111 protein-coding genes and 3 pseudogenes (1 of these 114 running past the window's edge) are annotated in these 112547 nt (G+C 69.9%); 73 read left to right on the top strand and 41 right to left on the bottom strand.

The features are described from left to right. From AC5Y5B_RS10745 to mutM, 5 genes are all read left to right on the top strand, one after another. Positions 1 to 664, top strand: partial view of a hypothetical protein gene (locus AC5Y5B_RS10745; RefSeq protein ID WP_205869211.1) — the 3' portion only. It extends 401 nt beyond the left edge of the window; the window shows 664 of its 1065 coding nt (coding positions 402–1065); its start codon lies off the left edge, out of view; its stop codon occupies positions 662 to 664. A gap of 350 nt (positions 665 to 1014) precedes the next feature. Continuing rightward, positions 1015 to 1752 carry a cell division protein SepIVA gene (gene sepIVA, locus AC5Y5B_RS10740; protein ID WP_067835510.1) on the top strand — a complete coding sequence of 246 codons (738 nt, stop codon included), beginning with the start codon at positions 1015 to 1017 and terminating at the stop codon, positions 1750 to 1752. Between the two features lie 59 nt (positions 1753 to 1811). Further along, positions 1812 to 2411, top strand: a complete 600-nt coding sequence (locus AC5Y5B_RS10735) for a YceD family protein (protein ID WP_205869210.1) — start codon at positions 1812 to 1814, stop codon at positions 2409 to 2411. Continuing rightward, a complete protein-coding gene (rnc, locus tag AC5Y5B_RS10730; protein ID WP_112634962.1) occupies positions 2408 to 3121 on the top strand; it encodes a ribonuclease III in 714 nt (237 codons plus the stop codon). Before AC5Y5B_RS10735 ends, rnc begins: the two co-directional genes overlap by 4 nt. A 15-nt stretch (positions 3122 to 3136) precedes the next feature. After that, positions 3137 to 4006: a DNA-formamidopyrimidine glycosylase gene (gene mutM / locus AC5Y5B_RS10725; RefSeq protein WP_112634961.1), complete on the top strand. Its 870-nt coding sequence runs from the start codon at positions 3137 to 3139 to the stop codon at positions 4004 to 4006. Positions 4007 to 4025: 19 nt separating this feature from the next. On the opposite strand, the gene AC5Y5B_RS10720 is transcribed toward mutM, so the two are convergent. Further along, positions 4026 to 4802 (bottom strand): PIG-L deacetylase family protein, encoded by a 777-nt coding sequence (locus tag AC5Y5B_RS10720; RefSeq protein ID WP_112634973.1) that lies wholly within the window; start codon positions 4800 to 4802, stop codon positions 4026 to 4028. Between the two features lie 51 nt (positions 4803 to 4853). Here AC5Y5B_RS10720 and AC5Y5B_RS10715 point away from each other — a divergent pair, with 51 nt between their 5' ends. From AC5Y5B_RS10715 to AC5Y5B_RS10685, 7 genes are all read left to right on the top strand, one after another. Further along, complete coding sequence (locus tag AC5Y5B_RS10715; RefSeq protein ID WP_112634960.1) at positions 4854 to 5267, top strand: OsmC family protein; 414 nt, start codon at positions 4854 to 4856, stop codon at positions 5265 to 5267. After that, positions 5254 to 5547, top strand: a complete 294-nt coding sequence (locus tag AC5Y5B_RS10710; RefSeq protein WP_112634959.1) for an acylphosphatase — start codon at positions 5254 to 5256, stop codon at positions 5545 to 5547. The genes AC5Y5B_RS10715 and AC5Y5B_RS10710 overlap by 14 nt, the downstream gene beginning before the upstream one ends. A 264-nt stretch (positions 5548 to 5811) precedes the next feature. Then, entirely contained in the window at positions 5812 to 9408 is a 3597-nt protein-coding gene (smc, locus tag AC5Y5B_RS10705) for a chromosome segregation protein SMC (RefSeq protein WP_289176361.1), read from the top strand. A 122-nt stretch (positions 9409 to 9530) separates the two neighbouring features. Next, positions 9531 to 10868: a signal recognition particle-docking protein FtsY gene (gene ftsY, locus AC5Y5B_RS10700; RefSeq protein ID WP_289176360.1), complete on the top strand. Its 1338-nt coding sequence runs from the start codon at positions 9531 to 9533 to the stop codon at positions 10866 to 10868. Positions 10869 to 11058: 190 nt separating this feature from the next. Next, the gene (locus AC5Y5B_RS10695; RefSeq protein WP_112633020.1) at positions 11059 to 12444 is read left to right on the top strand and encodes an ammonium transporter; all 1386 of its coding nucleotides are present in this window, start codon (positions 11059 to 11061) and stop codon (positions 12442 to 12444) included. Continuing rightward, positions 12441 to 12779: a nitrogen regulatory protein P-II gene (glnB, locus tag AC5Y5B_RS10690; RefSeq protein WP_003878721.1), complete on the top strand. Its 339-nt coding sequence runs from the start codon at positions 12441 to 12443 to the stop codon at positions 12777 to 12779. Before AC5Y5B_RS10695 ends, glnB begins: the two co-directional genes overlap by 4 nt. 45 nt (positions 12780 to 12824) lie before the next feature. Next, positions 12825 to 15311, top strand: a complete 2487-nt coding sequence (locus AC5Y5B_RS10685; RefSeq protein ID WP_112633013.1) for a [protein-PII] uridylyltransferase — start codon at positions 12825 to 12827, stop codon at positions 15309 to 15311. A 3-nt stretch (positions 15312 to 15314) separates the two neighbouring features. Here the strand turns inward: AC5Y5B_RS10685 and AC5Y5B_RS10680 are convergent, their stop codons facing one another. Then, the gene (locus AC5Y5B_RS10680; protein WP_112633012.1) at positions 15315 to 17075 is read right to left on the bottom strand and encodes a DEAD/DEAH box helicase; all 1761 of its coding nucleotides are present in this window, start codon (positions 17073 to 17075) and stop codon (positions 15315 to 15317) included. A gap of 102 nt (positions 17076 to 17177) precedes the next feature. Next, on the bottom strand, positions 17178 to 17972 hold the full coding sequence (locus AC5Y5B_RS10675) for an alpha/beta hydrolase (protein ID WP_500005324.1): 795 nt from the start codon (positions 17970 to 17972) through the stop codon (positions 17178 to 17180). Positions 17973 to 18168: 196 nt separating this feature from the next. Between AC5Y5B_RS10675 and ffh the strand changes: the two genes are divergently transcribed. The 4 genes from ffh (at position 18169) to AC5Y5B_RS10655 (ending at position 23418) form a co-directional block, all read left to right on the top strand. Next, positions 18169 to 19734 (top strand): signal recognition particle protein, encoded by a 1566-nt coding sequence (gene ffh / locus AC5Y5B_RS10670; RefSeq protein ID WP_500005323.1) that lies wholly within the window; start codon positions 18169 to 18171, stop codon positions 19732 to 19734. Positions 19735 to 19745: 11 nt separating this feature from the next. Further along, on the top strand, positions 19746 to 20822 hold the full coding sequence (locus tag AC5Y5B_RS10665) for a metal-dependent hydrolase family protein (RefSeq protein WP_500005322.1): 1077 nt from the start codon (positions 19746 to 19748) through the stop codon (positions 20820 to 20822). Positions 20823 to 20999: 177 nt separating this feature from the next. Further along, entirely contained in the window at positions 21000 to 22820 is a 1821-nt protein-coding gene (locus AC5Y5B_RS10660) for an N-acyl-D-amino-acid deacylase family protein (protein ID WP_500005393.1), read from the top strand. A gap of 1 nt (position 22821) precedes the next feature. After that, a complete protein-coding gene (locus AC5Y5B_RS10655; protein ID WP_112633008.1) occupies positions 22822 to 23418 on the top strand; it encodes a TetR/AcrR family transcriptional regulator in 597 nt (198 codons plus the stop codon). Positions 23419 to 23424: 6 nt separating this feature from the next. Here the strand turns inward: AC5Y5B_RS10655 and AC5Y5B_RS10650 are convergent, their stop codons facing one another. After that, entirely contained in the window at positions 23425 to 24318 is an 894-nt protein-coding gene (locus AC5Y5B_RS10650; protein WP_112633007.1) for a D-alanyl-D-alanine carboxypeptidase family protein, read from the bottom strand. Positions 24319 to 24376: 58 nt separating this feature from the next. On the opposite strand from AC5Y5B_RS10650, the gene AC5Y5B_RS10645 reads away from it, so the two are divergent. The 5 genes from AC5Y5B_RS10645 (at position 24377) to trmD (ending at position 27028) form a co-directional block, all read left to right on the top strand. After that, entirely contained in the window at positions 24377 to 24796 is a 420-nt protein-coding gene (locus tag AC5Y5B_RS10645) for a nuclear transport factor 2 family protein (protein WP_500005321.1), read from the top strand. Positions 24797 to 24977: 181 nt separating this feature from the next. Beyond that, a complete protein-coding gene (gene rpsP, locus AC5Y5B_RS10640) occupies positions 24978 to 25508 on the top strand; it encodes a 30S ribosomal protein S16 (protein WP_112633005.1) in 531 nt (176 codons plus the stop codon). An 8-nt stretch (positions 25509 to 25516) separates the two neighbouring features. After that, positions 25517 to 25759 (top strand): RNA-binding protein, encoded by a 243-nt coding sequence (locus tag AC5Y5B_RS10635; protein ID WP_003878715.1) that lies wholly within the window; start codon positions 25517 to 25519, stop codon positions 25757 to 25759. A 24-nt stretch (positions 25760 to 25783) separates the two neighbouring features. Beyond that, the gene (gene rimM / locus AC5Y5B_RS10630) at positions 25784 to 26311 is read left to right on the top strand and encodes a ribosome maturation factor RimM (RefSeq protein ID WP_112633004.1); all 528 of its coding nucleotides are present in this window, start codon (positions 25784 to 25786) and stop codon (positions 26309 to 26311) included. 9 nt (positions 26312 to 26320) lie between these two features. Continuing rightward, on the top strand, positions 26321 to 27028 hold the full coding sequence (trmD, locus tag AC5Y5B_RS10625; RefSeq protein WP_112633003.1) for a tRNA (guanosine(37)-N1)-methyltransferase TrmD: 708 nt from the start codon (positions 26321 to 26323) through the stop codon (positions 27026 to 27028). Here the strand turns inward: trmD and AC5Y5B_RS10620 are convergent. Beyond that, entirely contained in the window at positions 27025 to 28002 is a 978-nt protein-coding gene (locus tag AC5Y5B_RS10620) for a serine hydrolase (RefSeq protein WP_112633002.1), read from the bottom strand. The two genes, trmD and AC5Y5B_RS10620, sit on opposite strands and share 4 nt — an antisense overlap. 343 nt (positions 28003 to 28345) lie before the next feature. Between AC5Y5B_RS10620 and rplS the strand changes: the two genes are divergently transcribed. The 4 genes and pseudogenes from rplS to AC5Y5B_RS10600 all read left to right on the top strand — a co-directional run bounded on the left by rplS (position 28346) and on the right by AC5Y5B_RS10600 (position 30814). After that, the gene (gene rplS, locus AC5Y5B_RS10615; RefSeq protein WP_064877853.1) at positions 28346 to 28687 is read left to right on the top strand and encodes a 50S ribosomal protein L19; all 342 of its coding nucleotides are present in this window, start codon (positions 28346 to 28348) and stop codon (positions 28685 to 28687) included. 102 nt (positions 28688 to 28789) lie between these two features. After that, positions 28790 to 29695 carry a signal peptidase I gene (gene lepB / locus AC5Y5B_RS10610; RefSeq protein WP_500005320.1) on the top strand — a complete coding sequence of 302 codons (906 nt, stop codon included), beginning with the start codon at positions 28790 to 28792 and terminating at the stop codon, positions 29693 to 29695. A 2-nt stretch (positions 29696 to 29697) separates the two neighbouring features. Continuing rightward, positions 29698 to 30457: pseudogene (locus tag AC5Y5B_RS10605) on the top strand (ribonuclease HII); the annotation flags it as partial. Positions 30458 to 30508: 51 nt separating this feature from the next. Continuing rightward, positions 30509 to 30814: a DUF2469 domain-containing protein gene (locus AC5Y5B_RS10600; protein WP_500005392.1), complete on the top strand. Its 306-nt coding sequence runs from the start codon at positions 30509 to 30511 to the stop codon at positions 30812 to 30814. A 3-nt stretch (positions 30815 to 30817) separates the two neighbouring features. Here the strand turns inward: AC5Y5B_RS10600 and AC5Y5B_RS10595 are convergent, their stop codons facing one another. After that, entirely contained in the window at positions 30818 to 31588 is a 771-nt protein-coding gene (locus AC5Y5B_RS10595; protein WP_500005319.1) for a GAF and ANTAR domain-containing protein, read from the bottom strand. Between the two features lie 248 nt (positions 31589 to 31836). On the opposite strand from AC5Y5B_RS10595, the gene AC5Y5B_RS10590 reads away from it, so the two are divergent. The 4 genes from AC5Y5B_RS10590 (at position 31837) to AC5Y5B_RS10575 (ending at position 35760) form a co-directional block, all read left to right on the top strand. Further along, positions 31837 to 32817: an NAD-dependent epimerase/dehydratase family protein gene (locus AC5Y5B_RS10590; RefSeq protein ID WP_112632998.1), complete on the top strand. Its 981-nt coding sequence runs from the start codon at positions 31837 to 31839 to the stop codon at positions 32815 to 32817. Positions 32818 to 32938: 121 nt separating this feature from the next. Continuing rightward, positions 32939 to 33757, top strand: coding sequence for a formate dehydrogenase accessory sulfurtransferase FdhD (gene fdhD, locus AC5Y5B_RS10585; RefSeq protein ID WP_500005318.1), 819 nt, complete (start codon positions 32939 to 32941; stop codon positions 33755 to 33757). A 114-nt stretch (positions 33758 to 33871) separates the two neighbouring features. Next, a complete protein-coding gene (locus AC5Y5B_RS10580; RefSeq protein WP_112632996.1) occupies positions 33872 to 34249 on the top strand; it encodes a YraN family protein in 378 nt (125 codons plus the stop codon). Further along, positions 34249 to 35760, top strand: a complete 1512-nt coding sequence (locus AC5Y5B_RS10575) for a YifB family Mg chelatase-like AAA ATPase (RefSeq protein WP_112632995.1) — start codon at positions 34249 to 34251, stop codon at positions 35758 to 35760. The genes AC5Y5B_RS10580 and AC5Y5B_RS10575 overlap by 1 nt, the downstream gene beginning before the upstream one ends. Before the next feature lie 26 nt (positions 35761 to 35786). Here AC5Y5B_RS10575 and AC5Y5B_RS10570 read toward each other — a convergent pair whose 3' ends face one another. Continuing rightward, positions 35787 to 36062 carry a DUF4190 domain-containing protein gene (locus AC5Y5B_RS10570; RefSeq protein WP_500005317.1) on the bottom strand — a complete coding sequence of 92 codons (276 nt, stop codon included), beginning with the start codon at positions 36060 to 36062 and terminating at the stop codon, positions 35787 to 35789. A 110-nt stretch (positions 36063 to 36172) separates the two neighbouring features. Between AC5Y5B_RS10570 and dprA the strand changes: the two genes are divergently transcribed. Genes dprA through AC5Y5B_RS10550 form a run of 4 tightly spaced genes read left to right on the top strand, consistent with a single transcriptional unit; the run spans position 36173 to position 40357 of the window. Beyond that, entirely contained in the window at positions 36173 to 37351 is a 1179-nt protein-coding gene (dprA, locus tag AC5Y5B_RS10565; RefSeq protein ID WP_500005316.1) for a DNA-processing protein DprA, read from the top strand. 34 nt (positions 37352 to 37385) lie between these two features. Beyond that, the gene (locus tag AC5Y5B_RS10560) at positions 37386 to 38243 is read left to right on the top strand and encodes a siderophore-interacting protein (RefSeq protein WP_112632992.1); all 858 of its coding nucleotides are present in this window, start codon (positions 37386 to 37388) and stop codon (positions 38241 to 38243) included. A 24-nt stretch (positions 38244 to 38267) separates the two neighbouring features. Continuing rightward, a complete protein-coding gene (locus AC5Y5B_RS10555; protein ID WP_500005315.1) occupies positions 38268 to 39428 on the top strand; it encodes a lactate 2-monooxygenase in 1161 nt (386 codons plus the stop codon). 32 nt (positions 39429 to 39460) lie between these two features. After that, positions 39461 to 40357 carry a tyrosine recombinase XerC gene (locus AC5Y5B_RS10550; RefSeq protein ID WP_112632990.1) on the top strand — a complete coding sequence of 299 codons (897 nt, stop codon included), beginning with the start codon at positions 39461 to 39463 and terminating at the stop codon, positions 40355 to 40357. Positions 40358 to 40369: 12 nt separating this feature from the next. On the opposite strand, the pseudogene AC5Y5B_RS10545 reads toward AC5Y5B_RS10550, so the two are convergent. Next, positions 40370 to 40855, bottom strand: a pseudogene (locus AC5Y5B_RS10545) (M23 family metallopeptidase); the annotation flags it as partial. Positions 40856 to 41155: 300 nt separating this feature from the next. Between AC5Y5B_RS10545 and rpsB the strand changes: the two are divergent. The 3 genes from rpsB (at position 41156) to AC5Y5B_RS10530 (ending at position 44299) form a co-directional block, all read left to right on the top strand. After that, on the top strand, positions 41156 to 41989 hold the full coding sequence (gene rpsB / locus AC5Y5B_RS10540) for a 30S ribosomal protein S2 (RefSeq protein WP_112632987.1): 834 nt from the start codon (positions 41156 to 41158) through the stop codon (positions 41987 to 41989). Positions 41990 to 42001: 12 nt separating this feature from the next. Further along, positions 42002 to 42817 (top strand): translation elongation factor Ts, encoded by an 816-nt coding sequence (tsf, locus tag AC5Y5B_RS10535; protein WP_112632986.1) that lies wholly within the window; start codon positions 42002 to 42004, stop codon positions 42815 to 42817. Between the two features lie 78 nt (positions 42818 to 42895). Continuing rightward, the gene (locus tag AC5Y5B_RS10530; RefSeq protein WP_112632985.1) at positions 42896 to 44299 is read left to right on the top strand and encodes an amidase; all 1404 of its coding nucleotides are present in this window, start codon (positions 42896 to 42898) and stop codon (positions 44297 to 44299) included. Positions 44300 to 44331: 32 nt separating this feature from the next. Here AC5Y5B_RS10530 and AC5Y5B_RS10525 read toward each other — a convergent pair whose 3' ends face one another. Then, entirely contained in the window at positions 44332 to 44751 is a 420-nt protein-coding gene (locus AC5Y5B_RS10525; RefSeq protein WP_112632984.1) for a MarR family winged helix-turn-helix transcriptional regulator, read from the bottom strand. A 122-nt stretch (positions 44752 to 44873) separates the two neighbouring features. On the opposite strand from AC5Y5B_RS10525, the gene AC5Y5B_RS10520 reads away from it, so the two are divergent. Continuing rightward, a complete protein-coding gene (locus AC5Y5B_RS10520) occupies positions 44874 to 45287 on the top strand; it encodes a ChaB family protein (RefSeq protein ID WP_112632983.1) in 414 nt (137 codons plus the stop codon). Positions 45288 to 45348: 61 nt separating this feature from the next. Here the strand turns inward: AC5Y5B_RS10520 and AC5Y5B_RS10515 are convergent, their stop codons facing one another. Continuing rightward, a complete protein-coding gene (locus tag AC5Y5B_RS10515; protein ID WP_500005314.1) occupies positions 45349 to 46188 on the bottom strand; it encodes an SDR family oxidoreductase in 840 nt (279 codons plus the stop codon). 394 nt (positions 46189 to 46582) lie between these two features. Between AC5Y5B_RS10515 and AC5Y5B_RS10510 the strand changes: the two genes are divergently transcribed. Next, positions 46583 to 47146, top strand: coding sequence for an MPT63 family protein (locus tag AC5Y5B_RS10510; protein WP_112632981.1), 564 nt, complete (start codon positions 46583 to 46585; stop codon positions 47144 to 47146). A 97-nt stretch (positions 47147 to 47243) separates the two neighbouring features. Further along, positions 47244 to 48182: a lysophospholipid acyltransferase family protein gene (locus tag AC5Y5B_RS10505; RefSeq protein WP_112632980.1), complete on the top strand. Its 939-nt coding sequence runs from the start codon at positions 47244 to 47246 to the stop codon at positions 48180 to 48182. A 50-nt stretch (positions 48183 to 48232) separates the two neighbouring features. Here AC5Y5B_RS10505 and AC5Y5B_RS10500 read toward each other — a convergent pair whose 3' ends face one another. Further along, positions 48233 to 48943 (bottom strand): winged helix-turn-helix domain-containing protein, encoded by a 711-nt coding sequence (locus AC5Y5B_RS10500; protein ID WP_500005313.1) that lies wholly within the window; start codon positions 48941 to 48943, stop codon positions 48233 to 48235. Between the two features lie 202 nt (positions 48944 to 49145). After that, a complete protein-coding gene (gene mbp1, locus AC5Y5B_RS10495; RefSeq protein ID WP_112632978.1) occupies positions 49146 to 49385 on the bottom strand; it encodes a microaggregate-binding protein 1 in 240 nt (79 codons plus the stop codon). A 343-nt stretch (positions 49386 to 49728) separates the two neighbouring features. Between mbp1 and pyrH the strand changes: the two genes are divergently transcribed. The 6 genes from pyrH to AC5Y5B_RS10465 all read left to right on the top strand — a co-directional run bounded on the left by pyrH (position 49729) and on the right by AC5Y5B_RS10465 (position 54718). After that, complete coding sequence (gene pyrH, locus AC5Y5B_RS10490; RefSeq protein WP_112632977.1) at positions 49729 to 50562, top strand: UMP kinase; 834 nt, start codon at positions 49729 to 49731, stop codon at positions 50560 to 50562. A gap of 64 nt (positions 50563 to 50626) precedes the next feature. Next, positions 50627 to 51184 (top strand): ribosome recycling factor, encoded by a 558-nt coding sequence (gene frr, locus AC5Y5B_RS10485; protein ID WP_112632976.1) that lies wholly within the window; start codon positions 50627 to 50629, stop codon positions 51182 to 51184. A gap of 32 nt (positions 51185 to 51216) precedes the next feature. Next, complete coding sequence (locus tag AC5Y5B_RS10480; RefSeq protein ID WP_112632975.1) at positions 51217 to 52146, top strand: phosphatidate cytidylyltransferase; 930 nt, start codon at positions 51217 to 51219, stop codon at positions 52144 to 52146. A gap of 33 nt (positions 52147 to 52179) precedes the next feature. Then, entirely contained in the window at positions 52180 to 53274 is a 1095-nt protein-coding gene (rlmN, locus tag AC5Y5B_RS10475) for a dual-specificity RNA methyltransferase RlmN (RefSeq protein WP_112632974.1), read from the top strand. 74 nt (positions 53275 to 53348) lie between these two features. After that, on the top strand, positions 53349 to 53855 hold the full coding sequence (gene dsbE / locus AC5Y5B_RS10470) for a disulfide bond-forming protein DsbE (RefSeq protein ID WP_112632973.1): 507 nt from the start codon (positions 53349 to 53351) through the stop codon (positions 53853 to 53855). Between the two features lie 5 nt (positions 53856 to 53860). After that, positions 53861 to 54718: a cytochrome c biogenesis CcdA family protein gene (locus AC5Y5B_RS10465; protein ID WP_112632972.1), complete on the top strand. Its 858-nt coding sequence runs from the start codon at positions 53861 to 53863 to the stop codon at positions 54716 to 54718. A gap of 17 nt (positions 54719 to 54735) precedes the next feature. Here AC5Y5B_RS10465 and AC5Y5B_RS10460 read toward each other — a convergent pair whose 3' ends face one another. After that, positions 54736 to 54990: a DUF2631 domain-containing protein gene (locus AC5Y5B_RS10460; RefSeq protein ID WP_112632971.1), complete on the bottom strand. Its 255-nt coding sequence runs from the start codon at positions 54988 to 54990 to the stop codon at positions 54736 to 54738. Positions 54991 to 55099: 109 nt separating this feature from the next. Between AC5Y5B_RS10460 and dxr the strand changes: the two genes are divergently transcribed. The 13 genes from dxr to AC5Y5B_RS10395 all read left to right on the top strand — a co-directional run bounded on the left by dxr (position 55100) and on the right by AC5Y5B_RS10395 (position 69764). Continuing rightward, the gene (dxr, locus tag AC5Y5B_RS10455) at positions 55100 to 56311 is read left to right on the top strand and encodes a 1-deoxy-D-xylulose-5-phosphate reductoisomerase (protein WP_165821797.1); all 1212 of its coding nucleotides are present in this window, start codon (positions 55100 to 55102) and stop codon (positions 56309 to 56311) included. Positions 56312 to 56330: 19 nt separating this feature from the next. Further along, positions 56331 to 57545, top strand: coding sequence for a M50 family metallopeptidase (locus AC5Y5B_RS10450; protein WP_112632969.1), 1215 nt, complete (start codon positions 56331 to 56333; stop codon positions 57543 to 57545). 16 nt (positions 57546 to 57561) lie between these two features. Then, on the top strand, positions 57562 to 58740 hold the full coding sequence (gene ispG, locus AC5Y5B_RS10445) for a flavodoxin-dependent (E)-4-hydroxy-3-methylbut-2-enyl-diphosphate synthase (protein ID WP_112632968.1): 1179 nt from the start codon (positions 57562 to 57564) through the stop codon (positions 58738 to 58740). A gap of 54 nt (positions 58741 to 58794) precedes the next feature. Beyond that, positions 58795 to 59649, top strand: coding sequence for a GNAT family N-acetyltransferase (locus tag AC5Y5B_RS10440; protein WP_112632967.1), 855 nt, complete (start codon positions 58795 to 58797; stop codon positions 59647 to 59649). A 165-nt stretch (positions 59650 to 59814) separates the two neighbouring features. Continuing rightward, a complete protein-coding gene (locus tag AC5Y5B_RS10435; RefSeq protein ID WP_500005312.1) occupies positions 59815 to 61629 on the top strand; it encodes a penicillin-binding transpeptidase domain-containing protein in 1815 nt (604 codons plus the stop codon). Positions 61630 to 61721: 92 nt separating this feature from the next. After that, positions 61722 to 62306: a DUF1707 SHOCT-like domain-containing protein gene (locus AC5Y5B_RS10430; protein WP_112632965.1), complete on the top strand. Its 585-nt coding sequence runs from the start codon at positions 61722 to 61724 to the stop codon at positions 62304 to 62306. A gap of 97 nt (positions 62307 to 62403) precedes the next feature. Then, the gene (gene map, locus AC5Y5B_RS10425; RefSeq protein WP_112632964.1) at positions 62404 to 63261 is read left to right on the top strand and encodes a type I methionyl aminopeptidase; all 858 of its coding nucleotides are present in this window, start codon (positions 62404 to 62406) and stop codon (positions 63259 to 63261) included. A 10-nt stretch (positions 63262 to 63271) separates the two neighbouring features. Next, a complete protein-coding gene (locus tag AC5Y5B_RS10420) occupies positions 63272 to 64777 on the top strand; it encodes a cobyric acid synthase (RefSeq protein WP_500005311.1) in 1506 nt (501 codons plus the stop codon). Positions 64778 to 64906: 129 nt separating this feature from the next. After that, positions 64907 to 65458 (top strand): alpha/beta hydrolase, encoded by a 552-nt coding sequence (locus tag AC5Y5B_RS10415; protein WP_112632962.1) that lies wholly within the window; start codon positions 64907 to 64909, stop codon positions 65456 to 65458. A 65-nt stretch (positions 65459 to 65523) separates the two neighbouring features. Beyond that, positions 65524 to 66876: a glutamine synthetase family protein gene (locus tag AC5Y5B_RS10410; protein ID WP_500005391.1), complete on the top strand. Its 1353-nt coding sequence runs from the start codon at positions 65524 to 65526 to the stop codon at positions 66874 to 66876. Further along, a complete protein-coding gene (locus AC5Y5B_RS10405; protein WP_500005310.1) occupies positions 66857 to 67615 on the top strand; it encodes a gamma-glutamyl-gamma-aminobutyrate hydrolase family protein in 759 nt (252 codons plus the stop codon). The genes AC5Y5B_RS10410 and AC5Y5B_RS10405 overlap by 20 nt, the downstream gene beginning before the upstream one ends. 1 nt (position 67616) lies before the next feature. Beyond that, on the top strand, positions 67617 to 68981 hold the full coding sequence (locus tag AC5Y5B_RS10400) for an aldehyde dehydrogenase family protein (protein WP_500005309.1): 1365 nt from the start codon (positions 67617 to 67619) through the stop codon (positions 68979 to 68981). Between the two features lie 3 nt (positions 68982 to 68984). Continuing rightward, the gene (locus AC5Y5B_RS10395) at positions 68985 to 69764 is read left to right on the top strand and encodes a 3-oxoacyl-ACP reductase (protein WP_500005308.1); all 780 of its coding nucleotides are present in this window, start codon (positions 68985 to 68987) and stop codon (positions 69762 to 69764) included. Here the strand turns inward: AC5Y5B_RS10395 and AC5Y5B_RS10390 are convergent. The 22 genes and pseudogenes from AC5Y5B_RS10390 to nicT form a co-directional block, all read right to left on the bottom strand. Beyond that, a complete protein-coding gene (locus AC5Y5B_RS10390) occupies positions 69761 to 70723 on the bottom strand; it encodes a PPE family protein (RefSeq protein ID WP_500005307.1) in 963 nt (320 codons plus the stop codon). The two genes, AC5Y5B_RS10395 and AC5Y5B_RS10390, sit on opposite strands and share 4 nt — an antisense overlap. A gap of 122 nt (positions 70724 to 70845) precedes the next feature. Continuing rightward, complete coding sequence (locus AC5Y5B_RS10385; protein ID WP_112632958.1) at positions 70846 to 71301, bottom strand: hypothetical protein; 456 nt, start codon at positions 71299 to 71301, stop codon at positions 70846 to 70848. 85 nt (positions 71302 to 71386) lie between these two features. Further along, the gene (locus AC5Y5B_RS10380; protein ID WP_500005306.1) at positions 71387 to 72520 is read right to left on the bottom strand and encodes an alkaline phosphatase family protein; all 1134 of its coding nucleotides are present in this window, start codon (positions 72518 to 72520) and stop codon (positions 71387 to 71389) included. Between the two features lie 22 nt (positions 72521 to 72542). Further along, on the bottom strand, positions 72543 to 73277 hold the full coding sequence (locus AC5Y5B_RS10375) for a DUF6390 family protein (protein ID WP_276310824.1): 735 nt from the start codon (positions 73275 to 73277) through the stop codon (positions 72543 to 72545). Next, on the bottom strand, positions 73274 to 74404 hold the full coding sequence (gene hypD / locus AC5Y5B_RS10370) for a hydrogenase formation protein HypD (RefSeq protein WP_500005305.1): 1131 nt from the start codon (positions 74402 to 74404) through the stop codon (positions 73274 to 73276). The genes AC5Y5B_RS10375 and hypD overlap by 4 nt, the downstream gene beginning before the upstream one ends. A gap of 12 nt (positions 74405 to 74416) precedes the next feature. Further along, complete coding sequence (locus tag AC5Y5B_RS10365; RefSeq protein ID WP_112632954.1) at positions 74417 to 74689, bottom strand: HypC/HybG/HupF family hydrogenase formation chaperone; 273 nt, start codon at positions 74687 to 74689, stop codon at positions 74417 to 74419. Positions 74690 to 74710: 21 nt separating this feature from the next. After that, entirely contained in the window at positions 74711 to 75826 is a 1116-nt protein-coding gene (gene hypE / locus AC5Y5B_RS10360) for a hydrogenase expression/formation protein HypE (RefSeq protein WP_500005304.1), read from the bottom strand. Continuing rightward, positions 75823 to 76497 carry a D-sedoheptulose-7-phosphate isomerase gene (locus AC5Y5B_RS10355; protein WP_500005303.1) on the bottom strand — a complete coding sequence of 225 codons (675 nt, stop codon included), beginning with the start codon at positions 76495 to 76497 and terminating at the stop codon, positions 75823 to 75825. The genes hypE and AC5Y5B_RS10355 overlap by 4 nt, the downstream gene beginning before the upstream one ends. Next, on the bottom strand, positions 76494 to 77285 hold the full coding sequence (locus AC5Y5B_RS10350) for a HypC/HybG/HupF family hydrogenase formation chaperone (protein WP_240631735.1): 792 nt from the start codon (positions 77283 to 77285) through the stop codon (positions 76494 to 76496). Before AC5Y5B_RS10350 ends, AC5Y5B_RS10355 begins: the two co-directional genes overlap by 4 nt. Further along, the gene (gene hypF, locus AC5Y5B_RS10345; protein WP_500005390.1) at positions 77282 to 79645 is read right to left on the bottom strand and encodes a carbamoyltransferase HypF; all 2364 of its coding nucleotides are present in this window, start codon (positions 79643 to 79645) and stop codon (positions 77282 to 77284) included. Before hypF ends, AC5Y5B_RS10350 begins: the two co-directional genes overlap by 4 nt. Positions 79646 to 79650: 5 nt before the next feature. Next, the gene (locus AC5Y5B_RS10340; protein WP_500005302.1) at positions 79651 to 79911 is read right to left on the bottom strand and encodes a HypC/HybG/HupF family hydrogenase formation chaperone; all 261 of its coding nucleotides are present in this window, start codon (positions 79909 to 79911) and stop codon (positions 79651 to 79653) included. Between the two features lie 3 nt (positions 79912 to 79914). Continuing rightward, positions 79915 to 80406 carry a hydrogenase maturation protease gene (locus AC5Y5B_RS10335; protein ID WP_500005301.1) on the bottom strand — a complete coding sequence of 164 codons (492 nt, stop codon included), beginning with the start codon at positions 80404 to 80406 and terminating at the stop codon, positions 79915 to 79917. Positions 80407 to 80423: 17 nt separating this feature from the next. Continuing rightward, on the bottom strand, positions 80424 to 80543 hold the full coding sequence (locus tag AC5Y5B_RS10330) for a DUF6893 family small protein (protein ID WP_430918788.1): 120 nt from the start codon (positions 80541 to 80543) through the stop codon (positions 80424 to 80426). Continuing rightward, positions 80534 to 81887, bottom strand: a pseudogene (locus tag AC5Y5B_RS10325) (hypothetical protein); the annotation flags it as partial. The pseudogene AC5Y5B_RS10325 and the gene AC5Y5B_RS10330, both read right to left, overlap by 10 nt. After that, a complete protein-coding gene (locus tag AC5Y5B_RS10320; protein WP_500005300.1) occupies positions 81884 to 82525 on the bottom strand; it encodes a DUF6084 family protein in 642 nt (213 codons plus the stop codon). The gene AC5Y5B_RS10320 and the pseudogene AC5Y5B_RS10325, both read right to left, overlap by 4 nt. Continuing rightward, complete coding sequence (locus tag AC5Y5B_RS10315) at positions 82522 to 83166, bottom strand: DUF5947 family protein (protein ID WP_500005299.1); 645 nt, start codon at positions 83164 to 83166, stop codon at positions 82522 to 82524. Before AC5Y5B_RS10315 ends, AC5Y5B_RS10320 begins: the two co-directional genes overlap by 4 nt. Before the next feature lie 46 nt (positions 83167 to 83212). Then, entirely contained in the window at positions 83213 to 84124 is a 912-nt protein-coding gene (locus AC5Y5B_RS10310; protein ID WP_500005298.1) for a NifU family protein, read from the bottom strand. A 58-nt stretch (positions 84125 to 84182) separates the two neighbouring features. Beyond that, on the bottom strand, positions 84183 to 85982 hold the full coding sequence (locus AC5Y5B_RS10305) for a nickel-dependent hydrogenase large subunit (protein ID WP_112632945.1): 1800 nt from the start codon (positions 85980 to 85982) through the stop codon (positions 84183 to 84185). Positions 85983 to 86084: 102 nt separating this feature from the next. Then, on the bottom strand, positions 86085 to 87140 hold the full coding sequence (locus AC5Y5B_RS10300; protein WP_500005297.1) for an NADH-quinone oxidoreductase subunit B family protein: 1056 nt from the start codon (positions 87138 to 87140) through the stop codon (positions 86085 to 86087). A 247-nt stretch (positions 87141 to 87387) separates the two neighbouring features. After that, positions 87388 to 88161 (bottom strand): hydrogenase nickel incorporation protein HypB, encoded by a 774-nt coding sequence (hypB, locus tag AC5Y5B_RS10295; RefSeq protein ID WP_500005296.1) that lies wholly within the window; start codon positions 88159 to 88161, stop codon positions 87388 to 87390. 27 nt (positions 88162 to 88188) lie between these two features. Then, complete coding sequence (locus AC5Y5B_RS10290; protein ID WP_112632943.1) at positions 88189 to 88524, bottom strand: hydrogenase maturation nickel metallochaperone HypA; 336 nt, start codon at positions 88522 to 88524, stop codon at positions 88189 to 88191. A gap of 97 nt (positions 88525 to 88621) precedes the next feature. Beyond that, entirely contained in the window at positions 88622 to 89734 is a 1113-nt protein-coding gene (gene nicT / locus AC5Y5B_RS10285) for a Nickel transporter NicT (RefSeq protein ID WP_112632942.1), read from the bottom strand. A gap of 159 nt (positions 89735 to 89893) precedes the next feature. On the opposite strand from nicT, the gene AC5Y5B_RS10280 reads away from it, so the two are divergent. Further along, positions 89894 to 90385 (top strand): Fur family transcriptional regulator, encoded by a 492-nt coding sequence (locus tag AC5Y5B_RS10280; RefSeq protein WP_500005295.1) that lies wholly within the window; start codon positions 89894 to 89896, stop codon positions 90383 to 90385. Positions 90386 to 90387: 2 nt separating this feature from the next. Here AC5Y5B_RS10280 and mtr read toward each other — a convergent pair whose 3' ends face one another. Both mtr and AC5Y5B_RS10270 read right to left on the bottom strand, forming a co-directional pair. Next, positions 90388 to 91767 carry a mycothione reductase gene (gene mtr / locus AC5Y5B_RS10275; protein WP_500005294.1) on the bottom strand — a complete coding sequence of 460 codons (1380 nt, stop codon included), beginning with the start codon at positions 91765 to 91767 and terminating at the stop codon, positions 90388 to 90390. 4 nt (positions 91768 to 91771) lie between these two features. After that, positions 91772 to 92776 carry an alpha/beta hydrolase gene (locus tag AC5Y5B_RS10270; RefSeq protein WP_500005389.1) on the bottom strand — a complete coding sequence of 335 codons (1005 nt, stop codon included), beginning with the start codon at positions 92774 to 92776 and terminating at the stop codon, positions 91772 to 91774. Positions 92777 to 92935: 159 nt separating this feature from the next. Between AC5Y5B_RS10270 and mqo the strand changes: the two genes are divergently transcribed. From mqo to AC5Y5B_RS10230, 8 genes are all read left to right on the top strand, one after another. Next, the gene (gene mqo / locus AC5Y5B_RS10265; protein ID WP_500005293.1) at positions 92936 to 94474 is read left to right on the top strand and encodes a malate dehydrogenase (quinone); all 1539 of its coding nucleotides are present in this window, start codon (positions 92936 to 92938) and stop codon (positions 94472 to 94474) included. Beyond that, entirely contained in the window at positions 94471 to 94941 is a 471-nt protein-coding gene (locus AC5Y5B_RS10260; protein ID WP_112632938.1) for a GNAT family N-acetyltransferase, read from the top strand. Before mqo ends, AC5Y5B_RS10260 begins: the two co-directional genes overlap by 4 nt. Then, positions 94938 to 96779: a magnesium chelatase subunit D family protein gene (locus AC5Y5B_RS10255; RefSeq protein WP_500005292.1), complete on the top strand. Its 1842-nt coding sequence runs from the start codon at positions 94938 to 94940 to the stop codon at positions 96777 to 96779. Before AC5Y5B_RS10260 ends, AC5Y5B_RS10255 begins: the two co-directional genes overlap by 4 nt. 19 nt (positions 96780 to 96798) lie before the next feature. Continuing rightward, positions 96799 to 97413: a cob(I)yrinic acid a,c-diamide adenosyltransferase gene (cobO, locus tag AC5Y5B_RS10250; RefSeq protein WP_112635654.1), complete on the top strand. Its 615-nt coding sequence runs from the start codon at positions 96799 to 96801 to the stop codon at positions 97411 to 97413. After that, positions 97410 to 98810, top strand: a complete 1401-nt coding sequence (locus AC5Y5B_RS10245; protein WP_500005291.1) for a cobyrinic acid a,c-diamide synthase CobB — start codon at positions 97410 to 97412, stop codon at positions 98808 to 98810. Before cobO ends, AC5Y5B_RS10245 begins: the two co-directional genes overlap by 4 nt. Before the next feature lie 9 nt (positions 98811 to 98819). Next, positions 98820 to 100025, top strand: coding sequence for a uroporphyrinogen-III C-methyltransferase (gene cobA, locus AC5Y5B_RS10240; RefSeq protein ID WP_500005290.1), 1206 nt, complete (start codon positions 98820 to 98822; stop codon positions 100023 to 100025). 33 nt (positions 100026 to 100058) lie between these two features. Next, the gene (locus AC5Y5B_RS10235) at positions 100059 to 101666 is read left to right on the top strand and encodes an MFS transporter (RefSeq protein ID WP_112635648.1); all 1608 of its coding nucleotides are present in this window, start codon (positions 100059 to 100061) and stop codon (positions 101664 to 101666) included. A gap of 90 nt (positions 101667 to 101756) precedes the next feature. Then, on the top strand, positions 101757 to 103514 hold the full coding sequence (locus tag AC5Y5B_RS10230) for a proline--tRNA ligase (protein WP_112635646.1): 1758 nt from the start codon (positions 101757 to 101759) through the stop codon (positions 103512 to 103514). Here the strand turns inward: AC5Y5B_RS10230 and AC5Y5B_RS10225 are convergent. Together AC5Y5B_RS10225 and AC5Y5B_RS10220 are read right to left on the bottom strand one after the other, a co-directional pair. Next, positions 103511 to 103957: a ferritin-like domain-containing protein gene (locus tag AC5Y5B_RS10225; RefSeq protein ID WP_112635644.1), complete on the bottom strand. Its 447-nt coding sequence runs from the start codon at positions 103955 to 103957 to the stop codon at positions 103511 to 103513. The two genes, AC5Y5B_RS10230 and AC5Y5B_RS10225, sit on opposite strands and share 4 nt — an antisense overlap. Beyond that, the gene (locus tag AC5Y5B_RS10220; protein ID WP_289176356.1) at positions 103954 to 104484 is read right to left on the bottom strand and encodes a hypothetical protein; all 531 of its coding nucleotides are present in this window, start codon (positions 104482 to 104484) and stop codon (positions 103954 to 103956) included. The genes AC5Y5B_RS10225 and AC5Y5B_RS10220 overlap by 4 nt, the downstream gene beginning before the upstream one ends. Positions 104485 to 104710: 226 nt before the next feature. Between AC5Y5B_RS10220 and rimP the strand changes: the two genes are divergently transcribed. The 6 genes from rimP to AC5Y5B_RS10190 all read left to right on the top strand — a co-directional run bounded on the left by rimP (position 104711) and on the right by AC5Y5B_RS10190 (position 111143). Next, positions 104711 to 105244, top strand: coding sequence for a ribosome maturation factor RimP (gene rimP, locus AC5Y5B_RS10215; RefSeq protein WP_289176355.1), 534 nt, complete (start codon positions 104711 to 104713; stop codon positions 105242 to 105244). Further along, the gene (gene nusA, locus AC5Y5B_RS10210) at positions 105244 to 106299 is read left to right on the top strand and encodes a transcription termination factor NusA (RefSeq protein ID WP_289176354.1); all 1056 of its coding nucleotides are present in this window, start codon (positions 105244 to 105246) and stop codon (positions 106297 to 106299) included. Before rimP ends, nusA begins: the two co-directional genes overlap by 1 nt. Positions 106300 to 106463: 164 nt before the next feature. Then, on the top strand, positions 106464 to 106739 hold the full coding sequence (locus AC5Y5B_RS10205) for a YlxR family protein (RefSeq protein WP_500005289.1): 276 nt from the start codon (positions 106464 to 106466) through the stop codon (positions 106737 to 106739). 85 nt (positions 106740 to 106824) lie between these two features. Continuing rightward, on the top strand, positions 106825 to 109608 hold the full coding sequence (gene infB, locus AC5Y5B_RS10200) for a translation initiation factor IF-2 (RefSeq protein ID WP_500005288.1): 2784 nt from the start codon (positions 106825 to 106827) through the stop codon (positions 109606 to 109608). Between the two features lie 64 nt (positions 109609 to 109672). Beyond that, positions 109673 to 110161, top strand: coding sequence for a 30S ribosome-binding factor RbfA (gene rbfA / locus AC5Y5B_RS10195; protein ID WP_112633736.1), 489 nt, complete (start codon positions 109673 to 109675; stop codon positions 110159 to 110161). Beyond that, positions 110136 to 111143, top strand: coding sequence for a DHH family phosphoesterase (locus tag AC5Y5B_RS10190; RefSeq protein WP_500005287.1), 1008 nt, complete (start codon positions 110136 to 110138; stop codon positions 111141 to 111143). Before rbfA ends, AC5Y5B_RS10190 begins: the two co-directional genes overlap by 26 nt. An 18-nt stretch (positions 111144 to 111161) precedes the next feature. Here AC5Y5B_RS10190 and AC5Y5B_RS10185 read toward each other — a convergent pair whose 3' ends face one another. Together AC5Y5B_RS10185 and AC5Y5B_RS10180 are read right to left on the bottom strand one after the other, a co-directional pair. Then, positions 111162 to 111743: a hypothetical protein gene (locus tag AC5Y5B_RS10185; protein ID WP_500005286.1), complete on the bottom strand. Its 582-nt coding sequence runs from the start codon at positions 111741 to 111743 to the stop codon at positions 111162 to 111164. Between the two features lie 58 nt (positions 111744 to 111801). Beyond that, positions 111802 to 112547: enoyl-CoA hydratase (locus tag AC5Y5B_RS10180; RefSeq protein WP_500005285.1), on the bottom strand; the 746-nt coding region annotated here is incomplete at its 5' end.

The raw sequence follows: 112547 nt of genomic DNA, 5'->3' as shown, positions 1-112547 counted from the left end.
GCTCCTGCTGACGGTGGGCGGCGCCGCGACTAACGACACTCGTCAAACCGTGCCGCAGGGCGCGTTCACGGCCTTGATCGGGATCGTCGGGATCCGCGGCTGGTTCGTTGCCCGTCGCGTCGAGAACCGAGTTACATTGCTGCAGAACGTATTAGAAAACATCCCGGGCGGTGCAGATGCCCTGGCCGCAGTGCCATACGAGCTACCCGCTGGGCAGCGATGGCGTCCGATAGCGGCGTCGGTCACCGGCGTGGTGCTACTGGCTACCGGGGCGTTGGCGGCGGTGTACCTGGCGCACCGCCCGTCGCCCGATTGCCGCACCGCTGCAGACGTAGAGCGGTTGGTTGTCGCGCAACGCGACATGCTCGATCCCGCGTTTATCACGGCCGACAGCGGCGGGCCGGCCCTTGCCGACTACCAGGGGTGGAGTCAGCGGCTGCGAAGTTACAAGGCGAGCGTTTCGGCTCCCGACGTCGCGGCGCACGTGCGCAGCATCGGTGACCTGTCCGATCAGGCGGTCGCCGTGGTCTCAGCCGCGCGGGCCGATCCGGCCGGCTCGCAGGCGCCCCCTCAGGAGCAGCGCCGAAGCACGTATGCCGGCATCGTCAGCAAGATCGTCACCGAACTGAAGGCGCTCGACGCGTCGTGCCCGACGCGTGGATGACCGTCCCGATAGTGCTCCGGTCGCCCGGGACCTAGAATCGCTGGCACATAGCCGGGACCCGGCGTGTCGACGCAAACCCCGGGCCCGCGCCCGTCAAGCCTCGGCGGGAGCCCGGCGACGAATATGGACGAACCACTCGCGCGGCCCTCGCGGCCGCGTCAACAGCGTGAACGGGCGCTCTCGGATGACACTGGATTCCCGCGACCTGGACCTAAGCGGCACGCCGGGGCGTTTGAGGCGCCCCGAACAGGCAAATACCCGACACACCGGGGTCGCCACCGCTGTCACAGAGACATCACCAGGCACACTGGTAACAACCGGATCTTTGCAGACGCCAGGAGGGTATGGCCGTGTATCGAGTCTTTGAGGCGCTGGACGAACTCAGCGCCATCGTGGAAGAAGCCCGCGGCGTCCCGATGACGGCCGGCTGCGTGGTGCCCCGCGGCGACGTGCTGGAGCTGATCGACGACATCAAGGATGCGATCCCGGGCGAGCTGGATGACGCCCAGGATGTGCTGGACGCCCGCGACTCGATGTTGCAGGACGCCAAGACGCACTCCGAGTCCATGGTGTCCTCGGCGACCACCGAGTCCGAGTCCATGCTCAACCACGCCCGCGCGGAGGCCGACCGGCTGCTGTCCGACGCCAAGGCGCAGGCCGACCGGATGGTCAGCGAGGCGCGCCAGCACAGCGAGCGGATGGTCGGCGAGGCTCGCGAGGAGTCGATGCGCATCGCCACGGCAGCCAAGCGCGAGTACGAGGCCAGCGTCGGTCGCGCCCAGGCCGAAGCCGACCGGCTGCTGGAGAACGGCAACATCTCCTACGAGAAGGCCGTGCAAGAGGGCATCAAGGAGCAGCAGCGCCTGGTGTCGCAGAACAGCGTGGTGGAGGCGGCCAACGCCGAGGCCACCCGGCTCATCGACTCGGCGCACGCCGAGGCCGACCGGCTACGCGGCGAGTGCGACATCTACGTCGACAACAAGCTCGCCGAGTTCGAGGAATTCCTCAACGGCACCCTGCGGTCGGTGGGGCGCGGTCGTCACCAACTGCGCACGGCCGCCGGAACCCACGACTACGCGGTGCGCTAGCCCCGCGGCCGGGCGGGCGCGCCCTGGAATTGTGCGGTCAGCGCCGTAGGATTTCCGGTATGACGCGGCAGCACAGCACATCATCGGCCCGCGGCGCAGCGTCACGGCGTGCCGGGCCGATGGCGTTCGACATCACCCGGCTCGGGCGCCGCCCCGGGGCCATGGTCACCCTGCGACAAACCGTGCCCAGCCCCTCGCGGATCGGGCTGGACATGATCGCGATCGAGGCCGGCGCGCCCCTGGACCTGGACCTACAGATCCAATCGGTGTCCGAAGGCGTCCTGGTGACCGGGACGGTGACCGCCCCCACCGCCGGTGAATGCTCGCGCTGCCTGACCAACCTGGAGAGCCAGGTGCAGGTGCGGCTGACCGAACTGTTCGCCTACCCCGACAGCACCACCGAGGCGACCACCGAGGAAGACGAGGTGGGCCACATCGTCGACGACACCATCGACCTCGAGCAGTCCATCCGCGACGCCGTGGGGCTGGAGCTGCCGTTCTCGCCCGTGTGCGGCCCGGACTGCCCGGGGTTGTGCCCCGAATGCGGTGTCTCACTTGCCGCCGAGCCGAACCACCAGCACGATCGCATCGATCCGCGGTGGGCCAAGCTGGCGGGCATGCTCGGCGCGGAGTCCGACGAGTCGCGGGGTGAGCGGTGAGCTCCCGGCAAGTCCTGCTCGACGCCCTCGGGGTTGAGCTGTCCGACGAGCTGCTGTCCCTGGCGCTGACGCATCGCAGCTACGCCTACGAGCACGGCGGGTTGCCCACCAACGAGCGCCTGGAATTCCTGGGCGACGCCGTGTTGGGGCTGACCATCACCGACGAGCTATACCACCGCCACCCCGACCGCAGCGAGGGTGACCTGGCCAAGCTGCGGGCCAGCGTGGTCAACACCCAGGCGCTGGCGGACGTCGCGCGCAAGCTGTGCGACGGGGGCCTCGGCGTCCATCTGCTGCTGGGGCGGGGGGAGGCGAACACCGGCGGCGCCGACAAGTCGAGCATCCTGGCCGACGGGATGGAATCGCTGCTGGGCGCGATCTACCTCGACCACGGCATCGACGTCGCGCGCGACGTGATCTTGCGGCTGTTCGGGCCGCTGCTGGACGCCGCGCCGACGCTGGGAGCCGGGCTGGACTGGAAGACCAGCCTGCAGGAACTGACCGCGGCGCGCGGCATGGGCGCGCCGTCCTACGTCGTCACCTCCACCGGCCCCGACCACGACAAGGAGTTCACCGCGGTCGTCGTGGTGGCCGAGACCGAATACGGCACGGGCGTGGGCCGCTCCAAGAAGGAAGCCGAGCAGAAGGCCGCGGCCCAGACCTGGAAGACCCTCGACGTGCTGGACACCGCGGGGACGACCTCCACCTAGATGGTGTCCGCCTAGATGCCCGAACTGCCCGAGGTCGAGGTGGTGCGCCGCGGCTTGCACGCCCACATCGTCGGCAAGACGATGACCGCCGTCCGGGTGCATCACCCGCGCGCGGTGCGTCGTCATGAAGCGGGGCCCGCGGACCTCACCGCCCGGCTGCTGAACGCGCGAATCACCGGAACCGATCGGCGCGGCAAATACCTGTGGCTGTTGCTCGACACGGAACCCGCTGGGCAACAAACGGATACGGCGGTGGTGGTCCACCTCGGCATGAGCGGGCAGATGCTGCTGGGTGCGGTGCCGCGCGCCGACCACGTCCGGATCTCCGCGCTGCTCGACGACGGGACCGTGCTGAGCTTCGCCGACCAGCGCACCTTCGGTGGGTGGATGCTCGCCGACCTGGTCGAGGTGGACGGCAGCGTGGTGCCCGAACCGGTCGCGCACCTGGCGCGTGACCCGTTGGACCCCTGCTTCGACGCGGATGCGGTGGTAAAAGTGTTGCGGCGCAAGCATTCCGAGATCAAGCGGCAGCTCCTCGATCAGCAGGTTGTGTCCGGTATCGGCAACATCTACGCCGACGAGGCGCTGTGGCGGGCCAAGCTGCACGGCGCGCGCCTGTCCGACACGCTGAGCCGCAAGCAGTTGACCGCCGTGCTGGACGCGGCCGGCGACGTGATGCGCGACGCGCTGGCCAAAGGGGGGACGTCGTTTGACTCGCTGTATGTCAACGTCAACGGAGAATCCGGTTACTTCGACCGCTCGTTGGACGCCTACGGCCGCGAGGGTCAGGCCTGCCGCCGCTGCGGGGCGGTGATGCGCCGGGAGAAGTTCATGAATCGTTCCTCGTTCTACTGCCCGAAATGTCAACCGCGGCCGCGTGGTTGAGGTTTCAGGTGCCGGCGCATCAATCGAAGATGTCGCGGCGCAGCGTCCCGGTGGGCAGCGCCGGGTCCACGAACCACTCGTGGCTGAACAACGCACCGAAGACCTGAGGCGGCAACCGCAGCAGCAGACCGAACACGCGCGCGACCAGACCGGAAGCGCCGATCTGGGAGCGGTGCGCGGCGAACGCGTCTCGTTTCTGGCGCGCGAACCCGAAGACGTTGACCCGATGGGTGATCGTCGCTCGCGGGGCGTACGCGCCGCGCACGATGTCGCGTTCGTACGGCTCGGGAAGCCGCAGCAAGTGCGTGAGATCGCTGACGCGAAGCAGCATTTCGCGCGGCATCGTCACCTCGAGCACCCGCGGGGTGGCGGCGAGTTCGGCGGCCCGCTTGCCGACGTGGTGCACCTGGACGTGGTCGCGGTGGAAGTAGCCGCCGTTGGGCTGATAGCTGAGCAGCAGGTCGGCGTGTTCGTCACGCAGGATGCCGGCCAGCCGCCCGGCCGCCTCGTCGAGGTCCGCGCGGCCGAATCGGGTGCGCCCGGGTGGATCCGGGTAGAACAGCGGTCCGTAGCCGCTGTCGGCGTAGCCCAGGCACTCCACCCGATGCGCCCCGAGAATGCTTGCGCTCAAACGTAATTCGTCCAGCCGGTCGTTCTCGTCCTCGTTGTGGACGCGTCCGTCGGTGGCGGTCACCACGACCACCCGGTGCCCGGCCGCCGCCGCCCGCGCCAGGGTGCCGCCCGTGAGCACGACCTCGTCGTCCGGGTGGGCGTGGAATGCGACCACGGTGGACATGCAGAACAGTATGCCGCGCGGCACAGGTCGGGCGCCCGGTAGAAATAAGCCATGGCCGAACTATGGGTGGAACGCACCGGAACTCGCCGCTACACCGGGTACAGCTCACGAGGGGCGCAGGTGCTGATCGGTTCCGAGGACGTCGACGGCGTGTTCACCCCCGGTGAGCTGCTCAAGATCGCGCTCGCGGCGTGCAGCGGGATGTCCAGCGACCTGCCGCTGGCCCGCCGGCTGGGTGACGACTACAAGGCGGTCGTGAAGGTCTCCGGCGATGCCGACCGCGAGCAGGAACGCTATCCGCTGCTCGAGGAGACCCTGGAATTGGACCTGTCGTCGCTGGCCGACGAGGAGAAGCAGCGCCTGCTGGTTGTGGTCAACCGCGCGATCGATCAGGTCTGCACGGTCGGGCGCACGCTCAAGTCCGGAACGACCGTGAACTTCGAGGTCAACGATGTCGGAGCCTGACACCAGGCTCACCGCCTGGGTGCACGGCCAGGTTCAAGGTGTCGGTTTCCGTTGGTGGACCCGGTGCCGGGCGCTGGAGCTGGGCCTCACCGGTTATGCGGCCAACCAGGCCGACGGCCGCGTTCTTGTGGTCGCCCAGGGGCCGCGGCCGGCCGGCGAGAAGCTGTTGCACCTGCTGGAAGGCGGCGACGCGTGGCCGTCGCGGCCGGGCCGGGTCGACAAGGTCGTCGCCGACTGGTCGCAGCCGCAGGAGCGGTTCGAGGGTTTCGTCGAGCGCTGACGGCGGGCGTCGGCGGCTGGGCGCTGAAGGCGGGCCCGCTGGCCACAGGCGTCACATCGGTCCCGTCGGGGGTCCCCATCGTCCGCGTGGAACGTGCTAGCGCCGGCGCTGGCACGTTTCGGGCGGCGCATACACCGTGCTCCCGTGGCTGATGTGACCACTGTGACCCGTGCGCCGAACGCTCGAAACGCCGCCATATTTCGGGCGGGCCGACACCCCGCGGTGCAGCCGTCCGGGCCGATTTGAGCGGTAGTCTGGCTCGCCGTGTACCTCAAGAGTCTGACGCTGAAGGGCTTCAAGTCCTTCGCCTCGCCGACGACTCTGCGGTTCGAACCGGGCATCACCGCCGTCGTCGGGCCCAACGGCTCGGGCAAATCCAACGTGGTCGACGCGCTGGCCTGGGTCATGGGGGAGCAGGGAGCAAAGACGTTGCGCGGCGGGAAGATGGAAGACGTCATCTTCGCCGGGACGTCGTCGCGGGCCCCGCTGGGCCGCGCCGAGGTCACCGTCACCATCGACAACTCCGACAACGCGCTGCCTATCGAATACTCCGAGGTGTCCATCACGCGGCGGATGTTCCGCGACGGCGCCAGTGAATACGAAATCAACGGCAGCGGTTGCCGTTTGATGGATGTTCAGGAGCTGCTGAGCGACTCCGGGATCGGCCGGGAGATGCACGTCATCGTTGGGCAGGGCAAGCTCGACGAGATCCTGCAGTCCAGGCCCGAGGACCGCCGCGCGTTCATCGAGGAAGCCGCCGGCGTGCTCAAGCACCGCAAGCGCAAGGAAAAAGCCCTCCGCAAACTCGACGCGATGTCGGCGAACCTGGCCCGGCTCACCGACCTGACCACCGAACTGCGCCGCCAGCTCAAACCGCTGGGCCGCCAGGCCGAGGTGGCCCGTCGCGCCCAGACCATCCAGGCCGACCTGCGTGACGCCCGGCTGCGGCTGGCCGCCGACGACCTGGTCAACCGGCAGGGCGAGCGGGAGGCCATCTTCGAGGCCGAGGCCGCCATGCGGCGCGACCACGACCAGGCCTCCTTGCGGCTGGCGGTGGCCTCCGAGGAGCTGACGACGCACGAGGCGGCGGTCGGCGAACTGTCCAGCCGCGCCGAGTCGGTTCAGCACACCTGGTTTGCGCTGTCCGCGCTGGCCGAGCGGGTGGCGGCGACCGTGCGCATCGCCAGCGAGCGGGCGCAGCACCTCGATGTGGAGCCGGTCGCGACCGGGGACACCGACCCCGACGCGCTGGAGGCCGAGGCCGAGCAGGTCGCGGTCGCCGAGCAACAACTGCTCGCCGAGCTGGCCGGGGCGCGCACCCGGCTGGACGGCGCCCGCGCGAAGTTGGCCGAGCGTGAGCGCGAAGCCGCCGAGGCCGATCGGGCCCACATGGCGGCCGTGCGCGCGGAGGCGGACCGGCGCGAAGGCCTGGCGCGGCTGACCGGCCAGGTGGAGACCATGCGGGCACGCGTCGAATCGATCGACGACAGCGTTGCGCGCCTGTCCGAGCGCATCGAACAGGCCGCCGCCCGGGCGCAGCAGGCCAAGGTGGAATTCGAGACCGTCCAGGGCCGGGTCGGTGAACTCGACCAGGGCGAGGTGGGTCTCGACGAACACCACGAGCGCACCGTCGCCGCGTTGCGGCTGGCCGACGAGCGGGTGGCCGAACTGCAGTCCGCCGAGCGGGACGCCGAACGCCAGGTGGCCTCGTTGCGGGCCCGCATCGACGCGCTCGCGATCGGGCTCGAACGCAAGGACGGCGCGGCGTGGCTCACCCAAAACCACAGTGGCACAGGGCTTTTGGGCCCTATGGCCAAGCTGGTCAAGGTTCGTTCCGGTTACGAGGCGGCGCTGGCCGCGGTGCTGGGCTCGGCGGCCGACGCACTGGCCGCCGAGAGCTTCGGCGCGGCCCGCTCGGCCGTCGCCGCGCTCAAGGAGGCCGACGGCGGCCGCGCAGCCCTGGTGCTGGGGGACTGGCCCGCCGATCAGCCCGCGCCGCAGCCCGCCCCGGCGGGTGCGCTGTGGGCGCTCGACCTGATCGACGCGCCCGCCCGGCTGCGCGGCGCGATCACGGCCATGCTCTCCGGCGTCGCGGTGGTCGACGACCTGGACCGGGCGCTGGAGCTGGTGGCCGCCCATCCCCGGCTGCGTGCCGTCACCCTCGACGGCGACCTGGTGGGCGCCGGCTGGGTGAGCGGCGGCTCGGACCGCAAGCTGTCCACGCTCGAGGTGACCTCCGAAATCGACAAGGCCGCCGACGAGCTGACCGCCGCCGAGGCCCGGGTGGCCCAGCTCAGCGCGGCGCTGTCCGGGGCGCTGACCGAGCAGGCCGCCCGTCAGGACTCGGCCGAGCAGGCGCTGGCCGCGCTCAACGAATCCGACAGCGAGATCTCCGGGATGTACGAACAGCTGGGGCGGCTGGGCCAGGAGGCCCGGACGTCCGAGGACGAGTGGAGCAGGTTGCTGCGACAGCGCGAGGAGCTCGAGGCGGGCCGGACCCAGACCGTCGCCGAGGTCACCGAACTGGAGACCCGGCTGCGCAACGCCCAGGAGACCCAGCAGACGCCGACGGAAGAACCCGTGGACCGTCAGCAGATCGCCGCCGCGACCGAAGCGGCGCGCAGCGTCGAGGTGGAGGCCCGGCTGGCGGTGCGGACCGCCGAAGAGCGGGCGAACGCGGTGCGGGGGCGCGCGGATTCGTTGCGCCGCGCCGCGGCGGCCGAACGCGAGGCCCGGCTGCGGGCCCAGCAGGCGCGGGAGGCGCGGCTACGCGCCGCCGCGGTGGCGGCGGCGGTGGCCGATTCCGGGCGGCTGCTGGCGCAGCGGTTGAGCGGCGTCGTCGACGCCGCGTCGAAGATCCGCGACGCGCTGGCCGCCGAGCGCCAGCAGCGCGCGGCCGCGATGGCCGCGGTGCGCGACGAGGTGAATGCGCTGAGCGCACGGGTGGCCGCCCTGACCGACTCGCTGCACCGCGACGAGGTGGCCAACGCCCAGGCGGCGATGCGGATCGAGCAGCTCGAGCAGATGGTGCTCGAGCAGTTCGGCATGGCGCCGGCCGACCTGATCGCCGAGTACGGCCCGGACAATCTGCTGCCGCCGACCCAGCTGGAGATGGCCGAATACGAGCAGGCCAAGGAGCGCGGTGAGCAGGTGTTCGCGCCCGCGCCGATTCCCTACGACCGGGCGACCCAGGAGCGGCGGGCCAAGCGGGCCGAGCGGGAGCTGGCAGAACTGGGCAGGGTCAACCCCCTGGCGCTGGAGGAGTTCGCCGCGCTCGAGGAGCGCTACAACTTCCTGTCCACGCAGCTCGAGGACGTCAAGGCCGCGCGCAAGGACCTGCTCGGGGTGGTCGACGAGGTCGACGCCCGCATCCTGCAGGTGTTCAGCGAGGCGTATGCCGACGTCGAACGCGAATTCACCGAGGTCTTCACCGTGCTGTTCCCCGGGGGCGAGGGCCGGCTGCGGCTGACCGACCCCGACGACATGCTCACCACCGGCATCGAGGTCGAGGCCCGCCCGCCGGGCAAGAAGGTCACCCGGCTCTCGCTGCTGTCCGGCGGGGAGAAGGCGCTGACGGCGGTGGCCATGCTGGTGGCCATCTTCCGGGCCCGCCCGTCGCCGTTCTACATCATGGACGAGGTGGAGGCCGCCCTCGACGACACCAACCTGCGGCGGCTCATCTCGCTGTTCGAGCTGCTGCGGGCGCGCTCGCAGCTGATCATCATCACGCACCAGAAGCCGACGATGGAGGTCGCGGACGCGCTGTACGGCGTGACCATGCAGGGCGACGGCATCACGGCCGTCATCTCCCAGCGGATGCGTGGCCAGCAGGTGGACCAGCTGGTCGCCAGTTCGTCGTAGCCGGGCGCTGCGAGTCGGCGCCATCGAGCGAGCGCCGATCGCGAGGGCGATCGCGAGGGCCGATCGCGCGCCCGAAGGTGGTGGCTGCCGGGCGGCCGCGCCGCCCCTGAAACAATGTCAGCGTGTCCCAAGGTCTTTGGATCGCGATCGCGGTCGTCGCTGCCCTGCTCGTCATCACCGCGCTGGTGCTGGGCCTGCTGCGGTATCGCCGGCGCCGGATCAGCTTCTCGGCGAAGCCCGAGCCCGGTGCGATCGACCGCTCCGGCGGCTACATCGCGTCCTCGGGCATCACCTTCAGTCAGACCACGACGGCCGATCGGCTCGACACCACCGGTCTGCCCGCGGTAGGCGACGACGCGGCCATTCCCCGCGACGCGCCGCGGCGCACCATCTCCGAGGTCGAACTCCCCGAACCCGAGCCCGAACCCGAAGCACCGGCCGCGCCGCCTTCGGACCTGCAGCCCCCGCCGGCCCCCGCGCCGCCGGCCCCGGCACCCGAGGCCCCGGCCCCCGCGACCGCCGCCGAGCTCGAGGAGATCGCGCCCACCGAGGGCCGGCTGGAGCGGTTGCGCGGCCGGCTGGCCCGGTCGCAGAACGCGCTCGGGCGCAGCGTGCTGGGCCTGATCGGCGGCGGCGACCTGGACGAGGACGCCTGGCAGGACGTCGAGGACACGCTGCTGATCGCCGACCTGGGCCCGGTGGTCGCCGAATCCGTGATCTCCCAGCTGCGCTTACGACTGGCCAGCAGCGACGTGCGCACCGAGGCCGACGCCAAGGCCGTGCTGCGCGACGTGCTGATCAACGAGCTGCAGCCCGGCATGGACCGGTCGATCCGCGCGCTGCCGCACGCCGACCACCCCTCGGTGTTGCTCATCGTCGGCGTGAACGGCACCGGAAAGACCACCACCGTGGGCAAGTTGGCCCGGGTCCTGGTCGCCGACGGCCGACGCGTCGTGCTGGGCGCCGCCGACACCTTCCGCGCCGCGGCGGCCGACCAGCTGCAGACCTGGGCGTCGCGGGTCGGCGCGGAGGTGGTGCGGGGGGCCGAAGGCGCCGACCCGGCCTCGGTCGCGTTCGACGCCGTCGACAAGGGCATCGCGGCGGGCGCGGACGTGGTGCTCATCGACACCGCGGGCCGGCTGCACACCAAGGTCGGGCTGATGGACGAGCTCGACAAAGTTAAGCGGGTCGTAACACGGCGGGCCGCGGTCGACGAGGTGTTGCTGGTGCTCGACGCGACCATCGGGCAGAACGGGCTGGCCCAGGCCCGGGTGTTCGCCGAGGTGGTTGAGATCACCGGCGCCGTGCTGACCAAACTGGACGGAACGGCCAAGGGCGGCATCGTTTTTCGGGTTCAGCAGGAACTCGGTGTGCCGGTCAAACTGGTCGGCCTGGGGGAGGGTCCCGACGATCTGGCGCCGTTCGAACCGGCGGCTTTCGTCGACGCGTTGCTCGGCTGACCGCCCTCACACGGCGAGCGGGACGTTAATCCCACCGAAACACGGCCGCACCATTGCCGAAACAACGATTGCGCAATCTTCTGGTCAGGTCATCAGACGTGAGTCTGGCGGCCAATCGTGGGCCGACCGGAGGAGATTGCGAGTGACATACCCGATACTGGGCCAGCCCAATACCGGCGATACCGCCTGGATGTTGGCCAGTTCCGCGCTGGTGCTGTTGATGACGCCGGGTCTGGCGTTCTTCTACGGCGGTATGGTGCGCGCCAGAAGCGTGCTGAACATGCTCATGATGAGCATCAGCGCGATGGGCGTGGTCACCGTGTTGTGGGTGCTCTACGGCTATTCGATCGCGTTCGGTGATGACGCCGGCGGCGTCGTCGGGAAGCCGACGTCGTTCTGGGGACTCAAGGGCCTTATCGGCGTCAACGCCGTGGCCGCCGATCCGAGCAAAGGCGTTGCGGCAACGGATATTCCGCTGGCGGGCACCCTGCCCGCCACCGTGTTCGTGGCGTTCCAGCTGATGTTCGCGATCATCACCGTCGCCCTGATCTCCGGCGCGGTGTCCGACCGGCTGAAGTTCGGCGCCTGGCTGGTGTTCGCCGGTCTGTGGGCGACGTTCGTCTACTTCCCGGTCGCCCATTGGGTTTTCGCGTTCGACGGCTTCGCCTCCGAGAAGGGTGGCTGGATCGCCAACAAGCTGCACGCGATCGACTTCGCCGGCGGGACGGCGGTGCACATCAATTCCGGTGTGGCGGGCCTGATGCTGGCGATCGTGCTGGGCAAGCGTCGCGGATGGCCCACCACGTTGTTCCGGCCGCACAACCTGCCGTTCGTGATGCTCGGTGCCGGATTGCTGTGGTTCGGTTGGTATGGGTTCAACGCCGGGTCGGCCACCAGCTCCAACGGAGTCGCCGGGTCGACCTTCATGACGACGACGGTCGCGACGGCCACCGCGATGCTGGGCTGGATGCTCACCGAACGCATCCGCGACGGCAAGGCGACGACGCTGGGCGCGGCCTCGGGCATCGTCGCGGGGCTGGTCGCCATCACGCCGTCCTGCTCGTCGGTCAACGTGCTGGGCGCGCTGGTGGTGGGCCTGGTGGCGGGCGTGTTGTGCGCGCTGGCCGTCGGCCTGAAATTCAAGCTGGGCTTCGACGACTCGCTCGACGTGGTCGGGGTGCACCTGGTCGGCGGTCTGGCCGGCACGCTGCTGGTCGGGCTGCTCGCCGCCCCGGAGACCCCCGCCATCAACGGCGTCACCGGCGTGTCCAAGGGATTGTTCTACGGCGGCGGCTGGGCTCAGCTCGAGCGGCAGGCAGTCGGCGCGTTCAGTGTCCTCATCTACTCTGGGGTGGTTACGCTGATCCTGGCGTTGATCCTGAAGTACACCATCGGGCTTCGTCTCAACCCAGAGGCGGAAGCCACGGGCATCGACGAGGCCGAGCACGCCGAGAGTGGTTACGATTTCGCCGTGGCTACCGGTTCGGTTCTGCCGCCCCGGGTCCCTGTGGCGGATACCCGCAACGGCCTGGAGGAGGAGCGAGTGGGCGACAAAGTGGAGGCAGAGCAGTCATGAAGCTGATCACCGCGATCGTAAAGCCGTTCACGCTCGATGACGTGAAGACCAGCCTCGAGGACGCGGGCGTCCTGGGCATGACGGTCAGCGAAATCCAGGGCTACGGACGGCAGAAGGGCCACACCGAGGTTTACCGGGGCGCCGAGTACTCGGTCGACTTCGTGCCCAAGGTGCGCATCGAGGTCGTCGTCGACGACTCCATCGTCGACAAGGTCGTAGACAGCATCGTCCGGGCGGCACGCACCGGCAAGATCGGTGACGGCAAAGTGTGGGTGAGCCCCGTGGAAACCATTGTGCGGGTGCGCACCGGCGAGCGCGGAACCGATGCGCTATGACATCCGCTGTCAATTGCTGATTCGACCCGGGCGGGCCGGGAGGGCATGACCCCGAACGACCCCGACTCGTCCGGGCCTCCAGCCGGGACAGAAAGCGCCTGCGGGGCAGTCGATCTGGCTGCCGCGCGGCGCCAACTGTTGTCTGAGGGCAGCAAGCTGCACGCCGCCGAGCTGCGACACGCCTGGCTGGATCTGCACGAATCGTGGTTGATGGCCAAGGCGGCCGAGATCGGGATCGGCGACGACAGCGGCTTCGCGATCGTCGGGATCGGCGGATTGGGCCGCCACGAGCTGTTGCCGTATTCCGACCTTGATCTGATGCTGTTGCACGACAACAAGTCCGACGACGTGCTGGGCAAGGTCGCCGACAAGTTGTGGTATCCGCTGTGGGACGCCAACGTTCGGCTTGACCACAGCGTGCGGACCGTCTCCGGGGCCCTCGGCGTCGCCAACGCCGACATGATCGCCGCGCTGGGCATGCTCGACGCCCGTCACATCGCCGGCGATGCGCGCTTGTCCGACGAACTGATCGCCGGCGCACGACGGCAGTGGCGCAGCGCCATTCGGTCCCGGATGAACGAGCTCGTCGAGATGACACAGGCGCGCTGGGGACGGTGTGGCCGCATCGCGCAGCGCGCCGAGCCGGACCTGAAATCGGGCCGCGGCGGACTTCGCGACGTGCAACTGCTCGACGCGCTGGGGGTGGCGCAGCTGATCGACCGCCACGGCATGGCCCGACCGGAATCACCCGGGGGCTCGCTCGACGACGCCCATCTGACGCTGCTCGACGTGCGCACCGAGCTGCACCGGGTCTCGGGCCGCGGACGCGATCAGCTGCAGGCCCAATACGCCGACGAGATCAGCGCCGCGCTGCACATCGGTGATCGATTTGACCTGGCGCGCAAGCTATCCGACGCGGGGCGCACGATCGCCTACCACGCCGAGACGGGCATCCGGACCGCCGAGAACGCGCTGCCGCGCCGCGGGGTGACGGCATTGGTCCGCCGGCCCAAGCGCCGCCCGCTGGACGAGGGCGTCGTCGAATACGCCGGGGAGATCGTGCTGGCCCGCGACGCACGCCCGGACACCGACGTGGGTCTGGTGTTGCGAGTGGCCGCGGCGTCGGCCGACACCGGATTGCCGATCGGCGCCGCCACGCTGAGCCGCCTGGCGGCCAGCGCACCCGAGATGCCGGTGCCCTGGCCGCGAGAGTCGTTGGACGACTTGCTGGTTGTGCTGTCGGCCGGGCCGACCACGGTCGCGACGATCGAGGCGCTGGACCGCACCGGGCTGTGGGGGCGGCTGCTACCGGAATGGGATGCGATCCGCGACCTGCCTCCCCGCGACGTCGCGCACAAGTGGACGGTGGACCGCCACGTCATCGAGACCGCCGTCAACGCCGCACCGCTGTCCACCCGGGTGGCGCGACCCGACCTGCTCGCCCTCGGCGCGCTGCTGCACGACATCGGCAAGGGTCGCGGCGTCGACCACAGCGTGCTCGGGGCGGGCCTGGCGCTCGAGATCGGGCCTAGGCTGGGCATGGCGCCGGTCGAGGTCGAGCTGCTCGCCCAGCTGGTGCGCCACCACCTGCTGCTGCCGGTGGTGGCCACCCGTAGCGATCTCAACGACCCCAAAACCATTGAGCGCGTGGTGAAAGCGCTCAGCGGCGACGCGCTTCTGCTCGAGGTTCTGCACGCCCTGACCGAGGCGGACTCGAAGGCCACCGGTCCCGGGGTGTGGAGCGACTGGAAGGCGTCGCTGATCGAGGACCTGGTTCGGCGGTGCCGGCTGCTGATGGCCGGCGAGCCGCTACCTAAAGTAGAACCCGCTGCGCCGCAATATCTTTCGCTGGCCACCGACCGCGGCGTCCACGTCGACATCAAACCTAGTGGCGGCGAACGCCTGGACGTGGTGATGGCCGCGCCGGATCAGCGGGGATTGGTGTCGAAAGCCGCGGCCGTGCTGGCGCTGAACTCGCTGCGCATCCATTCGGCATCGGCCAGCACCCACGAGGGATTCGCCATCGTCGAATTCGTGGTGTCGCCGCTGTTCGGTTCGCCGCCGGAGGCGGGCCTGCTGCGCCAGCAGTTCACCGGCGCGCTCGGTGGTGACGTCGACGTGCTGGGCGCTTTGGAGAAACGCGACAGCGACGCCGTGGCCGCGGCGACTAGCCGGGCCGGCGAGGTCCAGGTCGGGGTGCCGGTCACGCGGTCGAGCGCCCCACCCCGCATCCTGTGGGTCGACTCGGGCTCACCCGATCAATTGGTCGTCGAGGTCCGCGCGATGGACCGCCTCGGGCTGCTGGCGCTGCTGACCCGCGCGCTCGAACGCGCGGGCACCGACATCGTGTGGGCGAAGGTCAACACCTTCGGGTCGACGGCGGCCGACGTCTTCTGCGTGACCGTGTCCCAACAAGCGGCCGCGGCGGCCGGCGACGCCGAGCACGGCGCGCGGGACGCGGTCGAGCAGAGTCTGCTGGCGGTGTTGGGAGGCCCCGCCGTCGAGGTGCTCGAGGAACCCGTCGGCGACTAGGGGCTAACGCTCGGCGTTGAGCTGGCGCACGGCCTCGATGCGCGCCCGCAGCTGTTCGCGGCTGGCCGCCGCGATCGGGGGGCCGCCGCAGCGGCGCCGCAGTTCGTTGTGAATCCAGCCGTGCGGCTTGCCCGTCCGGTGATGGGCGATCGACACGAGGGTGTTGAGCTCGCGGCGCAGCTCCCGAAGCTGGCCGTGCACCGTCGCCGACGGGGCTTCGACGGCCGCCGGCGATCCGGCCTCCTTCTGCAGGCGGGCACGCTTCTGCAGCTGTTCGTCCTGACGCTGGTGCAGCAGCGCCCGCATCTGCTCGGCGTCGAGCAACCCGGGGATGCCGAGGTAGTCGGCCTCCTCGTCGCTGCCGGCGGGGGCGGCGGTGCCGAACGACGACCCGTCGAAGATCAGCTGGTCGAGCTCGGCGTCGGCGCCCAGCGAGGTGAATCCCTTGTCCGGCTCGGTCTTCTCGTCCTGCGTCTTGGTGGCGGGATCGCCGTCGAGCGGGTCGCCCTCGGACGGGCGGTGCGGCTCGCCGAGCACGTGGTTGCGCTGGGCCTCCAGCTCGCTGGCCAGCTGCAGCAGGTTGGGCACCGACGGCACGAAGATGCTGGCGATTTCGCCCGGGCGGCGCGACCGGACGAACCGGCCGATGGCCTGAGCGAAGAACAGCGGCGTCGAGGCGCTGGTGGCGTAGATCCCGACCGACAGCCGCGGCACGTCGACGCCCTCGGAGACCATGCGCACCGCGACGAGCCACCGGCTGGTGCTCGCGGCGAATTCGCTGATGCGCGCCGACGAGCCGGGGTCGTCGGAGAGCACCAGCGTCGGCGCCTCGCCGGTCAGCCTGGCCAGCAGGGCCGCGTAGGCGCGGGCCGCGGTCTGATCCGAGGCGATGATCATGCCGCCGGCGTCGGGCACGTGCGTGCGCAGCTGGCGCAGCCGCAGATCCGCCGCGGTGATCACCGCGGGCATCCATTCGCCCGCGGGGTCCAGCGCCGTGCGCCAGGCCCGCGCGGTCTGCTCGGCGGACAGCGGCTCGCCCAAGCGGGCCGCGTGCTCCTCCCCGGCGCTGTCGCGCCACCGCGCCTCCCCGGAGTAGGCGAGGAACACCACCGGCCGCACCACGCCGTCGGCCAGAGCGTCGGTGTAGCCGTAGGTGTGATCGGCCCGCGACCGCCGGATCCCGTCGGGGCCGGCCTCGTAGGTCACGAACGGGATGGGGCTGTCGTCGCTACGAAACGGCGTCCCCGTCAGGGCGAGCCGGCGGGTGGCGTCACCGAACGCCTCGCGGATGGCGTCGCCCCACGTCTTGGCGTCGCCGCCGTGGTGGATCTCGTCGAAGATGACCAGGGTCCTGCGCTGCTCGGTGCGCACCCGGTGCAAGGTCGGGTGCGCGGCGACCTGAGCGTAGGTGACCATCACCCCGTGAAATTCCGGCGCGATCCGTGGGTTGCTGTTGGAGAACTTGGGATCCAGGGCGATGCCGTAGCGCTGCGCGGCCTGCGCCCACTGGACCTTGAGGTGCTCGGTGGGCACCACGACGGTGATGTGCTCGACGGCGCGCTGACCGAGCAGTTCGGCCGCCACGCGCAGGGCGAAGGTGGTTTTCCCCGAGCCCGGGGTGGCCACCGCCAGGAAATCGCGCGGCTGCCCGGCGAGATAGCGCACCAGCGCCCTGCGCTGCCAGCCACGCAGCGCGCCGGTGTCGCCGGTGTCGCTGGGATCGCTGTCGGCCCGCGCCTGGATGCTGCTGAGCGGCACCGACACAGGCCCCCCGTTCCGTTGCTCGCCGACGCGGCCAACTCGATTGAGTGGCGGCTGTGAAATCTAGCACGCCAACGCTTTTCGGCGCAGTAACGACTCGACTGGCTATCGTGTCGGACTCACCGCTTCGCGGGTCTGCAGCCACTCATGGATGCGTGCGGCAACGTCGGCCCAGCCCGGTTCGAGTATCATGTTGTGGCCCATGGAAAAGAATTCCGGCTCGGTGCGGTAGGCGCGCGCCGTGTTGCGCACCTCGCGGACGCTGACGAAGCCGTCGTACTCGGCGCCCAGGACCAGGATCGGGGTCGTCACCCGCTTGGTGCGCACGCGGCGGACGATCGGGTCGGTCATGGCGGCGCGGACGCTCTCGGCGCCGGCGCGCTGCCGGCAGGCCTCGACGACATCCTCGGGCGTGTCGGGACAGAACAGGTACTCGCGGGCCAGCGCCGGGGTGGCGAGGAATCTCAGCAGCGTGGGGTCGCTCCACGATTCCACCGTCATCGCCGGCCGGCGGCGCCACACCCGCAACGCCAGCGTCAGCACGCCCTGCGGCGGCACCGAGCCCACCAGCACGGCGGCCGGGGCGCGCCGATCCTCAAGGTAGCGCTGGACCACGAACCCGCCCAGCGAATGACCGACCAGGACCGGGGCGCCGCCCAGGTCGTCGGCCACCGATCGGACGTCGTCGATGTAGTCGGCGATGGACACCTTCGGCAGCGGCTTGGGGGTGGGGCTGTTGCCGTGTCCGCGCAGGCTCATCGCGACCGCGCGGTAGCCGGCGCCGGCGAAGTAGTCCAGGAAGTGTTCCCAGCACCACGCGCCATGCCAGCCGCCGTGCACGAACAGCAGCGGCACCGGATGCGCGTCGGTGCAGGACCCTTTGTCGATCACCTCGAGCACTCGACCATTCAAGCCCGCTCGCCGCCTCGCCGAGACTGAAACGACGGACACCGTTACCGGCGTGTCGTGTGCGTGGTTGCAGTGTCGCGCCGACGGGCGGCGACGAGTCCACTCCGCCGGGCTCACTCGGCCCGATGAGTGGGTGACCCGCTGCGCCCCGCGGCGCGGGGCTGGCGATCACCACTAGGCTGTCGGGGTGTTTGAATCGCTGTCCGACCGATTGACCGGTGCCCTTGCGGGGCTGCGCGGCAAGGGTCGATTGACCGACGCCGATATCGAGGCGACCACCCGCGAGATCCGGCTGGCGTTGCTGGAAGCCGACGTGTCGCTGCCCGTGGTGCGCGCGTTCGTCACCCGGATCAAGGACCGCGCCAAGGGCGCCGAGGTCTCCGGCGCGCTCAACCCGGCGCAGCAGGTCGTCAAGATCGTCAACGAAGAACTCATCGGCATCCTGGGCGGACAGACCCGCCAGCTGGCGTTCGCCAAGACGCCGCCGACCGTGGTGATGCTCGCCGGTCTGCAGGGTTCCGGTAAGACCTCGCTGGCCGGCAAGCTGGCCGCCTGGCTGCGCGGGCAGGGACACACCCCGCTGCTGGTGGCGTGCGACCTGCAGCGCCCGGCCGCGGTCAACCAGCTGCAGGTCGTCGGCGAGCGCGCCGGGGTGCCGGTCTTCGCGCCGCATCCCGGTGCCTCCCCCGAGTCCGGGCCCGGCGACCCGGTCGCCGTCGCGGCCGCCGGACTCGCCGAGGCGCGGGCCAAGCACTTCGACGTCGTCATCGTCGACACCGCCGGCCGGCTGGGCATCGACGACGAGCTGATGGCGCAGGCCGCGGCCATCCGCGACGCCGTCAATCCCGACGAAGTGCTGTTCGTCCTGGACGCGATGATCGGTCAGGACGCCGTCACCACCGCCGAGGCGTTCCGCGAGGGCGTCGGGTTCACCGGCGTGGTGCTGACCAAGCTCGACGGTGACGCCCGCGGTGGCGCGGCGCTCTCGGTGCGCGAGGTGACCGGCGTCCCAATCCTTTTCGCTTCCACCGGCGAGAAGCTGGAGGACTTCGACGTCTTCCACCCCGACCGGATGTCGAGCCGCATCCTGGGCATGGGCGACGTGCTGAGCCTCATCGAGCAGGCCGAGCAGGTCTTCGACGCCGAGCAGGCCGAGGCCGCCGCGGTCAAGATCGGCAGCGGCGAGCTCACCCTCGAGGACTTCCTGGAACAGATGCTGGCCATCCGCAAGATGGGCCCGATCGGCAACCTGCTGGGCATGCTGCCCGGCGCCGGGCAGATGAAGGACGCGCTGGCCCAGGTCGACGACCGCCAGCTCGACCGCCTGCAGGCCATCATCCGCGGCATGACCCCGGCCGAGCGCGCCGACCCGAAGATCATCAACGCGTCGCGACGGCTGCGCATCGCCAACGGGTCGGGCGTCACGGTGTCCGAGGTCAACCAGCTGGTGGACCGCTTCTTCGAGGCCCGCAAGATGATGTCCTCCATGCTCGGCGGCATGGGCATCCCCGGTCTGGGCCGCAAGTCGGCGACCCGGAAGTCCAAGGGGGCCAAGGGCAAGGCGGGCAAGAAGGGCAAGAAGGGCGGACGCGGCCCGACGCCGCCGAAGGCCCGCAACCCGCTGGCCGCCGGGATGCCGGGCATGCCGGCCGGTTTCCCCGACCTGTCGCAGATGCCCGAGGGGCTCAACGAGCTGCCGCCCGGTCTGGCCGACTTCGACCTGTCCAAGCTGAAGTTCCCGGGCAAGAACTAGCCGCCGTGCGCATGCACGTGCGGGGTGTGGGGCTGCCCGACGAGACCGAGATCGACCTGTGGATCGTCGACGGCCGCATCAGCGCCGAACCCCTCGCCGGCGCGGACACCGTGTTCGACGGCGGCTGGATCGTGCCCGGCCTGGTCGACGCCCACTGCCACGTCGGCCTCGGGGAGCACGGCGAGATCCCCCTCGACGATGCGATCGCCCAGGCCGAGATCGAACGCGATGTCGGCGCGCTGCTGCTGCGGGACTGCGGTTCGCCCACCGACACCCGCAGCCTCGACGACCGCGAGGATCTGCCCCGCATCATCCGCGCCGGCAAGCATCTGGCCAGGCCGAAGCGGTACGCGGCGGGCTTCTCCCGCGAGCTGGAGGACGAATGGCAGCTGCCGGCAGCCGTCGCCGAAGAGGCCAAGCGCGGCGACGGCTGGGTCAAGCTGGTCGGCGACTGGATCGACCGCAGCGTCGGCGATCTGGCCCCGCTGTGGTCCGACGACGTCCTCAAAGCCGCCATCGACACCGCGCACGCCCACGGCGCCCGGGTCACCGCGCACGTCTTCAGTGAGGGCGCCCTGCCCGGGCTGATCAACGCCGGCATCGACTGCATCGAGCACGGCACCGGCCTGACCGACGACACCATCGAGCTGATGGCCGCTCGCGGGACCGTGCTGGTCCCGACGCTGGTCAACATCGTGGAGAACTTCCCCGGGATCGCCGAGGCCGCCGCGAAGTACCCGGCGTATGCCGCGCACATGCGCGACCTGCATGCCCGTGGCCTGTCCCGGATCGCCGCGGCCCGCGAGGCGGGCGTGCCGATCTACGCCGGCAGCGACGCCGGCACCATGGTGGCGCCCGGACGCATCGCCGACGAGGTCGAGGCGCTCAAGCGCATCGGCATGAGCCCGACCGAGGCGCTGGGCGCGGCGTGCTGGGACGCGCGTCGCTGGCTCGGCCGGCCCGGGCTCGATCACGGTGCCTCGGCCGACCTGCTCTGTTACGCCCAAGACCCGCGCTCGGGCCCCGCCGTGCTGAACAGTCCCGATCTGATCATGTTGCGCGGCAAGATCTTTCGGTCGCCCGCCTAAGCGGCGACCTCTTATGAAGGCCGCGTTCCCGGCCGCCGCGCCGAGGCCACCGTGGTTGCGGCCGCGGCGCCACTCGGTGGCGCACACTGACCCATAGTCCCGCATGGATCCTGCAGTTTCGCTGAGAAAAGATTGCGAGTGATCGCTATCTATGTTAGCGTTCCCGGCATCAACGACATGGAGGAACCCATGGCCTACGACGTGATCATTCGCGACGGATTGTGGTTCGACGGCACCGGCAGCGCGCCGCTGACCCGCACGCTCGGCATCCGCGACGGCGTGGTGGCCACGGTCTCCACCGAGCCGCTGGACGAGACCGGTTGCCCCGAGGTGATCGACGCGGCCGGCAAATGGGTGGTGCCCGGCTTCCTCGACGTGCACACCCATTACGACGCCGAGGTGCTGCTGGACCCGGGGCTGCGCGAGTCGGTGCGCCACGGCGTCACCACCGTGCTGCTGGGCAACTGCTCGTTGTCGACGGTCTACGCCGACTCCCAGGACGCCGCCGACCTGTTCAGCAGGGTGGAGGCGGTGCCGCGCGAATACGTCTTCGGCGCGCTGGATTCGAACCGCACCTGGTCGACGGCCGCGGAATACATCGCGGCGATCGACGCCCTGCCCCTGGGGCCCAATGTCGGTTCGCTGCTTGGGCATTCGGACCTGCGGACCGCGGTGCTCGGGCTGGATCGGGCCACCGACCCCACGGTGCGGCCCACCGAGGCCGAGCTGGAGAAAATGGCCGGCCTGTTGGGCGAGGCCCTGGACGCCGGTGTGCTCGGCATGTCCGGGATGGACGCGCCCATCGACAAACTCGACGGCGAACGCTTCCGCTCGCGCGCCCTGCCGTCCACCTTCGCGACGTGGCGGGAGCGCCGCAGGCTGATCAAGGTGCTGCGCAAGCGCGGCCGGATCCTGCAGAGCGCCCCCAACGTGGCGAAGCCGTCGACCGGAATGCTCTTCTTCCTGGCCAGCAGTCGAATGCTGAACTGGGGCAGGGGTGTTCGGATGAGCATGCTGGTGTCCGCCGATGCCAAGTCGATGCCGCTGTCGGTCTACGTCTTCGGCCCGGGAACTCGTCTGCTCAACAAGCTACTGGGGTCCAGCGTGAAATTCCAGCACCTGCCGGTGCCCTTCGAGTTGTACTCCGACGGCATCGACCTGCCGGTCTTCGAGGAGTTCGGGGCCGGGACGGCCGCCCTGCACCTGCGGGACCAGTTGGAGCGCAACGAGTTACTGGCGGACAAGGAATACCGGCGGAAATTCCGGCGCGAGTTCGACCGCATCAAGCTCGGGCCGTCGCTGTGGCACCGCGACTTCCACGACGCCGTCATCGTCGAATGCCCGGATAAGTCGTTGATCGGCAAGAGCTTTGGCGCCATCGCCGTCGAGCGCAAGCTGCACCCGCTCGACGCGTTCCTGGACGTGCTCGTCGAGAACGGCGAGCGCAACGTCCGGTGGACGACCGTCGTCGCCAACCATCGCCCCAAGCTGCTGGACGCGCTCGCCACCGAAGGCAGCGTGCACATGGGCTTTTCGGACGCCGGGGCGCACCTGCGCAACATGGCCTTCTACAACTTCGGGCTGCGGATGCTCAAGCGCACCCGGGACGCCTACCGGGCCGGCGCGCCCTTCATGTCGATCGAGCACGCGGTGCATCGGCTCACCGGGGAGCTGGGGGAGTGGTTCGGCATCGACGCCGGCACGCTGCGCCAGGGCGACCGCGCGGACTTCGTGGTGATCGACCCGGCCGGGCTCGACGAATCCGTCGACGGCTACCACGAGGAAGCGGTGCCGTTCTACGGCGGTTTGCGCCGCATGGTCAACCGCAACGACGGCGCGGTGGTCGCCACCGGGGTGGGCGGCGTCGTCGTCTTCGGCGGCAGCCACTCCAGGGGCGAATTCCGGGACGGCTACGGCCAATCCGTGCGGTCGGGCCGCTACCTGCGGGCGGGACAGCGCGCGCACCGGGAACGCGGCGCGCTGAGCGTGCCCGCCTGACATGGCCAGGACACAGCAGCAGCGCCGCGAGGAAACCGTCGGACGGCTCATCGACGCCTGCATCGCCACCATCATCGAGGTCGGCTACGCCCGGGCGTCCGCCGCGGTGATCACCAAGCGGGCCGGGGTGTCGGTGGGCGCGCTGTTCCGGCACTTCGACACGATGGGCGATTTCATGGCGGCGACGGCGTCGGAGGTGTTGCGCCGCCAGCTGGACTCGTTCACCAAGGGGGTCGCCGAGATACCCGCCGACCGGCCGGCCCTGGAGGCGGCCCTGGGGATCCTGCGTGACATCACCAGCGGCCCGGCCAACGCCGTCATCTATGAACTGCTGGTGGCCGCCCGCACCGACGAAAAGCTCAGGGAGACTTTGCAACACGAGCTGGGTCAGTACGCCGCGAAGATCCACGACGCCGCCCGCGCGCTCCCGGGCGCCGAACGCTTCCCCGAGGACACCTTCCCGGTGTTCGTGGCGCTGATGACCAACGTGTTCGACGGCGCCGCCGTGGTGGAAGGCGTTCTGCCGCAACCGGATATCGCCGCACAGCGGATCCCGGTGCTGATGACGCTGCTCACCGCGGCGCTGCCGGACTCCTGACGGGAGTTACAGCGAGCCGATGCTGGATTGCGGGCTTTGCGCGAATCCCCAGTCGAACAGCGTCGCCGCCTGATCCCAGTACGTCGGTCCGCCCTCTTTGATCAGCCCGTACATCATCGCGATCACCAGCCGGCGGCCCCCGCGGGCGGCGGCCCCGACGAAGGTCTTGCGCGCGGCGTTGGTGAACCCGGTCTTGCCGCCGATCGCGCCGGGGTAGCGCGCCAACAGCTCGTCCTGGTTGGTGATCGGGTGATCGCCGTTGTCGCCGGGGAACATCGCCGACGGCTCGGCGGTGATCTGCGCGAACACCGGGTTGGCCATCGCGGCGCGGAAGATGACCGCCAGGTCGTGCGCCGTCGACGCGCCCGAACCCCCGGGCCCGTCCAGCCCGGACGGCGTCGCCGCGTGCGTGTTGGTGGCCCCGAGCGACGCCGCCTTGGCGTTCATCTTGGCGACCGTGACGTCCGGTCCGCCCAGCATGTGCGCGAGCGTGTTGGCGGCGTCGTTACCCGAGACCAGCAGCAGGCCGTCGAGGAGCTGGCGCGCGGTGTAGGTGCGGCCCGGTTTGATGCCGACGCAGTTGCACTCCACCTGGGTGTCGGCGACGTCGGCGACGACGGTCGAGTCCAGGCTCACCGAGTCCAGGACCACCTGGGCCAACAGCGTCTTGATGGTGCTCGCCGGCGGGTGGGCCACGTTCTGGTCGCGCCCGGCCAGCACCTGCCCGCTATCCAGGTCGGCGACGATCCAGGTTTGCGCCGGCCCGTCGGGAATGGGCAGCGACCCGACCGGTTGGCTGCTGTCGGCCCACGCGGTGGACATGGCGACGGTGGCGGTGCAGGTACCGAGCGCGAGGACGGTCGCGGCCATCCTGACCCCCCGGGCCGTGAGCTTGCGCATGGCCGCAAAGTCTAACTTCCGGCCCTGCCCCGGGCGGATCTTCAGTACTGTCCGATGCATGTTGAGCCTGGAAGAGATCTCGGATCGCCTCGAGATCCAGCAGCTGCTGGTGGATTACTCCACCGCCATCGACAACCGGCGATTCGACGATCTGGACATGGTGTTCACCCCCGACGCCTACATCGACTACACGGCGTTGGGCGGCATCGAGGGCCAGTACCCCGAGGTGAAGAAGTGGCTGGCCGAGGTGCTGCCCAACTTCCCGGTGTACGCCCACATGCTCGGCAACTTCTCGGTCCGGATCGACGGGGACACGGCCTCGTCGCGGGTGATCTGCTTCAACCCGATGGTGCTGGGTGGGGACAATGACCAGGTGCTGTTCTGCGGGCTCTGGTACGACGACGAGTTCGTGCGCACGCCCGACGGGTGGCGCATGAGCCGGCGGGCCGAGACCAAGGTCTTTCAAAAAGTGATGTGAGCTCGGCCTTGGCTATGCGGGCGATTTCTGGTCATCGCCCCTGTTCTGGCACAATGGGCGGCTGTCCGCCGAGCGATCATGCATCGCCGACCGGTCACACACGCGAGGCAAAACCGGATCCGGGCATCGGGCCCCGATCGCCGAATTGCAGCGTGACACACACAGGAGAATTCGCTTAACCATGGCTGTGAAGATCAAGCTCACCCGGCTTGGCAAGATCCGCAATCCCCAGTACCGCATCGCCGTCGCCGACGCACGCACCCGGCGCGACGGCCGCTCCATCGAGGTCATCGGCCGCTACCACCCCAAGGAAGAGCCGAGCCTGATCGAGATCAACTCCGAGCGCGCCCAGTACTGGCTGTCCGTGGGTGCCCAGCCCACCGAGCCCGTCCGCAAGCTGCTGCAGATCACCGGCGACTGGCAGAAGTTCAAGGGCCTGCCCGGCGCCGAGGGCCGCCTGAAGGCCGCCCCCGCCAAGCCCAGCAAGCTCGAGCTGTTCAACGCGGCGCTGGCCGAGGCCGACGGCGGACCGACCACCGAGGCCGCCAAGCCGAAGAAGAAGGCCCCGGCCAAGAAGGCCGCGAAGGCCGCAGACGAGTCTGCCGAAGCCGCCGAGCCACAGGCCGCAGCCGAGGCCCCGGCGGAGACCGCCGAGCAGGCCGAGGCGCCCGCCGAGGGCGGCGAGCAGGCCGCGCCGACCACCGAAAGCTGATAGCGGCGATGAGTACGGTTGTCGTTGACGCTGTTGAGCACCTGGTTCGCGGGATTGTCGACAACCCCGATGACGTCCGGGTGGACATGGTGACCAGCCGCCGGGGGCGGACGGTCGAGGTGCACGTCCATCCCGACGATCTGGGCAAGGTGATCGGCCGCGGGGGCCGCACGGCCACCGCACTGCGCACGCTGGTCGCCGGCATCGGCGGCCGCGGCATCCGTGTCGACGTGGTGGACACCGACCAGTAGGCCAGCGCTGCTCATGGAACTCCCTTGGAGTTGACCGTCGGGCGCGTGGTGAAAGCCCACGGCATCAGCGGCGAGTTGGTGGTGGAGATCCGCACCGACGATCCCGCCGCCCGGTTCGCGCCGGGTAACACGTTGCGCGCCAAGCCCTCTCGCGGCGGTGCGGAACGCAGCTGTGTCATCGAGGCCGTGCGCGAGCACGGCGGGCGGCTGCTGGTGCGGCTGGCCGGGGTCACCGACCGTGACGGCGCCGACGCGCTGCGCGGCATGGTGTTCGTCGTCGACTCCGCGGACCTGCCCGACATCGACGAGGCGGACACCTACTATGACCATCAGCTCGAAGGCCTGCGCGTGCACACCACCGCCGGCGAGCAGGTCGGCGTCGTCGCCGAGGTGTTGCACACCGCAGCCGGTGAACTGCTGGCGGTGCGGCAGGATTCCGGCGACGGGCGGCGAGAAGTGTTGGTGCCGTTCGTGACCGCGATCGTCACCTCGGTGTCGCTGGACGAGGGGACCGTGGAGATCGATCCGCCCGAAGGCCTGCTGGATCTGTAGGGCTTCACTATGAGAATCGACGTCGTCACGATCTTTCCGGCCTTTTTGGACCCGCTGCGGCAGTCGTTGCCGGGCAAGGCGATTCGCTCCGGCACGGTCGATCTGCACGTGCATGACCTGCGGCGCTGGACGCACGACGTGCACCGCTCGGTCGACGACGCCCCCTACGGCGGCGGCCCGGGGATGGTGATGAAGGCGCCGGTGTGGGGCGACGCGCTTGACGAAATCACCTCCGGGGAAACGCTTCTCGTTGTCCCCACCCCGGCCGGGCGCCTGTTCACGCAGGCGACGGCCGCGCGCTGGAGCGCCGAGACCCACCTGGTGTTCGCGTGCGGTCGCTACGAGGGCATCGACCAGCGGGTCATCGACGACGCCGCGCGGCGCATGCGCGTCGAAGAGGTCTCGATCGGCGACTACGTGCTGCCCGGCGGCGAGTCGGCGGCGGTGGTGATGATCGAGGCCGTGCTGCGCCTGCTCGACGGGGTCCTCGGCAATCCCGCGTCGCACCGCGAGGATTCGCACTCACCGGCACTGGACCGGCGGCTGGAGGGGCCCAGCTACACCCGGCCGCCGAGCTGGCGCGGGCTGGACGTCCCGGAGGTGCTGCTGTCGGGTGACCACGCGCGCGTCGCCGCCTGGCGCCGCGAGATCTCGCTGCAGCGGACCCGCGACCGGCGCCCCGAACTGCTTGAGCCCGGCGACGACTCGGCTCGTTAGAGCCCGTGTCGCGGCGCCTCGATGCGGCCGTCGGGAAAGATCGTCTTGACCGCCCGGGTGATGGTGTCGCGGGCGGTGGCGTCGTCGGCGGGCTGCAGGGACTGGACCACCATGATGTAGCGGCGGTCGGCCCCGATCACGCCGGTCGACAGGTGCATCCAATCGCTGCCGATGCAGCACATCCAGCCCTGCTTGACCGCGACCGGCTCGGCGTACAGGCCGTCCGGGATGCCGAACCGCTGCGGGTAGCCGTCCAGCCCGGTGGGGGTGGACTGGGCCAGGTCGTTGACGATGATCTTGGCGTCATCGGCGGGCAGGCCGCCCGAGCCGTCCAGCAGCATCTCGTAGTAGCGGATGAGGTCGGTCACCGAGCTCATGGTGTTCCACCAGCGCCCGTCGCTGGGCGGGGTGGTGGAGGCCAGGCCGTAGCGGGCGGCCACCTCGGTGATGATGGCGGCCCCGCCGCCCTGACCCCAGAACCTCTCGGCCGCGCCGTCGTCGGAGGACTGCAGCATGATGTCCAGCGCCTGGCGGTCGTCGGCGCTCAGCGGCGCCTTGCCCTCGGATTCGTGCAGCAGCAGGTCGTCGGCGATGAACAGCTTCGCCACCGACGCGGTGCCGATCACTTGGCTGTTGCCGTTGGTGACCAGCTGATGGGTGGTGCGGTCGAGGATGGCCACCGACAGGGCGGCCCCGCTGCCGGCGGCCTCGTCCGCGGCCTGCTGGATGCGGGTCTGCAGCTGGGGGAATCCCGGGTTCGGCAGCGCCTGCGGTGCCTGCGCCGGGGCGGCCGCCTCCAGCATCACCGTGGCGGACTGCGGGGGAGGCGACGTGGGGGGCGCCGAGATGACCCGAACGGGCGCGGCGACCGGCAGGGTGTAGACCTTCGCCTGCACCAGCGCCTCGGAGCCCGCGGCAACCACCAACGTCACCGCCGCGGTGGCGGTGACTAGCGTCAGCGGACGTACCCGCATTCGTCTCCTCCGGCGTGACTGGAACACAGTGCAAGGGCGGGACCCGTCGCGCCACCTGCAGCGGCCATCACGCTGGTGTGCGGGTAGCGCGTTCTGACCCCAGTCATATGTACCATTTACCAGCGCGTTTGGCGCGTTACGAACCGCCGACTTGCTGTGATTTTCGCGGCACGCGCCCCGTCTGGCACAATTGACCAGTTGTCTCCAGCGGTTGCAGGCCGGTCGAGCCGTTTCCCGCCTGCTGCGAGATACGCCAGAAAGCCCGAAACCATCGGCTTGGCGACCGCCTCACACCTGCGTGTGGGTAGCTGCCGTCGGCCGCGACCTCAAGGAAGTGTCTCGCATGAACCGGCTGGACTTCGTCGATCAGGCGTCGCTGCGCGACGACATCCCGGTTTTCGGCCCGGGCGACACCATCAACGTGCACGTGAAGGTCATCGAGGGCGCCAAGGAGCGCATCCAGGTGTTCAAGGGCGTTGTGATCCGCCGCCAGGGCGGTGGCATCCGTGAGACCTTCACCGTGCGCAAGGAAAGCTACGGCGTCGGCGTCGAGCGGACCTTCCCGGTGCACTCGCCCAACATCGACCACATCCAGGTGGTGACCCGCGGTGACGTCCGTCGCGCGAAGCTGTACTACCTGCGCGAACTGCGCGGCAAGAAGGCCAAGATCAAGGAGAAGCGCTGAGCCGGGACGCCTTGGCGGCGCTGATGATTCGTCCCCTCGTTTCCGGCGGCGGATCGCTTGCCGGTTTCGCGACCCACACCGCGCGCTGACTACGCTGATCTCGTGACCGATACCGCGGATTCATCGAAGCCCGAGCCGCCCGCCGGCGAGTCAGATCCGAAGGTCTCTACCCGCAACCTTCAGACACGCCCCGACGACGCCGCGGCGACGGCCGGGTCGATACCCGAACCGGGGCCGGCGGCCCAGACGCCTGAGGCCGCCGACCCGGCGGAACCCAAGCGGTCGACGTTGCGTGAATTCGCGATCCTGGCGGTGATCGCCGTCGTCCTCTACTACGTCATGTTGACCTTCGTGGCGCGGCCCTACCTGATCCCGTCGGAATCCATGGAGCCCACGCTGCACGGGTGCACGGGCTGCGTCGGCGACCGCATCATGGTCGACAAGGTCAGCTACCGCTTCACCGCGCCGCGCCCCGGCGACGTCATCGTCTTCAAGGGGCCGCCGCCGTGGAACCTCGGCTACAAGTCGATCCGGTCCAACAACACCGTGCTGCGCTGGGTGCAGAACGCCCTGTCCTTCGTCGGGTTCGTGCCACCGGACGAGAACGACCTGGTCAAGCGGGTCATCGCGGTCGGCGGGCAGACGGTGCAGTGCCGGGCCGAGACCGGGTTGACGGTCGACGGCAAGCCGCTCAAGGAGCCGTACCTGGACCGCACCACCATGGCCGCCGACCCGTCGGTGTACCCGTGCCTGGGCAGCGAGTTCGGGCCGGTGCACGTCCCGGCGGGGCGGCTGTGGGTGATGGGCGACAACCGGACGCACTCGGCGGACTCGCGCGCCCACTGCACCAGCGTGCCGGCCGAAGCCCTCAAGGGGGTGCTGTGCACCGGCGACCCCAGCTCGGGAACCGTGCCGGTGTCCAACGTGATCGGGAAAGCCAGGTTCATCGTGTGGCCGCCGTCCCGGTGGGGCGGCGTGGGGTCGGTGAACCCGCAGCAGAGTAAGTAGCCATGGCCACGACGTGGCCGCCGCGGACGGTGATCCGCAAGTCGTCGGGGTTGCGCACCCTGGAATCGGCGCTGTACCGCAGCGGGCTGGGCCCGGTCGCCGGCGTCGACGAGGTCGGCCGCGGCGCCTGCGCCGGACCGCTGGTGGTGGCGGCCTGCGTGCTCGGGCCGGGGCGCATGGAAAGCCTTGCCGCCCTTGACGATTCCAAAAAACTCACCGAGGCCGCCCGGGAGAAGCTGTTCCCGCTAATTCGGCGCTATGCGCTGGCCTATCACGTGGTGTTCATCCCGCCGGCCGAGGTGGACCGGCGCGGCGTGCACGTCGCCAACATCGAGGGCATGCGCCGTGCCGTCGCCGGACTGGCCGTGCGGCCCGGCTACGTGCTGAGCGACGGATTCCGGGTGCCCGGCCTGGCCGTCCCGTCGCTGCCGGTCATCGGCGGCGACGCCGTCGCCGCGTGTATCGCCGCGGCCAGCGTGCTGGCGAAGGTCAGCCGGGACCGGTTGATGGTCGCCATGGAGGCCGACCATCCCGGTTATGGCTTCGCCCTGCACAAGGGCTACGGCACGCCGGCGCACAGCGCGGCGCTGGCGCGGCTGGGGCCGTGCCCCGAACATCGCTATTCGTTCATCAACGTGCGGCGCGTGGCCAACGGCTCGGGCGCCCAGGTGGTGGCCGAGTGCAAACCGGACCCACCGCTGCAGCGCGACGGATCCCGGTGAGGAAAGATGGGAACAGGGTTCCCACCCCGGCGAACGGCGGCTAGCGCCGGGAGGTCCGGGAAAACGGTCTGGGAGAAGGACGTCTGAGCAGATGAGTGCAGAAGATCTCGAAAAGTACGAAACCGAGATGGAGCTCTCGCTGTACCGCGAATACAAGGACATCGTCGGCCAGTTCAGCTTCGTCGTGGAGACCGAACGGCGCTTCTACCTGGCCAACAGTGTGGAGATGACGCCACGCAACGCCGACGGCGAGGTCTACTTCGAGCTGCGACTGTCCGACGCCTGGGTGTGGGACATGTACCGGCCCGCGCGGTTCGTTAAGCAGGTGCGGGTGGTCACCTACAAAGACGTCAACATCGAAGAGGTCGAAAAGCCGGAGCTGCGGCTCCCCGAATAGCCGCTACGTATCCGGGGGAAGCTCGCCCACGCCGGGAACGGGCAGCTGGCCCCGCTGCTCGATGACCTCACGCGCGACGTCGGCCAGCTTGATGTTCAGCGCCTGGGAGTGGCGGCGCAGCAGATCGAAGGCCTCGTCCTCGCTCATCTCGTGCAGCAGCATCAACATGCCGACGGCCTTGCCGATCTCGCGGTTGCTGAGCAGCCCGCGGCGCAGGCTGGCGGCGTCCTCGCCCTTGGCGACCGCGTTGATGGCGACGCTGGCGAACGCGGCCAGCACCGCGGCCCGCCCGGCGGATTCGGCGTCGAACATGTTGGGCGTGTCGCTGAACAGGTTCAGCGCCGCCCCTTTGCGTTTGTCGACCAGGAGGCGAAATCCCATCGCCCCGCGCACCGGGGTCTCCGCGACCAGGATTTTGGCCAGTCGCGGCCAGTGCGACGGGGTCGTCAGATCGGTGTCGATCTGCGGCGTCTCCTCCTCGATGGCGTCGATGCAGGGGCCGTCACCGGCCCGCCTTTCGATGTCGTCGATGTGCTTCGCGAGCTGGTCGCTGGCGCCGACGGTGACGTATTTGTCGTTCTCGCGCACCAGCAGGCTGGCGTGGTCGCAGCCGCGGACGGTCAGGGTGGCGGCGACGCAGATGGCCGCATACATCTGGTTGGCCTCGGAGCCCTGGTAGATGATCTCGGCGAGGGCGGCGAACACCGTCGCGGGGTCGGCCTTCTCTCCGCCCGTCGCGGGCGCGTCCGCGCCAGTCTTCGATTGGTCCGCCATGTCATGCCTCATTCCTGCGGTGTCGGCGGTGTTATCCGCATTCGATCGCCGTAGATTATCCGCCGCCCGTACCAGCCTTACACCCTGTTTCGTCCGGTTGCACAGATCCGGCGATCACGCCGGTCACCGTTGACCGCCAAACATGCTGACGATGACGTCCCAGGGCTCACTGGTCGCGAGACGTTGGAAAGATGGTTCTACCACGCGCGCGGGGTTTCGGCTGGCCGCAGGAGGGAAGGACGTTCTGAATGGGAGTGACCGTCGCAGTGACCGGACCAACCGGGGAGATCGGCATCTCCGCGGTGACGGCGCTGGAACGCGAGCCCGCCGTTGACGCGATCATCGGGATGGCTCGCCGGCCGTTCGACCCGTCGTCGCGCGGCTGGCAGAAGACCACCTATCAGCAGGGCGACATCCTGGACCGCGAGGCCGTCGACGCCCTGGTTGCACAGGCCGACGTCGTGATCCACCTGGCCTTCATCATCATGGGGTCGCGCGACGAGAGCGCCCGGGTGAACCTGCAGGGCACCCGCAATCTGTTCGAGGCGACGGTGGCCGCCGAACGGCCGCGGCGCCTGGTGTACACCTCGTCGGTGGCCGCGTACGGCTACCACTCCGACAATCCCGTCCCGCTGACCGAGGACGTGGCCGCCCGCGGATCCGCCGAGCACTACTACTCCGAGCAGAAGGCCGCCTGCGAGGCGCTGCTGGCCGACATCACCAAGGACTCGCCGCTCGAGGTGTTCGTTCTGCGGCCCTGCGTCGTCGCGGGCCCCAAGGCCACCGCGCTGGCCGACGCCATGCCGTGGAACCAGCTGCCCGGCCCGGTGCGGGCGGTGGTCAAGGCCGTCCCGGTGCTCAAGCCCGTGGTGCCCGATCCGGGCTACCCCCTGCAGCTGGTCCACCACGACGACGTCGCGACGGCGATCGCGCTGGCGGCCACCGCCCCGGCGCCGCCGGGGGTGTACAACATCGCCGGTGACGGGGTCGTGACGGTGGGCGACGTGGCCAGGGCGCTGGGTGGCCGGCCGGTGCGGGTCCCCGCCGTCGCCGCGACGGCGGCCTCCGCGGCGATCTCGCGGGTACCGCGGGTGCCGTCCATGCTGGAATGGCTGCACACCGCGCGGACGTCGATGGTCATGGACACCACCAAGGCCAAGACCCAATTGGGCTGGCGCCCACTGCACTCCTCGTCGGACACGCTCGAAGCGCTGGCTTCGGGGGTATGACAGCGTTGTTCGTCTCGGCGGCCGACCGCCGGCCAGGGTAGTTTGATCCGATGGGTCTCGAGCGTTCCGTCGTTTCTCGCGACGTTTCGACCCCGGCGGCCGCCGGCGGTGAAATCGCCTAGTGGGGCACGTCACGTCGCGCCGGCGGGTGACGCATCTGAGCGCCGGCACAGCGATCACCCGACCGGAAACCCTGGTCGTCGAGGAGCCGTTGGAGATCCGGGTCGACGGCGCCGCGGTCACCGTGACGATGCGCACCCCGGGATCGGATTTTGAACTCGCCCAAGGCTTTCTGCTCACCGAAGGCGTCATCGCGGGCCGCGAGGACGTGGTGGCCATTCGGTATTGCGGTGGCGCCGTCGACGGGGAGAACACCTACAACGTGCTGGACGTGACGCTGGCCCCCGGGGTGAAACCCCCGGCCCTCGACGTCACCCGCAACTTCTACACCACCTCGTCCTGCGGGGTGTGCGGCAAGGCGTCACTGGACGCGGTGCGGCTGCTCAGCCGGTTCTCGCCGGGCAGCGACCACACGACCGTGGCCGCGGCCGCCCTCGAGGCGATGCCCGGTCAATTGCGTGCCGCGCAAAAGGTTTTCGACAGCACCGGGGGCCTGCACGCCGCGGCGTTGTTCGGCGCCGACGGCGCGATGCTGGTGGTCCGCGAGGACGTGGGGCGGCACAACGCGGTCGACAAGGTGATCGGCTGGGCCACCGAGCACGAGCGGATACCGCTGCAGGGCTCGGTGTTGCTGGTCAGCGGGCGGGCGTCGTTCGAGCTGACGCAGAAGGCCGTGATGGCCGGGATTCCCGTGCTGGCGGCCGTGTCCGCGCCGTCGTCGCTGGCGGTTTCGCTGGCCGAGGAGTCCGGCATCACACTGGTGGCGTTCCTGCGGGAGGACTCGATGAACATCTACACCGGGGCCGAGCGGATCACCTAGCGCTTCTCCGCCGGCTGTGGAGGAACGCCGCACTGGGGATAACCGGGCGTCGCGGGCGGTTTCGGGCGGCCACGGCGGCCCGTCCCGTCGGGGGCACCGGGCACCGTGGCCCGCATGACAACCGAAACGACCATGACCCGCATCCAGCTGGGGGCGCTGGGTGAGGCGCTCGCCGTGGATCATCTGACCCGGATGGGATTGCGCATCCTGGAGCGCAATTGGCGCTGCCGCTACGGCGAACTCGACATCATCGCCCGCGACGACGCCGCGTCGACGCTGGTGTTCGTCGAGGTGAAGACCCGCACCGGCGACGGATACGGCGGCCTGGCGCACGCCGTCACGCCCCGCAAGGTGCGGCGGTTGCGCCGGCTGGCCGGGCTGTGGCTGGCCGGCCAGCACCACCGCTGGGCCGCGATCCGCATCGACGTGATCGGGGTGCGGATCGGGCGCCGCCGCACCCCCGAAATCACCCACCTGCGGGGGATCGGCTGATGGCGCTGGGACGCGCGTTCTCCGTCGCGGTGCGCGGCGTGGACGGACAGATCGTCGAGATCGAAGCCGACATCACCTCCGGGCTGCCCGGCGTGCACCTGGTGGGCCTGCCCGACGCCGCCCTGCAGGAATCACGCGACCGGGTCCGGGCCGCCGTCACCAACTGCGGAAACAGCTGGCCACAGGCGCGGCTCACCCTGGCGCTGTCGCCGGCGACGCTGCCCAAAATGGGGTCGGTCTACGACCTCGCCCTGGCCGCCGCGGTGCTGTCGGCGCAGCGCAAGAACCCCTGGGACCGGCTGGAGAAGACGGTGCTGCTCGGCGAGCTGTCCCTGGACGGCCGGGTCCGCCCGGTGCGCGGGGTGCTGCCCGCGGTGCTGGCCGCCAAGCGCGACGGCTGGCCGGCCGTGGTGGTTCCCGTCGACAACCTCGCCGAGGCCAGCCTGGTCGACGGGGTCGACGTGTGGGGCGTGCGCACCCTGGGCCAGCTGCACAAGTGGCTCAGCGGCACCGGCGCCCTGGACGGCAGGATCGACGCGAAACCGACCGACGGCCAGCCCGCGGCGGATCTGGTCGACGTCGTCGGGCAGACGCAGGCGCGGTTCGCGGTGGAGGTGGCCGCCGCCGGTGCCCACCACCTGATGCTCACCGGGCCGCCGGGCGTCGGCAAAACCATGCTAGCCCAACGCCTTCCGGGGTTGCTGCCGCCGTTGACCGACGACGAGTCCCTGGAAGTGACGGCGATTCACTCGGTGGCCGGGCTGCTCTCGGGCGACACCCCCCTGATCACCAGGCCGCCGTTCGTGGCGCCCCATCACAGTTCCAGCGTCGCCGCGCTGGTCGGCGGCGGGTCCGGGATGGCGCGCCCGGGCGCGGTCAGCCGGGCCCATCGCGGGGTGCTGTTCCTCGACGAGTGCGCCGAGATCCGGGTCAGCGCGCTGGAGGCCCTGCGAACGCCGTTGGAGGACGGCGAGATTCGCCTGGCCCGCCGCGACGGGGTGGCGTGTTATCCCGCCCGGTTTCAGCTGGTGCTGGCCGCCAACCTGTGCCCGTGCGCGCCGGCAGACCCGCAGGACTGCATCTGCGCGGCGGCGGCCAAACGCCGCTACCTGGGCAAGCTTTCGGGACCGCTGCTGGATCGGGTCGACCTGCGCGTGCAGATGCACCAGGTGAAGGCCGGGGCGTTCGCGGCCAGAGACGCCGAATCGAGTGCGCAGGTTCGCCACCGGGTCGCGCAGGCCCGCGCGGCCGCCGCCGAGCGCTGGCGACCGCACGGGTTTCGCACCAATGGCGAGGTCAGTGGGACGCTGCTGCGCCGGAAGTTTCGGCCCGGCAACGCGGCGATGGAGCCGCTGCAACGGGCGCTGGACCGCGGGCTGCTCAGCATCCGTGGCCTCGACCGCACGTTGCGCGTCGCGTGGAGCCTGGCCGACCTCGCGGGCCGCACCTCGCCCGGGACCGACGAAGTTGCCGCCGCACTCAGCTTCCGTCAACCTGGGGCGCAGCGATGAGCGCCGCGACGCAGCGCCATGGCGCGCTACCAGCGCGCGATGGTCAGCCAATCGGTGTGCCCACCCCGCACCGCGATCGCGACGCTCACCAGAATCGCGAACGCCCGGGCGAATTGGGCCATGGCACGGCCACTTTCACCCCGTTGTTCCATCTCGCGCAGCCCGAGGCAGGCCAGCCCGATGCTGATGAGGGGGATGGGAAAACCGATCCAGCTGACCAAGCTGAGAGCGAACGCCGCGACGGCCCAGGGGTTCTTGGGGCGCTCGGACACGCTGTACACCATCGGCAGGTCGAGGATCATGGGTCGTTCCGTTCGTTGCGGGCCGGGGTGCGGCGGGCGGCTGACGACCCCACACTCGCGCGCGCGGCTCAAAGGATTCTTGGCGCGTCCTTGGCGCGGGGGGCACGGCGATGACGACGGCGCCCGACGACCCCACGCTGCGCGCCTGGGCCTATCTGTCCCGGGTGGCCGAGCCGCCCTGCGCCGAGCTCGCCGCGCTGGTGCGGGGCGTCGGCCCGGTCGAGGCGGCCGACCTGGTCCGCCGCGGACTGGTCGACGACGGCCTGGCCGGTCGCACCCAGGCCAGGCGCGAACTCGACTGCAGCGCAGCCGATCTGGAGATGCTCGACCGTCGTGGCGGCCGGTTGATCACCCCCGACGACGACGAATGGCCGGTCCTGGCGTTCGCCGCGTTCCGCGGTGCGGCACCGCGTCCCCGCGGCGGTGCGCCGATGGTGCCGCCGATGGTGTTGTGGGCGCTGGGACCCGTCCGGCTCGATGAGGTCGCGCACCGGGCGGCCGCCGTGGTCGGGACGCGCGCGTGCACCACGTACGGCGAGCACGTCGCCGGGGAACTGGCGGCCGGGTTGGCGCAGCGCGACGTCGCGGTGGTCTCGGGCGGCGCCTACGGCATCGACGGCGCGGCGCACCGCGCCGCGCTGGGCTGCGACGGCATCACCGTCGCCGTCCTGGCCGGCGGGCTCGACGTCCCCTACCCGAGCGGTCACACCGCGCTGCTGCACCGGATCGGCCAGCACGGGCTGGTGTTCAGCGAATACGCGCCCGGTATCCGCCCCGCCCGCCACCGGTTCCTGACCCGCAATCGGCTGGTGGCCGCCACGGCCGGGGCCGCCGTGGTGGTGGAAGCCGGCCTGCGCAGCGGCGCGGCCAACACCGCGGCCTGGGCCCGGGCACTCGGGCGGGTGGTGGCAGCGGTGCCCGGGCCCGTGACGTCCTCGGCGTCGGCGGGCTGCCACGCGCTGCTGCGCAACGGCGCCGAGCTGGTCACCCGGGCCGACCACGTCGTCGAGCTCATCGGCCACATCGGGGAGCTGGCCGCCGAGGATCCGCACCCCGCGACGCCGCTCGATGGCCTCACCGACGCCGAACGCCGGGTCTACGAGGCGCTGCCGGGGCGCGGCGCGGCCACCGTCGACGAGATCGCCGTCGCCTCGGGAATGGTGCCCGAGCTAGCGCTGGGACCGCTGGCGATGCTCGAGCTGGCCGGGCTGGTGCAGCGCCAGGACGGGCGGTGGCGGATTGTCCGGGCCTCCGCGGGCCGAGCTGCAGCGACGACGCGACTCGTATAGTCGAGCGGGGGTCGGGGTGTGAACAGGAGGACAAGTGGCAGGTCGACCACTGCAATGCTTCGAGGTCGTCGGTACCGAACAACTCACGCCGCACATGGTGCGGATAGTGCTCGGGAGCAAGGATTTTGACGCCTTCGTGCCGAGCAAGTTCACCGACTCCTACGTCAAGCTGGTGTTCGTCGCCGACGACGTGGACGTGGCCGGTTTGCCCGGGCCGCTGACCCTCGACAGCTTCGCCGACCTGCCCCCGGAGAAGAAGCCGTCGGTGCGGACGCTCACCGTGCGCAACGTCGATGTCGAGAAGCGCCAGATCACGCTGGACATCGTCGTGCACGGCGAGCACGGCATGGCGGGGCAGTGGGCGTCGACGGCCCAGCCCGGCCAGCCGATCTACCTGATGGGCCCCGGCGGCGCGTACACCCCGGACCCCGCCGCCGACTGGCACCTGCTGGCCGGCGACGAATCGGCGCTGCCGGCCATCGCCGCGGCGCTGGAAGCGTTGCCCCCCAGCGCCGTCGGTAAGGCGTTCATCGAGGTGGCGGGCCCAGAGGACGAGATCCCGTTGAGCGCACCCGACGGCGTCGAGGTGCATTGGGTGTACCGCGGCGGCCGTGCCGACCTGGTCCCCGAGGACCGTGCCGGCGATCACGCGCCGCTGATCGAGGCCGTCAAGAGCGCCCCCTGGCTGCCGGGTCAGGTGCACGTCTTCATCCACGGCGAGGCCCAAGCCGTGATGCACAACCTGCGGCCCTACATCCGCAAAGAGCGCGGGGTGGACGCCAAGTGGGCGGCGTCGATCTCGGGCTACTGGCGTCGCGGCCGCACCGAAGAGACGTTCCGGCAGTGGAAGAAGGAGCTGGCGCAGGCCGAGTCGGCCAATTCGTCAGCCTGACGGCCGCCTGGCATTGTCTTTTTCATGGCATTCGGCGACTACCAGAACGAGATCTACTTCAAGGGCCTCGGCGGGGTGGCGCCCGCGCTGCCGATGGCCTTCGCGGAGCTGGAGGCCCGCGCCGAGCGGGCCATGTCGCCGTCGGTGTGGAGCTACGTCGCCGGCGGCGCCGGCGACGAACGCACACAGCGGGCCAACCGCGAGGCGTTCGATCACTGGGGCCTGATACCGCGGATGTTCGTCGGTGCCGCCGCGCGGGACCTGTCGGTGGACTTGTTCGGCCTGACCTTGCCGTCGCCGGTGTTCATGGCGCCGATCGGCGTCATCGGCATCTGCGCCCAGGACGGCCACGGCGACCTGGCCACCGCACGCGCGGCCGCGGCCACCGGCGTCCCGATGGTCGTCTCCACCCTGACCGCCGACCCGATGGAAGACGTCGCCGCGCAGTTCGGCGACACCCCCGGCTTCTTCCAGCTGTACACGCCCAAGGACCGCGACCTGGCCGCCAGCCTGGTCCAGCGCGCCGAAGCCGCCGGCTACAAGGGCATCATCGTCACGCTGGACACCTGGATCCCGGGGTGGCGCCCGCGCGACCTCAGCACGGCCAACTTTCCCCAGTTGCGGGGGCTTTGCCTGAGCAACTACACCAGCGACCCGGTCTTTCGCGCCGGACTGCAGCGCCCGCCGGAAGAGGACCCGCAAGGCACCGTGCTGCAGTGGGTGACCACCTTCGGCAACCCGCTGACCTGGGACGACCTCGGGTGGCTGCGGTCGCTGACCGACCTGCCGTTGATCATCAAGGGCATCTGTCACCCCGACGACGCCCGGCGGGCCAGGGACGGCGGCGTCGACGGCATCTACTGCTCCACCCACGGCGGGCGCCAGGCCAACGGCGGCCTGCCCGCCCTCGCGTGCCTGCCCGGGGTCGTCGAGGCGGCCGACGGGCTGCCCGTGCTGTTCGATTCGGGCATCCGCAGCGGCGCCGACGTCGTCAAGGCGCTCGCGCTGGGCGCCACGGCGGTGGGCATCGGCCGCCCGTACGCCTACGGCCTAGCGCTCGGCGGCGTCGACGGCGTCGTGCACGTGCTGCGCTCGATCCTGGCCGAAGCCGACCTCATCATGGCCGTCGACGGCTATCCGACGCTCAAAGATCTCACCCCGGACACGCTTCGGCGCGTCGACTAGAGCGCCCCACTGCGCCCTGCGACCGTGGGGGAGTGCAGGCGATTCTCGACGAGTTCGACGAGTACCTGGAGCTGCAATGCGGGCGCTCGGCGCACACCCGTCGCGCCTACCTCGGCGACCTGCGCTCGCTGCTCGCCTTCGTCGGTGACCGCGGCGCGGGCCTGGACGGGCTGAGCCTGCCGCTGCTGCGCTCGTGGTTGTCCGCCGCGGCCGCGGCCGGCGTCGCCCGCACGACGCTGGCCCGGCGCACCTCGGCCGTCAAGGCCTTCACCGCGTGGGCGGTCCGTCGCGGGCTGCTGAGCGCCGACCCCGCCGTGCGGCTCCAGGTGCCCAAGGCGCACCGCACCCTGCCCGCGGTGCTGCGCCAGGACCAGGCCGCCGACGCCATGGCCGCTGCCAAAAGCGGTGCGCAGCAAGGTGATCCGCTAGCGCTGCGCGACCGGCTGATCGTCGAGATGTTGTACGCCACCGGGATCCGGGTCAGCGAGCTGTGCGGCCTGGACATCGACGACGTCGACACCCATCACCGGCTCGTCACAGTGCTCGGCAAGGGCAACAAGCAGCGCAGCGCGCCGTTCGGCCGGCCCGCCGCCGAGGCCCTGGATGCCTGGCTGGCCGACGGACGCCCCGCCCTGGCCAACGCGGAATCGGGGCCGGCGCTGCTGCTGGGTGCGCGGGGCCGCCGGCTCGACGTTCGCCAGGCGCGCACGGTGGTGCATCAGACCGTCGCCGCGGTCCACGGCGCGCCGGACATGGGCCCGCACGGCCTGCGGCACAGCGCGGCCACCCACCTGCTCGAGGGCGGCGCCGACCTGCGCGTGGTCCAGGAGCTGCTCGGGCATTCCAGCCTGGCGACCACCCAGCTCTACACCCACGTCGCGGTGTCCCGGTTGCGCGCGGTGCACGACCAGGCCCACCCCCGGGCCTGAGCCGGCTCACGGGTTCAGCGGTTTGAGCCGGATCGGCGTGGACGTCAGCAATCCCCGCGGATCGACATAGCGGGCGCCCGACGCCGGCCCCCACATCGCGCCCCAGTGCAGACACGCCGCGACCGGGCACCCGGCGTGCCCCGCGACCAGCGCGCCGATCACGCTCGCGGCCGTCACCTGCTGGCCCACCCGCACGCTCGCCCGCACCGGCTCGTAAGTGGTGTGCAACCCACCGGGATGGGCCAGCGACACCACGGGCCGCCCGGCCAGCACACCGGCGAACACCACCGTCCCCGCGCCCGCGGCGTACACCGGCTGACCGGCCGCCCCGGCCAGGTCGACCCCCCGGTGCCCGGGATGCCAGTCCTGGGCCGGGGCGTCGAATCCCCGGACAACGGCCGGCGGCGGGCGCAGCGGCCACTCCAGGCGATCCTCGGCGGCAACCGCCGGCGCCGCGCTGACCAGGGACGCGCACACCAGCAGCGCACTCCACCGCATCCAGCCAGTTCAGCGCGTCCCCGCGGGCCGGTCCACCCGGATCCGGCCGGTCTGTGCAGGAGCGGCCCGGTTGGGGAAGCGTGGCAAAAGCACCTGCTGAGACGGTGTAAACTGCTGGTCGCAGCTCGTTCGCGGGCTGACTTCGCGCGTCTGCATCGCGTCTCTGGTTCCACTAGGAGAACGCAATCGCATGCCGGGCGGTCCCGACCGGGTTTCCCGGCTGGGTCCGGCATCGCAGCAGCCGCCAGGGCCCGGCGTCACCCGATGCCAGGCGACAACCGACACACGTAAGGCACAAGCATGGCCGTCGTAACCATGAAGCAGCTGCTCGACAGCGGCACCCACTTCGGGCACCAGACCCGTCGCTGGAATCCCAAGATGAAGCGGTTCATCTTCACCGACCGCAACGGCATCTACATCATCGACCTGCAGCAGACGCTGACCTTCATCGACCAGGCGTACGAGTTCGTCAAGGAGACCGTCGCCCACGGCGGCAGCATCCTGTTCGTCGGCACCAAGAAGCAGGCGCAGGAATCGGTCGCCGCGGAGGCGACCCGCGTCGGCATGCCCTACGTGAACCAGCGCTGGCTGGGCGGCATGCTGACCAACTTCTCCACCGTGCACAAGCGGCTGCAGCGCCTCAAGGAACTCGAGGCGATGGAGCAGACCGGTGGCTTCGAGGGCCGCACCAAGAAGGAAATCTTGATGCTGACCCGCGAGAAGAACAAGCTCGAGCGCAGCCTCGGCGGTATCCGCGACATGGCCAAGGTGCCGTCGGCGATCTGGGTCGTCGACACCAACAAGGAGCACCTCGCGGTCGCGGAGGCCCGGAAGCTCAACATCCCGATCATCGCGATCCTGGACACCAACTGCGACCCCGACGAGGTCGACTACCCGATCCCGGGCAATGACGACGCGATCCGCTCGGCCGCGCTGCTGACCAAGGTGATCGCCTCCGCGGTCGCCGAGGGCCTGCAGGCCCGCGCCGGGGTCGGCCGCGGCGACGGCAAGCCCGAAGCCGAGGCCGCCGAGCCGCTCGCCGAATGGGAGCAGGAGCTGCTGGCCTCCGCTACCACCACCGCCCCCACCGACGCCGCTGCGGGCACCCCCGAATCAACCACTGAATCCTCATAGGAGGGCTGACCATTGGCGAACTTCACCGCTGCCGACGTCAAGCGGCTTCGGGAACTCACCGGTGCCGGGATGCTCGACTGCAAGAACGCGCTGGCCGAAAATGACGGTGACTTCGACAAGGCCGTCGAGGCGCTGCGGATCAAGGGCGCCAAGGACGTCGGCAAGCGCGCCGAGCGTGCGACGGCCGAGGGTCTGGTCGCGGCCCAGGGCGGCGCGCTGATCGAGCTGAACAGCGAGACGGACTTCGTCGCCAAGAACGCGGAGTTCCAGGCGCTGGCCGACCAGATCGTGGCCGCGGCCGTGTCGTCGAAGGCCACTGACGTCGACGAGCTCAAGGCCGCCAGCGTCGGTGATAAGACCGTCGAGCAGGCCATCGCGGAGCTGTCGGCCAAGATCGGCGAGAAGCTGGAGCTGCGCCGCGTCGCGAACTTCGACGGCACCGTCGAGACCTACCTGCACCGGCGGGCCGCCGACCTGCCGCCCGCGGTCGGCGTGCTGGTGGAATACCAGGGCTCGGACACCGAGGCCGCGCACGCCGTCGCGCTGCAGATCGCCGCGCTCAAGGCCCGCTACCTGTCCCGCGACGACGTGCCCGAGGACGTGGTGGCCAGCGAGCGCCGCATCGCCGAGGAGACCGCCAAGGCGGAGGGCAAGCCGGAGCAGGCCCTGCCCAAGATCGTCGAGGGCCGGCTGAACGGTTTCTTCAAGGACGCGGTGCTGCTCGAGCAGCCGTCGGTGTCCGACAGCAAGAAGACCGTCAAGGCGCTGCTCGACGACGCCGGTGTCACGGTCACGCGGTTCGTTCGCTTCGAGGTGGGTCAGGCCTGATCGAGGCCTGACCGCCCCGGCGGCGGACAAGGCGGGAAACCTCCCGGTGGGGCGGGTGCGCGGGTTAGCGTCAGTGCTATGCGACACGTGCACGCGTTCGGCGACGATGCCCTTGGCGATCTGGACGCGGTCGGCCTGGCCGACGCCCTTCGGTCCGGCCGGGTGGGCCGCGCCGAGGTCATCGAGGCCGCGATCGCCCGCACCGAGGCGGTCGACCCGCTGCTGAACGGCTTGGCGTACGCGGCTTTCGAGCAGGCGCGGGCCGCCGCGGGCGCCCCGGCAACGGGCTACTTCGCCGGCGTCCCGACGTTCATCAAGGACAACGTCGACGTCGCTGGTCAGCCGTCGATGCACGGCACCGACGCGTGGACGCGCCGCGATGCCGCCACCGACAGCGTGTTCACCGAACTGTTCCTGGCCACCGGGCTGACCTCGGTAGGCAAGACGCAGCTGTCCGAATTCGGGTTCAGCGCGTCGGCCGAGCATCCTCGGCTGGGCCCGGTCCGCAATCCGTGGGACACCGACTACACCGCCGGCGCGTCGTCGTCGGGATCGGGCGCCTTCGTCGCCGCCGGCGTGGTGCCCATGGCGCACGCCAACGACGGCGGCGGCTCGATCCGGATTCCGGCCGCCTGCAACGGATTGGTGGGCCTCAAACCGTCGCGCGGCCGGTTGCCGCTGGACGCGACGCTGCGCCGGATGCCGGTCGGTGTCGTCGTCAACGGCGTGGTGACCCGCTCGGTGCGCGACACCGCGGCCTTCTACCGCGAGGCCGAGCGCATCTGGCGCAACCCCAAGCTGGCACCGATCGGCGACGTCACGGCTCCCGGCCGGCAGCGGCTGCGGATCGCGGTGCTCACCCGCTCGATACGGCGCGAGTGCAGCCCCCAGGTGCGGGAGCTGACGCTGAAGTCCGCGGGTCTGCTCGAGGAGCTGGGCCACCGCGTCGAACACGTCGACGAGCCCCCGGTCGCCGCCAGTTTCGTCGACGACTTCGTCATGTACTGGGGGTTTCTGGCGCTGGCCCAGGTGCGCGGCGGGCGACACATGTTCGGCGAGACGTTCGATCGCACCAAGTTGGACAGCCTGACGCTGGGTCTGCTTCGCCACACCAGCCGCAACCTCCACCGCCTGCCGACGGCGATCGTGCGGCTGCGGCGCGCGCGCAGGCGCACCGCGCGCTTCGCCCGCACCTACGACGCGGTGCTCACGCCGACGCTGGCCGACGAGACACCGCGCATCGGGTTCCTGGCACCGACTGACTACCGGCAGGTGATCAGCCGGCTGATCGACTGGGTCTCGTTCACCCCGCTGCACAACGTCACCGGGGAACCCGCCATCTCGCTGCCGCTGGCCCAGTCCGCCGACGGCATGCCGGTGGGCATGATGCTCTCGGCCGACATCGGGCAGGAGGCGCTGCTGCTCGAATTGGCCTTCGAGCTCGAAGAGGCGCAGCCGTGGGCGCGCATCCAGGACGGGTGATCGGGACCCGATGGTCGCTCGTGTGATCGCCGCTAGTCGGAGCCGAGTTTCTCGAGCATCCTTTTGAATTCCCGCTGCTGAGTTTCGGTGAGCTTGCTCAGGATGCGGGCGTCGGCGCCGCGGACCGCTCCTTCGGCGCGCTTGAGCAGCGCGCGGCCCTGGCCGGTCAGGTTGGCCGGCAGCGCGCGCCCCGAGGACACCGACGACGGGCGCGCCACCGCCCCGATTTCTTCCAGCTTGCGCAGCACGGTGTTCATCGCCTGCGGGGTGACGTTGGTGTGGCGAGACAATTCGGCGCTCGACATCCCCGGGAACATCGAAAGAATGCGCAGGCAAACGAATTCGGGCAGGGTCAGCCCCAGCGGGCCCAACACGGCGGAGACCTCGGGTCGCAGCACCGCGCCCACCCGGTAGAGCAGATAACCCAGCGGAGCGTCGTCGGCCTGAATCATGTCAACGATATTGACATATTTCCGCCGGACCGACGCGCACATCGGGCCGACCGTGATTGTCCGCGCCGCAACGGGGTAATCGGTTGGCTACCCGAAGCGGGTGTGGTACACGAGGAGGTTCGATGCCGAAGACGACGAAGGGCGGCGCGGCCAAAAAGAGCGAATTGCCCAGCACGTTGCAACGTTCCAGCGCCAAGGCCCAACGCACGTTTGCGAAGGCCCATGATGCGGCCGCCGACGAGTACGGCAGCGAGGAGCGCGCCCACCGGGTGGCGTACGCGGCTGTCAAGCACAGTTTCGAGAAGGTCGGCGACCACTGGGAGGCCAAGGACGAGAAGGGCCCCTCCGACGAGCGCGCCGAGCGCGGTGGTCTGCGGCCGACCGGGGAGTCGGCCGAGGGCGTCAACGCCAATGCCAGCAAAACCCACCTGCTCGACGTGGCCCGCCGGCTCGACATCGCGGGACGGTCCCGCATGAACAAGTCGGAGTTGGTGGACGCGATCAAGAAGCACAACCGCCGGGTCCGGGGTCGCTGAGCGGGCCGACGGACCGCGTCCAGACCGTCGGCGAGAAGTCGCTGCGGTGCAACGGTTTTGGCTACAGGATCGGTCGGCCGCCCGTCACGGCCACCCGGGCCCCGGAGATGTAGCTCGCGTCGTCGGAAGCCAACAGCACGTAGATCGCGGCGAGTTCGGCCGGCTGGCCGGCACGCCCCAACGGAACGTTGTCCCCGAAAGATTCCACGCTGTCCGGCGGCATCGTCGACGGGATCAAGGGGGTCCAGATCGGACCGGGCGCCACGCTGTTGACTCGAATCCCCTTGTCGCCCAACAGCTGAGCCAGGCTGGCCGAGAAATTCGCGATGGCCGCCTTCGTCGCCGCGTACGGCGCCAGGGTGGGATTGGGGGAATCGGAATTGACCGACGAGCTGCCGATGATCGACGAGCCGGGCCGCATGTGCGGCACGGCGGCCTTCGCGAGGTAGAAGTATGCACCGATGTTGAGCCGGAAGGTGTACTCCCACTCCTCGTCGCTGATCTCGTCGAGACTCTGGTGCATCATCTGGAAGGCGGCGTTGTTGACCAGGACGTCCACGCCGCCCAACTCCTGCACCGCCCGATCCACCACGGCGCGGCAGTGGGCCGCGTCGGAGAGGTCGCCGGGCATCAGCACGCACTTGCGACCGGCGTTGGTGACGTAGCGAGCGACGTCCCGCGCGTCGTCGTCCTCGTTGAGGTAGGCGATCAACACGTCGGCGCCCTCGCGCGCGTAGGCGATGGCGACCGCGCGCCCGATGCCGCTATCGCCGCCAGTGATGATCGCCTTTTTGCCCAGCAGTTTTCCCGAGCCCTGGTAACTGTTTTCGCCACAGTCGGGAATCGGATCCATCTGCCCCTGGACGCCGGGTACGGATTGTTGTTGCGCCGCGAAGCCCATGCCATTTCCTTTACCGATTCAAAGTTGGTTGTGCGATTCACGTTCCGGCCACGCCGAGCAACGGGTGTTGGGAGTTTCCCCGTTGAACCTTGCTGCCCCCTTTTGCGGCTGTCTCTCGGCCTGCCCACCCGCGCAATTGCGGGCGCGGGCCTCAGCGCACCGGTTACCCGTCAACACCCGCCCTAATCGCGGTGCCCGATGTGAGTGATGATGCGGCTGTTATGAACTGTGGCGAAAGATGCTGTCCCGGAAAACTTCTCTTTTCCGCGGTTAACCGGGCGGTTTGGCTCCATAGGGCGGGGGCGGGCGTTTAAAGCGAAGGCCGGCTGGATATTTGCTGCGTATACCTCTATGCCCTTCTGGGGGCAATTGTTCGACACGAAAGGAATGAACAATGAAGGTCACCAAGAGCGCCGTCGCCACAGCCGCCGCTGCCGGGGGGATAGCGATGGCAAGTGTTTTCGCGGCGACGCCCGCTGCTGCCGCGCCCAACATTCAGGGGTTCGGCACCAGCGAACAACTCGTCGACGGGCCGCTGGTCACCAATTACACCGTCAGCAACCTGCAGCCCAGTAATGTCACCATTCCCGGTTACACGCCGAAAGGCACCCTGTACCAGGCCGACATCAGCGCCAGGTCGGACGGTGGGCTGGTCACCCCGATGGTCAACGACTTCATCGCCCGCGGGCCGAACGGCCAGAACTACCGCGTGATCGACAAGGTCGGGGCGCCCAACGGGCTCAACCCCGCGCCGATCGCGCCGGGCAATGAATCGACCGGCACGCTGTACTTCGACGTGACCGGCGCGCCCCCGAACGGAGTCGTCTACAACGACGGCAACCAGGACATCCTGATCTGGACGTCCAACGTGGAGGGTGGGGCGGCGCCCGGTGCGCCGAACAGCCCGGCACCGGGTGCCCCGCCGGCTCCCGCGCCTGCGCCCGCAACCCACACCTGATCTGAGTAGGAAATCTCCCCGCGCCACACCGTCGTGGCGCGGGGAGATTTTGTATTGAGGGGAATCGTGCGCGGCGGAATCGGGTATGCGACTACTCATGAGTAACCCGGATCATAGGACGGCGCCGGTGCGCGCTCAGGCGAAGCGGCACGCCGAGCAAGCCCGCGAGGCCATGGACGAACGACGCCACAAGCAGAGCGGCGGGGTGAGCGGCTGGGTCGCCGAGCGCGCGGCGAGATGGGATCTGTCCGGCCAGGACGAGGCCACCCTGCAGCGTCAGAAGTATCTGTGGAACGTGCTGGTGGACTATTGGTTTCGCATGGAGATCGACGGCTGGGAGAACATTCCCGAGTCGCCGCCGGCGCTGTTGGTGGGGATTCACTCCGGGGCGCCGTTCGTCTGGGACGCGTGGACCGTCGGCCTGCAGTGGTGGCGGCGGTTCGGACAGGAGCGCCCCCTGCACGGGACGGCCCACGACGCGTTGATGGCAATTCCGTTGTTCGGGCGTTACTTCCGGTCGATGGGCGTGCTGCCGGCCGCGCCCGACGCGATTGCCACCGCCTTGGCGGAGGGGCGTGACGTGGCGTTGTGGCCGGGCGGGGAAGTGGACTCGCTGCGCCCGTGGACGGAGCGCGATCAGGCCAACCTGGCGGGGCGGACCGGCTTCGTCAAGATGGCGATCCGGGCCGGCGTGCCGATCGTGCCCATCGCCACCGTCGGCGGTGCCGACGCGATGCCGGTGCTGATTCGCGGCGACCGCTTGTCGAAAGCCCTGCGCCTGGACCGGATCCTGCGGCTCAAGGTGTTTCCGTTGGCGGTCTCGTTGCCGTGGGGGGTCGCGCCGGCGGCGCTTCCGCAGCTGCCCCTGCCGGCTAAGATCCGGACGCGGTTCATGCCCGCGGTGGAACTCGACAACGATCCCGCGCGCGCTGACGACGACGAGTACGTCGAACACAAATACCATGAGGTGCAAGACGCCATCCAGGACGGAATGGATGCGCTTGCCCGTAAGCGCGCCTTCCCCTTATTCGGCTGAGTGACCACCAAAGCCCTTGCGGCCAAACATATTCGGCTCGGGAGGGGTGTTCAGGTGAGGGCTGGCGTCAGCGGGGCGTCGGCGACGGTCCATTGTGGTTGCGGCGGCGTGGCCGCCCGGTAGCCGACGCCCCTCACGGTGTCGACCAGGAATTGGTGCCGGACGCCGAGCTTGGCGCGCAGCCGCCGGATGTGGACGTCGACGGTGCGCACCTTACCGGTGCTGTCATAGCCCCACACCTCCTGCATCAGCCGGGTCCGGGTGAACGCCTGACCGGCATGTTGCACAAGGAAATTCAGCAATTTGAACTCGGTGAGGGTCAGGCACAGGTCGCGGCCGTCCAGCGATGCGGTGAAACTCGCCGGATGCAGGACGAGGTCGCCGAACTTCAGCGTGCCGTCGACCAGGCTGCGTCGGCGCCCGACCGCGAGACGCAACCGGGCTTGCAACTCTTCGGCGCCGGTGCCGGGCAGCATCACGTCGTCGAAATTGCAGTCGACGTCCACGGCCGCGCAGTCCGACGGCGCCACCAGGGCCACCACCGCGGTCGCGGGGTTGTCGGTCGTCAGGCGATGGCTGACCGCCTGGGCCAGTGACACGTTGCTGCGCGCATCGATGATCGCGATGTCGGCCGTCGCGTAGTGCCCGTCGGTGTCGGCCGTCAGCGTGATACGCCGAATCGGTTGGGCGAACGTGGCCAACTCCGGCAGGGCCGATTCGAAATCATCCTCGTCGGTGAGCACCACCACGTCCAACAACATCTCCAAACCTCGTCACGTCCCGGCTTCCCCCCCGGTCCGTAGGCACCTCTGCGGAGATGTCTTACAGCGCTACGCCTGGATACCCGTCCCGCCGAAAACTATGCAAAGCCATGCGGGCCGGGCCTGTCTACCGGCCGCTCGGCCGGAAGAAAGACGATGGGCCCGACCCGTTTTCACGGATCAGGCCCATCGCTAACACCTGCTACTGGTTGTCCTTCTGGCGCTCCTCGGCCGCCTTGGCGCCGCCACGCGCGGCCTCCGCCTCGGCTTCCTTCTTGGCCGCGTCGCGCTGCGCGTCGGCCTTGTCCTGCTGCGCCTGTCCCTCGCGGGTCAGGTCGTCACGGCCGGCCACCGCGCCGGCGGCCTCCTTGGCCTTTCCTTTGACGTCCTCGACGACGCCCTTGACAGCTTCGGCAGGTCCCGACTTGTTTTCTTCAGCCATGGAAAGTGTTCCTCCTCGTTGGCGTACTCTGAGCGATCCACGCTCAACGGCGATCGCGAGCGATCCACCCGGTCATACGGCGAGGCTGGTCCTCGTTGCTTAAGACCGCGTAATTCTGCCGCGTTGTTGCGGGTTCCCAAGCCATCCATCGCTCAAACGCGGGGCCGCCAAGCGCATGGACGCCGATGCATTCCGGTACCGAGAGACTCGAAAATTGGTCCGGCACGCCAACTATGCGCATAATGCACCCCGTCGACGTCGCATTGTGCTGCGATGAGGCAGGATGTGAAATGCCGTTCCGGATGGAGATCGCCCGGGATGGCACTCTCATGCGAGGAGTCTGATGACGGAGTCCAGGGAGCCCCAAGTCGCCGGCTCGGCGGCTCCGAGGCCGGAGCCGACAACCGCCAGCAACGGCATACCGAAATCTGCACCGGACAACGGGCTGGCTTCCGACCGGTCGCCGAGCCGGTCCAGGTATTCGCGAGTGCTGCTCAAGCTCGGCGGCGAAATGTTCGGCGGCGGCCAGGTCGGCCTGGACCCCGACGTCGTCGCTCGGGTGGCCCGGCAGATCGCCGAGGTGGTCCGCGACGGTGTCCAGGTGGCCGTCGTGATCGGCGGTGGCAACTTCTTCCGGGGCGCGCAGCTGCAGCAGCGCGGCATGGAACGCACCCGGTCGGACTACATGGGCATGCTGGGCACCGTCATGAACAGCCTGGCGCTCCAGGATTTCCTGGAGAAGGAAGGCATCGTCACCCGGGTCCAGACCGCGATCACCATGGGCCAGGTGGCCGAGCCGTACCTACCCCTGCGCGCCGTGCGTCACCTGGAGAAGGGGCGCGTGGTGATCTTCGGAGCCGGCATGGGACTGCCGTACTTCTCCACCGACACCACCGCCGCGCAGCGCGCCCTGGAGATCGGCGCCGAGGTGGTCCTGATGGCCAAGGCCGTCGACGGCGTGTTCTCGGCGGATCCGCGAGAGCATCCGGACGCCGAATTGATCGCCGCGATCAGTCATCGTGAGGTCATCGACCGCGGGCTACGAGTGGCCGATGCCACCGCCTTCAGCCTGTGCATGGACAATGGCATGCCGATCCTGGTGTTCAACCTGCTGACCAATGGCAATATCGCCCGGGCGGTCGCTGGTGAGAAGATCGGGACTCTGGTCACCACCTGAACCGAAGACGCGATGATTTGCGCTTGCGATGGATCCGCAACGCAGCTGAGGAGGAGCGGCGCACATGATTGACGAGGCTCTCTTCGACGCGGAAGAGAAAATGGAGAAGGCCGTAGCGGTCGCCCGCGACGACTTGTCGACCATCCGGACGGGGCGCGCCAACCCCGGCATGTTCTCGCGGATCGTGATCGACTACTACGGCACGGCCACGCCCATCACCCAACTGGCCAGCATCAACGTCCCCGAGGCGCGCCTGGTCGTCATCAAGCCCTACGAGGCCAGCCAGGTGGGCGCGATCGAGACGGCGATCCGCAACTCCGACCTGGGCGTCAACCCCACCAACGACGGCACCCTGATCCGGGTCGCGGTGCCGCAGCTCACCGAGGAACGCCGCCGCGAACTGGTCAAACAGGCCAAGGGCAAGGGCGAGGACGCCAAGGTGTCGGTGCGCAACATCCGTCGCAAGGCGATGGAGGAGCTGCACCGCATCCGTAAGGACGGCGAGGCGGGCGAGGACGAGGTCGGCCGGGCCGAAAAGGACCTGGACAAGACCACCCACCAGTACATCACCCAGATCGAAGAGCTGGTCAAGCACAAAGAAGGCGAACTGCTGGAGGTCTAGCGACCGCTCAGCAGCTAAGTTCATCCAGGCCAGTGGCTACCCCAGAACCCGGCGCAGGCAACCCGCCCGACCGTTCGGCGCGCGCCGCCAAAAAAACGAGCGCCCAGCCGGGCAAGAAGACATCCCGGGCCGGACGTGACCTGCGCGCCGCCATCGCGGTGGGGGCCGGTATCGGCGGCGTGCTGATCGTCACGCTGGTGTTCGCCCCGCGCTTCTGGGTCCCCATCGTCGCGCTGGCCATCATGGTGGCCACCCACGAAGTGGTGCGTCGATTGCGCGAGGCCGGCTACGTCATACCGGTCATCCCGCTGCTGGCCGGGGGGCAGCTCACCGTCTGGCTGACCTGGCCGTTCCACGCCGCGGGCGCCCTGGCCGGCTTCGGTGTCACCGTCGTGGTCTGCAACGTGTGGCGGCTGTTCATGCAGGACAACAGCAAACGGCCCGAGCCGTTCGACGGGTCACCGTCGGCCAACTACCTCAGGGACGCCTCGGCGACGGTGTTCCTGGCCGCCTGGGTGCCGCTGTTCGCCTCCTTCGGCGTGCTGCTGGTCTACCCGCACGACGGTGCCGGGCGGGTGTTCTGCCTCATGATCACCGTCGTCGCCTCCGACACCGGCGGATATGCCGTGGGGGCGCTGTTCGGCAAGCACCCGATGGTCCCGGCGATCAGCCCCAAGAAGTCCTGGGAGGGATTCGCCGGCTCGATGGTGTTCGGAATCACCGCCGCGACGCTGGCCGCGGTCTTCCTGGCCCACAAGCCGCCGTGGATCGGCGTGCTGCTGGGCGTGGTCCTGGTGCTGACGTGCACGCTGGGCGATCTGGTGGAATCCCAGGTCAAGCGGGATCTCGGCATCAAGGACATGGGCCGGCTGCTGCCCGGCCACGGCGGTCTGATGGATCGCCTCGACGGCGTGCTGCCCTCGGCGGTCGCCGCCTGGACGGTGCTGACGCTCGTTCCTTAGGCCGACCCGGCGACAGGGGATACTGGACGGGTCATGGTTGCACAACTGGTTTTCTCCGAGCCGCGTCCCGGCAGGCCGCCGCGGCACCTCGCCGACCTCGATGAGGAGGGTCGCGCGTCGGCCATCGCGGAGCTGGGCTTGCCGGCGTTTCGCGCCAAGCAGCTGGCGCATCAGTACTACGCGCGGCTGATCGCCGACCCCCGGCAGATGACCGACCTTCCGGCGGGGTTGCGCGACGCCATCGCCGAGACGATGTTCCCGATCCTGCTCACCGCGGCCTCCGAGGTGACCTGCGATGCGGGCCAGACGCGAAAGACGTTGTGGCGGGCCCTCGATGGGGTCACCGTCGAGTCGGTGCTGATGCGCTATCCGCAGCGCAACACGGTGTGTATTTCGTCGCAGGCGGGCTGCGGCATGGCGTGTCCGTTCTGCGCGACGGGGCAGGGCGGGCTGAGCCGCAACCTGTCGACGGCCGAGATCCTCGAGCAGGTGCGCGCCGGCGCCGCGGCCCTGCGCGACGACTTCGGGGACCGGCTGTCCAACGTGGTGTTCATGGGCATGGGGGAGCCGCTGGCCAACTACGCCCGCGTGGTGGCCGCGGTGCGGCGCATTACCGCCGCGCCGCCCCACGGCTTCGGCATCTCGGCGCGTTCGGTGACCGTGTCGACGGTGGGGCTGGCCCCCGCCATCCGCAAGCTGGCCGACGAACGGCTCGGGGTGACGTTGGCGCTGTCGCTGCACGCGCCCGACGACGAGCTGCGCGACGCCCTGGTGCCGGTGAACAACCGCTGGAAGATCAGCGAGGCCCTCGACGCCGCGCGGTATTACGCCGACGCCACCGGCAGGCGGGTGTCGGTGGAGTACGCGTTGATCCGCGACGTCAACGACCAGCCTTGGCGCGCAGACCTTTTGAGCCAACGGCTGCACCGCGCGCTCGGGCCGCTGGTGCACGTCAATCTGATTCCGCTCAACCCGACCCCGGGAAGCGAGTGGGACGCCAGCCCCAAGCCGGTCGAGCGGGAATTCGTCCGGCGCGTCCGCGGCAAGGGGGTTTCCTGCACGGTGCGCGACACGCGCGGGCGGGAGATCAGCGCCGCGTGCGGACAGCTGGCCGCCGAAGGCGGGTAGCTGCCGGGCGAATGAACCTGCGGGGCGGCGCGCACGTCTTAAAGGCATAACGTCAGCAAACCCGGGGGTGCGCCGTGATCCGCTTGTTCTCTCCACTCAAGTTGTTTGTCGCGGCCGTCATCGCCGCCGCGCTACTAGTGGTACTCGGCGGCGCGCCGCGCGCGGCCGCCGCCGATGACCGGCTGCAATTCAGCGGGACGACCCTGAGCGGTGCGCCGTTCAACGGCGCCAGCTTGCAGGGCAAGCCCGCGGTGTTGTGGTTCTGGGCGCCGTTCTGCCCGTTCTGCAACGCCGAGGCGCCTGGCGTCAGCCAGGTGGCGGCCGCCAATCCCGGTGTCACCTTCGTCGGGATCGCGGGGCACTCGGACGTTGGCGCCGAGCAGACCTTCGTCGACAAGTACGGCCTGAGATTCACCAACCTCAACGACGCCGACGGCTCGATCTGGGCCCGCTACAACGTCCCCTGGCAGCCGGCCTACGTGTTCTACCGCGCGGACGGCAGCTCGACGTTCGTCAACAACCCGACCTCGGCGATGTCCCAGCAGGAACTCTCCGACCGGGTCTCGGCCCTGAGGTCCTGAGCTCGGTGGACCAGGGTCTGGTCGGCCTGGCCTTCGCCGCCGGACTGGTGGCCGCGCTGAACCCGTGTGGGTTTGCCATGCTGCCCGCCTACCTGCTGCTGGTGGTGCGCGGCCAGGGTTCGGGGGCGGCGTCGGGCGGGGCCGCCGCCGGGCGGGCGCTGGCGGCCACCGCGGGGATGGCGCTGGGCTTCCTGACGGTGTTCGGCGCGTTCGGCGCCCTGACCGTCTCGGCGGCGACGACGGTGCAGCGGTGGCTGCCGTACGCCACCGTCGGCGTGGGCGTGGTGCTGATCGGGCTCGGGGGGTGGCTGCTGTCGGGCCGGGAGCTGTCGGCCCTGACCCCGCGACCGCTGGGCCCCCGGTGGGCCCCCACCGCCCGGCTGGGCTCCATGTACGGCTACGGCGTCAGCTACGCCATCGCCTCGCTGTCGTGCACCATCGGGCCTTTTCTGGCCGTCACCGCCGCCGGCCTGCGCGGGGGATCGGTCGTCACCGGCGTGGCGATCTACCTCGCCTACAGCGCCGGGCTGACCCTGGTGGTCGGGGTGCTCGCCGTCGCCGCGGCCACGGCCAGCACGGCGATGGTGGACCGGCTGCGCCGCGTCCTGCCGTTCGTCAACCGGATCGGCGGCGCGCTGCTGCTGCTCGTCGGGCTGTATGTGGCCTACTACGGCAGCTACGAGGTTCGGCTGTTCGGCGCGAACGGCAATCCGCGGGACGCGGTGATCACCGCGGCCGGGCGCCTGCAGGGCGCGGCGGCCGGCTGGGTGCATCAGCACGGGATGTGGCCGTGGGTGATCGCCGTGCTCGCGTTGACGGTCGTGGTGATCGGCGGCGCCCGGCATCGCCGGGCGCGGCGCTAGGACAAGGGGCGGGGCGGCTACCTGATCCAGCCGCGGCGGCGGCCCCACAGGTCGCGGATCAGCACCACGAGGATCAGCGCGGCAAACCCGATCAGGAACCAGTTCTCGATGTGGCCGACGTGGTTGCCGCGCAGCATCGCGAGCAGGAAGCCGAATCCGATCAGCCCGGCGATGTGCCAGGTCCGGTGGTTGATCCTGCTCCAACCCCACGCTGCCGACGGCACCTCGACGGCGTCGACGCCGTTGAAGTGCTCCACCTCGGTACTGGCCACGGCGAATCCCCTTCGGATCGGATTGGCTTGTCGAACCCAAATTCTGGCATACCCGCCACCGGGCTTGCGGGGCATGGCCCGCGTCGGCGCTGGGCGGCACAATGAATGGGTGACCAACCCGACCACCGATGGGCAAACGCGGGACCGCCTGCGCGTGCTGGTGCTGGGCAGCACCGGCTCCATCGGCACCCAGGCGCTGGACGTCATCGCCGCCAACCCGGACCGCTTCGAGGTGGTGGGCCTGGCCGCGGGCGGCGCCAACCTGGACACGCTGTTGCGCCAGCGCGCCGAGACCGGTGTGACCAATGTCGCGGTCGCCGACGAGCGCGCGGCGCAGCGGGCCGGCGACATCCCGTTCTGCGGCCCCGACGCGGCCACCCGACTGGTCGAGGAGACCGAGGCCGACGTCGTGCTCAACGCCCTGGTGGGGGCGCTGGGCCTGCGGCCCACGCTGGCCGCGCTGGAATCGGGCGCCCGGCTGGCGCTGGCCAACAAGGAGTCGCTGATCGCCGGCGGTCCGCTGGTGCTGCGGGCCGCCGGGCCGGGACAGATCGTGCCCGTCGACTCCGAACACTCCGCGCTGGCCCAGTGCCTGCGCGGCGGGACCCCCGACGAGGTCGCCAAGCTGGTGCTGACCGCCTCCGGCGGCCCGTTCCGCGGCTGGACCGCCGCCCAGCTCGAGGGCGTCACCCCGGAACAGGCGGGGGCCCACCCGACGTGGTCGATGGGCCCGATGAACACGCTGAACTCGGCCTCGCTGGTCAACAAGGGCCTCGAACTCATCGAGACCCACCTGCTGTTCGGCATCCCCTACGACCGCATCGAGGTCGTGGTGCACCCCCAGTCGATTGTTCATTCGATGGTCACCTTCATCGACGGCTCGACCCTGGCCCAGGCCAGCCCGCCGGACATGAAGCTGCCGATCTCGCTGGCCCTGGGCTGGCCGCAGCGGGTTGCCGGAGCGGCCGCGAGCTGCGACTTCAGCACGGCGTCTAGCTGGGAATTCGAGCCGCTGGACGCCGACGTTTTTCCCGCCGTCGAGTTGGCCCGGCACGCCGGGCAGACCGGCGGCTGCATGACCGCCGTCTACAACGCGGCCAACGAGGAGGCGGCGGAGGCCTTCCTCGCGGGCCGCGTCGGATTCCCCGCGATCGTCGAAACCATCGCCGACGTGCTGCACGCCGCCGACCAATGGGCCGTTTCACCCGCTACCGTGGATGAGGTACTCGACGCGCAGCGCTGGGCACGTGAGCGGGCTCGGCGTTGCGTCGCACACGCCCGCCCCGCCACGGTCTCAGCAAAAGCCTCCGGAATGGTGTGAGAAAGGTCCAGCAGTCCAGATGATGTTCGTAATCGGCATTGTGCTGTTCGCACTGGCCATCCTGATCTCGGTGGCCCTGCACGAGTGCGGGCACATGTGGGTCGCGCGCGCCACCGGCATGAAGGTGCGCCGCTACTTCGTCGGGTTCGGGCCCACGCTGTGGTCGACTCGGCGCGGGGAAACCGAGTACGGCCTCAAAGCCGTTCCGCTGGGGGGCTTCTGCGACATCGCCGGCATGACCTCGGTGGAGGAACTGGCCCCCGACGAGGCCGACCGCGCCATGTTCAAGCAGAAGGTCTGGAAGCGGGTCGCGGTGCTCTTCGCCGGCCCCGCCGCGAACTTCATCATCTGCCTGGTGCTGCTCTACGGCATCGCGCTGATCTGGGGGCTGCCGAACCTGCACCCGCCGACCCAGGCCGTCGTCGGCGAAACCGCTTGTGTGGCACCGGAAGTGGCGCCGGGCAAGATCGCGGACTGCACCGGCCCCGGGCCGGCGGCGCTGGCCGGGATCCGGCCCGGCGACGTCATCGTCAAGGTGGGCGACACCCCGGTGTCGAGCTTCGAGGACATGGCCGCCGCCATCCGCAAGGTGCACGGCAACGTCCCGATCGTCGCCGAGCGCAACGGCACCAAGATCACCACCTACGTCGACGTCACCACCACCCAGCGTTACCTGAGCAACGGGCAGGGCGCTGCGCAGCAACCCTCGACGGTCGGCGCCATCGGCGTCGGCGCCGTCAAGGTGGCGCCCACGCATTACGGGGTGTTCACCGCGATCCCGGCCACCGTCGCCTTCGCCGGTGACCTCACCGGCGAGGTCGGCAAGGCGCTGGTGGCCATCCCGACCAAGGTCGGCGCGCTGGTGCACGCCATCGGCGGCGGGCAGCGCGACCCGCAGACCCCGATGAGCGTCGTCGGGGCCAGCATCATCGGCGGCGACACCGTCGATCACGGGCTCTGGGTGGCGTTCTGGTTCTTCCTGGCCCAGCTGAACCTCATCCTGGGCGCGATCAACCTGGTGCCGCTGCTGCCCTTCGACGGCGGCCACATCGCCATCGCGGTGTTCGAGAAGATCCGTAACCTGGTGCGGTCGGCGCGGGGCATGGTCGCGGCCGCGCCGGTGAACTACCTCAAGCTCATGCCCGCGACGTACGTCGTGCTGGTGTTCGTCGTCGGCTACATGCTGCTGACCGTCACCGCCGACCTGGTCAACCCGATCAGGCTCTTCCAATAGCTAAGGAACTACCACAGTGACCGTTGGCCTGGGCATGCCGGACGCGCCGGCGCCCACGCTCGCCCCCCGCCGCAAGACGCGCCAACTCATGGTCCGCGACGTCGGCGTGGGCAGCGACTATCCGATTTCGGTGCAGTCGATGTGCACCACCAAAACCCACGACGTCAACACGACGCTGCAGCAGATCGCCGAGCTGACCGCCGCCGGTTGCGACATCGTCCGGGTCGCGTGCCCGCGCCAGGAGGACGCCGACGCGCTGGCCGAGATCGCCCGGCACAGCCAGATCCCGGTGATCGCCGACATCCACTTCCAGCCCAAGTACATCTTCGCCGCGATCGACGCCGGGTGCGCCGCGGTGCGGGTAAACCCCGGCAACATCAAGGAATTCGACGGCCGGGTGGGCGAGGTCGCCAAGGCCGCCGGCGCGGCCGGCATCCCGATCCGCATCGGCGTCAACGCGGGCTCGCTGGACAAGCGGTTCATGGAGAAGTACGGCAAGGCCACCCCCGAGGCGCTGGTCGAGTCCGCGCTGTGGGAGGCCTCGCTGTTCGAGGAGCACGGCTTCGGCAACATCAAGATCAGCGTCAAGCACAACGACCCGGTGGTGATGGTGGCCGCCTACGAGCAGCTGGCCGAACAATGCGACTACCCACTGCATCTGGGCGTCACCGAGGCCGGTCCCGCCTTCCAGGGCACCATCAAGTCCGCGGTCGCCTTCGGCGCCCTGCTGTCGCGGGGGATCGGCGACACCATCCGGGTGTCGCTGTCGGCGCCGCCGGTCGAGGAAGTCAAGGTCGGCATCCAGATCCTCGAGTCGCTGAACCTGCGCCGGCGGGGGCTCGAGATCGTGTCGTGCCCGTCGTGCGGTCGCGCCCAGGTCGACGTCTACACCCTGGCCAACGAGGTCACCGCCGGCCTGGACGGCCTCGACGTGCCGCTGCGCGTGGCCGTGATGGGGTGCGTGGTCAACGGTCCGGGCGAGGCGCGCGAGGCCGACCTCGGCGTCGCATCCGGAAATGGCAAGGGCCAGATCTTCGTTCGCGGCGAGGTGATCAAGACCGTGCCCGAAGCCCAGATTGTCGAGACGCTGATCGAAGAGGCCATGCGGCTCGCCGCTGACATGGGCCACGAGATGAACAGCGACGACGGACCGGAAGCAACATCAAGCGGTTCACCTGTTGTCACCGTAAGCTGATGAAGGCCAGCGCCGTTCTGGCCTAAGGAATTCGCACACAGAGAGTTCGCCCCCATGTCGGCTCCGCCCCTGTTCCGCCTTGTCGGTGAGCGACGGGTGTCGGTGGTGCGCGACGCGGCCGCCGTCTGGCGGGTGCTCGACGACGATCCGGTCGCCGCGTGCATGGTCGCGGCCCGGGTGGCCGACCACGGCATCGATCCCAACTCGATCGGCGGCGAACTGTGGACGCTGCGCGGCGCCGACGAATCCCTGTGCTTCGCCGGCGCCAACCTCATTCCGCTGCGGGGCGCGCCGGCCGATCTGAGTGCGTTCGCCGATGAGGCCATGCGCGGGACGCGGCGCTGCTCGTCGCTGGTCGGCAGGGCCGAGCTGGTGATGCCGATGTGGGAGCGGCTCGAGGCGGCCTGGGGCCCGGCCCGCGACGTGCGCGACCACCAGCCGCTGCTGGCGTTGTCCAGCCACCCCAGCTGCGGGCTGGATCCCGGGGTGCGGCAGGTGCGGCCCGAGGAGCTGGACGCCTACCTGGTGGCCGCCGTCGACATGTTCATCGGCGAAGTGGGCGTCGACCCGCGGCTCGGCGACGGCGGACGCGGTTACCGGCGCCGGGTGGCCAGCCTGATCACCGCCGGGCGGGCCTGGGCGCGGTTCGAACACGGCCAGGTCGTCTTCAAGGCCGAGGTGGGTTCGCAGTCGCCGGGCGTGGGCCAGATCCAGGGGGTGTGGGTGCACCCGGAGTGGCGCGGCCTGGGCCTGGGCACCGCCGGCACCGCGACGGTCGCCGCGGTGATCGTCGGCACCGGGCGCACCGCCAGCCTCTACGTCAACGACTTCAACACCGTCGCGCGTGCCGCCTACGCCCGCGTCGGCTTCACCGAGATCGGCACCTTCGCGACGGTCCTGCTCGACTAGCGCGCGTTCACCCCTTTCGGGCCAGTGTGCGGTTGTCCGCACCCTCGGCACCGACTGCGCGGCTGGCCGCACACTCGCATCGATGGGCCCTCAATCCGCGGATAACGGTTGGGTCTCGGTGTGTCGACGCCCCCGCGGCGGTCCACATTCATAACATCTGTACCGATGGTCACAAGAACCCCATTGGTATCGACGGCGGCGGGCGCGCTGCTCGTCGCGGTCGTCGCCCTGTCCGGATGCACGCCGCGGCCCGACGGCCCGGGCCCGGCCGCCGAGAAGTTCTTCCGCGCCCTGGCCATCGGCGACACCGCGACCGCCGCGCAGCTCAGTGACAGCCCGAACGAGGCCCGCGAAGCCCTCAACGCGGCGTGGTCCGGCCTGCAGGCGACCCACCTCGACGCCCAGTTGCTCAACGCCAAGTACGCCGAGGACAGCGGCACGGTCGGCTACCGCTTCACCTGGCACCTGCCCAAGAACCGCACCTGGACCTACGACGGCCAGCTGAAGATGGCCCGCGACGAGGGGCACTGGGCCGTGCGCTGGACCACCACCGCGCTGCACGCCAAGCTGGGCGAGCACCAGACGTTCGCGCTGCGCGCCGACCGGCCGCACCGCGCTTCGGTGAACGAGCTCGGCGGCAGCGACGTGCTGGTGCCGGGCTACCTGTACCACTACACGCTGGACGCCACCCAGGCCGGGCCCGCGCTGATCGGCACGGCGCACGCCGTCGTCGACGTGCTGCACCCCTTCAACGGCGCGCTCAACGATCCGCAGCTGCTCGCCGAGCAGGCCAGCTCGACGCCCCATCCGGTGGATCTCGGGGTGACGCTGCACCCCGACGACAACGACAAGGTGTCCCCGCTTGTGGGGCACCTGCCCGGCGTCGTGGTCACGCCCCAGCCCGAAATGCTGCCCACCGACCCGCATTTCGCCCCGGCGGTCATCTCCGCGGTGAAAAAGGCGGTGGTCGACCAGCTCGACGGCGAGGCGGGCTGGCGGGTGGTCAGCGTCAACCAGAACGGTGTCGAGGTCGAGGTGCTGCACGAGGTCGAGGGGTCACCGGCGCCGTCGGTGTCGATCACCCTGGACCGCACGGTGCAGAACGCCGCCCAGCGCGCGGTCGACAACAAGGGCGGCAAGGCGATGATCGTGGTGATCAAGCCGTCGACCGGAGAAATCCTCGCGATCGCGCAGAACGGCGGGGCCGACGCGGACGGATTGCCCGCCACCAACGGCCTGTTCCCACCGGGGTCGACGTTCAAGATGATCACCGCCGGCGCGGCCGTCGACCGCGACATGGCCACGCCCAACTCGATGCTGGGCTGCCCGGGCCACCTCGACATCGGGCATCGCACCGTGCCCAACTACGGCGGCTTCGATCTCGGCGTGGTGTCGCTGTCACGCGCGTTCGCCAGCTCGTGCAACACCACGTTCGCGGAGTTGAGCAGCCGGATGCCGCCCCGCGGCCTGACCCAGACGGCGGCGCAATACGGGATCGGCCTGGACTACACGGTGGACGGCGTCACCACCGTGACGGGGTCGGTGCCCCCGACGGTGGACCTGGCCGAGCGCACTGAGGACGGCTTCGGCCAGGGCAAGGTGCTGGCCAGCCCGTTCGGCATGGCGCTGGTGGCGGCCACGGTCGCCGCCGGCAAGACGCCGGTGCCGCAACTGATCGTGGGCCGGCAGACCGCGGTCCAGGGGGACACCACCCCGATCAGCCCGAAGATGATCGACGCGCTACGGCCGATGATGCGGCTGGTGGTGACCAACGGGACCGCCAAGGAGATCGCCGGCTGCGGCGAGATCTACGGAAAGACCGGTGAGGCCGAGTTCCCGGGCGGATCGCACTCCTGGTTCGCCGGCTACCGCGGCGACCTGGCGTTCGCCTCGCTGATCGTGGGGGGCGGCAGCTCCGAGTGGGCGGTCCGGATGACCAAGTTCATGTTCGAGGCGCTGCCGCCGAACTTCCTTGCCTAGCGCCGTTCGCAAGCGCGGCGCCCGCGCCGGGCGCAGCGGGGCGGCGCCATCCTGCAAGCGCCGCTGGCCCGCATCGGCGGTAAATTGCGAACATGACCGATACCGGCGGCGACATGGTGGCCCTGCGGGTCTCCGACGCCGACCGCAACGGCACGATGCGGCGACTGCACAACGCCGTCGCGCTCGGGCTGATCGATATCGACGAGTTCGAGCAGCGCTCGTCGCAGGTGTCCTACGCGCGCACGCGCGGCGAGCTCGACCACCTGGTCGGCGACCTGCCGGGGCCGGGCGCGATCGTCACCTCCGCGGCCGACCGGGTGGAGCTGCGGGGCTGGGCGGGTTCGCTCAAGCGCCACGGCGAATGGCAGGTGCCCACCCGCCTGGCGCTGGTCCGCCGGCTGGGCTCGGTGGAACTCGACCTCACCAAGGCCCGGTTCGCGGGGCCGGTGGTGGTCATCGAACTCGACATGAGGTTCGGCTCGGTGGAGATTCGATTGCCCGACGGCGCCAGCGCCTCCATCGACGACGTCGAGGTCTACGTGGGCAGCGCCAGCGACCGCCGCAAAGACCCGCCCGGCGAGGGCAGGCCGCACGTCGTGTTGACCGGGCGGGTGGTGTGCGGGTCGGTGATCATCCGGGGGCCGCGGCGCTCGCTGCTGCGCCGCCAGCGGCCCTAGCCGAGCCTGAAAACTTGCGGCGGAAGTGCGAGTAGCGGCCTGCGGGATTACCGGCTGGGCGAACCCGACGCCCGGTGCGCATCGTTAAGCTGGTCGCATGCCTGCTCGCACCGCGCTTTCCCCCGGAGAGTTGTCCCCGACTCTGCCGGTGCCCGGCAGTATCGCGCGCCCGGAATACGTCGGCAAGCCCACGGCCCAGGAGGGCAGCGAACCGTGGGTGCAGACGCCCGAGGTGATCGAGAAGATGCGCGTCGCCGGACGGATCGCGGCCGGGGCGCTGGTGGAGGCGGGCAAGGCCGTCGCCCCGGGGGTCACCACCGACGAGCTGGACCGCATCGCCCACGAGTACATGGTCGACCACGGCGCCTACCCGTCCACGCTGGGCTACAAGGGCTATCCGAAGTCGTGCTGCACGTCGCTCAACGAGGTCATCTGCCACGGGATCCCCGACTCGACGGTGATCGAGGACGGCGACATCGTCAACATCGACGTCACGGCCTACATCAACGGCGTGCACGGCGACACCAACGCGACCTTCCTGGCCGGCGACGTGTCCGAGGAGCACCGGCTGCTGGTGGAACGAACCCGCGAGGCGACGATGCGCGCCATCAACGCCGTCAAGCCCGGGCGGGCGCTGTCGGTCGTGGGGCGCGTCATCGAATCGTACGCAAACCGGTTCGGCTACAACGTCGTTCGTGACTTCACCGGTCACGGCATCGGCACCACGTTCCACAACGGACTGGTCGTCTTGCACTACGAGCAGCCGTCGGTGTCCACCATCATGCAACCGGGGATGACGTTCACCATCGAACCGATGATCAACCTCGGCGGCCTGGACTACGAGATCTGGGACGACGGCTGGACGGTGGTCACCCGCGATCGCAAGTGGACCGCGCAGTTCGAGCACACCCTGCTGGTCACCGACACCGGCGTCGAAATCCTCACCTTGCCATGACGTTTGCCGGATGACCGGAGCCCTGCTGGTCGCGGGCACCAGCTCCGACGCCGGGAAATCGGTGGTGGTGGCGGGCTTGTGCCGGTTGCTGGCCCGCCGTGGGGTCCGCGTCGCCCCGTTCAAGGCGCAGAACATGTCCAACAACTCCGTGGTGACCGTCGAAGGCGGCGAGATCGGCCGCGCCCAGGCCATCCAGGCGCGCGCGGCGGGGCTGGAACCCAGCGTGCGATTCAACCCGATCCTGCTCAAGCCGGGAAGCGACCGCACCTCGCAGCTGGTGATCAAGGGTCGGGTCGCCGACACGGTCAGCGCGAAAAGCTATGTGCGACACCGGGATCAGCTGTCGTCGATCGTTCTCGACGAATTGACCCGCCTGCGGGAGGAATTCGATGCGGTGATCTGCGAGGGGGCCGGTTCGCCGGCCGAAATCAACCTGCGCGCCACCGATCTGGCCAACATGGGGTTGGCCCGGGCCGCGGATCTGCCGGTGGTGCTGGTCGGCGACATCGACCGCGGCGGGCTGCTGGCGCACCTGTTCGGGACGGTCGCGGTGCTCGATCCCGACGACCAGGCCCTCATCGCGGGCTTCATCGTCAACAAGTTCCGCGGCGACCTCGCGCTGCTCGAGCCCGGGTTGCGCCAGCTGCGCGACATGACGGGCCGGCCCACCTACGGCGTGCTGCCCTACGCCGACGAGCTGTGGCTGGACGCCGAGGACTCGCTGTCGGTGGTGGCGCACCGCGTCATCGGCACGCCCACACCGCCGTGCGGGGACGAGTGGCTGCGGGTGGCCGCGGTCCGGCTGCCCCGGATCTCCAACTCCACCGACGTCGAGGCGCTGGCCTGCGAACCGGGTGTGCTGGTGCGCTGGGTCACCGACCCCGCCGACGTCACCGACGCCGACCTGATCGTCATCCCCGGCAGCAAGGCCACCGTCGCCGACCTGGCGTGGCTGCGCGGTCGCGGCCTGGCCGACGCGATCACCGCGCACGGCCGCGCCGGCAAGCCGGTGCTGGGGATCTGCGGCGGCTTTCAGATGCTGTGCACTCGCCTAGACGATCCGGTGGAATCCGGGGCCGCGGGCGTGGCCGGGCTGGGGTTGCTCGACGCCGACATCGCCTTCGATCCCGACAAGACCCTGCGCCGCTGGCGGCGGCCGCTCACCGGATACGAGATCCACCACGGCCGGGTCACCCGCTGCGCCGAGGCGAGCTGGTTCGACTGCGACGCCGATCCACACCCGCAGGGCGTGGTGCGCGGGGCGGTCTTCGGGACCCACTGGCATGGACTGCTCGACAACGACGCGTTCCGGCGCGCGTGGCTGCGCCGGGTCGCCGACGCGGCCGGGCGCGGCGGCTTCGTGGTGGGCGACACCGACGTCGCCGCCCGCCGCGATGCCCAACTCGATGTCGCCGCCGATTTGCTGGCAACCCATCTCGACATCGACGCCATTCTCAGCCTGCTTGATGGTCCGCCGCCGCGGCGACCGCAGCTGGCAAGTACCTTGCGGCCGTAGGGCATTCGCGCCGAACGCAGTGTGAACGCCGCCGTTGACGGCGCGGTCAGTAAACGGATCCGGGTATTAGATGCGCAAGAATCGTCGCGCACACATGCCGTTTGGTTGTAGCGTGCGGGGGTGTCCTCGATGATGACCACCCTGGACGGGTTCGGTGTCCCGGTGGTTGTGGCCGGCCCGGAGAACGGCGTCGTCGTCGTCATACTGGCCGACGAAGACCGCGCCCCGGCCGCCTACGACGCGGTCTGCGAGCGCCTGCACACCGCATCGCTTCGCACGGTCGTGGTGGGCTTCGACGCGCGGCTGACCCCCAAGTCGGTCATCGGCATCCTCGACGCGCTGGGCATCGGCTGGGCCGTGGTGATGGGTGATCGCGCCGGCGCCGAGCTCGCCTGGGAACTGACCGCCACCCGGCTGGGCCGCTTCGTCGGACTGGTGGTGATCGACCGCGGCCACCCGCGGGCCGCCAACTACGAGGGCGCCGTCACCGACGGGCACTGCCCGCCGGTCGAGATCGGCACCACCGTCTTGGTCAGCTCGCCGGCCGCCCGGGCGGTGGCCCAGGCCAGCCAGCGCTACGTGTACGCCGACTACCGGGTGGTGCACCTGGGGCGGCGCACGGTGCAGGAGTCGACGGCCCAACTGGCCGCCGAGATCATTTTGCGCACCAGCACCTGGTAGGGCCTGGTTGACTGACGGTCATGGCCAGTGACGAACCCGCCGTGACCGACGCCGAGGGCGGCGGGATGCTGTCGTTGACCGCGCTGCAGCGGCTGGTGGGCGCCGGCGCGGTGGACACCGTCATCGTGGCCTTCGCCGACATGCAGGGACGGCTGGTCGGCAAGCGGGTCGACGCCCGGCTGTTCGTCGACGAGGTGGCCACGCACGGCGCCGAGTGCTGCGGATACCTGCTCGCCGTCGACGTCGACATGAACACCGTGACCGGCTACGCGATGTCGAGCTGGGACACCGGGTACGGCGACGCGGTGCTGCGCCCCGACCTGTCCACCCTGCGGCGCATTCCCTGGCTGCCCGGGACGGCGTTGGTGATCGCCGACGTGGGCTGGGCCGACGGCAGTCCGGTTACCGTGTCGCCGCGGGCGATCCTGCGCCGCCAGCTGGACCGGCTGGCCGAGCGCGGCCTGGCCGCCGACGTCGCCACCGAGCTGGAATTCATCGTCTTCGACGAGCCCTACCGCCAGGCGTGGGCCGCCGGCTACCGCGGGCTGACCCCGGCCAGCGACTACAACATCGACTACGCGATCGCGGCTTCGTCGCGCATGGAGCCGCTGCTGCGCGACATCCGGCACGCGATGATCGGCGCCGGCCTGCGCTTCGAGGCCGTCAAGGGCGAATGCAACAGGGGGCAGCAGGAAATCGGATTCCGCTACGCCGACGCCCTGGTCACCTGCGACAACCACGTCATCTACAAGAACGGCGCCAAGGAGATCGCCGATCAACACGGCAAGAGCCTGACGTTCATGGCGAAATACGATGAGCGGGAAGGAAACAGCTGTCACGTGCACCTCTCGCTGCGTGACCCGCAGGGCGGCGCGGTGTTCGCCGACCCCAGCGGCCCGCACGGCATGTCCTTGACGTTCCGCAGCTTCCTGGCCGGCCTGCTGGCCAGCTTGGGTGAGCTCACAGTGTTCTACGCACCGAACATCAACTCCTACAAGCGATTCGCCGACGGCAGCTTCGCGCCCACCGCGCTGGCGTGGGGGCTGGACAACCGCACCTGTGCGCTGCGGGTGGTCGGCCATGGGCGCAGCACCCGCGTCGAGTGCCGGGTTCCCGGCGGCGACGTCAACCCGTACCTGGCGGTGGCGGCGATCGTCGCCGGAGGGCTGTACGGTATCGAACGGGGCCTTGCGCTACCGGAGCCGTGCGCGGGGAACGCCTACCAGGCGCCCGGGGTCGAGCGGTTGCCCGTCACCCTGGCCGACGCGGCCGCGGTGTTCGAGCGCTCGACGCTCGCGCGCGACGCGTTCGGCGACGACGTCGTCGCCCACTACCTGAACAACGCGCGGGTGGAGTTGGCGGCGTTCAACGCGGCGGTCACCGACTGGGAGAGGATGCGTGGGTTTGAACGGCTTTAGGTCCGACGGCGACCGGCGCCGCCCGGTTGTCGGCCTCACGACGTACCTGGAGCGAGTCCAGACCGGTATCTGGGACATCCCCGCCGGGTACCTGCCCGCCGACTACTTCGAGGGCGTCGTCCTGGCCGGCGGGATCGCGGTCCTGCTGCCACCGCAGCCCGTGGACGCCCAGATCGTCGAATCGGTTCTCGACAGCCTGCACGCGCTGGTGATCACGGGCGGCTACGACGTGGACCCCGCCAGCTACGGTCAGCGACCGCATCCCAGCACCGACGAGCCCCGGACCGACCGCGACGCGTGGGAGTTCGCGCTGCTGCGCGGCGCGCTGCGGCGGGGCCTGCCGGTGCTCGGAATCTGCCGCGGCGCACAGATTCTCAACGTCGCGCTGGGCGGCACGCTGCACCAGCACCTGCCCGACGTGCTCGGGCACAGCGGACATCGGGCCGGCAACGGGGTGTTCACCAGGCTGCCGGTGCGCACCGTGGCGGGCACCCGGCTGGCCGCGCTGGTCGGGGAGGCCACCGACGCGCCGAGCTATCACCACCAGGCCATCGACGAGGTGGGGGACGGTCTGGTGGTCAGCGCGCGGGATGGCGACGGCGTGGTCGAGGCGCTGGAGCTGCCGGGGGACCGGTTTGTGCTTGCCGTGCAATGGCATCCGGAGCAGTCGCTGGACGATGTGCGGCTGTTCACCGCGATCGTGGACGCGGCCCGGTCCTATGCGGGACGCGTGAGCTGAGGTGAGTACCGCGCAACTGATCAACCCGGCGACCGAGGAGGTGCTGCGGTCGGTCGAGCACGCCGACGTCGCGGCGGTCGACGACGCGGTGGGCCGGGCGCGGGCCGCCCAGCGCAGGTGGGCGCGGTTGGCCCCGGCCGAGCGGGCCGACGGCCTGCGGGCCTTCGCCGCCGCCGTCGACGCCCATCTCGAGGAGCTGGCCGCCCTCGAGGTCGCCAACTCGGGGCATCCCATCGCGTCGGCCGAGTGGGAAGCCGGTCATGTCCGCGACGTGTTGAACTTCTACGCCGCCAGCCCGGAACGCTTGTCCGGCAAGCAGATTCCCGTGGCCGGCGGTCTGGATGTGACGTTCAACGAGCCCATGGGCGTGGTCGGGGTGATCACCCCGTGGAACTTCCCGATGCCCATCGCGTCGTGGGGTTTCGCACCGGCGCTGGCCGCGGGCAACGCCGTGCTGGTCAAACCCGCCGAGGTGACGCCGCTGACCACGATCCGGCTCGGTGAGCTGGCGGCCCAGGCCGGACTCGACGCGGACCTGCTGCAGGTGCTGCCGGGGCGGGGCGCGGTGGTGGGGCAGCGGTTCGTCACCCACGCGGGAGTCCGCAAGGTCGTGTTCACCGGCTCCACCGAGGTCGGCAAGACGGTGATGACCGGTGCGGCCGCCCAGGTGAAGCGGGTGACGCTCGAACTGGGCGGCAAGAGCGCCAACATCGTCTTCGCCGACTGCGACCTCGAGCGCGCCGCCGCGACCGCGCCAACCGGGGTGTTCGACAACGCGGGCCAGGACTGCTGCGCCCGCAGCCGGATCCTGGTGCAGCGCAGCGTCTATGACCGGTTCATGGAGCTGCTCGAGCCCGCCGTCACGCGCGTCGTCGTGGGCGACCCGGCGGCGCGGGACACCGAGATGGGGCCGCTGGTGTCGGCGGCGCACCGCGACAAGGTGGCGTCCTACGTGCCCGACGACGCCCCCGTCGCGTTTCGCGGCACCGCGCCGTCCGGCCGCGGATTCTGGTTCCCGCCGACGGTTCTGACGCCGGATCGCACCGACCGCTGCGTCACCGAGGAGATCTTCGGCCCGGTCGTCACGGTGCTGCCCTTCGACGACGAACACGACGCCATCACGCTGGCCAACGACACCAGCTACGGGTTGTCCGGCTCGATCTGGACCGACGACCTGTCCCGCGCGCTGCGCGTCTCGCGGGCGGTGGAAGCCGGTAATCTGTCGGTGAATTCGCACTCGTCGGTGCGCTACAACACCCCGTTCGGCGGGTTCAAGCAGTCGGGACTCGGCCGTGAGCTGGGCCCGGATGCGCCGCTGCACTTCACCGAGACCAAGAACGTGTTCATCGCGATCGGAGAGGAGTAGGTGGTGGCGGTCGATCTCACCCAACGACTGGCGGGCCGGGTGGCCGTCGTCACCGGCGCCGGTGGCGGCATCGGGCTGGCCGCGGCGCGGCGGATGCGGGCCGAGGGCGCCACGATCGTGGTGGGCGACGTCGACGCCGACGCGGGTGCCGCGGCGGCCGAGGAGCTGTCCGGCTTGTTCGTGCCCACCGACGTCTCCGACGAGGGCGCGGTCGATGCGCTGTTCGATACCGCGGCGCGCGCGCACGGGCGCATCGACATCGCGTTCAACAACGCCGGCATCTCACCGCTCGACGACGACCTGATCGAGAACACCGAGCTGCCGGCGTGGCAACGCGTCCAGGACGTCAACCTGAAGTCGGTGTACCTGTGCTGCCGGGCCGCGTTGCGCCACATGGTGCCCGCGCGCACGGGTTCGATCATCAACACGGCGTCGTTCGTCGCCGTCCTGGGGTCGGCGACGTCGCAGATCTCCTACACCGCGTCCAAGGGCGGGGTGCTGGCCATGTCGCGCGAGTTGGGCGTGCAGTTCGCCCGGCAGGGCATCCGCGTCAACGCCCTGTGCCCGGGGCCGGTCAATACCCCACTGCTGCAGGAGCTCTTCGCCAAAGACCCCGAACGGGCCGCGCGCCGGCTGGTGCACGTCCCCGTCGGCCGCTTCGCCGATCCTGACGAAATCGCTTCAGCGGTAGCGTTTTTGGCCAGCGACGACGCGTCGTTCATCACCGCTTCGACGTTCATGGTCGACGGCGGCATCAGCGCCGCCTATGTCACCCCGCTCTAACCCGACTCATGGGCCGCATGCGGGCCGGGCGGCGCGCTGACCGCGACCAGGTGGATGGGTTCGCCCGCCAGCTCCTCGAGCGACCGCTCCAGCGCGGGTGCGGCGGCCGCCCAGGCGCGTGGCACCGACAGCACGCCGACCGGCGTCGCGCGACCCAGGCCCGCCTTCACGCCGTTGGTGGCGACCGGCTTCGGGAAGAGCGATTGCAGGGCCGCGGTCTTGTTCACCGAATTCAGGTGGGCGATTGCGAAATCCGACGGCGCGGTCATCGAGTTGAGCTTCGACAGCGGCGCGGTGATCGGTGAGAGGGACGCGTCGATCGTGTGCACGGGCGACGACGACAGCCGTGCCAACGCGACGGGGATCACCGACATCACCTGGCCGCCGGCCGATATGACGTCGGGGGCCGACTGCAAGGCCCAATTACGGCTGGCCACAGCGGGATTGCCGGGTGGTTCGGGGAAGGGGGCCATCGCCGCGGCGCCGGCCGCGGCCCGGGCGTAGGCGTACATGGCGCCCGTGTTCTGCGCCCACATCGCGTCGTACTCGGCATCGACATCGGCGATCGCCGTGCTGTGGTGGCCCAGACAATTCGTCGAGGCCAGCGACAAGCGTCGGGTGCGGTTGCCGGCGATCGCCGGTGGCGGGACCGTCGCCGTGAAGGCCGACTGGTGCGCATCCGCCGCCGCGGCGAGCTGGATGGCCGCGTGCTCGCTGCGGGCCGCGACGGTGTCGAGCCAGTCGGCGTAGGGCGCGGCGGCTTCGGCGAGCTCCGCCGAGGCCGGGCTCTCGCCGGTCGCCGCCAGCTTCGCGGTCACCGCCCGATAGTCGGCCGCCGCGGTAAACAGCCGCGCGGCCAACGCATCCCATGCCGCGGCGGCCTGCGTCATCGAGCCCGCCCCGGGACCGGAGTACATCAGCCCGGAGTTGACTTCCGGGGGTAGCGTCGCGAAATCCATTACAGCCTCCGCCCCGCTGTGGCGGTATGAGTTGTGCCCGAAAGCATGAGGGTGTTCCTTCACGAGATAGACGCCGGGGTTACAAGCCGGTGGGCCAGGCACGTTCGGCCCGGGCGTCACGCTCAGCTGCGGGCGACGCAGATCTGGGTCAAGATATCTCGGTCGGACGGAATGGCCGCCGGCGCCCGCGAGGGGGCGCCCGCGGGCGCAAACCCTATTGGGGTGAACGACAATGGCGCCGTCGTCAGCACCGACTGTGCCGACGTGCGGTTCCACGTCGGGGGCCGTTCCTTCGTCATCCACGCGCCGCCGAACGGCTTCTTGTTGGTCTTGTTCGCGGGCGCGCCGAATCGCGAGGCGGCCACGGCGGACTGGTTGAGGGCGGCGGGACGGCCATGGGTTAGGCCCGCGGACGCGCCGACGCCCGCGGACCACGCGGCGGGCTCCGGCAGTGCCGCCGCGGAGAAGGTGGACCGCAGCGCCGAACCCGTGATCAGGGCGGTGAACGCGGCCAGCGCCGCGGCAACCGCGATGGCCGACTGCCATCGCCGAGTTTCGCCAACGCCCCGGAAAGTCACAGTGCACCGAATGTACCGCGCGAAAATCGGCGAACGGTCGCAACGAGCTGTGAACTCGATCCGAGTCCGGTGTGTGTTTGCGCAGCTACGGCCGGAAAACGATGAGCGGTATCGCCATCTCCGCCGCGGTGGCCCCGCCGTGAAAGCCCACCAGCCGAGACGTTTCCGGGGGCTCATGCGCGCTCGCCAGCACCGCGGTGTCGCCGGAACAGACGACGACCACGTCGCCGAGGCGCTCCAGGTGTGGCGCGGCGACCGGCCCGAACATGCCGGTGGCCACCGCCTGCTCGCGGCTGTACACCGCGGCGCGGCCGTCCAACAGCTCGGCCCACGCGGCCCGCACGTCGCCGGCCGCACCCGGCGCGGTGTGCAGATACCGCACCCGGGGCTCGCCGGCCACCACCTCGATTCCCTCGGCCAGCCCGGGGGCGGTGTCGAGGTCGATGCGCGCCTCGGCCGGGACGTTGATGCCGCCATGGTCGGCGGTCACCAGCATCGCCGCGTTCGCCGGCAGCGCCTCGAGCAGGCGCGTCAGCAGCGTGTCGACATTCGTCGCCGCGGCGTGCCACTGCTCCGAGCCGACGCCGAAGACGTGGGCGGCGGTGTCGAGCTCGGCGGTGTAGCCGTAGACCAGGCCGGGTGCCGCGCGCAGCACGTCGGCCACCAGCCCCGGGTAGTCGTCGGTCGGTTCCGCCGGGTGGAGCTCGGCGCCCCGGTAGGCGGCCTCGGTCAGGCCGCTGCCCACGAACAGCGCCGGCAGCACGGCGCGGGCGCTCACGCCCGCATTCTTGAGCCGTTCGAACCAGGTCGGCACGGGCTGCCAGATGGCGGGGGCCGGGTCGTCACGCCACCGGACGTGGTGCAGCACCCGATCGGTGCCCGGCACCCTGAGCGTGAAGCCCAGGATCCCGTGCTCGCCCGGCAGCGCGCCGGTGCCCAGCGACACCAGGCTGGTGGGCGTGGTCGACGGGAAGGTGCAGTCCAGCTGGGTCAGCCGTCCGGTGCCACCGGCCAGCACGGACGCCAGCAGTGGGGCGCTGCCGGCCAGCTGCGGCAGCAGGTGCCAGCCCAGACCATCCACCAGCACGACGAGCACCCGGTCGGTCCGGTCCGCGTCCACCCAGTCCGCCACCGCCAGGGCGTCCGGCTGGTTCGGGCCGTCCGGGACCCCGAGCAGTCCGGCGGCGGCGGGCAGCACGTCGCAAAGAGAACCGGGCACGCAGGCCAGTCTGGTGGCGAAGTCAGACGCGCGCCAGTCGGTGGCCGGTCACCAGCAGCTGCCGCGCCGTGCTGTCGGTCAGCGCGCACAGCTGCGCCGGCGAGAGCCGGCCGCACAACCGGCCCCAGTGCATCGCCACCACGTCGCCGGCGGCCACGTCGGGCACCGCGCTGTACCCGTCGACCCACACGTCGAGCACGCGCGCCGACGGTTGCGACAGCGCCAGCGCCCGACCGTCCCAGGTCAGGTTTCGGCACACCACCTCGACGCGGTCCGCGGCGCGGGAAACCACTGTGCCGGAAGTGATTCGGCAGTTGTCCAGCACGCTCAGCGGTTGTTCGTCGATACCTCGCCCCAAAAAGCGCGTCCACGGATACACCCCGAACACGTGGAAACAGTGGTTGCCGGCGGCCTCACACGCCAGATCCGCGGTGAGGTGCGACCAGTAGTGGCCCGCCTGCGGGCCGATGATCGCGAGCAGCGCGTCGAAGAATTCCTGGGGGTCCAGCTCGGCGGCGACCCCGCCGCCGAGCCAATACGATTCGACCAGACGGTAATCCAGCGGATCGGCGATGCCGGTCAGCTCCGAGAGCACCCGCAGATACGGCCAGGCCCCGGAGAACCTGGTCGCCGCCCTGCGCACCTCGGCGACCGACCCGTCGCGCAGGGTCGCTCCCAGCGGCGGGCCGCAATAGCCGAGCGCGTTGGGGGCATAGGCGTAGCGGGCGAACATCTCTGCGCCCTCGGCAGAGGTCAAGTGCGCCCCACCAGCTTGACCGCGTCGCGGTGCATGCGCCCGAAGTTGTAGTAGGCCGCGCACGCCCCTTCGGGCGAGACCATGCACGTCCCGATCGGGGTCTCGGGGGTGCAGGCGGTGCCGAAAACCTTGCATTCCCAAGGCTTGAGCACACCCTTGAGCACCTCGCCGCACTGGCACGCCTTCGGGTCGGCGACCCGCACGCCGGGCATCGCGAACCGCAGCTCGGCGTCGAATTCGGCGAAATCGTCGTGCAGTCGCAGGGCGCTTTGCGAGATGAAGCCCAGCCCGCGCCATTCGAAGTGCGGCCGCAGCGTGAACACCTTGCCCATCAACGCGAGCGCCGCGGGGTTGCCGCGCTCGGGTACCACGCGCTTGTACTGGTTTTCCACTTCGCAGCGACCCTCGCGGATCTGGCGCAGCAGCATGGCGACCGAGGCCAGGATGTCCAGCGGCTCGAAACCGGCCACCACCAACGGCTTTCGGTACACCTCGGGCACGAACCGGTAGGGCCGGTTGCCGACCACGGTGGAGACGTGCCCGGGGCCGATGAAGCCGGACAGCCGCAGGTCCGGCGACTCCAGGATGGCCCTGATCGGGGGCACGATCGTGACGTGGTTGCAGAACACGGAAAAGTTCGGCAGGCCCAGCTCGCGGGCCCGCACCAGCGTCACCGCGGTCGAGGGTGCGGTGGTCTCGAAACCGATGGCGAAGAACACCACCTGCTTGCCGGGGTTGTCGACAGCGATCTTGCACGCGTCCAGCGGCGAGTAGACGAACCGCACGTCGGCCCCGCGGGCCTTGGCGTCCAGCAGGCTGCCGTGCGAGCCGGGCACCCGCATCATGTCGCCGAAACAGGTGAAGATCACGTCGGGCTGGTCGGCCAGCCACATCGCGTCGTCGATGCGCCCCATCGGGATCACGCAGACGGGGCAGCCCGGGCCGTGCACCAGTTCGACGTTGTCGGGCAGCAGGTGTTCGATGCCGTGCCGGTAGATGGTGTGGGTGTGACCGCCGCACACCTCCATGAACTTGAACTCCTCGCCGTCGGTCCCGGCCAGGTGCTCGATGGCCACCAGCAGCTTGCGCGCCGCGGCCGGGTCGCGGAATTCGTCAACGAATTTCATTGCCGCTCCTCGTCAAACGATGGCCGACGAATCGAAGGCCTGCATTTCGGTCGTGTAGGTGTCACCGAGCTTCTTGATCGCGGCCAGGGTCAGCAGCGCCTCGGTCTCGTCGATCTTGGCCATCGCGAACCCGACGTGCACCAACACCCAGTCATCCGGTGCGGGCGGGTCGTTTTCCAACAGCCGGACGCTGATGGTCCGCTGCACACCGCTGACGTCCACCTTCGCCAAGCAATTGGCTGGGTCGGTGATCTCGACGATCCGGCCCGGAATTCCTAGGCACATGTTGGTGTATCTCCTCATCTATCAACAGATCCGGGGCAGCGGGTCGCCGACCAGCATGTCGACGATCCGGGTGCCGCCGAATCCCGTACGCAGCACCACGCTTTCGGCGGGCTCGGTGACGATTTCGCCCACCACGGCCGCATCGGCGCCCAACGGATGCGAGCGCATCGCGTCCAGTCCGGCCTGCGCCTCCTGCGGTGCGACGACGGCGACGAACTTGCCCTCGTTGGCGACATAGAGCGGATCGATGCCGAGCAACTCACAGGCGCCGGTGACCATGGGCGCCACCGGGAGTCGCTCCTCGTCGAGCAGCACCCCGAGGCCGCAGGCCTGGGCCAGCTCGTTGCACACGGTGCCGACGCCGCCGCGCGTCGCGTCACGCATCCATCGGGTGGACGGGGCGGCCGCCATCAACAGCTCCACCAACGGGCTGAGGCACGCGGTGTCGGAGGCGATGTCGGCCTCGATGGCCAGATCGCCCCTGGCCAGCATCACCGCCATGCCGTGGTCGCCCATCGACCCCGACAACAGCACCTTGTCTCCGGCGCGCACCGACTGCGCCGACAGCGCGCGGCCCGCGGGGATGACGCCGATTCCGGTGGTGCTGATGAACAATCCGTCGGCCGCGCCCCGGGGCACCACCTTGGTGTCGCCGGTGACCACCTGCACACCGGCGGCCGCGGCCGCCGCGGCCATGTCGGCGACGATCTCCTTCAATTCGGCGATCCCGAAGCCCTCTTCGAGCACGAACGCCGCCGAGATCCAGGACGGCACGGCACCGGCCACCGCCAAGTCGTTACAGGTGCCGTGGATGGCGAGGGTGCCGAGCGACCCGCCGGGAAACCGGCGGGGTTGCACCACAAACGAATCCGTCGACATCGCCACCCGCTCGCCGCCGGGCAACGCCAGGACGGCGCCGTCACCGAGCGACTCGAGCAGCGGATTGCGGAACGCCTCCAAGAACACGGCGTCCACCAGAGCCGCCGATGCCTTGCCGCCCGCGCCGTGTGCCAGGGTCACGTGATCGTCGAGCAGTCGGGGCCGGCGCCGGCGGAACGACTCGATCCGCTCGATCACGTCGCCTTCGCCGAACCGCGGCCCCGAGGACAGGTAGTCGCTGGCCTGTTTGTTCGTCATGCGGCCCCCAAAGCTTGGTCGCCGCCCAGGCTTTCGTGGACGGCCAGCCACAACTGGTAGCCGACCAGCGCCTGCGATTCCTGAATCCGGTGCACGCTCTGCGAGCGAACGACGATGCAGGCGTCCACGTTCGGGTTGTTCACGAAGGCGCCGCCGTCGTAGCCGGCGAAGCCGATGGTGTAGAGCCCGCGCTTGTGCGCCTCGGCCAGCGCGGTGAGCAGGTTGGGTGAGTTGCCGCTGGTCGACATCGCGATCGCGATGTCGCCGTCGCGCGCGCGGGCGATCAGCTGCCGGGCGAACACCAGCTCGAACCCGACGTCGTTGCCCAGTGCGGTCAGGATCGCCTGATCGGCGGTCAGCGACCACGCCGGCAGCGGCTTGCCCAGCGGCGGCCGGGCGAACAATCTCGCCAGCGTGGTGCAGTCGGTGCAGCTGCCGCCGTTGCCGAAGGTGAACATCCTTCCGCCAGCGGCGAATCGGCGGGCCAACTCGGCGGCGGCCGCCGCCAGCAGGTCGGCGTTGGCCTCGAGGGTGGAACGCCGCAGCGCCAGGCTTTCGGCCGCTTTGGCGTGGGCGGACGCGGCCAGGTCGGCGAGCAGGGCGCAGGGATCGTCTTCCTCGGCGTCGATGAACGGGTACAGGAAGTTGGTGGGTTCGTCGGCGGGACTCATGAAACACCTTCCTGCTCTTCGTCACAGACGGGGACCGATGGCGCTGCTCCTCCGATCCCGGCTGCGCCGGCATCTTCGTCACAGACGCGGCTGATCGCCATGCCGGCGTGCACCAGCACCAGCTCGCCGGGCGCGACCGGGTCGACGAGTGTGGTGATCACGTCCTCGATTCCCCGCGCCGTGCGCACCCGCGCCTGGTCACCGACCGCAGCGCTCACCACCTCACCCAGGCGGCCTTCGTCGCTACACGTCACGCACGCCTCGTCGTCCTCGCACCGCGTGGGTTTGAGCAACCCGGAATGCTCGAAACATACGTGGGTCAGCTCCCACAGCAGGTGGTAGAACAGCACGAAGCCGCCGGTGGCGGGCACGCGTGGGTCGGGATCGTCAAGCCAGAGCACGTGATCGGCCATCGCGGCCGCGGGCGGGTCGCCGCTGCCGATCCAGATCGTGGTGGCCCCCCAGGCCGGGCCGCGGCGCATCACCGACCGCACTTGCGCGTTGTCCGCACCCGCGATCGCGACTACGATGTCGCCGGGCCGCACCGAGACCCGTACCAGATCCACCAGATCCGGGCCGGTCAGCGCGACCGCCGGCAGCGCCCGCTTACCCATGATCACCGGATGCACGAATTCGACCGCGATGTGCAGCGCGTGGGGCTCCCACGACGGGGCGATGGACCACATGGTGGCGCCGGCGGCGAATCGCTTGGCCAGCGTCAGTGCGGTGGCGGCGAGGTCTTCGGCCAGTTCGGCACTCAGGCCGCGATCGATCGCTGTGGTGATCATCGCGTCGACTCCTCCTCTTGCGCGATCAGCGCCGACACCGCGGCCTGGCCCAGGGCCAGCCCGCCGTCGTTCGGCGGCACGACGTGGTGGGTGAGCACTTCAAACCCCTTGTGCTGCAGCCGGGTACGGCATGACCGCAGCAGCAGCACGTTCTGGAAGACCCCGCCGGTGAGACCCACCAGCGCGGTGCCGCCCGGCACCCGGCCGACCACCTCGGCGACGGCGTCGGCGACGGCATGGTGAAACGCCGCCGCCAGCGCCGCCGGCGGTGTCCCGGCGTACAGCGCGGCGACCATGGCCTGCACCATCGGGGCGGGGTCGATCACCCGGTCGGGGCGCACCGCCAGCGGCAGGGAGGGTTGCGGGCGTGCCACACCGGCCGACTGCGCCAGCGCCTCGAGTTCGATCGCGGCTTGCCCTTCATAGTCGATGCGCTGCCGCACGCCGAGCAGGGAGGCGACGGCGTCGAACAGCCGGCCCATGCTCGAACATGGCACACAACCCGTCCCGGTCTCCAATTGCGAACGGATGAGGCGCAGTTCGTCGGCGCTCGCCGCGGCCACCGGCGCCAGGTCGGGCGTCCAGTCGATGTCGGCCATCCACAGTTGCGACAGCGCCATCCGCCATGGGTTGCGCACCGCGGCGTCGCCGCCGGGCAGCGGCACCGCTAACAGGTGCCCGGCCCGCACGAAACAGTGGCTTCGCGTTCCGAGGGCCAGAATCTCTCCGCCCCAGATCGTGTCGTCGGTGCCGTAGCCGGTGCCGTCGAAGGAGACCCCGATGATGGGTTCGCCGAGGCGCCCGTGTTCGGCCAGCAGTGAGACCACGTGGGCGTGGTGGTGCTGCACCAGGTCCAGCGGGCGCTCGCCCGCGTGGCGCTCGGCCCAGGCGCGGGTGTGGTAGCCGGGATGCAGGTCGGCGGCCAATCGCGCCGGCCGGCCGCGGATTTCGCTGAGTTGGGTCACCGCGCGCTCGAAAGCGCGCAGTGTCGCCCAGGTGGCCATGTCGCCGAGGTGGCCGGACAGGTACGCCCGACCCCCGTCGGTGAGGCAGCAGGTGTTCTTCAGTTCGCCGCCCACGGCCAGCACGGCGGGCCCCTCGAGGCGCAGGTCGATCGGCAGCGGCGCATAGCCCCGGGACCGGCGGATGGGCAGATCGTGGGGTCCCGTCTCGTCGTGGACGACGCGCACCACCGAGTCGTCGCACGGCACATGGATGGGCCGGTCGTGGTCGAGGACCGCGTCGCACAAGGCGGGAAGCCGTTGCGCCGCATCGTCATCGGTGAAGCAGATGGGTTCATCGGAGCGGTTGGCGCTGGTCAGCACCAGGGCCTCGGGCGCCGGTCCGGCGTTGCCCGGCGCCGCCGACAGTAGCAGGTGATGGATGGGGGAGTAGGGCAGCATCAGCCCCAACAGCGGGCTGCCGGGCGCGACACCCTCGGCGACCGCCGCGAGCGGCCGCCGCCGCAGCAGCACGATCGGGCGGGCCGGGCCGGACAGCACCGCGGCCTCGGTGTCGTTTACGTGGGCGTAGCGGCGGGCCACGTCGAGATCGCGGACCAGCACGGCAAAGGGCTTGGCGCCGCGGGCTTTTCGGGTCCGCAACGCGGCGACGGCCGTGGCGTCGTCGACGGTGCAGGCCAGGTGGTAGCCGCCGATGCCCTTGATGGCCACCACCGCGCCGGAGGCCAGCGCGAGCTGGGCGGCGCTCAGTGCCGCATCCGAGCCGCTCACCCGCCCGGCCGGCGAGGTGAACCACAGCGTCGGCCCGCAGTCCGGGCAGGCGATCGGCTGCGCGTGGAACCGGCGATCCGCCTGATCGTGGTATTCGGCGGCGCAGCGCGCACACATCGCGAATGCCGACATGGTGGTGGCGGGCCGGTCGTACGGCAGTCCCCTGATGATGGTGAACCGCGGACCGCAGTTGGTACAGGTCACGAACGGGTGCCGGTAACGCCGGTCGTGCGGGTCGAACAGTTCGGCGAGGCAGTCGTCGCACACCGCGATGTCGGGCGGGATCGGGGTGGTGGTGCCGGGCGCCGATTGGCTTGACACGATCCGGAATTCGGTGGGGCAGGCGGGGTCGGCCGCGACGTCCGCGACGCGGACCGCGGTGATCCGCGCCAGGGGTGGCGCCTGCGCGCGGAGCCGGCGCCCAAACTCCGCGACCCGGGCGGGCCGCCCCTGCACCTCGAGAAAGACCGCACCCGAGTCGTTGCCGACGAACCCGGCCAGACCAAGTTCGGTCGCGATCCGATGCACGAACGGGCGAAAGCCCACCCCTTGAACCACGCCGGTCACCGTGACGCGCTGGCGCACCTGGGTCTCGGCGGGCCGCATCAGCAGGGGGGCTTGCGCCATGTCGGTCATGTCCACCGCCCTTCGGGATCGCCGCGACCGCGGCCCATCAGCTCCAGCCCGGCCATGGCCTGGTCGGCGCCGGCCCGATCGGTCTTCTCGACGACGAAGCCCATGTGGATGATCACCCAGTCACCGGGAGCGAACGTCTCGTCCGGCAGCATGCCGACGTTGACCTTGCGCTGTTCGCCGGCGACGTCGACCAGTGCGAGCTGCCCCTCGAAACCGTCCAGCATCCCGACGACCTGGCCCGGTATCCCCAAACACATGGCTCAGCACCCCTTTTCGGCCGACAAGGACGGCTGCAACGCGGCGACGATCTCTTCGACCGCCCTTGCCGCCCGGGGGACGGCCTGGGCGACCGGTTCGGTCAGGCCGATGCCCTCCTGGACGCTGCCGGCCTCGCACCCGACGACCACCGTGTAGGGCGGGTGTCCGCCGAGTGCCCGCAGGCTGGCGAAGACGGCGGCCGGGTCCATGCTGTGACCGTCCAGGCCGCTGGTCTGCGACGGCTGGTCGTGGTCGGCCTGGAAGACGTGCAATGTGCCGGGATGGCCCTGGCTGGGCACGGCGTCGACGAGCACCAGCGTGTCCCACTCCTCGAGCAGGTCATAGGCCAGGTGCATGCCACGGATGCCGTAGTCGATGACCTGAACCGTCGGATCGTCCTGGGGCAGCGCGGCGTTGCGGACCACTTCGGAACCGAAGCCGTCGTCGCTGAGGAAGATGTTGCCGATCCCGGCTACCAGGATGCGCGCAGTCATGGTGGCTCCCGCGTCGGCTACATCCGCCTCAACTTCAGATAGCGGCGGGCATCCGGTACCGATATCGCGCCGAGCGCCAATGCGATCGTGACCACCAGCGCGACGAGGGCGATGAAGATCCAACCGAGGACTTCCATGGCGAACTCCTTTCAGGGGTTTGTACTGTGCTGCGATTGCAGCGGTTCGACTTCGTCCGGGGAGAAGTACAGGTAACGGCCGTACCAGTCGTGCAGGTCGGCGGCCGGGTCCTCGTCGACGACGACGCCGACGTGCTTGTTGCCCTCGACGTCGGAATGCACCGAGGTGACGCGGGCGGTCTTGCCGGCGACGAAGATGTCCTGAGCGTCGGCGTTGCGCCGCGGCCGCAGCCGGACCCTGCTGCCCCGCGCCACCCGGATCCCGTTTACCAGCACCGCGTCGACCTCGGGACGGACGGCGTTGTCGGCCAACGGGTCCCACCAATCCACCCCGTCGGGAACCTCGGGCACCAGGGCGGCGCAGACATCGGGCGCGTGCGGGTCGCGCAGCACGCCGTGCAGCCGGGCCATGGCCTCGGGCGACATGGCGTCGCATTCGTCGATGATCCGCGCCGCCCGCGGGTCGGTGGCCCGGGCCTGTGCCTTCTCGTCGTCGGTCATGGTCATGACGCGCAGGGTGAGGATCTCGTCGATCTCGGTGCAGTCGTACAGCGCGGTGTCGCTTTGTTCGGCGACTTCGGGGTGGTCGTAGAGGATGATCGGCGAGATCAGCAGAATGTCGTCGGTGCCCGGCGGCCCGGCCAGCACGGGGAAGCAGCGATGCTGGGCGCACCGGGCCGCCGCATCGGTCGCGGCCTGCGGCGCCTCGAGCAGCGAGATGAACCGGCCGCCAACCACTTCGGCGATGAGGTGTGTTCCGATCATGGATCGCTCGATGGCGTCGGCCTTGTCGTGTGCGGGTGCACCGGTGTTGGTGATCCGTACCGATACTCGCCGCAGGTCGCCGTCGGGCTCGGCGGTGACGGTCAGTAAGCCCGCAATCTCGTGTCGTTCGCGGACCAGCCGGCCGCCGTCCACGGCTTCGAGGTCGGTTGCCGCGCGGACCGTCACCGGCAGCGACCAGGGTTGATCACCGAACGCGAGGGGTCCGAAGGAGATCTCGCACTCCACGGCTTCGTCCCAGGTCAGCCACGACGCGGTCGCGGTCCTCAGTTCGTCGACGTGTTCGAAATCGCCATCACCGGTGGCCCGTTCGGCCCGCCGGTGCTGCAACTGCAGGAAACGCAGCACCAGCGTCAGCGCCCGGGCGTCGTCGACCAGGAACTGCGCGGACAGGGTGTCGTCCTCGCCCAGACCGGCCTCGGCCGCACCGGTCGGCCCCACAACCCCGAACTGCCAACGTGATTGGTTCTTGCTCGACGTCCCGCGGTACGGGTAGAGCAGGTAGCCCTCGTAGAGCACCGCGTCGGCGACGGCACGGGCCCGATCCCAGCTCGAGGTCATCGCGTCACCTCGCGCTCGGTGGCATCCAGCAGTGAGGTGACCGCGTGGTCGAGGTCGAGCATCCCGCGCGCCGACTTGTAGCGGGCCAGTTCGCCGATGGTGTCGTGGCTCAGCCGGATCCATCCGCTGTTCGGATAGTGCTGTGCGATCAGGTCGCGCCAGACGGTGACGGGCATGGCGTAGTCGTCCTCGCAGTCCCAGGACACCTGCTGCACCGAGAACCCGCGCTCGGAGTTGACGAAAACCGTTCCGCTAAACAGAAACTGCAGCGGTACCGCGCCGTCGCGCAGCGCGTGCAGATATTTGGCGGCGGCCACCTCGAAGTCGTAGGTGCACTCCAGCGACAGCGTCGTGGTGGTGTGGCCGGTGAACCCCGGCACCATGGCGGTGCAGTGCTGCCACAGGAAGGTGCGCTGGGTGCTGGCCCAGCGCTCGCGGCCGCCGAACAGGTCCATCAGGCCGGCCGCTTCGTCATCGGTGTAGGAACGGCGCAGCGGCTCGATGCGGACCTGGCAGCGCAGGGCGATGGCGTGCACCGGGTCATCGCCGTCGGCGGTGACGGCGACACGGGCGGTCAAAACCGGGCTGACCGTATAGGGTTCGGCCGCCACGTCCAGCACTTCAAAGCTGACGTTCATTGCGGTGTCTTTGCGGCGCGGGCGGCCAGGCGGTCGAAGAAACCGTCGATGAATTCGCGGGCCTGCTGGCCCCCGTCGAAGCCGCGCCACACCATGCGCAGTCGTCCGACGAATTCGTAGCAGGCGTCGATCGGCACCAAATACGTTTCCGGTTGTGGCAATTCGCCGTCCTGGGTGTTGTCGGCGACCCGGACCAGCAGCGCCTCCACGTCGTCGGCGAGCAGGTTCACCCGCGGGTCGGCGTCGCGGATGGTCTCCCAGACCTGCATGTCCAGCTCGGATTCGCATGCCCCGGCCGGTCCGGGGTAGAAGGCCACGGTGTGGCCCAGGGCGGAGTTGGTGAAGAAGAAGGCGACCCCGACCGGGATCTGCAGTGCCTCCCACACCAGGCGATCCAGCGCGAAATCGGGAAACGACAAATACCGGTCCGGCACCGCGCGGTACCGCAGGTCGGCCGCCGAGTCGGTGAAGAGCAGGTAGCAGGCGCGGCAGACGCACATGAGTTGGCGGCCGGCCACGTTGACCACGTGCTGATGTTCGTCGGCGATCGGCTCCGCGCACATCTCGCAGCGCTCGCCCGCGGGCTCGGGCGCGCGCCGGTCGCTCCTGATACGGGCCAGGACGTCGAACGGGCCGGTCATATGCGCCGCTCCTCAGCATCACGTCGTTCTGCATCGTCGCCGGCGGTCATGCCGGCGCCCCCATCGCGTCGGCCCGCAACGCCACCGACGCCACGCCGTCGTGGGTCAGCAGCGGAATCGGCTCGAGATGACCGGCCGCGCCACCGGTGACCGCGGCGCCCGCGTGGATGACGTCGAAATCCGTTCCGCAGCCCGCACAGCGCAGCAGCCGGTCGTGCAGGCGCGAACCCGCCAGTGAGTCGTCACACACCGGGCAGTGATCCCGGTAGGCGAAGGTCTGGTCGCCGACCCGGCAGGCCAGCACCGTCACCCCGCCGATCACGAATCCCGCGACCTCGCCTGGTGTCAACTCGGCCAGCTCGGGCGCCGAATGCCAGGCGGTCGACCCGTGGCCATTCGAATGCACATGCGCCAGTAGCGATTCCGCCGGAATGACGCTCGCCGGAACGGTCGTCGCCTCGGCCGTCACCACCTCGATCGAGGAGATCTCCGGTGCCGCCGCGCGCACCGCGTCCTGCACCGCCAGTTCCAGCGTCACCGCCGACGACGGGCAACTCTTGCAGCTGCCGGTGAACGCCAGCCGCACGGTGTCGCCGGCGACCTCGAGCAGGTCGACGTCTCCGCCATGCGAGCCGAGGTAGGGCCGCACCCGATCCAGGGCGTCGGCGACCCTGCGGCGCACGTCGTGCGGATGCAGCCCGTGCACCAGGAGCAGGCTGGCCACCAGGTCGTCGGTGGCCAGCCGCTCGGCCAGCCCCCCGTCGGGCCCGGGCTGGCCGGCCATCCGCATGATGCGCTCCAGCCCGGCGCCGTAGAGCCCGACGACTTCGCGGACCAGTTGTTGCGCGCGGTCATACGCGGCGGTCCCGCCCGCCGCGCAGGAATCCAGCAGCGTCTGGATCCGATCGCCCGCCGCGCGCCACTGCGTGTCGTTATCGGGGTTCGGGCGATCCGCCATGTCTTACTCCGTTACTGGTGTCGACCCGCTGCGCCCGGCTTCGCCGCGCTTGCGATCGTCACGGCTCGACGGGTGACTGGGTGGGCGTGTGCAGTCTGTCCAGGGACTTGCCCTTTCCCAGGTACATGTGCACACCACAGGGCAGGCACGGATCGAAGCTGCGCACCGTGCGCATGACGTCGATCCCCTTGAAGTTGTCGCGGCCGTTCTCCTCGAAGATCGGCTGCCCCTGCACCGCGTCCTCGTACGGACCCGGCGTGCCGAAGCTGTCGCGGGGGTTGGCATTCCACGGGGTGGGCGGGTACGGGTGATAGTTGGCGATCTTGCCGTCCCGGATCACCATGTGGTGGCTGAGCACGCCGCGCACCGCCTCGGTGAACCCGCATCCGATGGCCTCGTCGGGCACCTCGAATTTCTCCCACGTCTTGGTGCGCCCGGCCCGGATCTCCTCGAGCGCCTTCTCGGCGAAGTGCAGAGCGCAGGCCGCCGCGTAGGCCTGGAAGTACGTGCGCGCCCGGTCGCGTTCGAGCGTGTTGCTGCCGTACTTCGGGATCGTCCACTCCAATTCGACGGGCCCCTTCAGCGCCGTCTTGGGCAGGTTGATCTTGACGCTGTTGCCGGTCGCCTTGACGTAACCGATGTCGACCAGGCCGGCCAGCGCGGTCGACCACAGCCGGGCCAGCGGGCCGCCGCCGGTATCCAGCGCCAGGTGATCCTTGCCGTCGAACCAGCGGGGCGACATCACCCAGCTGTACTTGCCACCTTCGATGTCCCGCTTCTGCGGGTGCGGGTTGGTGTGCTGGTTCCACGGGTGGCGCCGGTCCACCGCGTTGCCCAGCGGATCGGTCTTGACGAACATCTCCTGGTCGGTCCAGTCGTCGTAATACGAACTGCCCAAAAGGATTCGGATGCCCAGGTTGATGTCCACCAGGGAGTGGGTGACAAGCTTGCCGTCGACCACCACGCCCGGGGTGACGAACATGGCGTTGCCCCAGCGCTCCATGTCCTTGTACTCGAAGTTGCACACTTCCGGGTCCTGGAAGGAGCCCCAGCAGCCCAGCAGGGTGCGGCGCAGCCCGACGTTCTCATAACCGGGCAGCGCCTCGTAGAAGAAGTCGAACAGGTCGTCGTGCATGGGCACGACCTTCTTCATGAACTCGACGTAGCGCATCAGGCGCGTCATGTAGTCGGTCATCAGCTGGACGGTCGCCACGGTGCCCACCCCGCCCGGGTAGAGCGTCGACGGGTGCACGTGGCGGCCTTCCATGAGGCAGAACATCTCTCGCGTCCAGCGGCTCACCACCAGGGCCTCGCGGTAGAACTCCCCGCTGAACGGGTTGAGCGAGCGCATGATGTCGGCGATCGTCTTGTAGCCGTGGGCGTCCGCGTGCGGGGCCGGCGTCTTCTCGGCCAGCGACAGCATGCTCGGGTTGGTCTCGGAGACCATCTTCTCGCAGAAGTCCACGCCGACCAGGTTCTCCTGAAAGATGTTGTGGTCGAACATGTATTCCGCGGCCTCACCGAGGTTGACGATCCACTCACCCAGGTGCGGCGGCTTGACGCCATAGGCCATGTTCTGGGTGTAGCACGAACAGGTGGCGTGGTTGTCACCGCAGATGCCGCAGATGCGGCTGGTGATGAAGTGGGCGTCGCGAGGATCCTTGCCCTTCATGAAGATCGAGTAGCCGCGGAAGATCGACGAGGTGCTGTGGCACTCGACGACCTCCTTGTTCTCGAAGTCGATCTTGGTGTAGATGCCCAGGCTGCCCACGATCCTGGTGATGGGATCCCAGGCCATGTCGACCAGTTGGCCAGGTTCCCGCTTGGCTGAGGTGGCTTCAGGGCTGATGGTTGTCATCGCGTTACTTCTTCCCGCTGTGGCTGTTTCCGCGTTGGCTGATGCGGCGACGGCTCTTCGGCTACGAATGTGAGAAAGGAGCGCACCGACCCGGTAGGTGACCTACCAGGTGCGGCGCGCTCCAGTGGTGAGTTGGTCGCCGTTGTGGCGCCACCGCGGCTCTTTGTCGACGGTGCGTTCCGTGATACCCCTCAAACTGCGAATCACGGCTCCGTACAACCCCGACGCGGTGCTCGAGATCTTGCCGCCCGGCGGCTCGTCCATGAACGGCATGAACTTGTCCGGGAATCCCGGCATCGTGCAGCCGATGCAGATCCCGCCGACATTGGGGCACCCCCCGACGCCGTTGATCCATCCGCGCTTGGGCACGTTGCACTTGACCACGGGCCCCCAACAACCAAGCTTCACAATGCATTTCGGCGACCCGTACTCGGTGGCGAAGTCACCCTGCTCGTAGTAGCCGGCCCGGTCACAGCCCTCGTGCACCGTCTTGCCGAACAGCCACTGCGGCCGCAGCGCGTCGTCGAGGGGGATCATCGGTGCCTGACCGGTCGCCATGTACAGCAGGTAGGTCAGCGTCTCCGACAGGTTGTCCGGGTGGATCGGGCAGCCCGGCACGCACACGATCGGAATGCCCGCCTTGCTCTTCCAGTCCCAGCCCAGGTAGTCCGGCACGCCCATCGCCCCCGTCGGGTTGCCGGCCATCGCGTGGATACCCCCGTAGGTGGCGCAGGTTCCCACCGCCACGATGGCGGTGGCCTTGGGCGCCAACCGGTCGAGCCACTCACTGGTGGTCATCGGCTGTCCGGTGGCCGGGTCGTTGCCGAAGCCGCACCAGTAGCCCTCGTCCTTGATCTTCTCGTTCGGGATGGAACCCTCGACCACGAGCACGAAGGGTTCCAGCTCGCCGCGGTCGGCTTTGAAGAACCACTCCAGGAAGTCGTCCGCGCCTCCGTTGGGTCCGCATTCGAAGTCGATCAACGGCCAGTGCACGGCCACCTGGGGGAGTCCGGGCAACGCCCCCAAGGCGATCTCTTCGACGCTGGGCTGGGTGGCAGCAGTCAGTGCCACCGAATCGCCATCACAACTGAGGCCCGCGTTGATCCAGAGAACATGGATCAATGCTTGTTCTGCCTTGACTGCTGCTTCCGTTGGCATGCTGCAGCTTTCCGGAGCCGGGCTGGGGGCTCCTGGCGCCGCCGGAGTCGACCGTCGGCCCACTTGCGCAGCGCTATTTTTTGGGTCTACTCCCGCTATCGTGCGTTGTCAACGGTTCCACATTACCGATTAGTAGGCACGTGTTGCACACCACCGAAAAGCCTTGTCGCGCTTGGCTGACCCGCCCCAACGGGTGAACCAAAGCGGGCCGATCGTCCTGCGAATGTTTCGCAGGAGTGCGGGCCGTTCAGGCCCCCTCGGTGGCGAAACGGCGCAGCCAGCCGAACCAGGCGGCCATGCCATCGCCGGTGCGGGCACTGACGGGCAGAATCGTCGCTGTCGCATTGACTTTGCGAACGTGGGCGATGTAGGTGTCGACGTCCACGTCCAGGTGGGGCACCAGGTCGATCTTGTTCAGCAGCACCACGTCGACCGACCGGAACATCACCGGATACTTCAGCGGCTTGTCCTCGCCTTCGGTCACCGAATAGACCATGGCCTTGGCATGCTCGCCGACGTCGAATTCCGCCGGGCAGACCAGATTGCCGACGTTCTCGATGACCACCAGGTCCAGCGCGGCCAGGTCGAGGCCGGGCAGTGCCCGGTTGACCATGGGCGCGTCGAGGTGGCACTCGCCGCCAAATCCGTTGCTGGTATTGAGCAGTGACACCTGGGCGCCGCGACCGCTGAGCTTGGCCGCGTCCAGGTCGGTGGCGATATCACCCTCGATCACCCCGATGGCCAGGTCGCCGGCGAGCTCGTCGAGCGTCGCCTGCAGGATGGTGGTCTTGCCCGAGCCCGGCGAGCTCATCAGGTTGAGGGTGCGTACCCCGTTGCTCTCGAACGCCGCCCGGTTGGCGTCGGCGAGCGCGTCGTTCTCGGCGAAGATCGCCTCCAGCACCTCGACGCGCTGGCCGCCGGTCCGATAGCGGCTGTGGTCGCCGCGATCGTGGTCGTGGGGAAGGTCATCGTGGGAGTGACTGTGCACGGTCCCGTCGTCGTGCCGATGAAATCTACCCATCGTCAACGCCTTTCACGATGCGGCCGTTCATGACACATCCAGTGAGGTCACCAAGAACTCGTTGCCGCGCAGCACCTCGACATCGGAGCTGTCGCAGCGCGGGCACCAGATCGACCATGGGGAGGTGATCTCGGATCGCCCGCCGCAGGCGCGGCACCGGACTTCGGCGCTGACGCATTCGAGTTCCAGTTCGGCGTCGGGCATGTCCTCGGCGTCGCGGACCAAGGTCCAGCAGAAGGACAGCGACTCGGGCACCACCTGGCGCAGCGCACCGACGCGGACCCGGACCACCTCGACGTGCCGGCCGTCGGCGTGCTGCCTGACCACACCGGCGATCGCTTCGCACAGCGACAGCTCATGCATCGCCGGTCACCGGCGATCCGAGCCGGGCGCAGGCCAACGAGCCCATGAGCACTGTTCTACACCCGAACGGCGCTTGGCGGTCAGGCTCTTGGTCGACTCACGAGGTCCACTTCTCTTCGATGCGCCCGTAGCGCCACACGAGGAGGGCCACCGCCCAGGTGGCGACGAACATGGCGACGACGGCGTAGCCGATCGCGTTGAGGTCCAGCCCGCCGATCCAGCTCCAGAACGCGCCCCGCCAACCGAACTGGTCGGCGAACAGGACCAGCAGTTCGACGCTGCCGATCAGCAGCGCCACGGCCACCGACAGCGCGGTGATCGTGATGTTGTAGTAGATCTTGCGCACCGGGTTGGAAAAGGCCCAGCCGTAGGCGAAATTCATGAACGAGCCGTCGATGGTGTCCAGCAGGCACATGCCCGCGGTGAACAGGACCGGCAGGCACATGACGGCGTACCAGGGCAGCCCGGCCGCGGCGCTGGTGCCGGCCAGCACCAGAAGCGCGATCTCGGTGGCGGTGTCGAAACCGAGCCCGAACAACAGCCCGACGGGATAACAGTGCCAGGACTTGGTGATCGACGCGGTGAAGCGGCCGAGCAACCGGTTCATCAGTCCACGGTTGCCCAGTTGCCGCTCCAGTTCGGCGGCGTCGGTGTCGGGATCGTATTCGCCCCGGCGCAGTCGGGTGGACACCCGCAGGATCCCGACCAGGACGACGAGGTTGAGCAGGGCGATGGCGTAGAGGAACAGTCCGGAGACGCTGGTGCCGATGAGGCCGGTGTAGTGGTGCAGCGCCGAGGAGTCGTCCTCGACCGGGCCGACGACCGTCTTCACCCCGCACGCCAGCAGCAGAGCCAGCCCGAACACCACGGTGGAGTGGCCCAGGGAGAAGAAGAAGCCCACCGCCAGCGGGCGCTGGCCGGAGTTCATCAGCTTGCGGGTGGTGTTGTCGATGGCGGCGATATGGTCGGCGTCGAACGCGTGCCGCATGCCCAGGGTGTAGGCCGTCAATCCGATGCCGACGCCAAATGCCTTGCCGCCCAAGCTGTATTGGGCGGGCGCCACCAGGAGGACCATGGTGAGCCAACCGAGCAGGTGCAGCGCGACGATCACCGCCAGCATCGCCGCCAGGCGCCACCACTCCGCCCGCGTCAGGGCGCCGAGAAGCCTGCTCGCCCGTGACGGCTGCCAGTCGATCTCGGTGCTCGCCACGGGGGTCCTTCCGGCGCGTCCTTGCGGTAGGGGACTGAGAACCACCGGCACGACTGTAAGTACCACGCGTCGCCAGATGCAAGTGAGTCGCAGGAATTCGCGAGGCCTCGATCGCGCCGGGGACTGGCGATTCCGCCGCGTCGGCGCGACACTGAACCCGTGGCGTCCACGCCGTCGGTACTGGATGCGTCGGTCACCGAGAGGATCGGCGATTTCCTGCGCGCCCGGGGGCTGCGGCGGATGGCCTCGCGGATCCAGGTCCTGGCGGTGCTGGAACCCGTCAACGGGCACCTGCCGGTCGCCGAGATCCACCGGCGGATGCGTGAGTGCCTGCCGCCGGGCACCCACGCGCCCGACGTGGCGACCGTCTACCGCACGGTGACCACTCTGGTGGAGCAGGGGGTGCTGCACGCGTTGGCGCTCGACGGCGGTGTGACGACCTACGGGCTGGCCACCGCGCCGCACCATCACGCGGTTTGTACCCACTGCGGCACCATCATCGAGGTGCCCGCCCGCCAGCTGAGTTCGGCCCTCGAGCACGCGATGGAGGGCAGTTCCTTCGCGCTGTCGGACGCGGCGGGGCTGACGCTGCACGGCCTGTGCCCGCAGTGTCAGGACGACCAGGCCGACCCGCGGCCGCGTCGACGCTGAGGTCAGCGCAGACCCAGTAGCGCGTTCTCCACCACCTCGGGCAGCGCCGGGTGGATCCAGTACTGCCCGCGGGCCATCTCCGGTGCGGTGAGGCCGAAGCTCATCGCCTGGACCAGCGGCTGGATGATCGACGATGCCTGCGTGCCCATGATGTGCGCGCCCAGCAGCCGCCCGGTGCCGCGCTCGGCGATGAGCTTGACGATCCCGGTGGTGTCCTCCGACGCCCAGCCGTAGGCGACGTCGGCGTAGTCCTGAATCTTGGTCGAGATCTTGAAACCCTGTGCGATGGCTTCGTTTTCGGTCAACCCGACGTAGGCGATCTGCGGATCGGTGAACACCGCCGACGGCACGTAACGGTGGTCCGTGAGGGCCATCGCGTCGGTGTCGTCCCAGTCGCAGAGCAGGTTGTGCTGTACGACGCGCGCCTCGTGGTTGGCGACGTGCTTGAGCTGATACGGCGAGGACACGTCGCCGAGGGCGAAAACCCCGCGCGCCGTGGTGCGCTGGTAGCAGTCGACGGCCACCAAACCGTCCTCGACGGCGACGCCGGCCTGCTCGAGGTCGAGTTGGTCGGCGTTGGACACCCGCCCGGTCGCCACCAGCAGCGCGTCGGCGTGCACGGTGTGACCGTCGTCGAGTTCCACCGCGACGCCCGAGCCCCGGTTCTCGGCGCCCACGACGTTGCGGTGGGTGTGTAGCTCCCATTTGCTCGACGCGATGCGGGTGAAGCGTTTGCACACGACGTCGTCGCAATGCCGCAGCAAGGCGGAGCCGCGGACCACCAGGGTGACCCGCGAGCCGAGCGAGGAGAAGATGTGGGCGAATTCGGCTGCCACGAAACCGCCCCCGACGATCACCAGATGCTCTGGCAGCTCGGAGAGTCGCATGATCGTGTCGCTGGTGTGGTAGCGGGCGCCGCACTCGAGGATCGCCGGGGGGACCACGGCCCGTGCCCCGGCCGCGATCACCACCTGGTCGGCCGCGAATTCGTCGCCGGCATCGGTGCGCAACAGGTAGCGTCCGTCCGGCTGCACCGCACCGAATCGGGTGTGCTGCTTGTAGACGTCGATGTTGGGTGAGGCGCACCGGTAATCCTCACCGCTGACCCCGATCGGGTCGATGCGCCCGAAGACCCGCGAGACGATGTCGTCCCAGCGCACCCGGTCGATGCGTGCGTCGATGCCGAAGCGCGCCGCGTCCCGGATCGTCTGGGCGACCTCGGCGGCGTAGACGAACATCTTCGTCGGGATGCACCCGACGTTCAGGCAGGTGCCACCGAAGGTGCCCTCTTCGCAGATCGCCACCCGCTGGTCGGCGAATCGGTCATCGAGAATGCTGTTGCCCGAACCGGTTCCGATGATCGCGATGTCGTAAGTCTCCAAGCCGTCACCCCTTTCGCAACGATGCCGAGGCGTCGTTGTCGGTGCGCAGGTAGCCCTCGAGCCAGAGGTCCAGTTCCCGATAGGCGACTTCGCGCGGGCCCTGCAGGGACAAGAACACGTCGTGTTTGGCGTCGGGCACCGGGACGACGGTGGTGCGGTTGCCGACACAGCCGGCCCAGCGGGCGATCTGGGTGACGTCGAGGACCGCGTCGCCGCGCTGCATGGCCGCCGAATCGGTGCTCTCGCGCACGCTGTGATCCGAGCGCAGGATCAGGTTCGGCACGCCGACGTCCAGGCCGCGATGCAGCCGGGCCTGGCCGCGGCGGATGGCGTGCAGCCAGCCGAAGGTGATGGGGAAGCCGCCGACCGGTTTCCACTGCAGGTCGTAGTCGAATTCCCCGCCGTAGTCGCGGTGCAAGGTGGTGCCGTAACCACCCTCGCCCGGTGCCCGGGCCACCCCCTTGGATCGCACCCGGGACAGGCCCGCGATCAGCGCCACCGTCACGGAGTGCCGCAGAATGGGCGGCCCGGGCAGCTCCAAGAACGGGCTGTTGAGCACCAAGCCGCGAACGGCCCCGTGGGCGGCCGGGTTTCGCCGGCGCAGCCGGTCCAGCCACAGCGACGCGATCAGCCCGCCCGCGGAATGCGCGTACACCAGCACCCGGCCGTGTGCCGCGACCGCGGACAGCGCCCGATCGAGTTCGGTCTCGTAGTTGGTGAGGTCGGTGATGAAGTGCGGCGTCTGGCCGTCGCGCCGCGACCGCCCGCACTTGTGCAGGTCCAGTGCGTAGAACGTGAAGCCACGGGCGGCGAAATGATCGGCAAGTTCGGTGTGGAAGAAGTAGTCGGTGTAGCCGTGCACCGCGAGCACCGCCTGCCCCGTCTCGCCGCCGGACTGCCGGGGCTCGGGTCCGCGCCGGATCAGGGTCGCGACGATGTCGCCCTCGCCGGCCGGATCGGGGCCAAGGGCGAGGCTGCGCTGCCAGTAACCGGGAAGGACATCGGGCACCCAGTCGGTCGCGTCGCCGGTCGCCCTGCCAGTCACCCCGCCTTTCACCAAGCCAGCTTAGAGCTTTTGCTGGCGGCCGGGCGCCGCACGTCGTTCGCGGCCACTTTGCGTCGGGATAACCTGAGGATCGGCCCAGTCGAGGGAAGGACCAGCACGCCGGTGTCATCGCTAGCCACAACCACACGGACGGACGTCGTGTTGGTGGGCGCGGGCATCATGAGCGCGACGCTGGCGGCGTTGCTGCGCCGGCTGCAGCCGGACTGGTCGATGACCTTCGTCGAGCGTCTGGACGCCGTGGCCGCCGAGAGCAGCAGCCCCTGGAACAACGCCGGCACCGGGCATTCGGCGCTGTGCGAGCTGAACTACACACCGCAACGCGCCGACGGCTCGATCGACATCAGCAAAGCGGTGCGCATCAACGAGCAGTTCCAGGTGACCCGCCAGTTCTGGGCCTACGCCGTCGAGAACGGCATCCTGACCGATCGCGGATTCGTCACCGCCGTCCCGCACGCGAGCTTCGTGCGCGGGGCTGCGCGCGTCGACTATCTACGGCGACGGCAACGGGCGCTGGCGGCCAACCCACTGTTCGCCGGCATCGAATTGATCGAGGACGCGGCCGAGTTCGCCCGCCGGTTGCCTTTCATGGCCGCCGGGCGCGACTTCTCCGAACCGACGGCGCTCAACTGGGCCGCCCACGGCACCGACGTCGACTTCGGGGCCCTGACACGACAACTCGTCGGGTTTTGCGTGCGCGGCGGCGCGACCGCCCTGTTCGGTCACGAGGTCCGCAACCTGTCCCGCCAGTCCGACGGCACCTGGACGCTGCTGGTCCGCAACCGGCGCACCGGCGAAAAGCGCCGGCTGAACGCCAAATTCGTCTTCGTCGGGGCCGGCGGTGACGCACTGCCGCTGTTGCAGAAGTCCGGCATCGACGAGGTGAAGGGCTACGCGGGATTCCCGATCGGTGGCCGGTTCCTGCGCGCGGGCAACCCGGCGCTGACCGCCGCGCACCGCGCCAAGGTCTACGGCGCACCCGCGCCCGGCGCCCCGCCCCTGGGTGCGCTGCATCTGGATCTGCGTTATGTCAACGGCAAACCGTGGCTGGTGTTCGGCCCGTATGCCGGCTGGTCGCCGAAGTTCTTGAAACACGGCCACTTCACCGATCTGGCCCGCTCGGTGAAGCCGGACAACCTGGCCTCCCTGGTCGGTGTCGGCATCACGCAGCTGGCGCTGCTCAGGTATTTGCTCGGCCAGCTGCGGTTGTCGACGCCGGATCGGCTGCGCATGCTGCGCGAATTCGCGCCCCGCGCAACGGGTTCGGATTGGGAGCCGACGGTGGCCGGCCAGCGGGTACAGGTGATCCGGCGGGACAGGCGCAAGGGTGGGGTGCTCGATTTCGACACCACGGTGGTGGGCGCCGCCGACGGAAGCATCGCGGGTCTGCTCGGCGGTTCTCCCGGGGCGTCGACCGCGGTGCCGATCATGCTCGGGGTGCTGGAACGCTGCTTCGCCAACCGATTTCCGTCGTGGCTGCCCGCGCTCAAAGAGATGGTCCCGTCGCTGGGGGCGACGCTGTCGGACGAGCCGGCGCTCTACGACGAAGTCTTTTCCTGGGGAACGAAGGTTTTGGGGTTGAGCGATGCGGGGGGACCGCCCGCTTGCGGGGGACGAAGCGATGAGGAGGAGCGGCGCCAGTGACAGAAGCACTGCGACGTATTTGGGCCAAAGACCTTGACGCTCAAACACTCTACGAGCTGCTCAAGCTGAGGGTGGAGGTGTTCGTCGTCGAACAGGCGATCCCGTATCCGGAACTGGACGGGCGCGACCTGCTGGCCGAAACACGGCACTTCTGGCTGGAAACGACTGGGGGCGAGGTGATCTCCACGCTGCGGCTGATGGAGGAACACGCCGGGGGCGAGAAGGCGTTCCGGATCGGGCGGCTGTGCACCAAACGCGCCGCGCGCGGTCAGGGCCACACCACCCGGCTGCTGCGCGCGGCGCTGGCCGAGGTGGGTGATTACCCGTGCCGGATCAATGCGCAGACGTATCTGGCGGAGATGTACGCCCAGCACGGATTCGTGCGTGACGGCGACGATTTCCTCGACGACGGCGTTCCGCACGTGCCCATGTTGCGGCCCGGTTCCGGATTGGCGGTCACGCCGTGAAGCCCTACCCGTTCAGCGCGATCGTCGGCCACGATCAGCTGCGCCTGGCCCTGTTGCTGTGCGCCGTGCGCCCCGAGATCGGCGGCGCGCTGATCCGTGGCGAGAAGGGCACCGCCAAGTCGACGGCCGTGCGCGGCCTCGCGGCATTGCTGTCCGAGGCCACCGGCAGCGACGCCGGCCTGGTCGAAATGCCGCTCGGGGCAACCGAAGACCGGGTGATCGGCTCGCTGGACCTGCAGCGGGTGCTGCGCGACGGGGAGCACGCGTTCTCGCCGGGCCTGCTGGCCCGCGCGCACGGCGGGGTGCTCTACGTCGACGAGGTCAACCTGCTGCACGACCACCTCGTCGACGTTCTGCTCGACGCCGCGGCGATGGGCCGGGTGCACATCGAACGCGACGGCATCTCGCACTCGCACGAGGCCCGCTTCGTGTTGATCGGCACGATGAATCCCGAGGAGGGCGAACTGCGTCCGCAGCTGCTGGACCGGTTCGGGCTCACCGTCGACGTGCACGCCTCCCGCGACGTCGACGTGCGGGTGCAGGTCATCCGGCAGCGGATGGCGTATGAGGCCGACCCGGAGGGTTTCGCCGAGCGCTACGCCGACGCCGACGCCGAGCTGGCCCGGCGCATCGCCGCCGCGCGTGCCCTCGTCGACGATGTGGTGTTGCCCGACAACGAATTACGGCGCATTGCCGCCTTGTGCGCGGCGTTCGACGTCGACGGGATGCGCGCCGACCTGGTGGTGGCCCGCACCGCCGTCGCGCATGCCGCGTGGCGCGGCGCGGACACCGTCGGGGAAGAGGACATCCGGGTGGCCGCCGAACTGGCATTGCCGCATCGCCGCCGCCGCGACCCGTTCGACGATCCGGGCATCGATCGCGACCAGCTGGACGAGGCCCTGGCGCGTGCCGGTGCCGACCCCGACCCCGACCCCGACCCGCCCGGCGGCGGTGCATCCACCGAGGCCGAACATGATGCGCCGCAACAGAACCCAGCGCAAAAAGGCAAGCCGCAGGCGCCGACGACCAGGCCCAGCGCGCCGCCATCGGCGACGTTTCGCACCCGCGCGCTGCGGGTTCCCGGTGTCGGGGAGGGCGCACCCGGGCGGCGGTCCCGGGCCCGCAACTCCAGCGGCACCGTCATCGCCGCCGCCGACGCGGACGACGCCAGCTGCGGCGGACACGGCCTGCACCTTTTCGCCACGCTGCTGTCGGCCGCCGGACGCGCCGGCGCCGGCCCGTTGCGGCCGCGGCCCGACGATGTGCGGCGCGCCGTGCGCGAGGGCCGCGAGGGCAACCTGGTGATCTTCGTGGTGGACGCGTCGGGTTCGATGGCCGCCCGCGACCGCATGGCCGCGGTCGGCGGCGCCACTCTGTCGCTGCTGCGCGACGCCTATCAGCGTCGCGACAAGGTCGCCGTGATCACGTTCCGCCAGTCCGGGGCGCGGCTGTTGTTGCCACCGACGTCTTCGGCACACATCGCCGGGCGGCGACTGGCCCGGTTCGACACCGGCGGCAAGACCCCGCTGGCCGAGGGCCTGCTGGCCGCGCGGGAGCTCATCGTGCGCGAGAAGGCCCGCGACCGGGCGCGGCGACCCCTGGTGGTGGTGTTGACCGACGGCCGGGCCACGGCCGGGCCGGACCCGTTGGGCCGCACCCGAATCGCGGCCGCACGGCTGGCCGCCGAGGGCGTCGCCGCGGTGGTGGTCGACTGCGAGACGTCTTTTGTGCGGCTGGGCCTGGCCGGGCAACTGGCCGGCCAACTCGGCGCGCCGGTTATCCGGCTCGAGCAGCTGCACGCCGATTCCCTGACGCGCGCGGTGCGCGACGCGGCCTGAGCGAAAGGGCTAAGCGCCTATGCCACAAGGTGTTCCACCGCAGGTTCCCGACGACGGCCTGACCACGCGGGCGCGGCGGCACACGCCCGTGCTGGCGGTGCACACCGGCGCCGGCAAGGGAAAGTCCACGGCCGCGTTCGGAATGGCGTTGCGGGCCTGGAACGCCGGGTTGTCCGTCGCGGTGTTCCAGTTCGTCAAGAGCGCCAAGTGGAAGGTGGGCGAGGAAGCGGTCTTCACTCGGCTGGGCCAGCTGCACGAGCAGCACCGGATCGGTGCGCCGGTGGAATGGCACAAGATGGGCGCGGGGTGGTCCTGGACCCGCAAGGCGGGTAGCGAGGTGGACCACGCGGCGGCGGCCGCCGACGGCTGGGCGGAGATCGCGCGCCGCCTGGCCGACGGGCGGCACGACTTCTACGTGCTGGACGAGTTCACCTATCCGCTGAAGTGGGGCTGGGTGGACGTCGAGGAGGTGGTGCGGGCGCTCGCGGCGCGGCCCGGTCATCAGCACGTGGTCGTCACCGGACGCGACGCCCCGCAACGCCTGATCGACGCGGCCGACCTGGTGACCGAGATGGTCAAGGTCAAGCACCCGATGGACGCCGGGCGCAAGGGGCAGAAGGGCATCGAGTGGTGAGCGTTCCCGCGGTGGTCATCGCCGCCCCCGCGTCGGGCAGCGGAAAGACCACGCTGGCAACGGGTTTGATCGGCGCCCTGCGGCAGGCGGGCCACGCGTTGGCGCCGTTCAAGGTCGGCCCGGACTTCATCGATCCCGGCTACCACGGCCTTGCCGCCGGCCGGCCGGGCCGCAACCTCGATCCGGTGTTGGTGGGGGATCACCTGATCGGCCCGCTGTACGCCCACGGCGCGCGTGGCGCGGACATCGCCGTGGTCGAAGGGGTGATGGGGCTGTTCGACGGCCGGATCGGGTCCACCACCACCGCTGCCGCGGCCGGTTCGACGGCGCAGGTGGCCGGCCTGCTGGGCGCGCCCGTCGTCCTGGTCGTCGACGCGCGCGGGCAGAGCCAGAGCATCGCCGCACTGCTGCATGGCTTTTCCACCTTCGACCCCGCGACCCGCGTCGCCGGGGTGATCCTGAACCGGGTCGGATCGGCCCGCCACGAGCAGGCGCTGCGGGAGGCCTGCGAGCACGCCGGTGTCCCGGTGCTGGGTGCCGTTCCGCGGGTGGCCGAATTGGAACTGCCGACAAGGTATTTGGGGTTGGTCACCGCCGTGGAATACGGGCAGCGGGCGCGGTCGGCGGTGGAGGCGATGACCGCCTTGGTCGCTCGCCACGTCGACCTGGCGGCGATCGTGGCCCTCGCCGCAAGCCGGGCGGCGGCGCCGCCGTGGGATCCCGCCGTGGCGGTGGGGGAGGCGACCGCGGGCAGGGCCACCGTCGCGATGGCGGCCGGCAAGGCATTCAGTTTCGGCTACGCAGAACACGCGGAGCTGCTGGCGGCCGCCGGCGCCGACGTCGTCGAATTCGATCCGCTGCTCGACGCATTGCCCGATGGCACCGATGCGGTGTTGCTGCCCGGCGGTTTTCCCGAACAGTTCACCGCGGAGCTCTCGGCCAACGACGTCGTGCGCCGGCAGATCAAAGAGTTGGCCGCCGCCGGGGCGCCGATACACGCCGAGTGCGCCGGCCTGATCTATCTGATCTCCGAGCTCGACGGGCATCCGATGTGCGATGTGCTGGCGGGACGCGCGCGATTCACGTCGCACCTCACCCTGGCGTATCGCGATGCCGTGGCCGTGGCGGATTCGTCGTTGTACCCCGCGGGCCGGCGGGCGGTGGGACACGAATTCCACCGCACCACAGTCACTTTCACCGACGATTACCAGCCCGCCTGGATGTACCGGGTCGACGGGGCGGCCCACGGTGGCGCCGCCGTGCGCGACGGCGCCGTGCACGCCGGCGTGCACGCGTCGTACCTGCACACCCATCCGGCGGCCGCGCCGGAGTCGGTGGCGCGCTTCGTCGCGCACGCCGGCGCCCGGCGAGCCGGCGCCAAGACCGGCACCTACTAGGCTTGCTGGGTGACCGAGAGCGCCTACCTTGTTGGGCTGCGGCTGACCGGCAAGAAGGTCGTCGTGGTCGGCGGCGGCACCGTTGCCCAGCGCCGGTTGCCCCTGCTCATCACCAGCGGCGCCGACGTCCATGTCATCGCCCGCAGCGCCACCCGGTCGGTCGAGGCGATGACGGGAATCACCCTGGCACTGCGCGAATACCGCGACGGCGACCTCGACGGAGCCTGGTACGCGATCGCGGCCACCGACGACCCGCGCGTGAACGAGGCCGTCGTCGCCGAGGCCGAACGCCACCGCATCTTCTGCGTGCGCGCCGACGTCGCCGTCGAGGGGACCGCCGTCACCCCAGCGTCTTTCGACTACGCGGGGCTGTCGGTCGGGGTGCTCGCCGGTGGCGAGCACCGCCGGTCGGCGGCGATCCGCTCGGCCATTCGCGAGGCCCTGCAGACCGGCCTCATCAGGCCTGACAGCCCGGTGGGTTCCGACGTCGTCAAGGGCGGCGTCGCGCTCGTCGGCGGCGGCCCGGGCGACCCCGAACTCATCACCGTGCGCGGCCGGCGCCTGCTGGCCCAGGCCGACGTGGTGGTGGCCGACCGGCTGGCGCCACCGGAACTGCTCGCCGAACTGCCCCCGCACGTCGAAGTCATCGACGCCGCCAAGATCCCGTACGGGCGGGCGATGGCGCAGGACGCGATCAACGACGTGATGATCGAGCGCGCCCGCGCCGGCAGCTTCGTGGTGCGCCTCAAGGGCGGGGACCCGTTCGTGTTCGCCCGCGGTTACGAAGAAGTGCTGGCGTGCGCCGAGGCCGGGATTCCGGTGACCGTGGTGCCGGGTGTGACGAGCGCCATAGGAGTGCCCGCGTTGGCGGGCGTTCCCGTCACTCATCGGGCGATAAATCACGAGTTCGTGGTGGTCAGCGGGCATCTCCCACCCGGCCATCCCGAATCGTTAGTGAATTGGGATGCGTTGGCCGCACTGTCGGGCACGATCGTTTTGCTGATGGCCGTCGAGCGCATCGAACTTTTCGCCGACGCGCTTCTCAAAGGCGGTCGACCTGCGGATACCCCGGTTCTGGTCGTTCAACATGGAACGACCGCCGCCCAGCACACTTTGCGGGCTACCCTGGCCGACACGCCCGAAAAGATTCGCGCCGACGGTATCCGACCTCCCGCGATCATCGTGATCGGGGCCGTGGCGGCTTTCGGGCTTTAAACGGTTCTTAAGATTACTGTAAGGTAACCCTTTATGACGGCTCTCAACGATGCAGAGCGCGCGGTGCAACATCTTGCCTCGGCGCGCCCCGATCGTCCGGCCCCGGTGCGCTCCGCGGAGACCTCCGCGAAGGCCCCGGCGGAGACCGCCTCAACGCGCATCCGTAAGTACTATCCGGCGTGGCTGCCCTCGCGGCGCTTCATCGCCGCGGTCATCGCCATCGGCGGCATGCAGCTGCTCGCGACCATGGACAGCACCGTCGCCATCGTCGCTCTGCCCAAGATCCAAAACGAGCTGAGCCTGTCCGACGCCGGCCGCAGCTGGGTGATCACCGCCTATGTGCTGACGTTCGGGGGACTGATGCTGCTCGGCGGTCGCCTCGGCGACACCATCGGGCGCAAGCGGACCTTCATCGTCGGTGTCGCGCTGTTCACCATCTCCTCCGTGCTGTGCGCGGTCGCCTGGGACGAGGCGACCATGGTCATCGCGCGGCTGTCGCAGGGCGTCGGTTCCGCCATCGCCTCGCCGACCGGCCTGGCGCTGGTGGCGACCACCTTCCCCAAGGGCCCGGCCCGCAACTTCGCGACCGCGGTGTTCGCCGCGATGACGGCCGTCGGGTCGGTGATGGGCCTGGTGGTCGGCGGCGCGCTCACCGAGGTGTCGTGGCGGCTGGCGTTCCTGGTGAACGTGCCGATCGGCCTGGTGATGATGTACCTGGCCCGCACCGCGCTGCGGGAGACCAACCGCGAGCGGATGAAGCTCGACGCCACCGGCGCCATCCTGGCCACCTTGGCCTGCACCGCGGCCGTGTTCGCCTTCTCGATGGGGCCGGAAAAGGGCTGGATGTCGATCACCACCGTCGGCTCGGGCGTGGTGGCGTTGGGCGCCGCGCTGGCCTTCGTCATCGTGGAGCGCACCGCCGAGAACCCCGTCGTTCCGTTCGGCCTGTTCCGTGACCGCAACCGGCTGGTCACCTTCACCGCCATCTTCCTGGCCGGCGGGCTGATGTTCAGCCTGACCGTGTGCATCGGCCTGTACGTGCAGGACATCCTCGGTTACAGCGCGCTGCGCGCGGGAGTCGGCTTCATCCCGTTCGTCATCGCGATGGGCATCGGCCTCGGCGTTTCCTCGCAGCTGGTGTCCCGGTTCTCCCCGCGGGTGCTGACCATCGGCGGCGGGATCTTGCTGTTCTGGGCGATGCTGTTCGGCTGGGCGTTCATGCACCGCGGGGCCGCGTACTTCCCCAACCTGGTGTTGCCCATCGTGGTCGGCGGAATCGGCATCGGCATGGCTGTTGTTCCCCTCACGCTGTCGGCCATCGCCGGCGTGGGCTTCGACCAGATCGGCCCGGTATCGGCGGTCACGCTGATGCTGCAGAGCCTGGGTGGGCCGCTGGTGCTGGCAGTCGTCCAGGCGGTGATCACCTCGCGGACGCTGTATATGGGCGGCACCACCGGCCCGGTCAAGTTCATGAACGACGCGCAGTTGGCCGCGCTGGACAACGGCTACACCTACGGGCTGCTCTGGCTGGCCGGGGTGGCCGTCATCGTCGGCGCCGCCGCGTTGCTGATCGGTTACACCCCCGACCAGGTGGCGCACGCCCAAGAGGTCAAGGAAGCGATGGACGCCGGCGAGCTGTAGCTCACCGCTGCGCCGCCTCGCCGTCGAAAGGGCGGTGGCCTGCCGCGCCCAACTTCGTTGCGTTCGCCGTCACCGCTAGGCTGGCCCGCTGTGATCACCCGGATGTCCCAGTTGTTTTTGCGCACCTTGCGCGACGATCCCGCCGACGCCGAAGTCGCCAGCCACAAGCTGCTGATCCGGGCCGGCTACATCCGGCCCGTGGCGCCGGGGCTGTACAGCTGGCTGCCGCTGGGATTGCGGGTGCTGCGCCGCATCGAGCGCATCGTCCGCGACGAGATGAATGCCATTGGCGGGCAAGAGATCTTGTTCCCCGCCCTGCTGCCCCGCGCGCCGTACGAGACGACGAACCGGTGGACCGAATACGGCGACTCGGTGTTTCGGCTGCAGGACCGCCGCGGCAACGACTACCTGCTGGGCCCCACCCACGAAGAGCTGTTCACCCTGACCGTCAAGGGCGAATACAGCTCATACAAAGACTTTCCGGTCCTGCTCTATCAGATCCAGAACAAGTACCGCGACGAGGCGCGGCCGCGGGCCGGCATCCTGCGGGTGCGGGAGTTCCTGATGAAGGACTCCTATTCGTTCGACATCGACGACGCCGGACTCAAGGCCGCCTACCACGCGCACCGGGAGGCCTATCAGCGCATCTTCGCGCGCCTTCAGGTGCGCTACGTCATCGTCTCCGCGGTATCGGGCGCCATGGGCGGCAGCGCGTCCGAGGAGTTCCTGGCCGAAAGCGCGGTCGGCGAGGACACCTTCGTGCGCTGCCTGGAATCCGGCTACGCCGCCAACGTCGAGGCCGTCGTCACCGCCAAGCCGGAGCCGCCGCCGGCTGAAGTGGTGGCCGGGCTGCCCGAGGCGGTGGTGCACGACACCGGCGACACCCCGACCATCGCCACGCTGGTGGACTGGGCGAATCAGGCGGATCTGGGCTGGGCCGTCACCGCCGCTGACACGTTGAAGAACGTGCTGCTCAAGGTCCGCCAGCCCGGCGGCGACTGGGAGCTGCTGGCCATCGGGGTGCCGGGCGACCGCGAGGTCGACGACAAACGGCTGGGCGCGGCGCTGGAACCGGCCGAATACGCGTTGCTCGACGACGCCGACTTCGCCAAGTATCCGTTCCTGGTGAAGGGATACATCGGTCCGAAAGCCTTGCAGGACAACGGTGTTCGCTACCTGGTCGACCCGCGCGTGGTGGACGGCACCAGCTGGATCACCGGGGCCGACGAGCCCGGGCGCCACGTCGTCGGGCTGGTCGCCGGCCGCGACTTCACCGCCGACGGCACCATCGAGGCCGCCGAGGTGCGCGACGGTGACCCCTCACCGGACGGCGCGGGTCCGCTGGTCTCGGCGCGCGGCATCGAGGTGGCACACATCTTTCAGCTCGGCCGCAAATACACCGACGCCTTCACCGCCGACGTGCTCGGCGAGGACGGCAAGCCGGTCCGGCTGACCATGGGCTCCTACGGCCTGGGGGTGTCGCGGATGGTGGCCGTCATCGCCGAGCAGCACCACGACGAACTGGGCCTGCGCTGGCCGTCGGCGGTCGCCCCGTTCGACGTCCATCTGGTGATCGCCAACAAAGACGCCCAGGCCCGCACCGGCGCCACCGACCTGGCCGACGAGCTGGACCGGCTGGGCGTCGAGGTGCTGCTCGACGACCGCCAGGCCTCACCCGGGGTGAAGTTCAAGGACGCCGAACTGCTCGGCGTGCCCTGGATCGTCGTGGTCGGACGGGGCTGGGCGGACGGCGTGGTCGAGCTGCGCGACCGCTTCGGCGGCCACACCCGCGAACTGGCCACCGGCCCGTCGCTGGCCACCGACATCGCGGCGGCCCTGGCCGGCTAGTCGTTGCCGCCCGGGAAGCTGGTCGTGATGGGCCAGGCGCCCAGCACGCGGCTCCAGCGCGCCCCCATCACGGCGCTCTGCACCAGGGCCGTCGCGGCGAACGCGCGGTCGGCACCGGTCTCGGCGTGCTCGGCGACGACGCGCCACGCCCCCGCGCCGTCGTTCTCCATCCGCGCGGCCAGGCGCGCGGCGTCGGCCGGGCCGCCGACCACCATCGGCAGCTGGTAGCCCGCCGCGGCGACGGGAACGGTCACCTTGCGGGCATTGAGCATCGCGATGACGTCGTCGCGGCGCTGGCGATGTTGCGCGAGGGCCTCCACCACCATGTCGTTCACGCTGGGCGGCGACAGCGCGGACACGATGCCGTAGCCGTAGATCGTCGAGTGCTCGATGGCCAGCGCGTCGCACAGCGCCGCGTTGTCGGCGTCCTTGCCAGAGGTCATATCGACGGACCCCCTGGCACCAGCGCGACCAGGTACGAGGCCGTGCAGGAGGCGGCGATCGAGGCCAGCAACCCGGCCCGATAGCCCGACTCGGTGCCCACCAGCCGGCTCGCGCTGTCGGCCGAGGCGCGCAGCGCGTTGATCACGTCGGACACCGGCGGCGGAGGCGGTGGCGGCCCGGCCGGCTGGGCCTGGCTCGGGCTGGGCGGCTCGCTCGAGGACGACGGGGCGAGCTTGCCGGCCGCCCGCGAGATCTCCGCGGACAGCGCGCGGGCATGCGCGGCGCGCTGGCTCGCGACCACGGTCAGCGCGGCGGCGACCTGAGGCGGGTTCCCGACGGCCGCGGCGGCGGCGCCCGCCAGCGCGCTGTCGTGGCGCGCCTGATCCAGCGGCCCCAGCAATTGCTCGACCGGCGGGGGTTTGGGCGCTGACTTGCCGCAGGCGGACACCACCGCCCCGAGCGCAGCCAACGCCGCACCACCGGCGAGCACATCTCGCCTGTTGACGAACGGAACTGCGCTAGGCACAAGGACATCCTGCCATCGGCGCGCAGCCGGGCAAGATGCCAGGACGCGATCACGCCGTCAACCGCGATTCCTGGCGTATCGTGGATAGCTGGTTCTCGCAGAGGGCGGCCACTGACAGCAACGGTCAGCGCGACGTTCCTCCGCCGGGACACCGGAAGACGCCCGCGAAGCCATCGGGGCGCGACATCCGCCAGATGACCGGACAACTCAAGATGAGGAGCTCGCCGTGACCACCGGGCTACCGTCGCAGACGCAGGTGATCGAGCTACTCGGTGGAGAGTTTGCGCGCGCGGGCTTCGAAATCGAAGACGTGGTCATCGACGCCCGGACCCGCCCCCCGCGAATCATGGTGATCGCCGACGGCGACAACGGCCTGGATCTGGACACCGCGGCCGCGCTGTCCCGCTCGGCGTCGACACTGCTCGACGGCCTGGACACCATCGGCGACCGGTACGTGCTCGAGGTCTCCTCGCCCGGCGTGGACCGCCCGCTGACCAGCGCGAAGCACTTCCGTCGCGCCCGCGGGCGCAAGGTCGACGTCGCCCTGGCCGACGGATCGACGCTGACCGGGCGGGTCGGGGAGACCCGCGATGACGCGGTCGCACTGGTGGTCCGCGCGGGCCGGGATCTGACGGTGCGCGAGATCCCCCTCGGCGACATCGTCAAAGCTGTTGTCCAAGTGGAGTTTTCGCCCCCTAACCAAGCGGAGCTGGAACTGGCGAGTACGGGTCAGGCGGACAGGACGGAGGAGCGGCGCTGATGAACATCGACATGGCCGCGCTGCATGCCATCGAGGTGGATCGGGGCATCTCGGTCAACGAACTCCTCGAGACGATCAAGTCGGCGCTGCTCACCGCCTACCGGCACACCGAAGGCCACCAGAACGACGCCCGGATCGAGATCGACCGCAAGACCGGTGTCGTCAAGGTGATGGCCCGGGAGACCGACGAAGACGACAACGTCATCAGCGAATGGGACGACACCCCCGAGGGTTTCGGCCGCATCGCCGCCACCACCGCCCGCCAGGTCATGCTGCAGCGCTTCCGGGACGCCGAGAACGAGCGGACCTACGGCGAGTTCTCCACCCGCGAGGGCGAGATCGTCGCCGGCGTCATCCAGCGCGACAGCCGGGCCAACGCGCGCGGGCTGGTGGTGGTCCGGATGGGCACCGAGACCAAGGCCTCCGAAGGCGTGATCCCGGCCGCCGAGCAGGTCCCCGGGGAAAGCTACGAGCACGGCAACCGGGTGCGCTGCTATGTGATCGGGGTGACCCGCGGGGCCCGGGAGCCGCTGATCACCCTGTCGCGGACCCACCCCAACCTGGTCCGCAAGTTGTTCTCGCTGGAGGTCCCCGAGATCGCCGACGGGTCGGTCGAGATCGTGGCCGTGGCACGGGAGGCCGGCCATCGGTCCAAGATCGCGGTGAAGTCCAACCTGCCCGGCCTGAACGCCAAGGGCGCCTGCATCGGTCCCATGGGGCAGCGGGTCCGCAACGTGATGAGCGAGCTGTCCGGCGAGAAGATCGACATCATCGACTACGACGAGGACCCGGCGCGGTTCGTCGCCAACGCGTTGTCGCCGGCCAAGGTGGTGTCGGTGTCGATCATCGACCAGGCCGCCCGCGCCGCCCGGGTGGTGGTGCCCGACTTCCAGCTGTCCCTGGCCATCGGCAAGGAAGGCCAGAACGCCCGGCTGGCCGCCCGGCTCACCGGGTGGCGCATCGACATCCGCGGCGACTCGCCCGGCGGGTCGGGCGGGCATCCGGAGAGCCCGTCCGAACACGGGGCCGCCCACGGAATGGCCCACGACCGCTAGCGGCCGGCCGGGTCGCGCCGGCGCATTCTCGGGCGGTTCTGACCATCGATTCGGTGACGCTAGACTGAGCCGTGATCCAGCGCGAACTTTCGGCTCCCGAAGCCAAGTCGCATCGTCATGCGGGAGGACCCGTACGGACGTGCGTCGGGTGCCGGAAGCGAGAGTTGGCCGTCGAGCTGCTTCGAGTGGTGGCTGTGCCGAACGGGAACGGTGAATTCGCCGTGATCGTTGACACAGGCAAGAGCCTGCCGGGGCGGGGTGCATGGCTGCATCCCGAGCCGCAGTGCGCGCAACAGGCAATCCGGCGGCGGGCTTTCACCAAAGCGCTGCGCATCACCGGTTCACCGGACACATCCGCGGTGGTCGAGCACGTAGAGTTCCTCAGTGCGCCCGATCGCCCGGCAACAGAACAGGTAGCAAAGAACATGAGCACACCGTGAAGTCCCGATGACTCGCATACCTATGCGTTACAGCTAATTCCCGAGGCGCGGCCCCACGACTGTCGCCTCATAGACAGGAGATGTAGTGGCAGGTAAGGCCCGCGTACACGAGTTGGCTAAGGAACTCGGTGTCACCAGCAAGGAAGTCCTCGCCCGACTGAATGATCAGGGCGAATTCGTTAAATCAGCATCGTCGACGGTAGAAGCTCCGGTGGCTCGCCGGCTGCGCGAGTCCTTCGGCGGCGGCAAGGCCGCCGAGAAGGCACCCGCGAAGGCCGCCGCACAGGGTGGGGCCAAGGCGCCCGCCGCCAAGGTCCCCGACACGTCGCTCGACAAGGCCCTCGACAGCGCCATCGGCGCCGCGGGCGGCAACGGCGAAGCGACCGCGACACCCGCGGCTCCCGCCGCCCCCCAGGCCTCCGCGGCGGCGCCCGCCGAGGCGCCGGCCCGTCCGGGCCCGGCCCCGGCGCGGCCGTCCGCCCCGGCTCCGGGACAGCCCAAACCGCCCGCACCCGGGCAGGCACCCGGCCAGGCGCCGCGCCCCGGCGTGACGCCGGGCCCGCGTCCGGGCCCGATGCCCAAGCCCCGCGCCCCCCGCGTCGGCAACAACCCGTTCTCGTCGGCGCAGCCCGTCGACCGGCCCATCCCGCGCCCGCAGGCGCCGCGCCCCGGAGCGCCCCGGCCGGGCGCGCCCCGGCCCGGCGGCGCGTCGCCGGGCAACATGCCGCCCCGGCCCGCCGGTGCCGGCGGACCGGGCCGCCCGGCCCGTCCCGGCGCCCCGCGTCCCGGGGGTGGCCGTCCCGGTGGTCCCGGCGGTCGTGACGGCGGCGGCGGCAACTACCGCGGCGGCGGTGGCGGCGGAGTCGGCGCCCCGCCCGGCGGTGGCGGCGGCGGTTTCCGTGGCCGTCCCGGTGGCGGTGGCGGCGGTGGGCGTCCCGGCCAGCGCGGCGGCGCGGCCGGCGCGTTCGGCCGTCCCGGCGGTGCGCCGCGACGCGGCCGCAAGTCGAAGCGGGCGAAACGCGCCGAATACGAGAACATGCAGGCGCCCGTCGTCGGCGGCGTGCGGTTGCCGCACGGCAACGGCGAGACGATCCGGCTGGCCCGCGGCGCCTCGCTGTCCGACTTCGCCGACAAGATCAACGCCAACCCGGCCTCGCTGGTGCAGGCGCTGTTCAACCTGGGCGAGATGGTCACGGCCACCCAGTCGGTCGGCGACGAGACGCTCGAGCTGCTGGGCAGCGAGATGAATTACGTCGTGCAGGTCGTCAGCCCCGAGGACGAGGACCGCGAGCTGCTGGAGTCCTTTGACCTGAGCTACGGCGAGGACGAGGGCGGCGAGGAAGACCTGCAGACCCGGCCGCCGGTGGTGACCGTCATGGGTCACGTCGACCACGGTAAGACCCGACTGCTGGACACGATCCGCAACGCCAGCGTCCGCGAGGCCGAGGCCGGCGGCATCACCCAGCACATCGGTGCCTACCAGGTGACCGTCGAACACGACGGTGTCGAGCGGCCGATCACGTTCATCGATACCCCGGGTCACGAGGCGTTCACCGCCATGCGTGCCCGCGGCGCCAAGGCCACCGACATCGCCATCCTGGTGGTGGCGGCCGACGACGGCGTCATGCCGCAGACGGTGGAAGCCATCAACCACGCCCAGGCGGCCGACGTGCCGATTGTGGTGGCGGTCAACAAGATTGACGTCGAGGGCGCCGACCCGGCCAAGATCCGCGGGCAGCTCACCGAATACGGTTTGGTGGCAGAGGATTTCGGCGGCGACACCATGTTCGTCGACATCTCCGCCAAGCAGGGCACCAACATCGAGGCCCTGCTCGAGGCGGTGCTGCTGACCGCCGACGCCGCCCTGGACCTGCGGGCCAACCCCGACATGGAGGCGCAGGGTGTGGCGATCGAGGCGCACCTGGACCGCGGTCGCGGGCCGGTCGCCACGGTCCTGGTGCAGCGCGGCACGCTGCGGGTCGGCGACTCGGTGGTGGCCGGCGACGCCTACGGCCGCGTTCGCCGCATGGTCGACGAGCACGGCGACGACGTCGAAGAGGCGCTGCCGTCGCGGCCGGTGCAGGTCATCGGTTTCACCTCGGTGCCCGGCGCCGGGGACAACCTGCTGGTCGTCGACGAGGACCGCATCGCCCGTCAGATCGCCGACAAGCGCAGCGCCCGCAAGCGCAACGCGCTGGCGGCGCGTTCCCGCAAGCGGATCAGCCTGGAGGACCTGGACTCGGCGCTGAAGGAAACCAGCCAGCTGAACCTGATCCTCAAGGGCGACAACGCCGGTACGGTCGAGGCGCTGGAAGAGGCCCTGATGGGCATCCAGATCGACGACGAGGTGGCGCTGCGCGTCATCGACCGCGGTGTCGGTGGCATCACCGAGACCAACGTCAACCTGGCGTCGGCCTCGGATGCGGTGATCATCGGCTTCAACGTGCGCGCCGAGGGCAAGGCCACCGAGCTGGCCAACCGCGAGGGCGTGGAGATCCGCTACTACTCGGTGATCTACCAGGCGATCGACGAGATCGAGAAGGCCCTGCGCGGCATGCTCAAGCCGATCTACGAGGAGAACACGTTGGGCCGCGCCGAGATCCGGGCGATCTTCCGGTCCTCCAAGGTCGGCATCATCGCCGGCTGCATGATCAGCAGCGGCATCGTGCGCCGCAACGCCAAGGCGCGGTTGCTGCGAGACAACATCGTGGTCACCGACAACCTGTCGATCAGCTCGCTGCGACGGGAGAAGGACGACGTGACCGAGGTCCGCGAGGGCTTCGAGTGCGGTATGACGCTGGGGTATTCCGACCTCAAAGAAGGCGACATCATCGAGTCCTACGAGCTGGTCCAGAAGGAGCGGACCTGACCACCGCCGACGACACGTAACGACGACGCAGAACGAAGTGATGAGGAGAAGGCGGTGAATCCGAATGGCTGACCCGGCCCGGGCGCGCCGTCTGGCCAAGCGAATCAACACCATCGTCGCCTCGGCGATCGAGTTCGAGATCAAGGATCCCGGGCTCGAGGGGGTCACCATCGTCGACGCGAAGGTGACCGCCGACCTGCACGACGCGACGGTGTTCTACACGGTGATGGGACGCACGCTGGACGACGAGCCGGACTACGGGGCCGCCGCGGCCGCCCTGGAACGGGCCAAGGGCGCGCTGCGCACCAAGGTCGGGGCCGGCACCGGCGTGCGTTTCACGCCCACCCTCACCTTCACCCGCGACACCACGTCGGACAACGTGCAGCGGATGGAGGAACTGCTGGCGCGTGCCCGCGCCGCGGACGCTGATCTGGCGCGGGTTCGTTCGGGCGCCAAGCCGGCTGGGGAGGCCGATCCATACCGGGATAGCGGATCGGGCGGCGAGCCCGGCCTCGACGGGAGCATCGGTGACGACGACCAACGCGAATACTGAGCTGGGCGGCCCCCGGGTGGGGGCACGCGTCGACGCCGCGGGGGCGGTCGAGTTGCTGTCGGACGCCGACAGCGTCGCGGTGATCGCACACGTGCATCCCGACGCCGACACCCTCGGCGCCGGCCTGGCGCTGGGGCTGGTGCTGGACAAGTGCGGCAAGCGGGTCGAGGTCAGTTTCGCCGAGCCGGCCGGACTGCCCGAGTCGCTGGCGTCGCTGCCCGGCTGCCGGCTGCTGGTCGATCCCGGCGAGATGCGCCGCGACGTCGATCTGGTTGTCACCGTTGACGTTCCGAGCGTCAAGCGGCTGGGCGCGCTGGGCGACTTGGCCGTCGAGGGCGACGAGGTCCTGGTCATCGACCATCACGCCTCCAACGACGTGTTCGGCACCGCCAATTTCGTTGACGTGTCGGCCGATTCGACCACCATGATGATCGCCGACATCCTCGACGCCTGGGGCAAGCCCATCGATTCCGACGTCGCGCACTGCATCTACGCCGGACTGACGACGGACACCGGGTCGTTCCGCTGGGCCAGCGCCCGCGCCCTGCGGCTGGCGGCCCGGCTGGTCGACGGGGGCGTGGACAACGCCGCGATCAGCCGGACCCTGATGGACAGCCACCCGTTCGGATGGCTGCCGCTGCTGTCGCGGGTGCTGGGCTCCGCCCAGCTGCTGCCCGACGCCGCGGGCGGCCGCGGACTGGTGTATGCCGTTGTGGGCAACCAGGATTGGGTGAGCTCGCGGCCGGAGGAAGTCGAAAGCATCGTCGACATCGTGCGGACCACGCAGCAGGCCGAGGTGGCCGCGGTGTTCAAGGAGATCGCGCCGCAGCAGTGGTCGGTGTCCATGCGGGCCAAGGCCGCGGTGGACCTGGCGTCGGTGGCATCCGGGTTCGGCGGCGGGGGGCACCGGCTGGCGGCCGGCTACTCGACCACCGGCTCGATCGAGGACGCGGTGGCGTCGCTGCGCACCGCCCTGGACTAGGTCCGGACTAGCCCGGGACTAGAACGCCCAGCTTCCCGAGCGCTGCACCACGAATCCGTGGTCGCCGCTGGTGGTGTCCAGGCAGGCGACGAGGTTGTCGGCCCCCACCGCGCAGGTGACGTTGAGATAGGTCAACTTCTGGCCCGCCCCCAGCGATTTGCCGCCGGTGGGTAGCGGGGCCGGGTTGCCGTCGCATCCGGCGTAGGACATGCGGCTCAGCTGGTAGCCGGGCCCCTTGAAGTCCACCGAACCCACCATGCAGTCCCCGGGTCGCGGACGGCCACCGGGAAAGGGGACGTCGTCCATCCCCGGCATGTCGCCCTTGCACTTGATGTCCTGCGACGGTTGCGGCACCGGCGGCGGGCCGCCGTAGAAGTCACACACCAGGGCGGAGCCGGTGGAGAAGCTGACCCGCGGCGCGCCGCCCGGCGCGCCGGCGCCGAGATAGCCGTCGGACGGCACCGGGGTGAAGGAGTCGAGGTTGGGGAATCCCGGCGGCGGCTGCGCGCCCGCGGGCGGCGCGGACACCGCGATCGCCGACGCCGCGGCCAGCGCCAGGCCGCCGAGCACCCGCACGGTGACACCGACGACCGCATGCATCAGTTGATCGTATGGCGTGGGCCCGGCCGGTGGGAACGGGCCGCCGCAGATCGCGAGGTCAGCGCACCTGCGAACGGCCGCGCGCCAGCACGGCCTCCCGGTTGGCGGCGATGTCGTCGCCGCTGGTCCGGAACTGGCGGGCCGCCGCCGCCTCCTGCCACAGCCCGGCGCTGGTCTGCGCGTCGTCGATGCGGTGATACGACGCGAGCAGCGCCCGCACCGCGTCCTGGTTGTTCCCGACGATCGACGCCGCCACCGCGCGGGCGGCGGCCAGCAGCCGGTCGTGCGGCACCACCTCGGTCACCAGTCCGGCGCGCAGCGCGTCGCTGGCGGACAGGTAGTCGCCGGTCATGCTCATCCGCCGGGCCAGCCCGATTCCCGCCTTCTGCGGCAACCGCACGCTCAGACCCCAGGTGGGCAGCAGCCCCACCCGGGCGTGGGTGTCGGCGAATCGGGCGTTCTCCGAGGCGATCAGGATGTCGCAGTACAGCGCCAGCTCCAGTCCGCCGGTCACCGCGGCGCCGTTGATCGCGCCGATCACCGGCTTGGTCAGCGCCGGCCAGCGCGGCGAGATGTCCGGCAGCGCGGAGGAGCCCCCCAGCTCCTTGAGATCCAGCCCCGCACAGAACACCGGGTCGGCGCCGGTGACGATGATGACGTCGACGTCGTCGTCGGTTTCGGCGTCGGCCAGCGCCGAGAAGAAGCGGTCCCGCAGCGCCGAGGACAGCGCGTTGCGCGACTGTGGTCGGTTGAGGGTCAGGGTGCGCACTCGCTCGTCGGTGTCGATCAGCAGGATCTCGTCGG

This window comes from Mycobacterium sp. NGS33 (assembly GCF_059812885.1).
Note: the sequence above shows the minus strand (reverse complement) of the source record. Positions and strands in the feature narration are given on the sequence as shown.

Coding starts and splice junctions, on each gene's coding strand:
- AC5Y5B_RS10575 (WP_112632995.1), top strand. CDS start 34,249: ATGGCGCTGGGACGCGCGTTCTCCGTCGCGGTGCGCGGCGTGGACGGA.
- AC5Y5B_RS10300 (WP_500005297.1), bottom strand. CDS start 87,140: ATGCCAACGGAAGCAGCAGTCAAGGCAGAACAAGCATTGATCCATGTT.
- AC5Y5B_RS10420 (WP_500005311.1), top strand. CDS start 63,272: ATGACCGGAGCCCTGCTGGTCGCGGGCACCAGCTCCGACGCCGGGAAA.
- AC5Y5B_RS10225 (WP_112635644.1), bottom strand. CDS start 103,957: ATGACCTCTGGCAAGGACGCCGACAACGCGGCGCTGTGCGACGCGCTG.
- AC5Y5B_RS10440 (WP_112632967.1), top strand. CDS start 58,795: ATGTCGGCTCCGCCCCTGTTCCGCCTTGTCGGTGAGCGACGGGTGTCG.
- AC5Y5B_RS10410 (WP_500005391.1), top strand. CDS start 65,524: ATGCTGTCGTTGACCGCGCTGCAGCGGCTGGTGGGCGCCGGCGCGGTG.
- AC5Y5B_RS10555 (WP_500005315.1), top strand. CDS start 38,268: ATGGCATTCGGCGACTACCAGAACGAGATCTACTTCAAGGGCCTCGGC.
- mutM (WP_112634961.1), top strand. CDS start 3,137: ATGCCCGAACTGCCCGAGGTCGAGGTGGTGCGCCGCGGCTTGCACGCC.
- hypE (WP_500005304.1), bottom strand. CDS start 75,826: ATGACGAACAAACAGGCCAGCGACTACCTGTCCTCGGGGCCGCGGTTC.
- AC5Y5B_RS10715 (WP_112634960.1), top strand. CDS start 4,854: ATGGCCGAACTATGGGTGGAACGCACCGGAACTCGCCGCTACACCGGG.
- AC5Y5B_RS10350 (WP_240631735.1), bottom strand. CDS start 77,285: ATGATCACCACAGCGATCGATCGCGGCCTGAGTGCCGAACTGGCCGAA.
- AC5Y5B_RS10665 (WP_500005322.1), top strand. CDS start 19,746: ATGCACGTGCGGGGTGTGGGGCTGCCCGACGAGACCGAGATCGACCTG.
- AC5Y5B_RS10340 (WP_500005302.1), bottom strand. CDS start 79,911: ATGTGTTTGGGGATACCGGGCCAGGTCGTCGGGATGCTGGACGGTTTC.
- AC5Y5B_RS10365 (WP_112632954.1), bottom strand. CDS start 74,689: ATGTGCCTAGGAATTCCGGGCCGGATCGTCGAGATCACCGACCCAGCC.
- AC5Y5B_RS10315 (WP_500005299.1), bottom strand. CDS start 83,166: ATGACCGGCCCGTTCGACGTCCTGGCCCGTATCAGGAGCGACCGGCGC.
- AC5Y5B_RS10330 (WP_430918788.1), bottom strand. CDS start 80,543: ATGGAAGTCCTCGGTTGGATCTTCATCGCCCTCGTCGCGCTGGTGGTC.
- AC5Y5B_RS10320 (WP_500005300.1), bottom strand. CDS start 82,525: ATGAACGTCAGCTTTGAAGTGCTGGACGTGGCGGCCGAACCCTATACG.
- AC5Y5B_RS10390 (WP_500005307.1), bottom strand. CDS start 70,723: ATGGATTTCGCGACGCTACCCCCGGAAGTCAACTCCGGGCTGATGTAC.
- AC5Y5B_RS10570 (WP_500005317.1), bottom strand. CDS start 36,062: ATGATCCTCGACCTGCCGATGGTGTACAGCGTGTCCGAGCGCCCCAAG.
- rpsB (WP_112632987.1), top strand. CDS start 41,156: ATGGCCGTCGTAACCATGAAGCAGCTGCTCGACAGCGGCACCCACTTC.
- AC5Y5B_RS10600 (WP_500005392.1), top strand. CDS start 30,509: ATGAGTGCAGAAGATCTCGAAAAGTACGAAACCGAGATGGAGCTCTCG.
- rpsP (WP_112633005.1), top strand. CDS start 24,978: ATGGCTGTGAAGATCAAGCTCACCCGGCTTGGCAAGATCCGCAATCCC.
- AC5Y5B_RS10185 (WP_500005286.1), bottom strand. CDS start 111,743: ATGCATGCGGTCGTCGGTGTCACCGTGCGGGTGCTCGGCGGCCTGGCG.
- AC5Y5B_RS10525 (WP_112632984.1), bottom strand. CDS start 44,751: ATGATTCAGGCCGACGACGCTCCGCTGGGTTATCTGCTCTACCGGGTG.
- map (WP_112632964.1), top strand. CDS start 62,404: ATGCCTGCTCGCACCGCGCTTTCCCCCGGAGAGTTGTCCCCGACTCTG.
- AC5Y5B_RS10335 (WP_500005301.1), bottom strand. CDS start 80,406: ATGACTGCGCGCATCCTGGTAGCCGGGATCGGCAACATCTTCCTCAGC.
- hypF (WP_500005390.1), bottom strand. CDS start 79,645: ATGGCGCAAGCCCCCCTGCTGATGCGGCCCGCCGAGACCCAGGTGCGC.
- AC5Y5B_RS10660 (WP_500005393.1), top strand. CDS start 21,000: ATGGAGGAACCCATGGCCTACGACGTGATCATTCGCGACGGATTGTGG.
- cobO (WP_112635654.1), top strand. CDS start 96,799: ATGCCACAAGGTGTTCCACCGCAGGTTCCCGACGACGGCCTGACCACG.
- AC5Y5B_RS10235 (WP_112635648.1), top strand. CDS start 100,059: ATGACGGCTCTCAACGATGCAGAGCGCGCGGTGCAACATCTTGCCTCG.
- trmD (WP_112633003.1), top strand. CDS start 26,321: ATGAGAATCGACGTCGTCACGATCTTTCCGGCCTTTTTGGACCCGCTG.
- AC5Y5B_RS10710 (WP_112634959.1), top strand. CDS start 5,254: ATGTCGGAGCCTGACACCAGGCTCACCGCCTGGGTGCACGGCCAGGTT.
- AC5Y5B_RS10685 (WP_112633013.1), top strand. CDS start 12,825: ATGACCCCGAACGACCCCGACTCGTCCGGGCCTCCAGCCGGGACAGAA.
- AC5Y5B_RS10530 (WP_112632985.1), top strand. CDS start 42,896: ATGCGACACGTGCACGCGTTCGGCGACGATGCCCTTGGCGATCTGGAC.
- AC5Y5B_RS10515 (WP_500005314.1), bottom strand. CDS start 46,188: ATGGGCTTCGCGGCGCAACAACAATCCGTACCCGGCGTCCAGGGGCAG.
- AC5Y5B_RS10435 (WP_500005312.1), top strand. CDS start 59,815: ATGGTCACAAGAACCCCATTGGTATCGACGGCGGCGGGCGCGCTGCTC.
- AC5Y5B_RS10595 (WP_500005319.1), bottom strand. CDS start 31,588: ATGGCGGACCAATCGAAGACTGGCGCGGACGCGCCCGCGACGGGCGGA.
- AC5Y5B_RS10645 (WP_500005321.1), top strand. CDS start 24,377: ATGTTGAGCCTGGAAGAGATCTCGGATCGCCTCGAGATCCAGCAGCTG.
- AC5Y5B_RS10505 (WP_112632980.1), top strand. CDS start 47,244: ATGAGTAACCCGGATCATAGGACGGCGCCGGTGCGCGCTCAGGCGAAG.
- AC5Y5B_RS10305 (WP_112632945.1), bottom strand. CDS start 85,982: ATGACAACCATCAGCCCTGAAGCCACCTCAGCCAAGCGGGAACCTGGC.
- AC5Y5B_RS10720 (WP_112634973.1), bottom strand. CDS start 4,802: ATGTCCACCGTGGTCGCATTCCACGCCCACCCGGACGACGAGGTCGTG.
- AC5Y5B_RS10310 (WP_500005298.1), bottom strand. CDS start 84,124: ATGGCGGATCGCCCGAACCCCGATAACGACACGCAGTGGCGCGCGGCG.
- AC5Y5B_RS10635 (WP_003878715.1), top strand. CDS start 25,517: ATGAGTACGGTTGTCGTTGACGCTGTTGAGCACCTGGTTCGCGGGATT.
- AC5Y5B_RS10735 (WP_205869210.1), top strand. CDS start 1,812: ATGACGCGGCAGCACAGCACATCATCGGCCCGCGGCGCAGCGTCACGG.
- AC5Y5B_RS10510 (WP_112632981.1), top strand. CDS start 46,583: ATGAAGGTCACCAAGAGCGCCGTCGCCACAGCCGCCGCTGCCGGGGGG.
- rbfA (WP_112633736.1), top strand. CDS start 109,673: ATGGCTGACCCGGCCCGGGCGCGCCGTCTGGCCAAGCGAATCAACACC.
- AC5Y5B_RS10290 (WP_112632943.1), bottom strand. CDS start 88,524: ATGCATGAGCTGTCGCTGTGCGAAGCGATCGCCGGTGTGGTCAGGCAG.
- AC5Y5B_RS10655 (WP_112633008.1), top strand. CDS start 22,822: ATGGCCAGGACACAGCAGCAGCGCCGCGAGGAAACCGTCGGACGGCTC.
- hypB (WP_500005296.1), bottom strand. CDS start 88,161: ATGGGTAGATTTCATCGGCACGACGACGGGACCGTGCACAGTCACTCC.
- AC5Y5B_RS10430 (WP_112632965.1), top strand. CDS start 61,722: ATGACCGATACCGGCGGCGACATGGTGGCCCTGCGGGTCTCCGACGCC.
- AC5Y5B_RS10355 (WP_500005303.1), bottom strand. CDS start 76,497: ATGAGTCCCGCCGACGAACCCACCAACTTCCTGTACCCGTTCATCGAC.
- hypD (WP_500005305.1), bottom strand. CDS start 74,404: ATGAAATTCGTTGACGAATTCCGCGACCCGGCCGCGGCGCGCAAGCTG.
- AC5Y5B_RS10650 (WP_112633007.1), bottom strand. CDS start 24,318: ATGCGCAAGCTCACGGCCCGGGGGGTCAGGATGGCCGCGACCGTCCTC.
- glnB (WP_003878721.1), top strand. CDS start 12,441: ATGAAGCTGATCACCGCGATCGTAAAGCCGTTCACGCTCGATGACGTG.
- AC5Y5B_RS10620 (WP_112633002.1), bottom strand. CDS start 28,002: ATGCGGGTACGTCCGCTGACGCTAGTCACCGCCACCGCGGCGGTGACG.
- AC5Y5B_RS10590 (WP_112632998.1), top strand. CDS start 31,837: ATGGGAGTGACCGTCGCAGTGACCGGACCAACCGGGGAGATCGGCATC.
- mbp1 (WP_112632978.1), bottom strand. CDS start 49,385: ATGGCTGAAGAAAACAAGTCGGGACCTGCCGAAGCTGTCAAGGGCGTC.
- rplS (WP_064877853.1), top strand. CDS start 28,346: ATGAACCGGCTGGACTTCGTCGATCAGGCGTCGCTGCGCGACGACATC.
- frr (WP_112632976.1), top strand. CDS start 50,627: ATGATTGACGAGGCTCTCTTCGACGCGGAAGAGAAAATGGAGAAGGCC.
- dprA (WP_500005316.1), top strand. CDS start 36,173: ATGACGACGGCGCCCGACGACCCCACGCTGCGCGCCTGGGCCTATCTG.
- AC5Y5B_RS10450 (WP_112632969.1), top strand. CDS start 56,331: ATGATGTTCGTAATCGGCATTGTGCTGTTCGCACTGGCCATCCTGATC.
- AC5Y5B_RS10500 (WP_500005313.1), bottom strand. CDS start 48,943: ATGTTGTTGGACGTGGTGGTGCTCACCGACGAGGATGATTTCGAATCG.
- rlmN (WP_112632974.1), top strand. CDS start 52,180: ATGGTTGCACAACTGGTTTTCTCCGAGCCGCGTCCCGGCAGGCCGCCG.
- AC5Y5B_RS10695 (WP_112633020.1), top strand. CDS start 11,059: ATGTTGGCCAGTTCCGCGCTGGTGCTGTTGATGACGCCGGGTCTGGCG.
- nusA (WP_289176354.1), top strand. CDS start 105,244: ATGAACATCGACATGGCCGCGCTGCATGCCATCGAGGTGGATCGGGGC.
- pyrH (WP_112632977.1), top strand. CDS start 49,729: ATGACGGAGTCCAGGGAGCCCCAAGTCGCCGGCTCGGCGGCTCCGAGG.
- AC5Y5B_RS10580 (WP_112632996.1), top strand. CDS start 33,872: ATGACAACCGAAACGACCATGACCCGCATCCAGCTGGGGGCGCTGGGT.
- AC5Y5B_RS10415 (WP_112632962.1), top strand. CDS start 64,907: ATGATGACCACCCTGGACGGGTTCGGTGTCCCGGTGGTTGTGGCCGGC.
- AC5Y5B_RS10520 (WP_112632983.1), top strand. CDS start 44,874: ATGCCGAAGACGACGAAGGGCGGCGCGGCCAAAAAGAGCGAATTGCCC.